Annotated in this window: 96 protein-coding genes, 2 tRNA genes, 1 pseudogene and 1 riboswitch (1 of these 100 running past the window's edge); of the genes and pseudogenes, 58 read left to right on the top strand and 41 right to left on the bottom strand. The window is 71.0% G+C overall.

Translation table 11 applies throughout. From position 1 onward, the window contains the following. A partial coding sequence (locus tag ABZ208_RS19940) for a toll/interleukin-1 receptor domain-containing protein (protein WP_356910886.1) occupies window positions 1-163 on the bottom strand: 163 nt, incomplete at its 3' end. Between the two features lie 211 nt (window positions 164-374). After that, window positions 375-2,105, bottom strand: coding sequence for a phospholipid carrier-dependent glycosyltransferase (locus ABZ208_RS19945; protein ID WP_356910786.1), 1,731 nt, complete (start codon window positions 2,103-2,105; stop codon window positions 375-377). A 62-nt stretch (window positions 2,106-2,167) separates the two neighbouring features. On the opposite strand from ABZ208_RS19945, the gene rsmI reads away from it, so the two are divergent. From rsmI to ABZ208_RS20025, 16 genes are all read left to right on the top strand, one after another. Continuing rightward, window positions 2,168-3,046 (top strand): 16S rRNA (cytidine(1402)-2'-O)-methyltransferase, encoded by an 879-nt coding sequence (rsmI, locus tag ABZ208_RS19950; protein ID WP_356910787.1) that lies wholly within the window; start codon window positions 2,168-2,170, stop codon window positions 3,044-3,046. A gap of 127 nt (window positions 3,047-3,173) precedes the next feature. Next, entirely contained in the window at window positions 3,174-3,581 is a 408-nt protein-coding gene (locus ABZ208_RS19955; RefSeq protein WP_356910788.1) for a hypothetical protein, read from the top strand. A gap of 33 nt (window positions 3,582-3,614) precedes the next feature. Continuing rightward, window positions 3,615-4,514, top strand: a complete 900-nt coding sequence (locus ABZ208_RS19960; protein WP_356910789.1) for a TatD family hydrolase — start codon at window positions 3,615-3,617, stop codon at window positions 4,512-4,514. A 357-nt stretch (window positions 4,515-4,871) separates the two neighbouring features. Further along, a complete protein-coding gene (locus ABZ208_RS19965) occupies window positions 4,872-6,056 on the top strand; it encodes a ubiquitin-like domain-containing protein (RefSeq protein ID WP_356910887.1) in 1,185 nt (394 codons plus the stop codon). After that, entirely contained in the window at window positions 6,053-6,943 is an 891-nt protein-coding gene (gene rsmA, locus ABZ208_RS19970) for a 16S rRNA (adenine(1518)-N(6)/adenine(1519)-N(6))-dimethyltransferase RsmA (RefSeq protein ID WP_356910790.1), read from the top strand. Before ABZ208_RS19965 ends, rsmA begins: the two co-directional genes overlap by 4 nt. Continuing rightward, window positions 6,940-7,839, top strand: coding sequence for a 4-(cytidine 5'-diphospho)-2-C-methyl-D-erythritol kinase (locus ABZ208_RS19975; RefSeq protein ID WP_356910791.1), 900 nt, complete (start codon window positions 6,940-6,942; stop codon window positions 7,837-7,839). The genes rsmA and ABZ208_RS19975 overlap by 4 nt, the downstream gene beginning before the upstream one ends. Window positions 7,840-8,076: 237 nt before the next feature. Beyond that, window positions 8,077-9,387: an acyltransferase gene (locus ABZ208_RS19980; RefSeq protein ID WP_356910792.1), complete on the top strand. Its 1,311-nt coding sequence runs from the start codon at window positions 8,077-8,079 to the stop codon at window positions 9,385-9,387. 44 nt (window positions 9,388-9,431) lie between these two features. Continuing rightward, window positions 9,432-11,234, top strand: coding sequence for an ABC-F family ATP-binding cassette domain-containing protein (locus ABZ208_RS19985; RefSeq protein WP_356910793.1), 1,803 nt, complete (start codon window positions 9,432-9,434; stop codon window positions 11,232-11,234). Between the two features lie 257 nt (window positions 11,235-11,491). Then, on the top strand, window positions 11,492-13,294 hold the full coding sequence (locus tag ABZ208_RS19990; RefSeq protein WP_356910794.1) for a PQQ-binding-like beta-propeller repeat protein: 1,803 nt from the start codon (window positions 11,492-11,494) through the stop codon (window positions 13,292-13,294). A 58-nt stretch (window positions 13,295-13,352) separates the two neighbouring features. Further along, window positions 13,353-15,134, top strand: coding sequence for a PQQ-binding-like beta-propeller repeat protein (locus tag ABZ208_RS19995; RefSeq protein WP_356910795.1), 1,782 nt, complete (start codon window positions 13,353-13,355; stop codon window positions 15,132-15,134). A 57-nt stretch (window positions 15,135-15,191) separates the two neighbouring features. Beyond that, the gene (locus tag ABZ208_RS20000; RefSeq protein ID WP_356910796.1) at window positions 15,192-16,916 is read left to right on the top strand and encodes a PQQ-binding-like beta-propeller repeat protein; all 1,725 of its coding nucleotides are present in this window, start codon (window positions 15,192-15,194) and stop codon (window positions 16,914-16,916) included. A 246-nt stretch (window positions 16,917-17,162) separates the two neighbouring features. Beyond that, complete coding sequence (locus ABZ208_RS20005) at window positions 17,163-17,855, top strand: LuxR C-terminal-related transcriptional regulator (RefSeq protein ID WP_356910797.1); 693 nt, start codon at window positions 17,163-17,165, stop codon at window positions 17,853-17,855. A 185-nt stretch (window positions 17,856-18,040) separates the two neighbouring features. Continuing rightward, window positions 18,041-19,093 carry a galactose-1-phosphate uridylyltransferase gene (gene galT / locus ABZ208_RS20010; RefSeq protein ID WP_356910798.1) on the top strand — a complete coding sequence of 351 codons (1,053 nt, stop codon included), beginning with the start codon at window positions 18,041-18,043 and terminating at the stop codon, window positions 19,091-19,093. Next, window positions 19,090-20,058, top strand: a complete 969-nt coding sequence (galE, locus tag ABZ208_RS20015) for a UDP-glucose 4-epimerase GalE (protein ID WP_356910799.1) — start codon at window positions 19,090-19,092, stop codon at window positions 20,056-20,058. Before galT ends, galE begins: the two co-directional genes overlap by 4 nt. Beyond that, complete coding sequence (galK, locus tag ABZ208_RS20020) at window positions 20,055-21,158, top strand: galactokinase (protein WP_356910800.1); 1,104 nt, start codon at window positions 20,055-20,057, stop codon at window positions 21,156-21,158. The genes galE and galK overlap by 4 nt, the downstream gene beginning before the upstream one ends. 279 nt (window positions 21,159-21,437) lie before the next feature. After that, window positions 21,438-22,247: a response regulator transcription factor gene (locus ABZ208_RS20025; protein WP_356910888.1), complete on the top strand. Its 810-nt coding sequence runs from the start codon at window positions 21,438-21,440 to the stop codon at window positions 22,245-22,247. On the opposite strand, the gene ABZ208_RS20030 is transcribed toward ABZ208_RS20025, so the two are convergent. Continuing rightward, a complete protein-coding gene (locus tag ABZ208_RS20030; RefSeq protein ID WP_328399695.1) occupies window positions 22,206-22,703 on the bottom strand; it encodes a MarR family transcriptional regulator in 498 nt (165 codons plus the stop codon). The two genes, ABZ208_RS20025 and ABZ208_RS20030, sit on opposite strands and share 42 nt — an antisense overlap. Before the next feature lie 130 nt (window positions 22,704-22,833). Here ABZ208_RS20030 and ABZ208_RS20035 point away from each other — a divergent pair, with 130 nt between their 5' ends. After that, window positions 22,834-23,655, top strand: a complete 822-nt coding sequence (locus ABZ208_RS20035; protein ID WP_356910801.1) for a trans-aconitate 2-methyltransferase — start codon at window positions 22,834-22,836, stop codon at window positions 23,653-23,655. 180 nt (window positions 23,656-23,835) lie between these two features. Here the strand turns inward: ABZ208_RS20035 and ABZ208_RS20040 are convergent, their stop codons facing one another. Continuing rightward, window positions 23,836-24,537: a TetR/AcrR family transcriptional regulator gene (locus ABZ208_RS20040; protein WP_328399699.1), complete on the bottom strand. Its 702-nt coding sequence runs from the start codon at window positions 24,535-24,537 to the stop codon at window positions 23,836-23,838. Next, on the bottom strand, window positions 24,534-25,514 hold the full coding sequence (locus tag ABZ208_RS20045) for a fatty acid desaturase (protein ID WP_356910802.1): 981 nt from the start codon (window positions 25,512-25,514) through the stop codon (window positions 24,534-24,536). Before ABZ208_RS20045 ends, ABZ208_RS20040 begins: the two co-directional genes overlap by 4 nt. A 213-nt stretch (window positions 25,515-25,727) precedes the next feature. Here ABZ208_RS20045 and ppc point away from each other — a divergent pair, with 213 nt between their 5' ends. Continuing rightward, window positions 25,728-28,457 carry a phosphoenolpyruvate carboxylase gene (gene ppc / locus ABZ208_RS20050; RefSeq protein WP_356910803.1) on the top strand — a complete coding sequence of 910 codons (2,730 nt, stop codon included), beginning with the start codon at window positions 25,728-25,730 and terminating at the stop codon, window positions 28,455-28,457. Between the two features lie 75 nt (window positions 28,458-28,532). On the opposite strand, the gene ABZ208_RS20055 is transcribed toward ppc, so the two are convergent. From ABZ208_RS20055 to ABZ208_RS20085, 7 genes are all read right to left on the bottom strand, one after another. Further along, window positions 28,533-29,213 (bottom strand): LPXTG cell wall anchor domain-containing protein, encoded by a 681-nt coding sequence (locus ABZ208_RS20055; protein ID WP_356910804.1) that lies wholly within the window; start codon window positions 29,211-29,213, stop codon window positions 28,533-28,535. Between the two features lie 188 nt (window positions 29,214-29,401). After that, entirely contained in the window at window positions 29,402-29,872 is a 471-nt protein-coding gene (locus tag ABZ208_RS20060; protein WP_356910805.1) for a hypothetical protein, read from the bottom strand. An 88-nt stretch (window positions 29,873-29,960) separates the two neighbouring features. Then, window positions 29,961-30,554 carry an aminoacyl-tRNA hydrolase gene (gene pth, locus ABZ208_RS20065; protein ID WP_356910806.1) on the bottom strand — a complete coding sequence of 198 codons (594 nt, stop codon included), beginning with the start codon at window positions 30,552-30,554 and terminating at the stop codon, window positions 29,961-29,963. Window positions 30,555-30,676: 122 nt separating this feature from the next. Continuing rightward, entirely contained in the window at window positions 30,677-31,279 is a 603-nt protein-coding gene (locus ABZ208_RS20070) for a 50S ribosomal protein L25/general stress protein Ctc (protein ID WP_356910807.1), read from the bottom strand. A 221-nt stretch (window positions 31,280-31,500) separates the two neighbouring features. After that, window positions 31,501-32,478, bottom strand: coding sequence for a ribose-phosphate diphosphokinase (locus ABZ208_RS20075; RefSeq protein ID WP_356910808.1), 978 nt, complete (start codon window positions 32,476-32,478; stop codon window positions 31,501-31,503). Window positions 32,479-32,587: 109 nt separating this feature from the next. Further along, window positions 32,588-34,063 (bottom strand): bifunctional UDP-N-acetylglucosamine diphosphorylase/glucosamine-1-phosphate N-acetyltransferase GlmU, encoded by a 1,476-nt coding sequence (gene glmU, locus ABZ208_RS20080; protein ID WP_356910809.1) that lies wholly within the window; start codon window positions 34,061-34,063, stop codon window positions 32,588-32,590. Between the two features lie 142 nt (window positions 34,064-34,205). Further along, window positions 34,206-34,277, bottom strand: a tRNA-Gln gene (locus tag ABZ208_RS20085). A gap of 198 nt (window positions 34,278-34,475) precedes the next feature. Here ABZ208_RS20085 and ABZ208_RS20090 point away from each other — a divergent pair. Then, complete coding sequence (locus tag ABZ208_RS20090; RefSeq protein ID WP_356910810.1) at window positions 34,476-35,810, top strand: histidine kinase; 1,335 nt, start codon at window positions 34,476-34,478, stop codon at window positions 35,808-35,810. Window positions 35,811-35,861: 51 nt separating this feature from the next. On the opposite strand, the gene ABZ208_RS20095 is transcribed toward ABZ208_RS20090, so the two are convergent. Both ABZ208_RS20095 and ABZ208_RS20100 read right to left on the bottom strand, forming a co-directional pair. Beyond that, complete coding sequence (locus ABZ208_RS20095) at window positions 35,862-36,353, bottom strand: SUKH-3 domain-containing protein (protein ID WP_356910811.1); 492 nt, start codon at window positions 36,351-36,353, stop codon at window positions 35,862-35,864. A 10-nt stretch (window positions 36,354-36,363) separates the two neighbouring features. Continuing rightward, the gene (locus tag ABZ208_RS20100) at window positions 36,364-36,870 is read right to left on the bottom strand and encodes a YwqJ-related putative deaminase (protein ID WP_356910812.1); all 507 of its coding nucleotides are present in this window, start codon (window positions 36,868-36,870) and stop codon (window positions 36,364-36,366) included. 225 nt (window positions 36,871-37,095) lie between these two features. Here ABZ208_RS20100 and ABZ208_RS20105 point away from each other — a divergent pair, with 225 nt between their 5' ends. Together ABZ208_RS20105 and ABZ208_RS20110 are read left to right on the top strand one after the other, a co-directional pair. Continuing rightward, window positions 37,096-38,076, top strand: a complete 981-nt coding sequence (locus ABZ208_RS20105; protein WP_356910813.1) for an SMI1/KNR4 family protein — start codon at window positions 37,096-37,098, stop codon at window positions 38,074-38,076. Window positions 38,077-38,083: 7 nt separating this feature from the next. Then, on the top strand, window positions 38,084-40,792 hold the full coding sequence (locus ABZ208_RS20110) for an SUKH-4 family immunity protein (protein WP_356910814.1): 2,709 nt from the start codon (window positions 38,084-38,086) through the stop codon (window positions 40,790-40,792). Between the two features lie 84 nt (window positions 40,793-40,876). Here the strand turns inward: ABZ208_RS20110 and ABZ208_RS20115 are convergent, their stop codons facing one another. From ABZ208_RS20115 to ABZ208_RS20125, 3 genes are all read right to left on the bottom strand, one after another. Beyond that, window positions 40,877-42,481, bottom strand: a complete 1,605-nt coding sequence (locus ABZ208_RS20115) for a cation acetate symporter (RefSeq protein ID WP_356910815.1) — start codon at window positions 42,479-42,481, stop codon at window positions 40,877-40,879. Continuing rightward, entirely contained in the window at window positions 42,478-43,032 is a 555-nt protein-coding gene (locus ABZ208_RS20120; RefSeq protein WP_356910816.1) for a DUF485 domain-containing protein, read from the bottom strand. Before ABZ208_RS20120 ends, ABZ208_RS20115 begins: the two co-directional genes overlap by 4 nt. 163 nt (window positions 43,033-43,195) lie before the next feature. Continuing rightward, complete coding sequence (locus ABZ208_RS20125; protein WP_356910817.1) at window positions 43,196-44,758, bottom strand: MFS transporter; 1,563 nt, start codon at window positions 44,756-44,758, stop codon at window positions 43,196-43,198. 351 nt (window positions 44,759-45,109) lie between these two features. On the opposite strand from ABZ208_RS20125, the gene ABZ208_RS20130 reads away from it, so the two are divergent. The 6 genes from ABZ208_RS20130 (at window position 45,110) to ABZ208_RS20155 (ending at window position 54,009) form a co-directional block, all read left to right on the top strand. Next, window positions 45,110-45,898, top strand: coding sequence for an ABC transporter ATP-binding protein (locus tag ABZ208_RS20130; protein ID WP_356910818.1), 789 nt, complete (start codon window positions 45,110-45,112; stop codon window positions 45,896-45,898). After that, complete coding sequence (locus ABZ208_RS20135; protein WP_356910819.1) at window positions 45,895-48,471, top strand: FtsX-like permease family protein; 2,577 nt, start codon at window positions 45,895-45,897, stop codon at window positions 48,469-48,471. Before ABZ208_RS20130 ends, ABZ208_RS20135 begins: the two co-directional genes overlap by 4 nt. A gap of 349 nt (window positions 48,472-48,820) precedes the next feature. Beyond that, complete coding sequence (gene mfd / locus ABZ208_RS20140) at window positions 48,821-52,351, top strand: transcription-repair coupling factor (RefSeq protein WP_356910820.1); 3,531 nt, start codon at window positions 48,821-48,823, stop codon at window positions 52,349-52,351. 3 nt (window positions 52,352-52,354) lie between these two features. Then, on the top strand, window positions 52,355-53,023 hold the full coding sequence (locus ABZ208_RS20145) for a C39 family peptidase (protein ID WP_356910821.1): 669 nt from the start codon (window positions 52,355-52,357) through the stop codon (window positions 53,021-53,023). A 68-nt stretch (window positions 53,024-53,091) separates the two neighbouring features. Further along, window positions 53,092-53,529 (top strand): membrane protein insertion efficiency factor YidD, encoded by a 438-nt coding sequence (gene yidD, locus ABZ208_RS20150; RefSeq protein ID WP_356910822.1) that lies wholly within the window; start codon window positions 53,092-53,094, stop codon window positions 53,527-53,529. Between the two features lie 300 nt (window positions 53,530-53,829). Then, complete coding sequence (locus ABZ208_RS20155) at window positions 53,830-54,009, top strand: hypothetical protein (protein ID WP_356910823.1); 180 nt, start codon at window positions 53,830-53,832, stop codon at window positions 54,007-54,009. Window positions 54,010-54,105: 96 nt separating this feature from the next. Here ABZ208_RS20155 and ABZ208_RS20160 read toward each other — a convergent pair whose 3' ends face one another. Next, window positions 54,106-54,663: a TetR/AcrR family transcriptional regulator gene (locus ABZ208_RS20160; protein ID WP_356910824.1), complete on the bottom strand. Its 558-nt coding sequence runs from the start codon at window positions 54,661-54,663 to the stop codon at window positions 54,106-54,108. A gap of 96 nt (window positions 54,664-54,759) precedes the next feature. Between ABZ208_RS20160 and ABZ208_RS20165 the strand changes: the two genes are divergently transcribed. The 3 genes from ABZ208_RS20165 (at window position 54,760) to ABZ208_RS20175 (ending at window position 58,038) form a co-directional block, all read left to right on the top strand. Next, window positions 54,760-55,626, top strand: a complete 867-nt coding sequence (locus ABZ208_RS20165) for a hypothetical protein (protein ID WP_356910825.1) — start codon at window positions 54,760-54,762, stop codon at window positions 55,624-55,626. Between the two features lie 453 nt (window positions 55,627-56,079). Beyond that, window positions 56,080-57,210: an acyltransferase gene (locus ABZ208_RS20170; RefSeq protein WP_356910826.1), complete on the top strand. Its 1,131-nt coding sequence runs from the start codon at window positions 56,080-56,082 to the stop codon at window positions 57,208-57,210. Between the two features lie 153 nt (window positions 57,211-57,363). After that, window positions 57,364-58,038, top strand: a complete 675-nt coding sequence (locus tag ABZ208_RS20175; RefSeq protein WP_356910889.1) for an HNH endonuclease family protein — start codon at window positions 57,364-57,366, stop codon at window positions 58,036-58,038. 117 nt (window positions 58,039-58,155) lie between these two features. On the opposite strand, the gene ABZ208_RS20180 is transcribed toward ABZ208_RS20175, so the two are convergent. Further along, window positions 58,156-61,581 carry a hypothetical protein gene (locus tag ABZ208_RS20180; RefSeq protein WP_356910827.1) on the bottom strand — a complete coding sequence of 1,142 codons (3,426 nt, stop codon included), beginning with the start codon at window positions 61,579-61,581 and terminating at the stop codon, window positions 58,156-58,158. A 124-nt stretch (window positions 61,582-61,705) separates the two neighbouring features. Here ABZ208_RS20180 and ABZ208_RS20185 point away from each other — a divergent pair, with 124 nt between their 5' ends. Then, the gene (locus tag ABZ208_RS20185) at window positions 61,706-62,452 is read left to right on the top strand and encodes an N-acetyltransferase (protein WP_356910828.1); all 747 of its coding nucleotides are present in this window, start codon (window positions 61,706-61,708) and stop codon (window positions 62,450-62,452) included. 65 nt (window positions 62,453-62,517) lie between these two features. Here ABZ208_RS20185 and ABZ208_RS20190 read toward each other — a convergent pair whose 3' ends face one another. Together ABZ208_RS20190 and ABZ208_RS20195 are read right to left on the bottom strand one after the other, a co-directional pair. Beyond that, window positions 62,518-63,303 carry a hypothetical protein gene (locus ABZ208_RS20190; protein ID WP_356910829.1) on the bottom strand — a complete coding sequence of 262 codons (786 nt, stop codon included), beginning with the start codon at window positions 63,301-63,303 and terminating at the stop codon, window positions 62,518-62,520. An 84-nt stretch (window positions 63,304-63,387) separates the two neighbouring features. Beyond that, window positions 63,388-64,194 (bottom strand): DUF4352 domain-containing protein, encoded by an 807-nt coding sequence (locus tag ABZ208_RS20195; protein ID WP_356910830.1) that lies wholly within the window; start codon window positions 64,192-64,194, stop codon window positions 63,388-63,390. A gap of 214 nt (window positions 64,195-64,408) precedes the next feature. Here ABZ208_RS20195 and ABZ208_RS20200 point away from each other — a divergent pair, with 214 nt between their 5' ends. The 3 genes from ABZ208_RS20200 (at window position 64,409) to ABZ208_RS20210 (ending at window position 68,859) form a co-directional block, all read left to right on the top strand. Next, on the top strand, window positions 64,409-66,544 hold the full coding sequence (locus ABZ208_RS20200; protein WP_356910831.1) for an N-6 DNA methylase: 2,136 nt from the start codon (window positions 64,409-64,411) through the stop codon (window positions 66,542-66,544). A gap of 123 nt (window positions 66,545-66,667) precedes the next feature. Beyond that, window positions 66,668-67,336, top strand: a complete 669-nt coding sequence (locus ABZ208_RS20205) for a hypothetical protein (protein WP_356910832.1) — start codon at window positions 66,668-66,670, stop codon at window positions 67,334-67,336. After that, entirely contained in the window at window positions 67,333-68,859 is a 1,527-nt protein-coding gene (locus tag ABZ208_RS20210) for a protein kinase (protein ID WP_356910833.1), read from the top strand. Before ABZ208_RS20205 ends, ABZ208_RS20210 begins: the two co-directional genes overlap by 4 nt. A gap of 34 nt (window positions 68,860-68,893) precedes the next feature. On the opposite strand, the gene ABZ208_RS20215 is transcribed toward ABZ208_RS20210, so the two are convergent. Further along, window positions 68,894-69,817 carry an SMP-30/gluconolactonase/LRE family protein gene (locus ABZ208_RS20215; protein ID WP_356910834.1) on the bottom strand — a complete coding sequence of 308 codons (924 nt, stop codon included), beginning with the start codon at window positions 69,815-69,817 and terminating at the stop codon, window positions 68,894-68,896. Window positions 69,818-69,941: 124 nt separating this feature from the next. Here ABZ208_RS20215 and ABZ208_RS20220 point away from each other — a divergent pair, with 124 nt between their 5' ends. Then, entirely contained in the window at window positions 69,942-70,382 is a 441-nt protein-coding gene (locus tag ABZ208_RS20220; protein ID WP_356910835.1) for an Lrp/AsnC family transcriptional regulator, read from the top strand. A 188-nt stretch (window positions 70,383-70,570) separates the two neighbouring features. Here ABZ208_RS20220 and ABZ208_RS20225 read toward each other — a convergent pair whose 3' ends face one another. The 3 genes and pseudogenes from ABZ208_RS20225 to ABZ208_RS20235 form a co-directional block, all read right to left on the bottom strand. Further along, window positions 70,571-71,464 (bottom strand): DUF4394 domain-containing protein, encoded by an 894-nt coding sequence (locus ABZ208_RS20225; RefSeq protein ID WP_356910836.1) that lies wholly within the window; start codon window positions 71,462-71,464, stop codon window positions 70,571-70,573. 228 nt (window positions 71,465-71,692) lie between these two features. Further along, the gene (locus ABZ208_RS20230) at window positions 71,693-72,337 is read right to left on the bottom strand and encodes a DUF4328 domain-containing protein (RefSeq protein WP_356910837.1); all 645 of its coding nucleotides are present in this window, start codon (window positions 72,335-72,337) and stop codon (window positions 71,693-71,695) included. Between the two features lie 525 nt (window positions 72,338-72,862). Next, window positions 72,863-75,374 (bottom strand): annotated as a pseudogene (locus ABZ208_RS20235) (YfhO family protein). 168 nt (window positions 75,375-75,542) lie between these two features. Between ABZ208_RS20235 and ABZ208_RS20240 the strand changes: the two are divergent. The 10 genes from ABZ208_RS20240 to ABZ208_RS20285 all read left to right on the top strand — a co-directional run bounded on the left by ABZ208_RS20240 (window position 75,543) and on the right by ABZ208_RS20285 (window position 85,043). Beyond that, a complete protein-coding gene (locus ABZ208_RS20240) occupies window positions 75,543-75,989 on the top strand; it encodes a GtrA family protein (RefSeq protein WP_356910838.1) in 447 nt (148 codons plus the stop codon). 156 nt (window positions 75,990-76,145) lie between these two features. After that, on the top strand, window positions 76,146-76,796 hold the full coding sequence (locus ABZ208_RS20245) for a SurA N-terminal domain-containing protein (protein ID WP_356910839.1): 651 nt from the start codon (window positions 76,146-76,148) through the stop codon (window positions 76,794-76,796). Window positions 76,797-76,815: 19 nt separating this feature from the next. Next, a complete protein-coding gene (locus ABZ208_RS20250; RefSeq protein ID WP_356910840.1) occupies window positions 76,816-77,790 on the top strand; it encodes a nucleoside triphosphate pyrophosphohydrolase in 975 nt (324 codons plus the stop codon). A gap of 40 nt (window positions 77,791-77,830) precedes the next feature. After that, the gene (locus ABZ208_RS20255) at window positions 77,831-79,093 is read left to right on the top strand and encodes a cytochrome P450 (protein ID WP_356910841.1); all 1,263 of its coding nucleotides are present in this window, start codon (window positions 77,831-77,833) and stop codon (window positions 79,091-79,093) included. 138 nt (window positions 79,094-79,231) lie between these two features. Further along, window positions 79,232-80,134, top strand: coding sequence for a transglycosylase family protein (locus ABZ208_RS20260; protein WP_356910842.1), 903 nt, complete (start codon window positions 79,232-79,234; stop codon window positions 80,132-80,134). Window positions 80,135-80,398: 264 nt separating this feature from the next. Beyond that, window positions 80,399-80,603, top strand: a riboswitch (cyclic di-AMP (ydaO/yuaA leader). A gap of 3 nt (window positions 80,604-80,606) precedes the next feature. Then, a complete protein-coding gene (locus ABZ208_RS20265) occupies window positions 80,607-81,239 on the top strand; it encodes a transglycosylase family protein (protein WP_356910843.1) in 633 nt (210 codons plus the stop codon). 337 nt (window positions 81,240-81,576) lie between these two features. Continuing rightward, on the top strand, window positions 81,577-82,857 hold the full coding sequence (gene eno, locus ABZ208_RS20270; RefSeq protein ID WP_356910844.1) for a phosphopyruvate hydratase: 1,281 nt from the start codon (window positions 81,577-81,579) through the stop codon (window positions 82,855-82,857). A 137-nt stretch (window positions 82,858-82,994) separates the two neighbouring features. After that, on the top strand, window positions 82,995-83,474 hold the full coding sequence (locus tag ABZ208_RS20275) for a septum formation initiator family protein (RefSeq protein ID WP_356910845.1): 480 nt from the start codon (window positions 82,995-82,997) through the stop codon (window positions 83,472-83,474). 32 nt (window positions 83,475-83,506) lie between these two features. Continuing rightward, a complete protein-coding gene (locus tag ABZ208_RS20280; RefSeq protein ID WP_328399787.1) occupies window positions 83,507-84,034 on the top strand; it encodes a DUF501 domain-containing protein in 528 nt (175 codons plus the stop codon). A 55-nt stretch (window positions 84,035-84,089) separates the two neighbouring features. Continuing rightward, on the top strand, window positions 84,090-85,043 hold the full coding sequence (locus tag ABZ208_RS20285; RefSeq protein WP_356910846.1) for a Ppx/GppA phosphatase family protein: 954 nt from the start codon (window positions 84,090-84,092) through the stop codon (window positions 85,041-85,043). Between the two features lie 21 nt (window positions 85,044-85,064). Here the strand turns inward: ABZ208_RS20285 and ABZ208_RS20290 are convergent, their stop codons facing one another. Beyond that, window positions 85,065-85,859, bottom strand: a complete 795-nt coding sequence (locus ABZ208_RS20290; RefSeq protein WP_356910847.1) for a VOC family protein — start codon at window positions 85,857-85,859, stop codon at window positions 85,065-85,067. A gap of 489 nt (window positions 85,860-86,348) precedes the next feature. On the opposite strand from ABZ208_RS20290, the gene ABZ208_RS20295 reads away from it, so the two are divergent. Both ABZ208_RS20295 and ABZ208_RS20300 read left to right on the top strand, forming a co-directional pair. After that, window positions 86,349-87,737 (top strand): NAD(P)/FAD-dependent oxidoreductase, encoded by a 1,389-nt coding sequence (locus ABZ208_RS20295; RefSeq protein ID WP_356910848.1) that lies wholly within the window; start codon window positions 86,349-86,351, stop codon window positions 87,735-87,737. Window positions 87,738-87,980: 243 nt separating this feature from the next. Then, on the top strand, window positions 87,981-89,273 hold the full coding sequence (locus tag ABZ208_RS20300; RefSeq protein ID WP_356910849.1) for a cyclopropane-fatty-acyl-phospholipid synthase family protein: 1,293 nt from the start codon (window positions 87,981-87,983) through the stop codon (window positions 89,271-89,273). Between the two features lie 246 nt (window positions 89,274-89,519). Here the strand turns inward: ABZ208_RS20300 and ABZ208_RS20305 are convergent, their stop codons facing one another. Together ABZ208_RS20305 and ABZ208_RS20310 are read right to left on the bottom strand one after the other, a co-directional pair. Further along, window positions 89,520-92,060, bottom strand: coding sequence for an ABC transporter permease (locus ABZ208_RS20305; protein ID WP_356910850.1), 2,541 nt, complete (start codon window positions 92,058-92,060; stop codon window positions 89,520-89,522). 214 nt (window positions 92,061-92,274) lie between these two features. Continuing rightward, window positions 92,275-93,042: an ABC transporter ATP-binding protein gene (locus tag ABZ208_RS20310; protein WP_356910851.1), complete on the bottom strand. Its 768-nt coding sequence runs from the start codon at window positions 93,040-93,042 to the stop codon at window positions 92,275-92,277. A gap of 370 nt (window positions 93,043-93,412) precedes the next feature. Here ABZ208_RS20310 and ABZ208_RS20315 point away from each other — a divergent pair. Then, window positions 93,413-93,495, top strand: a tRNA-Leu gene (locus ABZ208_RS20315). A 261-nt stretch (window positions 93,496-93,756) separates the two neighbouring features. Continuing rightward, complete coding sequence (locus ABZ208_RS20320) at window positions 93,757-94,629, top strand: Bax inhibitor-1/YccA family protein (RefSeq protein ID WP_356910852.1); 873 nt, start codon at window positions 93,757-93,759, stop codon at window positions 94,627-94,629. 91 nt (window positions 94,630-94,720) lie between these two features. Here ABZ208_RS20320 and ABZ208_RS20325 read toward each other — a convergent pair whose 3' ends face one another. Continuing rightward, window positions 94,721-94,951 (bottom strand): DUF4287 domain-containing protein, encoded by a 231-nt coding sequence (locus tag ABZ208_RS20325; RefSeq protein ID WP_328399803.1) that lies wholly within the window; start codon window positions 94,949-94,951, stop codon window positions 94,721-94,723. A 99-nt stretch (window positions 94,952-95,050) separates the two neighbouring features. Here ABZ208_RS20325 and ABZ208_RS20330 point away from each other — a divergent pair, with 99 nt between their 5' ends. Next, window positions 95,051-95,377, top strand: coding sequence for a hypothetical protein (locus ABZ208_RS20330; RefSeq protein WP_356910853.1), 327 nt, complete (start codon window positions 95,051-95,053; stop codon window positions 95,375-95,377). Between the two features lie 196 nt (window positions 95,378-95,573). Here ABZ208_RS20330 and ABZ208_RS20335 read toward each other — a convergent pair whose 3' ends face one another. From ABZ208_RS20335 to ABZ208_RS20345, 3 genes are all read right to left on the bottom strand, one after another. After that, on the bottom strand, window positions 95,574-96,419 hold the full coding sequence (locus ABZ208_RS20335; protein WP_356910890.1) for a hypothetical protein: 846 nt from the start codon (window positions 96,417-96,419) through the stop codon (window positions 95,574-95,576). A gap of 267 nt (window positions 96,420-96,686) precedes the next feature. Beyond that, on the bottom strand, window positions 96,687-97,907 hold the full coding sequence (locus ABZ208_RS20340) for an acetyl-CoA C-acetyltransferase (protein WP_356910854.1): 1,221 nt from the start codon (window positions 97,905-97,907) through the stop codon (window positions 96,687-96,689). 112 nt (window positions 97,908-98,019) lie between these two features. Further along, complete coding sequence (locus ABZ208_RS20345; protein WP_356910855.1) at window positions 98,020-99,087, bottom strand: SGNH/GDSL hydrolase family protein; 1,068 nt, start codon at window positions 99,085-99,087, stop codon at window positions 98,020-98,022. Window positions 99,088-99,242: 155 nt separating this feature from the next. Here ABZ208_RS20345 and ABZ208_RS20350 point away from each other — a divergent pair, with 155 nt between their 5' ends. Then, entirely contained in the window at window positions 99,243-100,631 is a 1,389-nt protein-coding gene (locus tag ABZ208_RS20350) for a cystathionine beta-synthase (protein ID WP_356910856.1), read from the top strand. 538 nt (window positions 100,632-101,169) lie between these two features. On the opposite strand, the gene ABZ208_RS20355 is transcribed toward ABZ208_RS20350, so the two are convergent. Then, the gene (locus ABZ208_RS20355) at window positions 101,170-102,003 is read right to left on the bottom strand and encodes a helix-turn-helix transcriptional regulator (protein ID WP_356910857.1); all 834 of its coding nucleotides are present in this window, start codon (window positions 102,001-102,003) and stop codon (window positions 101,170-101,172) included. A gap of 150 nt (window positions 102,004-102,153) precedes the next feature. On the opposite strand from ABZ208_RS20355, the gene ABZ208_RS20360 reads away from it, so the two are divergent. Beyond that, on the top strand, window positions 102,154-102,915 hold the full coding sequence (locus ABZ208_RS20360; protein WP_356910858.1) for an SDR family oxidoreductase: 762 nt from the start codon (window positions 102,154-102,156) through the stop codon (window positions 102,913-102,915). Window positions 102,916-102,967: 52 nt separating this feature from the next. Here the strand turns inward: ABZ208_RS20360 and ABZ208_RS20365 are convergent, their stop codons facing one another. After that, window positions 102,968-103,387 (bottom strand): hypothetical protein, encoded by a 420-nt coding sequence (locus tag ABZ208_RS20365; protein WP_356910859.1) that lies wholly within the window; start codon window positions 103,385-103,387, stop codon window positions 102,968-102,970. A gap of 102 nt (window positions 103,388-103,489) precedes the next feature. Between ABZ208_RS20365 and ABZ208_RS20370 the strand changes: the two genes are divergently transcribed. The 3 genes from ABZ208_RS20370 to ABZ208_RS20380 all read left to right on the top strand — a co-directional run bounded on the left by ABZ208_RS20370 (window position 103,490) and on the right by ABZ208_RS20380 (window position 105,723). Continuing rightward, window positions 103,490-103,903 carry a glyoxalase gene (locus tag ABZ208_RS20370; protein WP_356910860.1) on the top strand — a complete coding sequence of 138 codons (414 nt, stop codon included), beginning with the start codon at window positions 103,490-103,492 and terminating at the stop codon, window positions 103,901-103,903. Between the two features lie 107 nt (window positions 103,904-104,010). Further along, entirely contained in the window at window positions 104,011-104,847 is an 837-nt protein-coding gene (locus tag ABZ208_RS20375) for a MurR/RpiR family transcriptional regulator (RefSeq protein WP_356910861.1), read from the top strand. A 342-nt stretch (window positions 104,848-105,189) separates the two neighbouring features. Beyond that, window positions 105,190-105,723 carry a hypothetical protein gene (locus tag ABZ208_RS20380; RefSeq protein WP_356910862.1) on the top strand — a complete coding sequence of 178 codons (534 nt, stop codon included), beginning with the start codon at window positions 105,190-105,192 and terminating at the stop codon, window positions 105,721-105,723. Between the two features lie 7 nt (window positions 105,724-105,730). On the opposite strand, the gene ABZ208_RS20385 is transcribed toward ABZ208_RS20380, so the two are convergent. The 7 genes from ABZ208_RS20385 to ABZ208_RS20415 form a co-directional block, all read right to left on the bottom strand. Further along, complete coding sequence (locus ABZ208_RS20385) at window positions 105,731-106,105, bottom strand: hypothetical protein (protein ID WP_356910863.1); 375 nt, start codon at window positions 106,103-106,105, stop codon at window positions 105,731-105,733. 89 nt (window positions 106,106-106,194) lie between these two features. Continuing rightward, window positions 106,195-106,587 (bottom strand): roadblock/LC7 domain-containing protein, encoded by a 393-nt coding sequence (locus ABZ208_RS20390; RefSeq protein ID WP_328399824.1) that lies wholly within the window; start codon window positions 106,585-106,587, stop codon window positions 106,195-106,197. 38 nt (window positions 106,588-106,625) lie between these two features. Further along, window positions 106,626-107,366, bottom strand: a complete 741-nt coding sequence (locus tag ABZ208_RS20395; RefSeq protein WP_356910891.1) for a transcriptional regulator — start codon at window positions 107,364-107,366, stop codon at window positions 106,626-106,628. An 11-nt stretch (window positions 107,367-107,377) separates the two neighbouring features. Next, window positions 107,378-107,764: a hypothetical protein gene (locus tag ABZ208_RS20400; RefSeq protein ID WP_356910864.1), complete on the bottom strand. Its 387-nt coding sequence runs from the start codon at window positions 107,762-107,764 to the stop codon at window positions 107,378-107,380. Window positions 107,765-107,980: 216 nt separating this feature from the next. After that, complete coding sequence (locus ABZ208_RS20405; RefSeq protein ID WP_356910865.1) at window positions 107,981-109,339, bottom strand: APC family permease; 1,359 nt, start codon at window positions 109,337-109,339, stop codon at window positions 107,981-107,983. An 88-nt stretch (window positions 109,340-109,427) separates the two neighbouring features. Then, window positions 109,428-109,889 carry an SRPBCC family protein gene (locus tag ABZ208_RS20410; protein ID WP_356910866.1) on the bottom strand — a complete coding sequence of 154 codons (462 nt, stop codon included), beginning with the start codon at window positions 109,887-109,889 and terminating at the stop codon, window positions 109,428-109,430. A gap of 60 nt (window positions 109,890-109,949) precedes the next feature. Continuing rightward, window positions 109,950-111,275: a diaminopimelate decarboxylase gene (locus ABZ208_RS20415; RefSeq protein WP_356910867.1), complete on the bottom strand. Its 1,326-nt coding sequence runs from the start codon at window positions 111,273-111,275 to the stop codon at window positions 109,950-109,952. Between the two features lie 147 nt (window positions 111,276-111,422). Here ABZ208_RS20415 and hutU point away from each other — a divergent pair, with 147 nt between their 5' ends. The 3 genes from hutU to ABZ208_RS20430 form a co-directional block, all read left to right on the top strand. Continuing rightward, a complete protein-coding gene (hutU, locus tag ABZ208_RS20420) occupies window positions 111,423-113,084 on the top strand; it encodes a urocanate hydratase (protein WP_356910868.1) in 1,662 nt (553 codons plus the stop codon). A 167-nt stretch (window positions 113,085-113,251) separates the two neighbouring features. After that, the gene (locus ABZ208_RS20425) at window positions 113,252-114,442 is read left to right on the top strand and encodes an allantoate amidohydrolase (RefSeq protein WP_356910869.1); all 1,191 of its coding nucleotides are present in this window, start codon (window positions 113,252-113,254) and stop codon (window positions 114,440-114,442) included. Beyond that, window positions 114,433-115,343 carry the 5' portion of a formimidoylglutamate deiminase gene (locus ABZ208_RS20430; RefSeq protein WP_356910870.1) on the top strand. The gene runs 427 nt beyond the window's last position, so only the first 911 of its 1,338 coding nucleotides appear in the window; it begins with the start codon at window positions 114,433-114,435; its stop codon lies beyond the right edge, outside the window. Before ABZ208_RS20425 ends, ABZ208_RS20430 begins: the two co-directional genes overlap by 10 nt.

Consider the following 115,343-nt stretch of genomic DNA (forward strand, 5'->3'; position numbering starts at 1 on the left):
AGCCGGCATCCACCAGCTGCCAGGCCACCCACTCCGCCCACGCCCGGTCCGCCCCCGCATGACTGACGAACACCCGACCGCCCTCGCCGACCAACGCACACCCCCGACGCAGCCCCAGCACCAGACCACCGACACTAGGCCGAACAACCCCACACCCGCCCACACATCACCCAACTCGACGGCTTCGCGAGCGGCGTGGCCGAGGCCGCCTCCAGCCCCTCGATGCCCACGTGCGTCCGTACACCCATCGCCGGCTCCGTGGACCTCGTGCTGATCAGGTCGACCCCGGCCCGGGCCGTCTCGGGGCCGTCCGAGGGTGGACAACGACCACGAGGGCACGGCCGAAGCCGTGCCCTCGTGATGTGTTCGCCCTGCTAGACCCAGGTGTCGAGCCACATCCGGTTGCGCCACTCGTCCAGCGGGATCGTCTGGCCGGTGTAGATCGGATAGAAGTAGATGAAGTTCCACACGATCAGCAGCACCAGCACGCCCGCGCCGATCGCGCCGATCGCCCGGCGGCGTTCGTCCGATCCCGGTGGGCCGAGGATCGCGCCGATCATCATCGCGACCGCCAGACACAGGAACGGCACGAACACGACCGCGTAGAACACGAAGATCGTGCGCTCCTGGTAGTGCAGCCATGGCACCCAGCCCGCCAGGAAGCCGCAGAGGATCGCGCCCGCGCGCCAGTCACGGCGGAACAGCCAGCGCCATAGGACGTAGCACAGGGCGAAGCACGCCGCCCACCACAGCAGGGGGGTGCCCAGTGCCAGCACCTCGCTGGCGCACTTGTCGACCGCGTCCGCCGGGCAGCCCCTCGTGCCCGGCTTCGGGTCCTCGTAGTAGTACGAGACCGGGCGGCCCAGCACCAGCCAGCTCCACGGGTTCGACTCGTAGGTGTGCCCGGAGGTCAGCTTGACGTGGAAGTCGAAGACCTGGGTCTCGTAGTGCCACAGGCTGCGCCACCAGTCCGGGAACAGCCAGCTCCAGCTGCTGTCCTGACCGGCTCCCTTGGTCGCCCAGTCCCGGTGGTACCCCTTGTCCGTGACGATCCAGCCCGTCCAGGTCGCGATGTACGTGGCGATCGCGACCGGCACCGTGGAGACGAACGCCGGCAGCAGATCCTTCTTCAGGACCGCCACATACGGGCGTACCGCGCCCGCTGTGCGGCGAGAGCCGACGTCCCAGAGCACGCTCATCACACAGAACGCGGCCATCACGTACAGGCCGTTCCACTTGGTGCCCGCGGCCAGGCCCAGCAGCACACCGGTCGCGAGCCGCCACGGTCGCCAGCCCAGCCGCAGGGTCTCCGCGACCGTCGCATCGGGCCGCAGCACGCCGTCCGCATCCACGGGCAGTGCCGCGGCGAGCCTGCGCCGCGACAGGTCCCGGTCCAGGAGCAGCGCCCCGAACGCCGCCAGCACGAAGAACATCAGCACCAGGTCGAGCAGTGCGGTGCGGCTCATCACGAAGTGCAGACCGTCCACCGCCATCAGCAGCCCGGCGAGGCAGCCGAGGAACGTGGAGCGGAACAGCCGCCGCCCGATCCGGCAGAGCATCAGCACCGACAGCGTGCCGAGCAGGGCGACCATGAAACGCCAGCCGAACGGCGTGAAGTCGAACATCTTCTCGCCGAGGCCGATGACCCACTTGCCGACCGGCGGATGCACCACATAGCCGGGATCGGTGGGGATCGCGATGTCCGCCCCGCCCGGTTCCAGGATCTTCTTGTCGATGTCCTTGGGCCAGCTGCCCTCGTACCCCTGGTTGATCAGCGCCCAGGCGTCCTTGGCGTAGTACGTCTCGTCGAATATCACCGCATGCGGCTTGCCGAGGTTCCAGAACCGCAGCACGCCCGCGAGCAGGGCGACCAGCACCGGGCCGACCCAGGAGAAGATCCGCAGCAGCGGGTCCGCATCCCCGGGACGGATGCCGAACACCGGCCACAGCCGGTCGGAGGGGCGCGTGTACGGCGGTACGAGGCGCTCACGCAGCCCGATCACGGGCCGGGGCGCATAGCCGAATCTGCGCAGCCGCTGCTCCCAGCCGGGCGGCTGCGGGGCGGCGTCCTTGCCCTGAAGGGTCTGAGGCGCGGTACTGGTCACCGCGCCATCGTAGGGAACACGGCTGTGCGAGTCGTGCGTCCGGTCCTGGGAGGATGGCCTTTGTGACAGGAACGCTGGTACTCGCAGGGACGCCCATCGGCGATGTGGCGGACGCGCCGCCCCGGCTCGCCGCCGAGCTGGAGGGCGCCGACATCGTCGCCGCCGAGGACACCCGCCGGCTGCGCCGGCTCACCCAGGCCCTCGGTGTGCACACGCGCGGGCGCGTCGTGTCGTACTTCGAGGGCAACGAGGCCGCCCGTACGCCCGAGCTGGTCGAGGCGCTGGCCGGCGGGGCCCGGGTGCTGCTCGTCACCGACGCGGGCATGCCGTCGGTGTCCGACCCCGGATACCGGCTGGTGGCCGCCGCGGTCGAGAAGGACATCAAGGTCACCGCGGTGCCCGGCCCGTCCGCCGTGCTGACCGCGCTCGCCCTGTCCGGTCTCCCGGTGGACCGCTTCTGCTTCGAGGGCTTCCTGCCGCGAAAGGCGGGGGAGCGGCTCGGCCGGCTGCGTGAGGTCGCCGGCGAGCGGCGCACGCTCGTCTACTTCGAGGCCCCTCACCGACTGGACGACACCCTCACCGCAATGGCCGAAGTGTTCGGTCCCGAGCGCCGCGCGGCCGTGTGCCGCGAGCTCACCAAGACATACGAGGAGGTCAGGCGCGGTGGCCTTGGCGAACTCGCCGCCTGGGCCGCCGAGGGTGTGCGGGGCGAGATCACCGTCGTCGTCGAGGGTGCGCCGGCCGCGGGTCCCGCCGAACTCGACGCCGCTGAGCTGGTGCGCAGGGTGCAGGTGCGGGAGGAGGCGGGGGAGCGGCGCAAGGAGGCCATCGCGGCCGTCGCCGCCGAGGCGGGACTGCCCAAACGTGAGGTGTTCGATGCGGTCGTTGCGGCAAAGAACGCGGCTCGACCGGCCTCCACGGACGGCAAAGGACTATCGTAAAAGGCAAAGCCCAGACCGCCTCCCGGCCTTTTCTGCATGGGAACGCCCAAGACCGCCCCATTAATCGACATCCCCTGATGCGCTCCCGCCGGAACAGGCGTCCACTGGTCGGTGGAAAGGAGCTGGCATGAGTGAGGTCGCAGGCACCGCCAAGGTCCACGAGGCGTATGCCTTTGCTTGTATGCGATGCGGGCACGGTTGGGAACAGTCCTACGAGATCGAGCACCACGTCGACGGCGCAGGCCAGGAGTTCATCGTCTACAAGGCGGGTGGCGAGCGAGTGCCGTCCCCGCTGTCCAGCCCGACCTGTCTCAACTGCGGCGGGCATGTCGTACGGATCATGCGGGCCGGTCAGGTCTCCTCGGTACTCGATCAGATGGCGAACGCGGGCCGGGCCAAGCATCCCGTCCCCGTGGCCGGACCGGCCGAGGGCACAAGTGCGGCCGAGTCGGTCGAAGGCAGGGCTGCGCCGCGGGCGGAGGGCCACCACTGGCACCTCTCCGATCTTCTGCACCCCTTCCACCACCGCAAGTGAGAAGCAGGGCGCGGGCCTCGTAGGATCGCGCCCATGAGTTCGAAGTCCGCCCCGCCGCCGCTGCCCGAACCCCTCGGCGTAGAGGTCGCCGATTCGCACACCCACCTGGACATGCAGGAGGGCACCGTCGAGGAGGCGCTGGCCAGGGCCGCCGCGGTCGGCGTGACCACGGTCGTCCAGGTGGGCTGCGACCTCAAGGGATCCCGCTGGGCGGCCGAGACCGCCGCCCGGCACCCGGGCGTGCACGCCGCGGTCGCGCTGCACCCGAACGAAGCGCCGCGCATCGTGCTCGGTGACCCTGGGGCCACCTCCCAGCCCCCTGGGGCCGGGGGAGGGCGGTCGCGCCAGGGCGCACGGCAGGCCGGCGGCGATGCCGCGCTCGACGACGCGCTCGCCGAGATCGACCGGCTGGCCGCCCTCGACGAGGTCAAGGCGGTCGGCGAGACGGGCCTGGACCGATTCCGTACGGGGCCCGACGGCATGGCCGCGCAGGAACGGTCGTTCCGGGCGCACATCGAGATCGCCAAGCGGCACGACAAGGCGCTCGTCATCCACGACCGTGAGGCGCACGCGGATGTGCTGCGCATCCTCGCCGAGGAAGGCGCGCCGGAGCGCACCGTTTTCCACTGCTATTCCGGCGACGCGGAAATGGCCGAAGTGTGTGCCGCCGCGGGTTACTTCATGTCCTTCGCCGGCAACGTGACCTTCAAGAACGCCCAGCCGCTGCGCGACGCCCTCGCCGTCGCGCCCGCCGAACTCGTACTCGTCGAGACGGACGCGCCCTTTCTCACCCCGGCGCCGTACCGCGGACGGCCCAACGCGCCGTATCTGATCCCGGTCACGCTGCGCGCGATGGCGGCCGTGAAGGGGCTGGACGAGGACACGCTGGCCGCGGCGATCGCCGCGAACTCGGCGCGCGCCTTCGGGTACTGACCCGGACTCGACCCCACGTTCGCAACGCTGGGTGTCCGCGTCGCTTTGGAGAGTGACGATCGCTCCGCTACTGTCCCGGTGCCAATGGCTGACCGGACCCTACGGAGCGTCGTGAGCAATGCACAGGGCAGTCACCGTGCCGCACGCGGCGGGCGCCGCGCCGCAGGCAGGGCCGAGCCGCCGCCGCCTCCGCCACCCGGGCCGCGCGCGTCGTCGGCGCCGTACGACAGTGCTTACGCGCCCACGGCCGTCGATGCCCGCCGGGCCGTTGCCCACGCGCCCACCGCCGTCGATGCCCGCCTCGCCGTTGCCCACGCGCCCACCGCGCCGTACCTCGATCTGAGGGACCAGCCGTCCCTGCCACGCCAGAGCGCCCCTGTCGCCGACCCGCCCGCCGGAGGCCGGGCCCAGGCCCGCAGGGCCGCCAGGCGCCGCCGCACCGGCGAGCGCCCCGACGCGCTGCGCCGACTCGTCCCGCAGGCGCTCGTCGTCGCCTTTCTCGCCGGCGGCACCACCGCGTTCGTCGCCGCCGACAAGGCCGTACGGCTCACCGTCGACGGCGTGCCGCGCACCCTGCACACCTTCGCCGACGACGTACAGGAACTCCTCGACGAGGAAGGCGTGGACGTCGGCGCGCACGACCTCGTCGCCCCGGCCCCCGGCGAGGACCTCGCCAGCGGCGACGAGGTCGTCGTCCGCCACGGCAGGCCCCTGGTGCTCACCCTGGACGGGCACCGCCGCCAGGTGTGGACCACCGCCCCGGACGTCGACGGCGCCCTGCGCCAGCTCGGCGTGCGCGCGGAAGGCGCGTATCTGTCGGCCTCCCGCTCCGTGACGATTTCCCGCACCGGCCTCGCCCTGCACGTCCGCACCGAGCGCACCGTCACCTTCCTCGCCGACGGACGCGAGCGCACGCTGCGCACCAACGCGGCCACGGTGCGCGAGGCGCTCCGCGAGGCGGGCATCGAACTGCGCGGCCAGGACACCACGTCCGTACCACCCGCCGGCTTCCCGCACGACGGCCAGACCATCACGGTCACGCGGATCAGCAGCTCCCGGCAGGTGCGCGAGGAACCCATCGCCTATGCCGTGCGGCGGACCGAGGACGCCACGCTGTTCGCCGGCACCGAGGTCGTCGTACGGCAGGGCAAGGCCGGAGCACGCCGGGTCACGTACGCCCTGCGGACCGTCGACGGCGTACCGCAGCAGCCGAGGAAGATCGACGACGAGGTGGTGCGCGAGCCCGTCACCGAGGTGGTCAGGGTCGGCACCCGGTCGCTGCCGTCGTCGGTCGAGGGCGCCGACGGCCTGAACTGGAGCGCCCTCGCACAGTGCGAGTCGGGCGGCCGGCCCGATGCGGTCGACCCGTCCGGGAGCCACGGCGGGCTGTACCAGTTCGACATCGGTACCTGGCGCAGCCTCGGCGGAACCGGGCGGCCGCAGGACGCACCCGCCGAGGAACAGACGTACCGGGCCAAGAAGCTCTATGTGCAGCGGGGGGCGAGTCCGTGGCCGCACTGCGGCCGTAGGCTGTATCGGTGAGCACCACTGATCCCGACGCACTCCTCGGCCCCGCCGACATCCGCGAACTGGCCGCCTCGCTGGGCGTACGCCCCACCAAGCAGCGCGGCCAGAACTTCGTCATCGACGCCAACACGGTCCGCCGGATCGTGCGCACGGCCGAGGTCAAGCCCGACGACGTCGTGGTCGAGGTCGGTCCCGGACTCGGCTCGCTGACCCTGGCGCTGCTCGAGGCGGCCGACCGGGTCGTCGCCGTCGAGATCGACGACGTGCTGGCGGCAGCGCTGCCGACGACCATCGCGACGCGCATGCCGGAACGGGCCCCGCACTTCTCTCTCGTCCACACGGACGCGATGCACGTCCAGGAGCTGCCCGGCCCGCCGCCGACCGCGCTGGTCGCGAACCTGCCCTACAACGTCGCGGTGCCGGTGCTGCTCCACATGCTGGACCGCTTCCCGACGATCGAGCGCACTCTGGTCATGGTCCAGTCGGAGGTCGCCGACCGGCTCGCGGCGCAGCCCGGGAACAAGGTGTACGGAGTCCCCTCGGTGAAGGCCAACTGGTACACCGATGTGAAGCGGGCGGGCGCGATCGGCCGCAACGTCTTCTGGCCGGCCCCCAACGTCGACTCGGGCCTGGTCTCGCTGGTGCGCCGCCCCGAACCGGTGCCGACGACCGCCTCCAAGGCAGAGGTCTTCGCGGTCGTCGACGCGGCGTTCGCACAGCGCCGCAAGACCCTGCGTGCGGCACTGGCCGGGTGGGCGGGATCACCGGCCGCGGCGGAGACGGCACTGGTCGCGGCGGGAATCTCGCCGCAGGCGCGCGGGGAGTCGCTGACGGTGGAGGAGTTCGCGCGGATCGCGGAGGCGAAGAACGCGGAGGCGAAGAACGCGGAGGCCGAGAAGTGAGCGTGACCGTACGAGTGCCGGCGAAGGTCAATGTGCAGCTGGCGGTCGGCGGGGCACGCCCCGACGGCTTTCACGACCTCGCCAACGTGTTCCTCGCCGTCGGGCTGTACGACGAGGTGACGGTGCGCCCGGCGCCGTCACTGACGATCACCTGCGCGGGGCCGGACGCGGACCAGGTACCGCTGGACCGTACGAACCTGGCCGCGCGGGCAGCGGAACTGCTCGCAGCCCGGCACGGCATCTCGCCCGACGTGCACATCCACATCGACAAGGACATCCCGGTCGCCGGTGGCATGGCCGGCGGCAGCGCGGACGGCGCCGGTGCGCTGCTCGCCTGCGACGCGCTGTGGGGCCTCGGCTCGTCCCGGGACGAACTTCTCGCCATCTGCGCCCAGTTGGGCAGCGATGTGCCGTTCAGCCTGGTGGGCGGTGCGGCCCTGGGCACCGGCCGCGGCGAGCAGCTGACCGAGCTCACCGTCGGCGGGGCGTTCCACTGGGTCTTCGCGGTGGCGGACGGCGGCCTGTCGACCCCCGCGGTGTACGCCGAGTTCGACCGCCTCAACGAGGGCGCCGCGGTCCCGCCCCCGGTGGCTTCGCCCGCACTCCTTGACGCCCTCGCCACGGGCGACGCGGCCTCCCTGGCCGCCTCGCTGTCGAACGACCTCCAGCCCGCCGCCCTGTCCCTGCGCCCGTCGCTGGCGGCCACGCTCTCGACGGGCACCTCCGCCGGGGCCCTGGCAGCCCTGGTCTCGGGCTCGGGCCCGACAACGGCGTTCCTGACCAAGGACGAGGACTCGGCCGAGTCGGTGGCCGCGGCGCTGATGGCTTCCGGTACGTGCCGCACGGCGCGGGTGGCGCGGGCGGCGGCTGCGGGCGCGAGCGTTGTGACGGCCTGATTTCCCCCACCCGGCCCCTTCCGGAACCGGGGGCGGCTTCTCCCCCTACGCCCTGGCGGGCGTGGGGGCCGGACCCCGGTGCCTCGAACGCCGGCTGGGCCGATTTTCAGTCCGTCCGGGGATCCTCCCGGACGCAGGCATGCTCCGCGCAGCGGGACCCGCACGCACGCGTACTCAGAGCGCAATTGAGTACCAGCACCCTCCCTGCGGCCGGGCTCTCCGCGGGACCGTACCCCCATGGGATCAAGCGTTCGTGAGCTCGCCGCCGCCACCCCGGGTAAGCGGGACCGGTACATCGACCTGTTGCGGGTCGCCTCGCTCGGGACCGTGGTGTTCGGGCACTGGCTGATGGCCGCAGTCACCGGGGACGGGGTCGGCAACCTGCTCGCCGTCGTGCCCGAGCTGCAGGTGCTCACCTGGGGGCTCCAGATCATGCCCGTCTTCTTCTTCGTCGGCGGTTTCTCGCACGCCCTCTCCTGCCGGTCCCTGCTCCGCAAGCAGCCCGCCGGATCCGTGTACGCCGCCTTCCTGCGGGCCCGGCTGCAGCGGCTGCTGCGGCCCACCATGGTGTTCATCCTCGTCTGGGGGAGCGCCGCACTCGTCGTGCAACTGCTCGGCGGTGACGCGGGGTTGACGGGCGTCGCGCTGCGGCTCGTCGCGCAGCCGCTGTGGTTCATCGGGATCTATCTCGCCATGGTCGCCTTCACGCCGCCGCTGCTGAAACTGCACGAGCGCCACGGATGGGGAGCCTTCGGCGCGCTCGTCGCGGGGGCCGTACTCGTGGACGGGCTGAGGTTCGTACTCGACGTTCCGTTCGTCGAGTTCCTCAACTTCGCCTTTGTCTGGCTCGCGGTTCACCAGCTCGGCTTCCTGCGCGCCGACGGCCGGATACGGGTCCCCGGCGCCCTGGCCGCCGCCGGTCTCGCCGGCGCAGCCGTGCTCGTCGCCCTCGGGCCGTACCCGCTGTCCATGGTCGGGATGCCCGGCGAGAAGGTCTCGAACATGGCCCCGCCCACGCTCGCCCTGCTCTGCCACGGGCTGTGGCTGGTCGGCGCGGTGGAGCTGCTGAAGGGACCGGGAACGCGGCTGGTCCAGCGCGGACGCGTCTGGCGGGGCGTGGTCGCCGCCAACGGCGTCGCCATGACCGCGTTCCTGTGGCACCTGACCGCCATGCTCGGCGTGTACGGCGCGATGCTCGCGCTCGGCATCGCGCTCCCCGAGCCCGCCACCGCAGCCTGGTGGGGGCAGGTCCCCTTCCGGATCGCCGTGGCGATCGCGCTGACCCTCGTCCTCGTCGCCGCCTTCCGCACCTTCGAGCGGCCCGCCCCGGCGGCCCCGGGCTCCGGCTCCGGCGGGCCGGTCGCCGCGCTGGGGATCACGCTCTGCCTTCTCGGCGTCCTCGGGCTGTCGATGGTCGGCTTCGGCGGGATGCTGGAGGGGAAGAGCGCGATGCTCGTCGCCGTGCGCGTCACCGCACCCGCCGCCGTCGCCATGGCGCTGGCCGGCTGGCTCCTGGTGGAACGGGCGGGGCGGGCACCTCGCGCCTGACAAGTAGGCTGGAGGATCGATCGATCCCCTCATCTGGAGCGTTGATGGCCGTCAATCTGGTCAATGTCGAGGCAGTCAGCAAGGTGTACGGCACCCGTGCCCTGCTCGACGGAGTCTCCCTCGGCGTCTCCGAGGGGGACCGCATCGGCATCGTCGGCCGCAACGGCGACGGGAAGACCACTCTCATCCGGATGCTCGCCAAGCTGGAGGAGCCCGACACGGGCCGGGTCACCCAGAGTGGCGGGCTGCGGCTCGGTGTACTCACCCAGCACGACTCCCTCGACCCCGAGGCCACCATCCGGCACGAGGTGATCGGCGACCTCGCCGATCACGAGTGGGCCGGCAACGCCAAGATCCGTGATGTGCTGACCGGCCTGTTCGACGGGCTCGACCTGTCCGGGTTCCCGCAGGGACTCGACACCGTCATCGGTCCGCTCTCCGGCGGAGAGCGCCGTCGTATCGCGCTCGCCAAGCTGCTCATCGCCGAGCAGGACCTGATCGTCCTGGACGAGCCCACCAACCACCTCGACGTGGAGGGCATCGCCTGGCTGGCGAGGCATCTGCAGAACCGGCGCTCGGCGCTGGTCTGTGTCACCCACGACCGCTGGTTCCTCGACCAGGTCTGCACGCGCATGTGGGACGTGCAGCGCGGTTCGGTGTTCGAGTACGAGGGCGGGTACTCCGACTACGTGTTCGCCCGGGCCGAGCGGGAGCGGATCGCCGCGACCGAGGAGGCCAAGCGGCAGAACCTGATGCGCAAGGAGCTGGCCTGGCTGCGGCGCGGCGCCCCCGCCCGTACCTCCAAGCCGCGTTACCGCATCGAGGCCGCCAACGAGCTGATCGCCGATGTGCCGCCGCCGCGCGACACCAGCGAGCTGATGAAGTTCGCCGGCGCCCGGCTCGGCAAGACCGTCTTCGACCTGGAGAACGTCACCGTCCAGGCCGGCCCCAAGGTGCTGCTGAAGCATCTGACCTGGCAGCTCGGCCCCGGCGACCGTATCGGTCTGGTCGGCGTCAACGGCGCGGGCAAGACGTCGCTGCTGCGCACACTGGCGGACGCGGCGCGTACCGAGGGCGAGGCGCAGCCCGTGGCCGGCAAGGTCGCCGTCGGAAAGACCGTCAGGCTGGCGTATCTGTCGCAGGACGTCACCGAACTGCCGTCCACGCTGCGCGTGCTGGAAGCCGTCCAGCAGATCCGCGACCGCGTCGACCTCGGCAAGGGCCGCGAGATGACCGCGGGCCAGCTGTGCGAGCAGTTCGGTTTCGGCAAGGAGAAGCAGTGGACGCCCGTCGGTGACCTGTCCGGTGGCGAGCGGCGCCGGCTGCAACTGCTGCGGCTGCTGATGGGTGAGCCGAACGTGCTGTTCCTCGACGAGCCCACCAACGACCTCGACATCGAGACCCTGACCCAGCTGGAGGACCTGCTCGACGGCTGGCCCGGCTCGATGGTCGTCATCTCCCACGACCGGTTCTTCATCGAGCGGACGACGGACCGTACGTTCGCGCTGCTCGGTGACGGGGCCCTGCGGATGCTGCCGCGCGGCATCGACGAGTATCTGGAGCGCCGGGCGCGGATCGTCGAGGCGTCGGCCCCGACCCCGCCGCCCGCGTCCGCCGCCGCCAAGGAGAAGTCGTCCGGGGACGTCCGGGCGGCTAAGAAGGAACTGCAGCGCATCGAGCGGCAGCTGGACAAAGTCTCCGAGAGGGAGAGCAAGCTGCACGCTCAAATCGCCGATAACGCCACGGATTTCGAGAAGGTGGCGAAATTGGACGCAGAGCTTCGCGACCTTGCGAGGGAACGCGAGGAGTTGGAGATGCGCTGGCTCGAACTCGCCGAGGACGCATGACCGGCACCCGCCGGAACTGACCCGTAAAGAAGGCGTGCAGAGCGCGTAACGACAGCATCACGGGCCGGTCCTCCCTTGGGAACAGGGAAGGACCGAGCCCGCTGTGCGTTGGTGGCGAGTGATACAAAGAAGGCCCGCGCGACTGTCGTAGACACAACAGAATCCATGTCCGATTCACTCCTTTCCGGGGCAACGAGCCATCCGGAACAGCGTGGGAGGCAGGCCGGGCAGCAGAGCGCACACAGGGGGAATCGCTGATGAGTCAGCCGCCAAGCCAACAGCCGCCGCAGGGGGGCTTCGGGGCACCTCAGGACCCGCAGGGGACCCCTCAGCCGCCTGCCCAGCCCCCGCAGATGCCGCCGGCCCCGCAAGGGCCGCCGCCCGGCGCGCCGTCGGCGGCACCTGGTTACGGCTACCCGCAGCAGCCGCCCGCGCAGCCGGGGTACGGCTACCCCCAGCAGCCCCCCGCACAGCCCGGTTACGGCTACCCGCAGCAGCCTCCCGGCCCGTACGGCCAGCAGCCGGGGCCGTACAACCAGTCCGGGCCGTACGGCGGTTATCCGACACAGCCCCACTACCCCGGCACGCCCACCCCGCCGGCCGGCGGTGGCGGAGGCTTCTTCAAGGGGAAGACCGGTGTCATCGTCGCCGCGTCAGCGGTCGCGCTGCTGCTGATCGGCGGCGGTTCCTACCTGGTGCTGAGCGGTGACGAGAAGGACGACAAGCCGGCCGTCAGCAAGTCCAGCGACGATCCCGGGCCGACCGGCTCGGAGAGTGTCGACCAGGGCGACGGCAACGGCACCGGCCGCGGCGGCGACGACGAGGACCTGAACGCCGGCCGCAAGGACGGCGAGGCCAAGGCCCTGTTCCTGACGAAGAACGACGTCGACCTGCCGGCCAGAGGCGCCGACGTGTTCGGCCCCTGGGTGGTCGGCGACACCGTTGCCAAGGCGATGTACCGCGAGGTCGTGGGCTATTCGGTCACCGACGGCTCGAAGAAGTGGACCGTCAAGCTCCCCACCGACGTGTGCTCCGCGCCCGCGCAGATCTCGGCCGACGGCAAGGTCGTCGTGGGCGTCAAGGACGGTCTCACCGAGAAGTCCAAGTGCCTCGAGCTGCAGATGATCGACCTCAAGACCGGCAAGGCCGGGTGGAAGAAGCCGATTCCCAAGTCCTCGGGCGTCTTCGACTCACTCTCCGACTTCACGCTGGCGATCAGCGGGAACACCGTCGGCATCGCCGGCACCAACAACTCGTACGGCTTCTCGCTGACCGACGGCAAGCAGCTCTTCGGCAAGCCGGGCGGTGAGTGCAAGCCCTTCGCCTTCGCCGGCGGCCCGAAGCTGCTGGCCGCCGCGAGCTGCCCCACCAAGGACTACGACAAGCCCAACCACCAGCTCCAGGAGATCGATCCGGCCACCGGCAGGGCCAAGTGGACATACCGGACCCCTGCCGGCTGGTCGATCGACAAGGTCTACTCCGCGAGCCCGCTGGTCGTCTCCCTGACCCAGCGTGAGCCGAAGAAGTGGTCGGTCATCGCGCTCACCGACAACGGCAAGCCGCGCTCGCAGATCAAGGCGGACGCCAAGGACAAGTTCGCTCCGCGCTGCGGCGGTTCGTTCGTGATCTTCGGCCAGAACCTGGAGGGCTGCACCGGCGTCGCCGCGGACGCGTCCACGTTCTACATGGCGACGGAGACCGGTTACGGAACCGCCAACGAGGTCATCGCCTTCAGTCTCGACACCGGTAAGGCCAAGTGGCGGGCGCCCGCCGGCGGAGAGCGCCGGATGACGCCGCTGCGCATGGAGAACGGCAGCGTTCTCGTCTACCTGGACGCCACGTACGACAAGGGCGGCGCGGTCGCCACGATCGCGCCGGGCGGCGGTGCGCCGAAGGTGCTGCTGCAGCACCCGGCCTCGACGGCGGACATCGAGAACTCCTTCTACTCCCCGAAGACCGTGTACGCCGACGGCCGGTTCTTCATCGCCAGCGGGCGGGTGAGCGCGACCAACGACACGGAGGAGAAGGAGACGAAGACGATGATCGCCTTCGGCCCGTGACCGCGCCCTTCCGCAGTCCCCGAATCCGTCTGTCTTCGTCTCCAGAGGTAAGCACTTCATGACCCAGCCCCCGCCGCCGAGCCTGCCGCCGGTCCCGCCGATACCCCCGGGTCCGCCTCAGACGCCGCCGCCCGCGGCGCCTCCCGCGGCCCCGGGTCACGGGTATCCGCAGCAACCCGCCGCCCAGCCGGGCCAGGGACACGGGCAGGCCCCCGGCCCTGCGGGCCCCTACGGTCAGCAGCCGGGGCAGCCGGGACCGTACGGTGCTCCCGGCCCGTACGGCCAGCAGCCCGGCCCGTACGGTCAGCAGCCCGGCCCGTACGGCGGTCATCCGGCGCAGCAGCCTTACGCCGGGACGCCCAACCCGCCGGCCGGTGGCGGCAGCGGCCGGAACTTCTTCAAGGGGAAGACCGGTGTCATCGTCGCCGCGGCCGCGGCCGCGCTGCTGCTCGTCGCCGGGGGCACGTATCTCGTGCTGAGCGGTGACGAGAAGGACGGCAAGCCGAGCGCGAGCAAGCCCAAGGACGATCCGAAGGCCGGCGGGTCGGAGTCCGTGGACAAGGGCGACGGCTCCGGAACCGGCGGCGGCGAGGACGACGACCTGAACGCCGGCCGCAAGGACGGCGAGGCCAGGGTCCTCTTCCACCTGCAGAACGAGACCGACCTGCCGCGCAGCGGCGCGCAGTTCTTCGGTCCCTGGACGGTCGGCGACACCGTCGTCACGGCGGTGCACCGCGAGGTCACCGGCTACTCGGTGGCCGACGGCAGCAAGAAGTGGAGCGTGAAGCTCGCCACGACCGCCTGCATGGCGGCGCCGCACGTGTCGTCCGACGGAAAGATCGTCCTCGGTGTGTACGACGGCACGAACGACGACGACGCCGACTGCCGCGACATCCAGGTGATCGATGCGAAGAACGGCAAGACGTCCTGGAAGAAGCCCATCCCCAAGCGCAACGGGTTCGCCGGGCTGACGGACTACACCTTCTCCATGAGCGGGAGCACGGTCACCGTCGCGGGTCTGAACAACTCCTACGGTTTCCGGGCGAGCGACGGCAAGCAGCTCTTCGGCCCGCCGACCGGTGACTGCGTGCCGTACTCGTACGCCGGCGGCGCCAAGCTGATCGCCGCCGCGAGCTGCCGTGTTCCTTACGGCGAGCCGGCCAAGCAGGAGATCCACGGGGTCGATCCGGCCACCGGCAAGGCCAAGTGGAAGTACGCGCTCAAGCGCGGCTGGGAGGTCAACCGGGTCTACTCGGTCGACCCGCTCGTGGTCTCGATCCACGAGCGAGACAAATCCGACAAGGTTGTCGGTTGGAGCATCATCGCTCTCACGGACGACGGCAAGCTGCGCTCGCAGATGCAGGGCGGCAAGGACAAGTTCCGTGCGGAATGCCCGACCGACTTCGCCGTCCTCGGCCAGGGCACCGAGGGGTGCACCGGAGTGGCCGCCGACGCGTCCACCTTCTACATGTCCACGGAGCCGACCCAGCTCACCGGCGGCACCAACGCCGTCGTCGCCTTCGACCTGAACACCGGTAAGCCCAAGTGGCGTTCGCCGGCAGGCGCCGAGCGCACGATGATGCCGGTGGGCATGGAGAACGGGAACGTCGTGGTGTACATGGCCGCGTCGTGGGACAAGCCGGGGGCGGTGGCGACGATCGCTCCGGGCGGCGGCGCACCGAAGGTCACGCTGAAGAACCCGGAGTCGACACAGGACATCGAGAGCGGACTCCCCGGTTTGTGGCCGACGTACGCGGACGGCCGGCTCTACATCACCAGCAGCCGCGTCAGCGGACGTGACGACGAGGTGCCGACGGTCATGCTTGCCTTCGGCAAATGAGCGAGCTTGTGAGCAGTCCCGGATCCCCAACTCCCCTTCCCCCGAGGTAAGCACGACATGACGCAGCCACCGCCGCCGCCCAACCAGCCGCCGGGCCCGCCGCCGAACCAGCCCCCGGCCGGGGGTTACGGCGCGCCGCCGCCCCAGCCGCCGCAGAACCCGGCGTACGGCCATCCCCAGGCACCGCAGCCGGGTCAGGGGCCCGGCTACGGCTATCCGCAGACCCCGCCGCCGGCGCCCGCGCAGAACCCGGCGTACGGGTACCCGACGCAGCCCATGCAGCCGCAGCCCGTGCAGCCGCAGCCCGTGCCGCCCCCGTCCGGCGGCAACGGCGGCGGGCTGTTCAACAGGACGCAGTGGCAGATCATCGCCGCCGCGGCCGTCGCCATCGTGCTGATCATCGGCGGCGGCGTGGGGTATTCGGTCGTCAAGGGCGACGACACGAAGAACGAGGCCAAGAACAGCACGGGCGGCACCTCCGGGGGCGCCAAGGACGGACCGGCCGCCGCCGACGGCCCCGGCAAGGAGAAGGCCCCGGCGAAGGTCGCCTCCAAGGTCGCCTTCCAGCTGCCGGAGCCCGACCGCGACGACCTGATGGCCGTCTACGGCTCCTGGGTCACCGACAAGGCCTACGTCAAGCCCGGGGCCAACTCGGTCGTCGGTTACGACGTCGCCAAGGGCACCCCGCTGTGGACCACCGATCTGCCCGGCCAGGTCTGTGGCGGCTCCCGCCATGTCACCGAGGACAACAAGACCGCGATCCTCTTCGAGGCCACCAAGCGCAAGGCGCCCAAGTTCTACGAGAAGTGCACCGAGGTCGGCGTCATCGACCTGAACACCGGCAAGCTGCTGTGGAGCACGTCCGTCAAGGGCGACGGCGACCAGAAGGCGGAGTTCACCGAGGTCACGCTGAGCGGCAACACCGTCGCGGCCGGCGGCGGCCTGCGCGGCGGCGGGGCGTTCAACCTGAAGACCGGTGCGGTGCTCTGGAAGCCCAAGGTGGACGCCCAGCAGTGCCGGGACCTCGGTTACGGCGGCGGGAAGGCGCTGGTCGCGGTCCGCACCTGCGGTGAGTACGGCGACCAGACGACGACGATCCAGCCGCTGAACCCCGACAACGGCACCCCGCTGTCCTCGTTCAAGATGCCGGCCGGTGTCGAAGACGCCCGGATCGTCTCCAGCGATCCGCTGGTCGTCGCCGCCGACGTCGGTGACACGGGAACGTTCGGCATCTCGGACTTCTTCTCGGTCGACGCCAAGACCGGAACGCAGCTGGCCAAGATCTCGGCGCCGGGCGACACGTACGAGGCACGGTGTGCGGCCTCCGACGGTGTCGAGGGCTGCCAGTTCGTGGTGGTCGGCAACGGTCGTCTCTACCTGCCGACGGCGCAGCGCTTCGACGAACGGACCAACGAGATCGTCTCCTTCGACCTTGCGACCGGCAAGGCCACCAGCGGCCGTGCCGACGCGGGCAAGGGATACACGTCGCTCCCGCTGCGCATGGACGGCGGCAACATCATTGCCTACAAGACGGGCCCCTACAACAAGGGTGGCCAGGTCGTGAGCATCAACGGCGCCACGTTCAAGCAGACGGTCCTCATGGAGAACCCGGGCGAGAGGGCGATCCGGGACGTGGAGTCGGGGTTCACGACGAGCGGCTCCGAGTTCCGCTACGCGGCCGGCCGGCTGTTCATCTCCGAGCGGCTTCTCGGCAAGCCCCGTGACGACGACCCGTCGTTCGGCAAGAAGTACCTGGCCGTCGCCTTCAGCACGGCCGACTAGCCCGAAGCAGGGCATGGACGGACCGGGCCGGTGGCCCGGTGGCCCGGTGCCTCGGGGTTCACCCGGGGTACCGGGCCGCTGTCGTCCGCGGCCCGGTACCCGGTGCGTCGGTCGCAAGTGGCCCCGTTTGGTGAAGAATTCGGCATTCTGGGGGGCTTCTGCCGAGTTAGGGGCGCGCCACGTCGAACAAGCGTGTAGCTTTCCGGGGGCTGGGGGGCCGGCTCCAGCCGGGATGGGGGTTGCTCGATGGGCGTGCGGCTCATGGTGGTCGACGAACACAGACTGCTCGCCGAGGCGCTCGCCTCGGCGCTGAAGCTGCGCGGGCACCGGGTGCTCGCCGCGGCCGCGCCTGCCGCCGGGGCGGCGGATCTGGTGGTGGCCCGGGCGCCCGAGGTGTGCCTGCTGGGCACGACAGCACCCGCCGAGCCGGGCGCCTTCGACCCGATCGTGCGGATCAAGCGCGAGCGCCCGCAGGTGGCCGTCGTCGTCCTCGGACCGGTGCCGAGTCCCCGCGGGATAGCCGCGGCCTTCGCGGCGGGAGCATCCGGCTATGTGCGTCACGACGAGCGCATCGAAGGCGTGGAGCGTGCGCTCGTCAAGGCGCGGGCCGGTGAGACGGTGGTGGCGCCGCAGCTGCTCCAGGGTGCATTCGCGGAGCTGCTCAACCCGGCCGCGCAGCCGGACGACGAGGGCCAGCGGCTGCTTCAGCTGCTCACCTCGCGCGAGGTCGAGGTGCTGGTCCGGGTCGCCGAGGGTGAGGACACCCGGCTGATCGCGGCAGGCATGGGGATCGCGCCGAGCACCGCGCGTACGCATGTGCAGCGGGTGCTGATGAAGCTGGGCGTCGGCTCACGGCTGGAGGCGGCCGCGCTGGCGGCGCGTACGGGCCTGCTGGACCGGGCCGCGATCATCCCGTCCCCGGGCCCGGCGGCCGACTGAGGCCGCGCCCCGCCGTCTCCCTGACGTACGACCCGCGGAAAGCAGTCGTGTGCGCATCTGTCCGGAGAACCAGCGAACCGGGCTACCGGCGACCCGCCCGGTGGCGATCTGTCCGTTGACTGGGCTGTTGGCTTGTGATTTGTTGTGCGCGGTTCTGTTGGGTGGGAGTGGTGAGGGAGCTCCGAGTGAAGAAGACCTCGACCCGGCTCGCCGACGGCCGTGAGCTGCTCTATTACGACTCCCGCGACGACGCCGTGCGCGACGCCGTCGACCGCCGACCGCTCGACGCCGTCTCCACCACCGTCGAAATCCGTCACGACCCGCTCCTCGGCGACGCCGTGGCCGTCGCCTCGCACCGCCAGGGCCGTATCCACCACCCGCCCGCCGACGAGTGCCCCCTGTGCCCCTCGCGCGACGGGCGGCTCACCGAGATCCCGGCCGCCGACTACGACGTCGCCGTCTTCGAGAACCGCTTCCCCTCCCTGGCCGGCGGCGCGGGCCGCTGTGAGGTCGTGTGCTTCACCCCCGACCACGACGCCTCGTTCGCCGACCTCAGCGACGAGCAGGCGGCCCTGGTGCTGGAGGTCTGGACCGATCGCACCGCCGAGCTCGCCGTGCTGCCGCACGTGCGGCAGGTGTTCTGCTTCGAGAACCGCGGTGCCGAGATCGGCGTGACGCTCCAGCACCCGCACGGCCAGATCTACGCCTACCCCTTCGTCACCCCGCGCACCGAGCTGATGCTGCGCTCGCTCGCCGCCCACCGGGCAGGCACCGGCCGCAACCTCTTCGACGATCTGGTCGAGCGGGAACGCGAGGACGGTGTCCGGGTGGTGCTGGAGGGCGAGCACTGGATCGCGTTCGTGCCGTATGCCGCGCACTGGCCGTACGAGGTCCACCTTCACCCTCGGCGGCGGGTGCCGGATCTGCTTGCCCTGGACGAGGCGGCGCGCACAGAGTTTCCACAGATCTATCTGGAACTGTTGAGGCGCTTCGACCGGATCTTCGGCCGGAGCGATACGCGAACGCCGTACATCGCCGCCTGGCACCAGGCACCCTTCGCCGGGACGAATGACGTCAACCGGGACGACTTCGCCCTGCATCTCGAGCTTTTCACCATCCGCCGCACTTCCGGCAAGCTGAAGTTCCTCGCGGGTTCCGAGTCCGGTATGAGCGTGTTCATCAATGACGTGCCGCCGGAAGCCGCGGCCGAGCGACTGCGAGAGGTAGCGAGCGAGTGAGCAAGAAGTACCTGGTCACAGGTGGCGCCGGATATGTGGGCAGCGTGGTGGCGCAGCACCTGCTGGAGGCCGGCCACCAGGTGACCGTCCTCGACGACCTCTCCACCGGGTTCCGGGAGGGTGTCCCGGCGGGCGCCCACTTCATCGAGGGCCGCATCCAGGACGCCGCGCGGCATCTCGACCCCGGTTTCGACGCCGTGCTCCACTTCGCGGCGTTCTCCCAGGTCGGCGAGTCGGTCGCCAAGCCGGAGAAGTACTGGGCGAACAACGTCGGCGGCACGATGGACCTGCTCGCCGCCATGCGCTCGGCCGGGGTGCGCACGCTCGTGTTCTCCTCCACCGCGGCCACCTACGGCGAGCCGCGGTCCACGCACATCACCGAGTCCGACCCGACCGCCCCCACCAGCCCGTACGGCGCCTCCAAGCTCGCCGTCGACCACATGATCAGCGGCGAGGCGGCGGCCCACGGTCTCGCGGCGGTCTCGCTGCGGTACTTCAACGTGGCGGGCGCCTACGGCAGTTGCGGGGAGCGCCACGACCCCGAGTCGCACCTCATCCCGCTCGTCCTGCAGGTCGCCCTCGGCAGGCGCGAGTCCATCTCGGTCTACGGGGACGACTATCCGACCCCCGACGGCACCTGCGTCCGCGACTACATCCATGTCGCCGACCTCGCCGAGGCTCATCTGCTCGCCCTGGACGCCGCCCGTGCCGGTGAGCACCTGATCTGCAACCTCGGCAACGGCAACGGCTTCTCGGTGCGCGAAGTCATCGAGACCGTGCGCAAGGTCACCGGCCACCCGGTGCCCGAGGTCACGGCTCCGCGCCGGGGCGGCGACCCGGCGGTCCTGGTCGCCTCGGCCACCGCGGCCCAGGAGCGCCTGGGCTGGCGGCCGAGCCGTTCGGACCTCGCCGGCATCGTGTCGGACGCCTGGGCCTTCGCCCGCGGGAGGGAGAACGGGTCATGAGCGACGGTGTGTGGGCAGCGCCCGGAAGGGTGAATCTGATCGGTGAACACACCGACTACAACGACGGGTTCGTGATGCCCTTCGCGCTGCCGCACACCACGATCGCCACTGCCGCCCGCCGCGACGACGGGCTGCTGCGGCTGCACTCGGCGAACGCCGCGGGCGGCACGGTGCATCTGCGCGTCGCCGACCTGGCGCCCGGCAGCTCCGGCGGCTGGAGCGACTACCCGGCGGGCGTCGTCTGGGCCCTGTGCGACGCCGGCCATCCGGTGGCCGGCGCCGACATCCACTACGAGTCGACCGTGCCCGCCGGGGCCGGCCTGTCCTCCTCGGCGGCGCTGGAGGTCGTCACCGCGCTGGCCCTGAGCGACCTGTACGAACTGGGTCTGGAGCGGCAGCGCATCGCCCGACTGTGCCGGCGTGCCGAGAACGTCTATGTCGGCGCGCCCACGGGGATCATGGACCAGACGGCCTCCGCCTGCTGCACCGCGGGCCATGCGCTGCACCTGGACACCCGCGATCTCGCCCAGCGCCAGATCCCCTTCGACCTGGCGGAGCACGGCCTGCGCCTGCTGGTCGTCGACACCCGCGTCCAGCACTCCCACAGCGAGGGCGAGTACGGCAAGCGGCGGGCAGGCTGCGAGGCGGGGGCCGCCGCGCTCGGCGTCGATGCCCTGCGGGATGTTCCCTACGAGGCCCTGGACGCGGCCCTGGCGCGGCTCGACGACCCCGAGGTACGCGGCCTGGTGCGCCATGTCGTCACCGAGAACCACCGGGTCGAGCGGGTGATCGCCCACCTGGAGGCGGGTGAGGCCGAGGCGATCGGCCCGGTGCTGACCGAGGGCCATGCGTCCTTGCGCGACGACTTCCGGGTCTCCTGCCGGGAGCTGGACCTCGTCGTCGACTCGGCGCTGACCGCGGGCGCGCTGGGCGCACGGATGACGGGCGGCGGATTCGGCGGCTCGGCGATCGTGCTGACGCGGACGTCGGCGGCCGGTGCCGTTTCGCAGGCGGTCCTCGAGGAGTTCGAGGCGCGGTCGCTCACCGCGCCCCGCATCTTCTCCGCCACTCCGGCGGCGGGCGCAAAGCGTCTTTCCTGAAAGGCGATTGGCGACTTCCGTCTCGATGTGAAACATCAGAAACACCCAGCACACCGCGGGCAGTCAGTTCTGCAAATAGCCTTCCGCTCCCGGCCCTCGTCCGTACTCTGATGCACAACGCCGGTGGGGGCCGGTGTCGATCAGGGGGCGAGACAGTCGGGTACGACGCCCGGGGCGGGGTATCAGTCAGAGCACGGCGGCGGCCGAGCGAGCGCTGCATCACCCCATAACTCCGGGCGGCGTTCCCGCGCCGTTCTGTCCTCCGACACGTGGGGGTGTCTGGTGCGTATCCGGGTCCTGGTGGTGGATGACCACCGCATCTTCGCCGAGTCGCTCGCCGCGGCGCTGGCCGCCGAGCCCGATGTCGAGGTGGCCGCGGCCGGCAGCGGTCCTGCCGCGCTGCGCTGCATGGAGCGGGCGGCGGCCGAAGGGCGCAGGTTCGATGTGATGCTTGTCGACGCCGATCTGGGCGCGTCCGCTCCGTCCGCTGCGCAGCCCTTGGCCCAGGGCTTTTCCCGGGCCGTCGCGGTTCCGCTTGCCCGCGCCGTGCCGGACGGCGGCGAGGAGGCGATCGTCGACGGGATATCCCTGGTCGCCGGGGTCCGCGCGACCCGCCCCGGGGTGCGCACGGTCGTGCTGGCGGAGAAGGACGATCCGGGCCGGGCCGCGCTGGCGCTTCAGGCGGGCGCTTCGGGCTGGGTCGCCAAGGACTGTTCGCTGCAGCGGCTGCTCGCGGTGATCCGCGGTGTGCTGCGGGACGAGACGCATCTTGCGCCCGCCCTGCTCACCGGCGTACTGCGGGAGTTGACGGCCGCGCGCAAGCACCGCACGGAGAGCGAGCAGCTCGTGGAGTCGCTCACCCCGCGCGAGCGGGAGGTGCTGCGCTGCATGGTTGCGGGCCTGGGGCGCAAGGCTGTCGCCGAGCGCCTGTTCCTGTCCCCGCACACGGTGCGTACGCACATGCAGAACGTGCTCGGGAAACTCGGAGTGCACTCCACGCTGGCCGCCGTGGCGCTGGCCCGGCGGGCCGGGGTCGGACCGGTCGACCTAGCCGGGGATGTTGTCGAACGGGGCGGTCAACTGGCGTAGCAGCCCGGCCAGTTCGCCACGCTGGGCCCGTGACAGCTCGGAGAGGATCGAACGCTCCTGGGCGAGCAGTCCGGCCAGGGCCTGGTCGGCGCGGTCGCGCCCCTCGGGGGTGAGACGGACCAGTACCCCGCGCCGGTCGCTGGGGTCGGGGAGCCGCTCGACCAGGTTCTTCTTGGCGAGCCGGTCGATGCGATTGGTCATCGTGCCCGACGTGACGAGCGTCTGGGTGAGCAGCTGGCCGGGCGAGAGCTGGTACGGAGCCCCCGCACGCCGTAGCGAGGTCAGTACGTCGAACTCCCATGGCTCGAGCTGGTGCTCGGCGAACGCGAGCCGGCGGGCGCGGTCGAGGTGGCGGGCGAGCCTGGAGACGCGGCTGAGCACCTCGAGCGGTTCCACGTCGAGGTCGGGGCGCTCTCGGCGCCAAGCTGCGACCAGTCGATCGACCTCGTCCTCCATGTCGATCAGTGTAGAGGGTCTGTCGACATGAAGTCTCTTGACGTCAAGATATAGTCTGCTTGACTATTGGGCATGGTCGGGCCGGAGCCGTTCCACTTCGGCACACCGTTCCTGCAAGGGGGACTCGAACATGCGTTCCGTACCCACCTGGGACCCGCAGCAGTACCTGCGCCATGCCGGGCATCGCACACGGCCTTTCCTGGACATGCTCGCCCGGATACCCCAGCTCCCGTCCGGCCGTCGTCCACCCCGCATCGCCGACATCGGCTGCGGCCCCGGCAATGTCACCGTGCTCCTCGCCGACCGCTGGCCCGATGCCCGGATCACCGGCTTCGACCTCTCGCCCGAGATGCTCGCCCAGGCGCAGAAGGAGTACGCGGGCACCACCACCGGCGGTGGCTGGCTGGACTTCAGGCCCGCCGACGCCGCGCACTGGACCCCCGACGACCAGTACGACCTCATCGTCTCGAACGCCGCACTGCAGTGGGTGCCCAACCACCCCGAGTCGTTCAAGGTCTGGATCGACGGACTCGCCCCCGGCGGCACCTTCGCTTTCCAGGTCCCCGGCAACTTCACCGCACCCAGCCACGCACTCCTCGGCGAACTGTGCGAGTCCCCGCGCTGGCGCGGCAGGCTCGGCGACCACGGCCGGCGCTTCGTCCACATACTGGAGCCCGCCGAGTACCTCACCCGACTCGCGGCCCTCGGTTGCGACGCCGACGCCTGGGAGACGACGTACCTCCAACTCCTCGGTGGCGAGGACCCGGTGCTGGACTGGGTCAAAGGAACCGCCCTGCGCCCGGTGCTGACCGAACTCGCCGACGATCCGGACGCGACGGCCCGATTCCTCGACGAGTACCGGGAGTTGCTGCGCCGGGCCTATCCGCGCGGCCCGCACGGCACGGTGTTCCCGTTCCGCCGGATCTTCGCCGTGGCACGGAAGGTGAGCTGACGAAGTGGCGGTCCGGCCCGCACCTGCCGGACAGGACCCTGGAACAGCGCCCCGCCTGCGGCCGGAACCGCGACGGGGCGCTTTCTGTACCGTTCGCCGCTTCTGTACCCTTCGCCCTCCAGGGCAGGTCCCGGAGAGCCGGCTGCCGCGGGTACCCCGGCCGGACCGGTCCGGTGGCCGTCAGCTCTTGCGGTGCCCGATCAGCCGCGGCTTGGGCTCCAGGCCGTCCAGGCCGTGCCAGGCCAGATTCACCAGATGGGCCGCCACCTCGGCCTTCTTCGGACGGCGGGCGTCCAGCCACCACTGACCGGTCAGCGCCACCATGCCCACCAGCGCCTGCGCGTACAGCGGTGCCAGCTTCGGGTCGAAGCCGCGGTTCTTGAACTCCGTGCCCAGGATGTCCTCCACCTGGGTCGCGATATCGCTGATCAGCGACGCGAACGTGCCCGTCGACTGGGCCACCGGCGAATCCCGCACCAGGATCCGGAAACCGTCCGTGTACGCCTCGATGTAGTCCAGCAGCGCGAAGGCCGCCTGCTCCAGCAACTCGCGCGGATGGCCCGCCGTCAGCGCGCCCGTCACCATGTCCAGCAGCTGGCGCATCTCACGGTCGACCACCACCGCGTACAGGCCCTCCTTGCCGCCGAAGTGCTCGTACACCACCGGCTTGGACACCCCGGCCTTCGCCGCGATCTCCTCGACGGACGTGCCCTCGAAGCCCTTCTCCGCGAAGAGGGTGCGGCCGATGTCCAGCAGCTGCTCGCGGCGCTCCGCGCCGGTCATGCGCACCCTGCGGGAGCGCCTGCTCCCGGAAGGCCGGGGCTGGTCAGTTTTGCCGGTCCTGGTACTGGAACTGCCGTCGCTCGCCACGTGTTCAATCATGCCGCTTCTGCGGCGCTGTCCTTGCGGCGGGCCGCAATGCGGGACGCCTCCGGCCAGCGGACGTCGTACGCCCAGCCCAGCTGCTCGAACCAGCGGATGATCCGGGCGCTGGAGTCGACCTGGCCGCGCAGCACCCCGTGCCGGGCGCTCGTCGGATCGGCGTGGTGCAGGTTGTGCCAGGACTCGCCGCACGACAGCACCGCCAGCCACCACACGTTGCCCGACCGGTCACGCGACTTGAACGGGCGCTTGCCGACCGCGTGGCAGATCGAGTTGATCGACCAGGTGACGTGGTGCAGCAGGGCGACCCGTACCAGCGAACCCCAGAAGAACGCGGTGAACGCGCCCCACCAGGACATCGTCACCAGGCCGCCGACCAGCGGAGGGATCGCCAGGGACAGCACCGTCCAGTAGATGAAGTGGCGCGAGATCCGGCGCAGCGCCGGGTCCTTGATCAGATCCGGGGCGTACTTGTTCTGCGGGGTCCGCTCCCGGTCGAACATCCAGCCGATGTGCGCCCACCACAGGCCCTTCATCAGTGCCGGGACCGTCTCCCCGTACCGCCACGGCGAGTGCGGGTCGCCCTCGGCGTCGGAGAACTTGTGGTGCTTGCGGTGATCGGCGACCCAGCGCACCAGCGGCCCCTCGACCGCCAGCGAACCCATGATCGCCAGCGCGATGCGCAGCGGCCGCTTGGCCTTGAAGGAGCCGTGCGTGAAGTACCGGTGGAAGCCGATCGTGATGCCGTGGCAGCCGATGTAGTACATCACCACCATCAGCCCCAGATCGAGCCAGCTCACGCCCCAGCCCCAGGCCAGCGGCACAGCGGCGAGCAGCGCGATGAAGGGCACCGTGATGAACAGCAGGAGGGCGAACTGCTCCATCGACCCCTTGCTGTCCCCGCTGAGGGTGGCGGAGGGGAGGCCGGCCGTCGGCGCCTCCGAGACGTCGTCGAGCAGATCAGGACTTGTGGTCATGGGGTCCCCTGTGGGGTGGAAGAGACGGCTGAAGCGTGGCTACGGGTCCGTAACCTACGGCGACGTAAGTATGTCAGCGCCCGGCTGCACGGCAAGAGACCTGAGGACAACGTCAGGGAAATGGACACCTATCCTGGGTGACGTCGGACAGCGCGGTCCGCAAGCCTCCAGTACCCCTCCAGACGTGCTCAAACACTGCAAGGAGCCGCACCTGTGAGCAGTGCCGACCAGACCCCCACCGCCAGCCCCGAACTGCGCGCCGACATCCGCCGACTGGGCGATCTTCTGGGTGAGACCCTCGTCCGCCAGGAAGGCCCCGAACTGCTCGAGCTCGTCGAGCAGGTACGTGCCCTGACCCGAGAGAAGGGCGAGGCGGCAGCCGAGCTGCTGGGCGACACCGACCTGGAGACCGCCGCCAAGCTGGTACGCGCCTTCTCCACCTACTTCCACCTGGCCAATGTCACCGAGCAGGTGCACCGCGGCCATGAGATGCGCGAGCGCCGCGCCGCCGAGGGCGGCCTGCTGGCCCGCACCGCGGACCGGCTGAAGGATGCCGACCCCGAGCATCTGCGCGAGACGGTCAGGAACCTCAACGTCCGGCCCGTCTTCACCGCCCACCCCACCGAAGCCGCCCGGCGCTCCGTCCTCAACAAGCTGCGCCGCATCGCCGAACTGCTGGAGAACCCGGGGCTCGCTGCCGACCGGCGCCGCCACGATCTGCGCCTCGCCGAGCACATCGACCTCATCTGGCAGACCGACGAGCTGCGCGTCGTACGGCCCGAGCCCGCCGACGAGGCCCGCAACGCCATCTACTACCTCGACGAACTGCACGCCGGTGCCGTCGGCGACGTGCTCGAGGACCTCGCCGCCGAACTGGAGCGGGTCGGCGTCGAGCTGCCCCCCGGGACCCGGCCGCTGACCTTCGGCACCTGGATCGGCGGCGACCGCGACGGCAACCCCAACGTCACCCCCGCGGTGACCTGGGAAGTGCTGATCCTCCAGCACGAGCACGGCATCACCGACGCCATCGAGGTCATCGACTACCTGCGCGGACTGCTGTCCAACTCCATCCGCTACGCCGGTGCCACCGAGGAACTGCTCGCCTCGCTGCAGACCGACCTGGAGCGGCTGCCCGAGATCAGCCCGCGCTACAAGCGGCTCAACGCCGAGGAGCCCTACCGGCTCAAGGCCACCTGCATCCGCCAGAAGCTCGTCAACACCCGCGAGCGCCTCGCCAAGGGCACCCCGCACGAGATCGGCCGCGACTACCTCGGCACCGCCGAGCTGATCAGCGACCTCACCCTCATCCAGACCTCGCTGCGCGCGCACCGCGGCGGACTGTTCGCCGACGGGCGTATGGACCGGGTCATCCGCACGCTCTCCGCGTTCGGACTGCAGCTCGCCACCATGGACGTGCGCGAACACGCCGACGCCCACCACCACGCCCTCGGACAGCTCTTCGACCGCCTCGGCGAGGAGTCCTGGCGCTACGCCGACATGCCGCGCGAATACCGCGAGAGGCTGCTCGCCAAGGAGCTCCGCTCCCGGCGGCCGCTCGCGCCCACCCCGGCTCCGCTGGACGCCGCAGGCCAGAAGACCCTCGGCGTCTTCCACACCGTCAAGGAGGCCTTCGAGCGCTTCGGACCCGAGGTCATCGAGTCGTACATCATCTCGATGTGCCAGGGTGCCGACGACGTGTTCGCGGCCGCCGTGCTCGCCCGCGAGGCCGGCCTGATCGACCTGCACGGCGGCTGGGCCAAGATCGGCATCGTGCCGCTGCTGGAGACCACCGACGAGCTGAAGGCCGCCGACGTCATCCTCGAAGGCATGCTCGCCGACCCCTCCTACCGCCGGCTCGTCTCGCTCCGCGGCGACGTGCAGGAAGTGATGCTCGGCTACTCGGACTCCTCCAAGTTCGGCGGTATCACCACCAGCCAGTGGGAGATCCACCGCGCCCAGCGCAGACTCCGCGACGTGGCCCACCGGCACGGGGTACGGCTGCGGCTCTTCCACGGCCGGGGCGGCACGGTCGGCCGGGGCGGCGGCCCCTCGCACGACGCGATCCTCGCCCAGCCGTGGGGCACCCTCGAGGGCGAGATCAAGGTGACCGAACAGGGTGAGGTCATCTCCGACAAGTACCTGATCCCCTCCCTGGCCAGGGAGAACCTCGAGCTGACGGTCGCCGCCACCCTCCAGGCCTCCGCCCTGCACACCGCTCCGCGCCAGTCCGAGGAGGCGCTGGAACGCTGGGACGCGGCCATGGACACGGTCTCGGACGCCGCCCACGCCGCCTACCGCACGCTGGTCGAGGACCCGGACCTGCCTGCGTACTTCTTCGCGTCCACGCCCGTCGACCAGCTCGCCGAGCTGCACCTCGGCTCGCGGCCCTCGCGCCGTCCCGACAGCGGAGCAGGTCTGGACGGACTGCGCGCCATCCCGTGGGTCTTCGGCTGGACGCAGTCGCGGCAGATCGTGCCGGGCTGGTTCGGCGTCGGCTCCGGTCTGAAGGCGCTGCGCGAGGCCGGCCTGGACACGGTCCTGGACGAGATGCACGAGCAGTGGCACTTCTTCCGCAACTTCATCGCCAACGTCGAGATGACGCTGGCCAAGACCGACCTGCGGATCGCCCGCCACTACGTCGACACGCTGGTGCCCGGACACCTCAAGCACGTCTTCACCGCGATCGAGGCCGAGCACGCACTGACCGTGAGCGAGGTCCTCAAGGTGACCGGCAACGAGCAACTCCTCGGCTCCAACCCGGTGCTCCAGCAGACCTTCGCCATCCGGGACGCCTACCTGGACCCGATCTCCTACCTCCAGGTCTCGCTCCTGGCGCGCCAGCGTGCCGCTGCCGAGCGGGGTGAGGAGCACGACCCGCTGCTCGCCCGCGCCCTGCTGCTGACCGTCAACGGGGTCGCGGCCGGCCTGCGCAACACCGGCTGACCAGGCCGCCGGCACACGGAAGGAGGGTGCCTTTGCCGAGAACCTCGGCAAAGGCACCCTCCTTTGTCACCGCTGTCAGCTCTGGCGGCCCTGACGGCGGCGCGTCAGCAGGAACCCGCCAACTGCGACGAGCGCGGCCGCGGCAGCCGACAGCAGACCGACCGGCGCGCCGTTGCCGGTCTCGGCGAGATCGCCGTCGGAGCTGCCGGGGCTCGGGGCCGTGCTCGGCTCCTCGCCCGCCGGGCCGGTGGCGGCCGGGCTCGAGGGCTCCTCGCCCGGGGTGGACGGCTCGGCGCTCGGCTCCTCGCCCGGCGTCGCACTCGGGGACCCGGACGGCGCCGGGCTCTCGTCCTCGCAGTCGGACTTGAACACCTTGTGCTTGGCGCTGCCGTTCTCGCCGTCGAAGTTCCAGAACAGCTTGTACTGGCCGTCGGGCAGGGTCATGTCCTCGGTGCGCTCGTGGCCGTCGGCGTCGAGGGTGAGCGAGCCGGCCTTGACCGTCTCGCCCTTGTCGAGGTCGTTGCCGGCCCAGGCCTCGATGTGCCAGACGACCTTCTGGGCGGCATCGAATCCGAAGGCGTCGAGGTAGAACTCGCAGACCTTCGGCTCGTTCTTACGGAGCTCTTCGCCCGTCTCGGCGTCGTGGATCTTCACGGTGCCGTTGTCGCCGGGCGGGGTGGCGAGCGCGGAGGGAGCAGCCATCAGCGTGAGCGCTGCGGCCGCCACCAGGGCGCCGGTGGAGGTGAGGGTACGCATGGGCAGTCAGTCCATCGTGAGGGAGGGAATGTGCCGTGGGGGGCGGCTCAGGCTCCTGCCTGGCGCCGCGGCCGGTCAAGATTCCTCGTGCCGCATACGTACCGAGCAGCACCCTTCGACCGGATAGTCCCGATAACGATCAGGTGAACGTGACGTTCCGGTAAGCGATTTCGAGCTCCGCAGGCCCCTCAGAGCGCCAGGAACGACGCCACCAGCAGCGACCCGCCCGCCAGTCCCGCCGCCCACGCGAGACGTGTCAGCCGCAGTCCGCCACCGATGACCAGGCCCGCGAGCACCAGCCCCCCGCCCAGCGGCAGCCACGCGTGCAGGGCGCCCGCCCAGCCTGTTCGCAGCAACTCGTCCTTGCCCGGCTTCGCCACCACCGCGAGGGTTGCGCCCTTCTCGACGGCCACCGACTTCTCGATCGTCATGCCGTCGCGGGGTCCCTGGGAACCCTCCGGGTCGTACGCCCCTGTGCACGTGTCCTCGCCGCAGCTCGCGACGGTCAGCGTGCCGTGCTCCCGGCCCTTGGAGAGCAGCACATGCTGGGCGTCGCCCCACGATGACCAGAACCCCGCGACGACGAGCAACAGAGCGACGAGCGCCATCGCCGCGTTACGCGCATGGACCAGTATCCGGCCGGAGGAGTTCCGCTTCATGGGGCGCGATCCTTGGCCATGCGAATGCGCTCGGTCAACCTCCGGCTGGGCCGACGCGATGAAGATCTCAGCGGCCGGCCGGTGCCACTCAGGAGTTGTACGCGCTCTGCGCCCGCTCCAGGCCCTCGGTGACCAGGCACTCCACCCCGTCCGCCGCGCGGTCCACGAAGTAGTCCAGCTCCTTGCGCTCCGCCGGCGAGAAGTCCTTCAGCACAAAGTCCGCGACCTGCATCCGTCCCGGCGGCCGGCCGATCCCGAACCGCAGGCGGTGATAGTCCGGACCCATCGCCTTTGTCATCGACTTCAGTCCGTTGTGCCCGTTGTCCCCGCCGCCGAGCTTGATCCGCAGCGTGCCGTAGTCGATGTCCAGCTCGTCGTGCACGGCGACGATGTTCGCCGTCGGAACCTTGTAGAAGTCCCGCAGCGCCGTCACCGGGCCTCCGGAGACATTCATGTACGACATCGGCTTGACCACGATCACCCGCCGGCTCGCGGGTCCGGGCGCCCCGATCCGGCCCTCGAGAACCTGCGCCTGTGCCTTCTGGGCGCGCTTGAAGGTGCCGCCGATACGCTCGGCCAGCAGGTCGGCGACCATGAACCCGACATTGTGACGGTTCGCGGCATACCCGGGCCCGGGGTTGCCGAGACCCGCGATCAGCCAGGGTTCGTTCGCGTCGGACATCGCGCTGCGTCTCCTCGTACCAAAGGCCGAAACCGAAAACCGAAAACCGGAAGCGGGAACAGAGGAACGGGGCGGCAGGCCGCAGCCCACCACCCCGTCAAGCCTCACAGAGAGGATACGGCTCAGGCCTCCGCGGCCACTTCGCCCTCGGCCGCCTCGGTCTCGGCCTCGGCAGCCGGCTCCTCGGCCTGCGCGGCCAGGATCTGCAGGACGACGGTGTCGTCCTCGACGGCCAGGGTCGTGCCCTTGGGCAGCGGGATGTCCTTCGCGAGCACCGACGCGCCACCCTCCAGGCCCTCCACGGAAACCGTGAAGGACTCGGGGATGTGGGTGGCCTCCGCCTCGACCGGCAGGGCGTTCAGCACGTGCTCGAGCAGGAAGTTGCCCGGGGCCAGCTCGCCCTCGGCGACGACCGGAACCTCGACCGTGACCTTCTCGCCGCGCTTCACGAGCAGCAGGTCGACGTGCTCCAGGAAGCCCTTCAGCGGGTCACGCTGCACGGCCTTCGGGATCGCGAGCTCCTTCTTGCCCTCGATCTCCAGGGCCAGCAGGACGTTCGGGGTACGCAGGGCGAGCAGCAGCTCGTGCCCGGGCAGCGTGACGTGGACCGGGTCGATGCCGTGGCCGTACAGAACACCGGGAACCTTGTTGTCACGGCGGATACGACGGGCGGCACCCTTGCCGAACTCCGAACGGACCTCAGTGGCGAGCTTCACCTCGGACATGTGCACTCCTCGTAAAGAAAGATCTGGTGGCGGTCACCCGGCCACGACAGGCCTGCTACGAAGAGCGCGTCGATAACGGACCGCCGCACACACGGTGCGGCCTCCCTCGCCGAGCAACTTCGACAGTCTATGCACGGCGGCCCCCGGAACCCAATCGATCACCGGCCGGGCACACGGAAGGCCGCACCCGGCGAAACGGGTGCGGCCTTCCGGAGCCGTGTCTAGCCCTGCTCCTCGAACAGACTCGTCACCGAGCCGTCCTCGAACACCTCACGCACCGCACGCGCGATCGTCGGCGCGATCGACAGCACGGTGATCTTGTCGAGCTCCAGCTCACCGGGGGTCGGCAGGGTGTTGGTCAGAACGAACTCGCTCACCTTCGAGTTCTTCAGACGGTCGGCCGCCGGGCCGGACAGGATGCCGTGCGTCGCCGTCACGATGACGTCCTCGGCGCCGTGCGCGAACAGCGCGTCCGCGGCCGCGCAGATCGTGCCACCCGTGTCGATCATGTCGTCCACCAGGACGCAGACCCGGCCCTTGACCTCACCGACGACCTCGTGAACGGTCACCTGGTTGGCGACGTCCTTGTCCCGGCGCTTGTGCACGATCGCCAGCGGGGCGTCCAGCCGGTCGCACCAGCGGTCGGCCACCCGCACGCGGCCCGCGTCGGGGGAGACGACCGTCAGCTTGTTGCGGTCCACCTTCGCACCCACGTAGTCCGCGAGCACCGGCAGCGCCGACAGATGATCAACCGGGCCGTCGAAGAAGCCCTGGATCTGGTCCGTGTGCAGATCGACGGTCAGGATGCGGTGCGCACCCGAACACTTCAGCAGGTCCGCGACCAGACGAGCCGAGATCGGCTCACGGCCACGGTGCTTCTTGTCCTGACGGGCGTAGCCGTACGACGGGATGATCACGGTGATGCTCCGGGCCGAAGCCCGCTTCAGAGCATCGATCATGATCAGCTGTTCCATGATCCACTTGTTGATGGGAGCCGTGTGGCTCTGCATCACGAAGCAGTCCGCGCCGCGCGCCGACTCCTGGAAGCGGACGTAGATCTCGCCGTTGGCGAAGTCGAAAGCCTTGGTAGGGACGAGGCCGACACCCAACTGGTGTGCAACCTCCTCGGCCAGCTCGGGGTGGGCGCGGCCGGAGAAGAGCATCATCTTCTTCTCGCCGGTCGTCTTGATCCCGGTCACAGCACTGTCTCCTCAGACGTGTTCCCTGGCCGCGAGAGTTCTGGGCGCGAGCCAGCCGAATTTGCGTGCACCAATCACGGTACGCCGTGTTCGACGCACCTGTTTCCGGTCAGTTCTCCTCGACGACCCGTTCTGTTGCCGCTTCGGCCGCCTGCGCGGCCGCGCTCCCCGGACGCTTTCGGGCCACCCAGCCCTCGATATTCCGCTGCTGGCCCCGGGCGACGGCCAGTGAACCGGCCGGCACATCCTTCGTGATCACCGAGCCCGCGGCCGTGTAGGCGCCGTCCCCGATCGTGACAGGAGCCACAAACATGTTGTCCGACCCGGTCTTGCAGTGAGACCCGATGGTGGTGTGGTGCTTGGCCTCTCCGTCGTAGTTCACGAACACGCTCGCGGCGCCGATGTTCGTGTAGTCACCGATCGTCGCGTCCCCCACGTACGACAGATGCGGCACCTTCGTCCCCTCACCCACGGACGCGTTCTTCATCTCGACGAACGTGCCCGCCTTGGCCTTCAGGCCGAGCCGCGTGCCAGGACGCAGATACGCGAACGGACCCACCGACGCCCCCTCGCCGACCACCGCGGAGTCCGCGACGGTGGTGTCCACCCGGGCGCCCGCACCGACCGTGGTGTCGGTCAGCCGCGTATGCGGACCCACCTCGGCACCCTCCGCGACATGCGTGGCGCCCAGCAACTGCGTCCCCGGATGCACCACGGCATCCGGCTCGAACGTGACCGTCACATCCACCAGCACCGACGCCGGATCCACCACGGTCACACCGGCGAGCATGGCCCGCTCCAGCAGCCGCTCGTTCAACAGACGGCGCGCCTCGGCCAGCTGGACGCGGTTGTTGATGCCGAGGATCTCCCGGTGATCGGCGGCCACCGACGCACCCACGCGGTGCCCGGCCTCCCGCAGGATCCCGAGCACATCCGTGAGGTACTCCTCGCCCTGGCTGTTGTCCGTGCGGACCTTGCCCAGCGCATCCACGAGCAGCCGGCCGTCGAACGCGAACACCCCGGAGTTGATCTCCCGGATCGCACGCTGCTCGTCGGTGGCGTCCTTGTGCTCCACGATCGCGGTGACCGCCCCGGTGGCCGCATCGCGCACGATCCGCCCGTACCCGGTGGAGTCCGGGACCTCGGCGGTCAGCACGGTGACGGCGTTGCCGTCGGCGGCGTGGGTGGCGGCGAGTGCGGTCAGGGTCTCGCCGGAGAGAAGGGGAGTGTCACCGCACACGACGACCACGGTCCCTCCCCCGGAGCCTTCGGCCTGGGGGGACCCCCAGGTGCCCCCGAGCTCCTCGAGTCCCATGCGTACGGCATGCCCGGTGCCGTTCTGCTCGGCCTGGAAGGCGGTACGGGTACCGGCGTAGTGCTCGCCGAGATGGGCCTCGACCTGCTCGCGGGCGTGGCCGACGACCACGACGAGCTGTTCGGGGTCGAGTTCACGGGCGGCGCAGACGACATGTCCGACGAGCGAGCGCCCGCAGATCTCGTGCAGAACCTTGGGGGTCCTCGACTTCATGCGGGTGCCTTCACCCGCTGCGAGGACGACGACGGCTGCCGGGCGGTTGGCGCTCACGGGAATGCCCTTCGGCTTCGGGTGGTGGACACCCCGAGGATACCGGGGGGACCCGTCCTGAACTGGTGGGTCCCCCGGACCTCCAGCGGCGGGAAACGAATGCGGGTCCTGACCGGTGGAGGTCAGGACCCGAGCTGTTCAGCTCCCCCGCCAGGACTCGAACCCGGACATAAGGCACCAAAAGCCTCAGTGCTGCCAATTACACCACAGGGGATTAAGTCTGACTAAACCGGACAGTTGGTCAGGCCGTCGGACCAGCACCCAACACTATGCCGTACCAAGGGCCTTCGATGCGACGCCATAGCCCGGTGCATGCTCGGTGCACGGTCGACCGTTCCGGGAGCCGCCGGACACGTTCCGTGCTCATTCGGTCCCCCGAAAATGACTCGCGCCCGCCCGTAGGCTGGAACGCATGACCACAACGGGGGCGCAGCAGGAAGTCACGGGTTCGACCACCCGTGGCCCGCTGTGGTGGGGGCGGCGGCGCAGTGCTGCGCTGGACGTGGGGCTGGCTGCCGTCTCTGCCTTTGAGTGCGCGCTGGAGGGGGTCGGGTTCGCGGAGAGAGCCGCGTTGCCTGTACCGCTCGGCGTGCTGTTCGGGCTGGTTGTCGGCTCGGTGCTGGTGGTGCGGCGGCGGTGGCCGATCGCCGTGGTGCTGGTGTCGATCGCGACCACACCGGCCGAGATGGGCTATCTGATGGTCCTGGTCGGGCTCTATACGCTCGCCGCGTCGGAGGTGCCGCGCCGGATCACGGCGATGCTCGCGGGGATGTCGCTGGCCGCGACGTTCATCGTGGCGTTCGTGCAGGTGCGCCAGGACGTGGCGGCGGCGGAGGACTTCCGGCCGGGGGCGTGGTACGCGCCGGTGATGGCCGGGTTCATGGCACTGGGCCTGACCGCGCCGCCGGTGCTGCTCGGGTTGTACATAGGCGCCAGGCGGCGGTTGATGGAGAGCCTGCGGGAGCGGGCGGACAGCCTCGAGCAGGAGTTGTCGCTGCTGGCGGACCGGGCGGAGCAGCGGGCACAGTGGGCGCGAACCGAGGAGCGGACGCGGATCGCGCGGGAGATGCACGACGTGGTCGCGCACCGGGTGAGTCTGATGGTGGTGCATGCGGCCGCGCTGCAGGCGGTGGCGCTCAAGGACCCGCAGAAGGCGGTGAGAAACGCGGCGCTGGTGGGGGACATGGGCCGGCAGGCGCTCACGGAGCTGCGGGAGATGCTCGGGGTGCTGCGGGCGGGCGAGAGCGAGAAGCGGACGGTTCCGGTGGCGGCGGTGGCGGTGCCGCTGGCGGCGGTCGGGGTGGCGGCGGCCGCCGCTGCCGCGGCGGCGGCCGAGGACGGGCCGTCGCTCGATGACATCGAGGCGCTGATCGGGCAGTCGCGGCAGGCGGGGATGGTGGTGGAGTTCGCGGTGCACGGGGATGCGCGCAGTTATGCGCCGCAGGTGGAGCGGACCGCGTTCCGGGTCGTCCAGGAGGCGCTGACGAACGTCCACAAGCATGCGGCGGGTGCGAAGGTCATGGTGCGCCTGGCGCACCGTGACTCGGAGGTCGCGATGCAGGTGGAGAACGGTGCTCCGGACGCGTCGGGCGGTGCGGCGATTGCCGGGCTGCCGAGCGGGGGCAACGGTCTGGTGGGTATGCGGGAGCGTGTGACCGCCCTGGGCGGGGTGTTCGTGTCGGGCCCGACGGACACGGGTGGATTCCGGGTCTCGGCGGTGCTCCCGGACGGCGTCGCTCAGGAGTGAGGCTGCGGCGGCGCGGTCCGGCGGCGTGAGGCACGCCCGCAGGCTGCGGCGTCACCCCAGGGTGAGGCGTGCGGGCAGCATCCCGGTGATCAGGGTGCCGAGAGCCTGGTCGATGTCGGGGCCGAGGTACCAGTCGCCGGTGTGGTCGATGCTGTAGACGTGGCCTTCGATGTCCATGACCAGGACGGCCTGGTGGTCGCCCTCCATACCGAGCGGGGAGATCTCGGTGTCCAGCGCGCGGCCGAGGTCGGCGAGCGTACGGGCCAGGTGGAGGCCGGCGAGGGGGTCGACGTGCACGGGCGTGGGCGCGTGCTGGCGGCCCGGTCCGAGGGCGGTGATGTGCAGCCCGCCGAACTCCGCCCATGCCTCGACGACGGCGGGGAAGACGGTGTGCCGGTGGCCTGCCGGTGAGACATGGGCGCGCAGGGTGTCGGCCCACTGCTCCGCCTGCTTGATGTCCCAGCGGCCCGGCTGCCAGCCGGATTCCCGCAGGGCGGCGTCGACGGCGACGGGGAACCGCGTGGTGCTGAGGTGGTCGGGCATGTGTGCGGGGTCAGCCGATCTCGGGTGCGTGCGGGTCGACGGGGTGGACCCCGAAGTGGTCGAGCATGGCGGAGCAGGACCGGCAGGGCGGCGCGTAGCTGCCGTGCAGCGGGTCACCGTCCTCCCGGATGCGCCGTGCGGTGAGTTTGGCCTGCTTGAAGGCGCGCCGGGCCTCGCTGTGGGTCAGCGGTTTCCGCTGGGCGCGCTTGGAGCGCTGGTTCTCGGTGGCGGCCAGATGCCGGGAGAGCAGGATGGCTTCGGGGCAGCGCCCGGTGAACCGTTCGCGCTGCCCGCTGGTGAGGGTGTCGAGGAAGTCCTGTACGAGCGGGTGAAGGACAGGCGGCTGGTCGGCCTTGCCCGCGGTGCAGGTGAGGGTCTGGCCGCGCACGGAGAGTGCGGCCGCGACGGCGGGCAGGATGCCGTCGCGCCGGTGCCGGAGTCCGGGCGGCCGTCCGGACTCGGCGCTGCCCCAGTTGAGGCGTGGATCACCCGACGTACTTGGTTGCGCTGTGTGCATGGTGCGTTTGTCCCTCCCTGCACTCCCCCGAGTTGCGGGGACAGCCTGCCAAATGGGAAGGGTGGTGTGGAAGCTGGGGCGCGGAAACGTGTGAAACGTGTCGCCGCGTCGTCACTGGGTCACCCGAATGTGACTGTTCGTTACGGAAGCGGAGCGCCGGATCCTCTTGATGCGGCACCGCTTAGGCTGTGCTGAATCAGTCGGACGCAGCAGGGGGCAACCGCCATGACGACAGGTCGGCTCGGGCACGCCGCGCCACCGAACGCGGCCTACGCCGGGCAGGTCGTGAACTTCCCGGACCCGGTCCGGGCCTCCCGCCACCCCAGGGGTGTGCGTGTGGACGAGAACGGCTATCCGGATTTCTCGCCGTACGCGCGCGCGGCGGCGGACATCGCCGAGCCCCCGGAGGGCTTCGGCGTGGACGAGCTGCGCCTCACCGACTATGTGTCGGCGAATGCGGCGCTGTCGGCCGAGGGCCACGAGTTGTGGGACACGATTTCCTCGGTGGCGACTCCGCACGGCTGGACCTGGCACCACGTGCCGGGTACGCGCCGGCTGGAGCTGGTTCCGGTGGAGGTGAAGGCGCTGCTGCGGCATCACGGTGGGCTGGCGACGACGGCGGTCGACCAGAACAAGCGTGGTACACGGCCGTTGCAGGAGACCCGGCCCGCGCATTTCGGTCTGCCGAAGGGTGCGGTGTCGGTGACCGAGCAGCAGTTGCTGAGTGTGGAGGAGGATCTGGGATACCGCCTTCCTGGTGCGTATCGCTCCTTCCTGAAGGCGGCCGGCGGCTGTGCGCCGGTGGGGGCTGCGCTCGATGCGGAGCTCGGACTTCTGCTCGATCAGCCGTTCTTCACGGTGCGTGACGAAGCCGCGGTCAACGACCTGGTGTACGTCAACAAGTGTCTGCGGGACCATCTGACGAAGGACTACCTGGGCGTCGGCTTCGTCCAGGGTGGGATCCTGGCGGTGAAGGTCAGGGGCTCCGGGACCGGTTCGGTGTGGTTCTGCGCGTACGACGACGCCCGTGACCAGGACGGGTGGAGTGTGCAGGAGCGGGTGGAGCGGCTGTTGCTGCCCTGCGGTGAGGACTTCGACGCGTTCTTGCAGCGGCTGGCGGGCAGTCCGCCGGAGCTGGAGACCGTGGCGAACCTGATGGTGGACGGCGGCTTCGCGCGTGCCGTTCCGGTTCCGGACGAGGGGTGACGGTCCGATGGTGACGTTTGCGCAGGCGCAGGAGCGCGCCGAGGAGTGGGTCAACGGCGATGTGCCTCCGTATCAGCATCGTGAGGTGCGGGTGCGGGAGTTCGAGCTGGGCTTCGTGGTCTGGGCGGAGGACCGCGAGGGCGGCGTCCGTTCGGACGGCGGCCGGCAGCGGATGGTGATTGCCAGGGACAGCGGTGAGGCGACGCTGTGGCCGGGACTGCCGGTGGGTGAGGTGATCCGCCGGTACGAGGAGGAGTACGGCGTCGCGCAGCAGAGCGCGCCCGCGCCGGAGCCCCCGCAGCGGATCGATCTGAACCAGACGTCGTTCCTGTTGAGCCCGCCGGAGTGGCTCCAGGACGCGGCGGACAGGCTGGGTATTCCGGACCGGCGTTCGGGTGCGGGGACACGGGACGCGGCGCCGGCCCCCGCCTCTTCCGGCTCCGGGCCGTCGGGGGCCTCGGCTCCGACGCCTGTGACGCCGGGTACTGATGAGTCGTCATCTGTGCTCACGGGGCCGGTCGATGCGACCCCGTCCGCCTCGGGTGCGTCCAATGCCTCGCAGGCGGGCGGGAGTTCGTCGTCGCCCGGCTCGTCGTGGCCCGCCGCCGGTTCGTCCCTGGGGGGCAACGCCTCGCAGGGCGGCTCCGCGTGGCCCAGTGCCGGCGGTGCCGACAGCCATGAGCCGACGGCCGTGCCGGGCGCGCCCGCCCCGCAGTCGGGGGGCTCCGGCTGGACGGACGCCAGTGTCTCGGGGCAGGGCGACGGGTCCGTGCCGCTTCCGGCGACGGTGTTCGCGCCGCCGATCTCGGGTGACGACCGTGACGACACACCGCCGCCGGCCGTGGGTGCGGATGCGCCGACGGCGCTGATGTCGGGTGGCAGCCAGTTGCCGAGGACGGCGATCGTGCCGGGTCTGAACCCGCAGCCGCAGCCGCCCGCGCCGTCCGCTCCCGCGCCGTCCGCCCCTGCGCCGTCTGCTCCCTCGCAGGCTGCGACACCGCCCGTGCCGCCCGCGCCGCAGGTGCCCGGGGCCACGCCTCCGCCGGTGGCGCCCCCCGTGCCCGGTGCCGCCGACATTGCCGATGCGGCGACGAGCAAGGCGGTGCTGCCTCCGCGCGGTGCGCGCGGCGGCAACAACGCCCCGCCTCCGCCGCCCGGCGCGCCGGGTGTCCCCGGGGCGCGGCCGGGTGCCGCTCCTGCGCCGGCGTCGGGTCCGGGTGCTCCCGGTGCGCCGGCGGCCGGATATCTGCCGACGCAGCTCGTCTCCCAGCTCGGCCCGGACGCTCCGCAGCCGCCGGGTCCGCCCGGTCCGCCGCCTGCGCCCGGTGCGACGCCGCCTCCGGGCGCCGGTGCCCACCACGCCGCGACGATGCTCGCCGACCCGGGCCAGATGGGTCCGGGGGCGCCCCAGCCGCCGGGTCCGCCCGGTCCGCCGCCTGCGCCCGGTGCGACGCCGCCTCCGGGTGCCGGTGCCCACCACGCCGCGACGATGCTCGCCAACCCGTCGCCGATGGGTCCGGGGGCGCCCCAGCCGCCCGGTCCGCCGCCTGCGCCCGGTGCGACGCCGCCTCCCGGCGGCGGTGTGCACCATGCCGCGACGATGCTTGCCAACCCGTCGCCGATGGGCCCCGGCGCTCCACAGCCTCCCGGCCCGCCCGGCCCCGTTCCGCATGCACCGCAGGCGCCGATGGGTGCCCCCGGCATGCCGCCGGCGTACGGGTATCCGCAGCAGCCGAGCGGTGTGCCGACGGTCGGTCCCGGCTACCAGGCGGTGCTGCGCTACCGCGCCCCCGACGGCTCCGAGCAGCAGCTCATCCGCCGCTCGGCGCCCGGTACCCCGCACCCGGAATGGCAGATCTTCCATGAGCTGCGCGGGATGAACGTCCCGAGCGACCAGGTCCTGGAGCTGCACACCGAACTGGAGTCCTGCGAGCTGCCGGGCGGCTACTGCGCCCGGATGATCCGGGAGACATGGCCCCAGGCGCGGATCACGAACATCGCCCCGTACGGCAGGGATCACGCCAGCCGTCAGGGCGGTATGCAGCAACTGCTCATCCATCAGGGCGAGTTGCATCAGGTCGCGGACGGCCCGGCCCGGCCCGCCCCGGTGCGTGCGCCGCTGCCCCAGGTACCTCCGGCTCCGCCGATCCCGCCGGAGGGGATCGCGCAGGAGCTGGTGGGCGCGTTCGGACCGCAGGGCCTGTGCCGGTTCGACCAGCGGGCCGTGTCGCGTCAGGGGGTGCCGGAGGTCGTCGCGGCGACCCTGGTGTGGGCGGGTCTGCCGGGCGACTTCAACCCGTTCTTCTGGGCGCAGCCGGCCCAGCCGGTGGTGCCGACCCTCGCCGAGCTCGCGGCTCAGCGGCAGGTTCAGCCGGCCTCGGACGCGGGCTCGTACCTGGTGGTCGGCAGCGACTTCGGCCGGGCGATCTGCGTCCAGTACGGCACGGCGCACATCGTCGCGGTGCCGGTCGAGGCAGGCCCGGGCGGTCAGCCGGTGGCGCCGCAGTTCGTGAACACAGGTCTGCCGGAGTTCGTCCGCTGCCTGGCGCTGCTCGGCCGCATGTGGCGGCTGCGCTTCGGCCTCAACCCGGAGCAGGCGGGCCGCTGGACGGTCGACTTCCAGGCCCAGCTCGCGGCCCTGGACCCGGCGGCGCTGGCGTCGCCGGAGAGCTGGTGGTCGGTGCTGCTCGAGCAGATGTGGGACGGGCTGCTGTAGGCACGCTGACCTGGAACGCTGACGAAACCGGGGTGCCCGGCCTGCACGCGCAGGCCGGGCACCCCGGTCGTTGTACGGGATCCGTCAGGACTCGCGTGACGACGCGCCCGTGAGGATCGTCGTCTCGAACGGCTCGTACTGCTGCTCCTGCACCGCGGCCTCGCGCGGGGAGCGGATCGTGGCGATCCACCCCGCCAGGAAGCCCAGCGGGACCGACAGGAGACCCGACGTGGTGAACGGGAACCAGTTGAAGTCCTGAGCGGGGAACATGGCCTGCGGGGTGCCCGAGACGAGGTTGCTGCCGGTCATCAGGATGAGCGCGGAGCCGGCGCCCACGATCAGGGTGGCCAGCAGACCCCGGCGGGTGTAGCGGCGCCAGAACAGGCTGTAGACGAGCGCGGGGGCGACCGCCGACGCGCCGATGCAGAACGACAGGGTGACCATCGCCTGGAGGGGCAGCTCCCGGGCCGCTGCCGCGAGGAAGAGTGCGACCAGGCCGACGCCCGCCGCGGCGCTCCGGGCGATGGCCATCTCCTTGAACGGCGACAGGTTGGACCTGCGCAGCCCGTGGGCGATGAAGTCGTGCGCCAGGGTGTTGGCGCAGGCCAGGGTGATTCCGGCGACCGAGGCGAGCAGGGTGAGGAAGATCGCCGTGGCCACCGCCGTGAACAGCAGGGTCTCGAAGGTGGTCGGGTCCGCGCCCATGACGGCCTGGCTGACCATCAGGAACGCGGTCTTGCCCTGCGGGTCGCCGGCGACGAGCACCTTGTGCCCGACGATCGCCGCGGCGCCGAAGCCGATCACGGCGAGCAGGACGCAGGTGACGACGACGGTCGACACGGCCCAGGACATCGATCGCCGTACGGCGGCCGCGCTGCGGGCGGTGAACATGCGCATGGTGATGTGCGGCAGGACCGCCGCACCGAGCACGACGGTGAGCTGGGCCGTGATCATGTCGATCTCGCTGCCGCCGAACTGCATGCCGGAGGTGAGGTACAGGTCCCCGAGGCCGCTGCCGGCCTTGGCCGCGTCCAGGAGGTCGGGCACGCTGAAGTCGAAGCGGTTCAGGATGAGCGCCGCGATGGCGGTGGACGCACCGAGCAGGACGACGGTCTTGACGATCTGGATGAAGGCGGTGCCCTTCATGCCGCCGATGGCCGCGTAGGCGATCATCAACAGGCCCAGGAACACGATGGCACCCGTCTTGAAGCCCTCGGCATGGAAGCCGAGGACGACAGCCAGAAGATCGCCGGCGCCCGCGAGCTGGAAGACCACCAGCGGCAGCAGGGCGAGCAGGGTGACAGCGGCCGTGGTCATTCGCACGGCCGGGCCGGGGGTGCGGCGGGTGAAGACGTCACCCATCGTGAACCGGCCCGCGTTCCGCAGCGGTTCGGCGAGCAGGAACATCATCAGGACCAGCGAGAGCACGGTGCTCAGGGCGAGCGTGAGCCCGTCGTAGCCGATCAGCGCGATGACGCCGATGGTGGCGAGCACGGTGCTCGCGGAGATGTAGTCGCCGGCGATGGCGAGGCCGCTCTGCATCGGGGACAGCGAGCGGTAGCCGGTGTAGAACTCGCCCAGGTCGTCGCGGTCGGGGCCGGTCATCACGCACAGCAGCAGCGTGACGGTGATGACGGTGATGAACGCGACCAGGGACATGGTCTGGGCTTCGGAGCTGAAGCTGATCATGCGTGCGCACCTCCCGCGCCGCGCTGCCAGCCGGCCTGCGCGGTACGGCTCGGGCGCTCCTGCAGGGGTGCGGCCGTCTGGGCCGCGTGCTCGGCGTGTTCACGGATCGTCGCGGCGAGCGGGTCGACGCGGCGGCGTGCGATGCGCTCGTAGGCCGCGATCGCCGCCAGTGTGACGGGCAGCGTGAGGAGCCCGAGCAGCACGCCGGTGGTGAGGCCGCCGGAGACCTCGCCGGTCATCATCCCGGGGGCGTAACCGGACAGGAAGAGGAACGAGACGAAGTAACCGAGCGCGGTGAAGGTCGAGACGCGCCGCAGCTTCTGGTAGCCCCTGCGGAGCTGATGCATGTCGTCGCGGGAGCTGTACGGATCGCCGTAGTGATGGACGGGCTCCGGCTCCGCCTGCGGGGCGGTGTCCCAGGTCTCGTCCCATGCCTGCGGGGTGCCCCAGCTCTGGTCCCAGGCCTGCGGGGCGGTGCCCCCGTACTGGGGGGCCGCGCTCCAGGGCTGCTGCGAGGGCGGTGGGTCCGGGAAGCGGTGGTGGTACGACATGTGTCTTGCTCCTTGCCGCCCTCGGGGGCGGGCGGGTGGCGCTGGTGGTCCGCGTACGTTACTCATCGGTACCGCGCCCACGTAAGGGGTTCGCCGACTGGACGGTATGTCGTTTCGGTGACGATCCCGTGTGTACGCGCGCATCGGCCCGCGGGAGCTCCGGTCAGGCGTCCGGCTTGTCGGTGATGACAGGGAATCTCCGAGGCGCCACCAGGATCAGCGCCAGCAGCGCGAGACCGGCCGCACCCGCCGCCCCCATGTACACCCGGTCCACCGCCGTCGCCACGGCGTGCCGCAGTTGCTCCGCGGGCGCCGGACCGGCGCCGGCCAGGGCGTGGGAGACCGAGTCCAGATCCCCGCCGCCGAGGCGGGCCGCGATCACCGCGTTGGCGAGCGCGCCGAACAGCGCAGCGCCCATGGTCTGGCCGACCTGCCGGCAGAACAGGACCGAGGCGGTGGTCGTGCCGCGCTCCGACCAGCCCACCGTGGACTGGACGCCGACGATCAGCGGCAGCTGGAACAGCCCGAGCGCTCCGCCGAGCAGCAGCATGATCAGGGCCGGCTGCCAGGGCTCGGCGGGATAGGGCAGCAGCGGGAAGGCCGCGAGGATCAGCCCGGCCAGCGAGATGCCGATGATGGCGGTCCGCCGGAAGCCGATGCGGGTGTAGACGCGGCTGGACAGGGCGGCGCTGACCGGCCAGCTGAGCGTCATGATCGACAGGACGAAGCCGGCGGCGATCGGACCGAGGCCGAGCACGGACTGGGCGTAGGTCGGCAGGAAGACCGTCGGGGCGACCATCAGCAGGCCCAGGGCCCCGAGCGCGAGGTTGACGGCCGCGATGGTGCGGCGGCGCCACACCCAGCCGGGGATGACCGGCTCCGCGGCGCGCCGTTCCACGGCGACGGTCACCGCGATCAGCACGGCGCTGCCGCCGAACATCGCGAGCGAGGGCGCCGACAGCCAGGGCCAGGCGACGCCGCCCTGGACCAGCGCCGTCAGCAACAGGGTGCCGGTCGCGAACACCAGCAGCGCGCCCGCCCAGTCGATACGGGGGCGGACGGCCGGTGCAGCCCGGGCCGGTTCGACGAGATGGCGGACCACCAGCCACAGGGCGACCGCGCCGACCGGCAGGTTGATCAGGAAGATCCAGCGCCAGTCGGCGTACGCGGCGAGCAGCCCGCCGATCGCGGGACCGGCGACCGCCGACGTCGCCCACACCGTGGACAGTCTGGCCTGGATCCTGGGTCGTTCCTCGAGGGGATAGAGATCGGCGGCGATGGTCTGCACGGTGCCCTGGAGTGCGCCGCCGCCGAGTCCTTGCACCACACGGAAGGCGATGAGCGAGGTCATGCTCCAGGCGGCGGCGCACAGCAGCGAGCCGATCAGGAAGAGCACGATGCCGGCGACCAGGACCGGCTTGCGGCCGAAGGTGTCGGAGAGCTTGCCGTACACCGGCAGGGTGACGGTGGCGGCGAGCAGATAGCCGGAGAAGAGCCACGAGAAGACGGCGAAGCCCCCGAGGTCGCCGACGATCTGCGGCACAGCCGTGGACACGACGGTCCCGTCGAGCGCGGCGAGCGCCATCCCGAGCATCAGCGCGGCCACGACGGCGCCACGCCGCCGGCCGTCGGGAGCGGCCCGGGCGTCGTCAAGACCGGTGGTCCCGGCGGCCGCACGGCCGCCGGGGCTCTCCTCCGTGGTGCCCACGCCGGGTCCTTTCGTCATGCATCTATTTCCCGGGACACCTTCTCACTTGAGCCTCACGCAGGGGGAGGGTGCAGTCTCGAGCCATGCCCCTCCACCCGGAGGTGGAGGACCCCTAAGGGCTACTCCTTACTTATGGCCAGGGGTTGTTCGTTCCCCGGGACGACGAGCAGGCAGGGGGCGATTCCTTAACTTGGTCTTACGGCCGCAGCTGAGGCCGGCACCAGGCGGGGGTGGGGAAAACCCCCGGCTCAAGACTGCGCTGTGCACCAGCGCGCCGGAGAGCCGTCGCCGCAAGACTCAAGGCATACGAGGCAGTGACGCTCATCCGCTTCCAGAGCCTCGTCCACTTCCAGAACTAGGAGATCTACGGTGACTACGGCTGTAACCACCCCCGCACGAGGGGAAACCGGAGGGCGGTCGGCCGTCGCCGCACGGGGGCGGCAGGTCGTCAAGGCGTACGGCGCCGGTGAGACCCGCGTCGTCGCGCTCGACCACGTCGATGTGGACATCGCCCGCGGGCAGTTCACGGCCATCATGGGGCCGTCCGGCTCCGGCAAGTCGACGCTGATGCACTGCCTGGCCGGGCTCGACACCGTCACCTCCGGGCAGATCCACATCGACGAGACCGAGATCACCGGTCTCAAGGACAAGAAGCTCACCCAACTGCGCCGGGACCGCATCGGCTTCATCTTCCAGGCGTTCAACCTGCTGCCGACGCTCAACGCCCTGGAGAACATCACGCTTCCCATGGACATCGCCGGCCGTAAGCCGGACGCCGCCTGGCTGAACCGGGTCGTCGAGACCGTGGGTCTGGCGGACCGGCTGGGGCACCGGCCCACCCAGCTCTCGGGCGGTCAGCAGCAGCGTGTCGCGGTCGCCCGGGCGCTCGCCGCCCGGCCCGAGATCATCTTCGGTGACGAGCCGACCGGAAATCTGGACTCGCGTGCCGGCGCGGAGGTGTTGGGCTTCCTGCGGCGCTCCGTCGACGAGCTGGGCCAGACCATCGTGATGGTCACCCACGACCCCGTCGCCGCCTCCTACGCGGACCGCGTCCTGTACCTGGCCGACGGCCGGATCGTCGACGAGATGCACCGGCCCACCGCCGAGGCCGTCCTCGACCGCATGAAGGACTTCGACGCCCGGGGGCGGACGTCGTGACCGTGCTCAAGACCTCCCTGCGCAACTTCTTCGCGCACAAGGGCCGGATGGCCCTCTCGGCGGTGGCGGTGCTGCTGTCCGTGGCCTTCGTCTCCGGCACGCTGGTGTTCACCGACACCATGAACACCACCTTCGACAAGCTCTTCGCCGCGACCGCCTCCGACGTCACCGTCAGCGCCAAGGGCTCGGGCGACGACGACAACCCGGCGACCGGCAAGCCCGCCACACTGCCCGCCTCGCTCGTCCAGCAGGTGGAGAAGGCCGAGGGAGTGAAGTCCGCAGAGGGCGCGGTCGTCTCCATGAGCGTGACGGTCGTCAACTCCGAGAACAAGAACATGGGTTCCACGGGCGGCGCACCCACGATCGCCGGCGCCTGGACGCAGAACGACCTCAAGGCGATGGAGATCACCTCCGGCCACGGCCCGCGCGGTCCCACCGAGGTGATGGTCGACGCCGACACCGCGGACAAGCACGGCCTGAAGCTCGGCGACGAACTGCGCACCATCACCGTCACCGGTGACTTCACCGCGAAGATCTCCGGCATCGCCTCCTTCAAGGTCACCAACCCGGGCGCGGCCGTCGTCTACTTCGACACCGCTACCGCCCAGCGTGAACTGCTGGGCAAGGAGGGCCTGTTCACCCACATCGCGGTCACCGCCGCGCCGGGCGTCAGCGACGATGTGCTCAAGCGGAACGTGGACGCGGCGCTGGAGGCCCCGTACAAACTGCAGACCGCGAAGGAAGCCGCGGACGCGGGCCGTGAGGAAGTCGGATCCTTCCTCAAGGTGATGAAGTACGCGATGCTCGGCTTCGCCGGAATCGCCCTCCTCGTCGGCATCTTCCTGATCGTCAACACCTTCTCGATGCTGGTCGCCCAGCGCACCCGCGAGATCGGCCTGATGCGGGCGATCGGCTCCAGCCGCGGCCAGGTCAACCGTTCTGTGCTCGTCGAGGCGCTGCTGCTCGGATTCGTCGGCTCCGTCGCGGGCGTCGCCGCCGGCGTCGGCCTCGCCGTCGGTCTGATGAAGCTGATGTCGGCGACGGGCATGAACCTCTCCACCGCCGACCTGACCGTGAAGTGGACGACCCCTCTCGTCGGCATGACGCTCGGCGTCGTCGTCACCGTCTTCGCCGCGTACATCCCGGCCCGCCGGGCCGGCAAGGTCTCCCCGATGGCCGCCCTGCGCGACGCCGGAACTCCGGCGGACGGCAAGGCCGGCCGGGTCCGCGCCCTGATCGGCCTTCTCCTCACCGGCGGCGGCGCCGCGGCACTGATGGTCGCCACGCAGGCCGACAAGGCGCGCGAGGGCTCGATGTTCCTCGGCCTCGGCGTGGTCCTGACCCTCATCGGTTTCGTGGTCGTCGGCCCGCTGCTGGCGGGCGTCGTGGTCAGGGTGATCAGCGCGCTGGTGCTGCGGATGTTCGGCCCGGTCGGCCGCATGGCCGAGCGCAACGCACTGCGCAACCCACGCCGTACGGGAGCGACCGGCGCCGCCCTGATGATCGGCCTCGCCCTGGTGGCGTGCCTGTCGGTGGTCGGCTCGTCCATGGTCGCCTCGGCGACCGAGCAGCTCGACAAGTCGGTCGGCGCCGACTTCATCATGCAGTCCGCCGGCAACGACGGCCGGGCCATCGTCCCGCAGGCCCAGCGGGCCCTGGAGCGGACACCGGGCATCGAGTACGTCACCGAGTACAAGGGCATGCCGGCGAAGATCACCGCGCCGGACGGCAAGGCGGAGGACGAGCAACTGGTCGCCGCCGACCCGACGTACGCGCAGGACCTCCGTCGCGAGACCGTCGCCGGCGAGCTCTCGGCCGCCTACGGGAAGAACGCGATGTCCGTCGGTGACGCCTACGCCGAGCGCCATGGCGTCAAGGTCGGCGACACGATCAAGGTCGCGTTCAAGAACGGCGGGACGGCCGGTCTGAAGGTCGCGGCGATCACCTCCGACGACACGAGCGTCGACAAGGGCGCGATGTACATGAACATCACGACCGCCGCGCAGTATGTGCCCGCCGACAAGATGCCGAAGAACATGATCATGTTCGCGAAGGCGGAGGACGGCAAGGAGAAGGAGGCGTACGCCGCCCTCAAGAAGTCGCTGGCCAAGTACCCGCAGTACAAGGTGCAGAACCAGACCGACTTCAAGGCGGACCTGAAGAAGCAGGTCGGCCAGCTGCTGAACATCGTCTACGGCCTGCTGGCACTCGCCATCATCGTCGCCGTGCTGGGTGTGGTGAACACCCTCGCCCTGTCGGTGGTCGAGCGGACCCGGGAGATCGGTCTGATGCGGGCGATCGGCCTCTCGCGCCGCCAGCTGCGCCGCATGATCCGCCTGGAGTCCGTCGTCATCGCCCTGTTCGGCGCGCTGCTCGGCCTCGGCCTGGGCATGGGCTGGGGCACGGCGGCCCAGAAGCTGCTGGCGCTCGAGGGCCTGGGCGTCCTGGAGATCCCGTGGCCGACGATCACGACGGTCTTCGTGGCCTCGGCGTTCGTGGGTCTGTTCGCCGCGCTGGTGCCGGCGTTCCGGGCAGGACGGATGAACGTGCTGAACGCGATCGCCTCGGAGTAGCGGCGACAGCGGACGCGGCGGCCGACGACGGCGGTACGGGGGTCCGTCGCGGTGACGGGAGTCCCGTCGCGGTACAGGGGGGGCGGCCCCGGGTGTTCTGGCGAACACCCGGGGCCGTCGTGCGTGATCCGCGGCGGGCCGGCCACGGCACGATCGCCGCGGATCACGGATCGCGCACCAGGGCCGGTCCGCCCCGGGTCGCACACCGGTGCCGTCCCTCGCGGCACCCCCGCCACCCGATTGCGGACGCGGCCGTCACACCACCGACGTACGCTGGAGACCCCCGGCCCGTTCGACGTGTCGGGTCGTTCGCGTTGCCCACCCCCCAGTCCTCGGATGGAAGCCCTTCATGAGCCTGCACGGTCTGCTCGATGCCGTCGTACGTGACCCGGCGCTCGCCGAAGCGGTCAAGGCGGCCGCCGACGGCCGCCGGATGCACGTCGACCTGGTGGGCCCGCCCGCCGCGCGGCCCTTCGCGGTCGCCGCGCTCGCCCGCGAGGCCCGGCGGACCGTGCTGGCCGTCACCGCGACCGGCCGGGAGGCCGAGGACCTGGCCGCCGCGCTGCGCTCCCTGCTGCCGGGCGAGGGCGTCGTCGACTACCCCGCGTGGGAGACCCTGCCGCACGAGCGGCTCTCGCCCCGCTCCGACACGGTCGGCCGCCGGCTCGCCGTGCTGCGCCGCCTCGCGCACCCGTCGGCGGACGATCCGGCCGCAGGTCCCGTCAGCGTCGTCGTCGCACCCGTACGGTCGGTGCTGCAGCCGCAGGTCAAGGGGCTCGGCGACCTGGAGCCCGTGTCGCTGCGCACCGGGCAGCAGGCCGATCTGAACGAGGTCGTCGACGGTCTCGCGGCCGCCGCGTACGCGCGGGTGGAGCTGGTCGAGAGGCGCGGCGAGTTCGCGGTGCGCGGCGGCATCCTGGACGTCTTCCCGCCCACCGAGGAGCACCCCCTGCGGGTGGAGTTCTGGGGCGACGACGTCGAGGAGATCCGCTACTTCAAGGTCGCCGACCAGCGCTCGCTGGAGGTCGCCGAGCACGGGCTGTGGGCGCCGCCCTGCCGTGAGCTGCTGCTCACCGAGGACGTGCGCCGACGGGCCGCGGCGCTGGCGGAAGAGCACCCGGAGCTCGGTGAACTGCTCGGCAAGATCGCCGAGGGCATCGCGGTGGAGGGCATGGAGTCCCTCGCCCCGGTCCTCGTCGACGACATGGAACTGCTGCTGGACGTGCTCCCCAAGGGCTCCATGGCCGTGGTCTGCGACCCGGAGCGGGTCCGTACCCGGGCCGCCGACCTGGTGGCGACTTCGCAGGAGTTCCTCCAGGCGTCGTGGGCGGCGACCGCGGGCGGAGGAGAGGCGCCGATCGATCTGGACGCGGCCTCGCTGTGGGGGATCGCGGACGTGCGGGACCGGGCGCGCGAGCTCGGCATGATGTGGTGGTCCGTATCCCCGTTCGCGGCGGATGTCGACCTCGACGAGGACACGCTCAAGCTGGGCATGCACGCCCCCGAGACCTACCGCGGCGACACCGCCCGTGCGCTCGCCGACACCAAGGGCTGGCTGGCGGACGGCTGGCGCACGGTGTTCGTCACCGAGGCGCACGGCCCCGCTGCCCGCACGGTCGAGGTGCTCGGCGGCGAGGGCATCGCGGCCCGGCTCGACGCCGACCTCACCGACGTCTCCCCGTCGCTCGTCCATGTCGCCACCGGCTCCATCGACTACGGCTTCATCGATCCGGCGCTCAAACTGGCCGTGCTCACCGAGACCGATCTGACCGGCCAGAAGGCGGCCGGCAAAGACGGCCAGCGGATGCCCACCCGGCGCCGCAAGACAATCGACCCGCTCACCCTCGAGGTCGGCGACTACATCGTGCACGAGCAGCACGGCGTGGGCCGTTACCTGGAGATGGTGCAGCGCACCGTGCAGGGCGCGACGCGCGAGTACCTGCTGGTGGAGTACGCCCCGGCCAAGCGCGGCCAGCCCGGCGACCGGCTCTACATCCCCACCGACCAGCTGGAGCAGGTCACCAAGTACGTGGGCGGCGAGGCGCCGACGCTGCACCGGCTCGGCGGCGCGGACTGGACGAAGACGAAGGCGCGCGCGAAGAAGGCCGTGAAGGAGATCGCCGCCGACCTGATCAAGCTCTACTCCGCGCGGATGGCGGCGCCCGGGCATGCGTTCGCCCCGGACACGCCGTGGCAGCGCGAGCTGGAGGACGCGTTCCCGTACGTCGAGACGCCCGACCAGCTCTCCACGATCGCCGAGGTCAAGGAGGACATGGAGAAGACGGTCCCGATGGACCGGCTGATCTGCGGCGACGTCGGCTACGGCAAGACGGAGATCGCCGTGCGCGCGGCCTTCAAGGCGGTACAGGACGGCAAGCAGGTCGCGGTCCTCGTCCCGACCACGCTCCTGGTGCAGCAGCACTTCGGCACGTTCTCCGAGCGGTACTCCCAGTTCCCGGTGAATGTACGGGCGTTGTCCCGCTTCCAGTCGGATGCGGAGGCGAAGGCGACACTGGAGGGCCTGCGGGACGGCGCCGTCGACATCGTCATCGGCACCCACCGTCTCTTCTCCTCGGAGACGAAGTTCAAGGACCTGGGCCTGGTCATCGTCGACGAGGAGCAGCGCTTCGGCGTCGAGCACAAGGAGCAGCTGAAGAAGCTGCGGGCCAACGTGGACGTGCTGACGATGTCGGCCACCCCCATCCCCCGCACGCTGGAGATGGCGGTCACCGGCATTCGCGAGATGTCCACGATCACCACCCCGCCGGAGGAGCGGCACCCGGTTCTCACCTTCGTCGGCCCGTACGAGGAGAAGCAGCTCGGCGCGGCCGTCCGGCGTGAACTGCTGCGTGAGGGCCAGGTCTTCTACATCCACAACCGTGTGGAGTCGATCGACCGGGCCGCGGCCCGACTGCGCGACATCGTGCCCGAGGCCCGCATCGCGACCGCCCACGGCCAGATGCCCGAGTCGGCCCTGGAGCAGGTGGTCGTGGACTTCTGGGAGAAGAAGTTCGACGTGCTCGTCTCGACGACCATCGTCGAGTCCGGCATCGACATCTCCAACGCGAACACCCTGATCGTCGAGCGCGGCGACAACTTCGGCCTCTCGCAACTGCACCAGCTGCGCGGCCGTGTGGGCCGTGGCCGCGAGCGGGGCTACGCCTACTTCCTCTATCCGCCGGAGAAGCCGCTCACCGAGACCGCGCACGAACGTCTCGCCACGATCGCCCAGCACACCGAGATGGGTGCGGGCATGTATGTCGCGATGAAGGACCTGGAGATCCGCGGCGCGGGAAACCTCCTGGGCGGCGAGCAGTCCGGCCATATCGCGGGCGTCGGCTTCGATCTGTACATCCGCATGGTGGGCGAGGCGGTCGCCGACTACCGTGCCGCCGTCGAGGGCGGTGTCGAGGAGGAGCCCCCGCTCGAGGTCAAGATCGAGGTCCCGGTCGACGCGCATGTCCCCCACGACTACGCCCCGGGCGAGCGGCTGCGTCTGCAGGCGTACCGCGCCATCGCCTCGGCCAACTCGGAGGAGGACATCAAGGCGGTCCGCGAGGAGTTGACCGACCGCTACGGCAAGCTTCCCGAGCCGGTCGAGAACCTCCTCCTCGTCGCCGGCCTGCGCATGCTGGCCCGCGCCTGCGGCGTCGGCGAGATCGTGCTCCAGGGCTCCAACATCCGCTTCGCCCCGGTCGAGTTGCGCGAATCGCAGGAGCTGCGTCTGAAGCGCCTGTACCCGCGTACGGTCATCAAGCCGGCGATCCACCAGATCCTGGTCCCGCGCCCGACGACGGGCAAGATCGGCGGCAAGCCGGTGGTGGGGCGGGAACTGCTGGCGTGGACGGGTGAGTTCCTGACGACGATCCTGGGTTCGTAGCGGGTGCGCGGCAGCAACGGCCTCGGGGCGCGCCCTGCGGACGGGAGCGCCACGGTCATCCACACCGTTCCGTACTACGCCCAGTGGGCCTCGCCCGATCTGGTGCCCGCGATCATCGGTGGCACGATGCGGGCCGCCGACGACCCGTTGTGGGCCGAGTACGGGGCGAAGAGCCCGCAGGAGTACGAGTGGTGGTCCTGGCGGCTGTGCGGGATGGCCTGCCTGCGTATGGCACTCGGCTTCTGGCGGCACCCCGTACCGGCGCCCATGGCCCTGGCGGCGGAGTGCCTCGAGGCCGGGGCGTACGTGAAGCGTGCCGATGGCCTGGACGGGCTGATCTACGGGCCGTTCGCGTCCTACGCCGAGCGCAGATGGGGGCTGCATGCCCGGTCGCGCCCGCAGCTGCCCGGTGGCGAGATCCCCGAACTCGTCGCCTCAGGCAGACTGTTGCTGCTCTCGGTGCACCCGTCCATCCGTGAGCCGGCGGCCCCTTCTCCGCCGCACCGGGGCGGTCATCTGGTCCTGGCCGTCGGGACGACCGAGGACCATGTGGTGATCCACAACCCGTCCGGCTTCCCGGGCCACTCCCAGGAATTCGCCCGTATCCCCTGGAAGGTGCTGGACCGGTACTACGCCGGCCGTGGCGTGGAGCTGGGGCCTGGGCGGGCGTAAGGCTGTCGCCGTCCGCCTGGTTCCTGCATCGCAGGTGAGCGTGCGTACGATCGGCGGGGGAGGGTGTCGTGTCGAAGCCGCAGCGGACCAACAGGTCCGGACAGCAGAAGAAGCACAACAGCGAGGAAGAGGGGTGCTGCGCGGGGGCGCTCGACACCTGGGTCGGGTACAGCCGTTGCTGTCCTGCCATGTGGCTGACGGTTCTGCTTCTCGCAGTCTGCCGCCCTTCGGCAGGGGCAGCCCGGTCCGGTGAGGACCCCGCGGCTCCACGGCCGGCCGGCCGTGCGGCCGCCGGGATGTATGCGGCCGTGCGCCACTACCGCACCGTGATCAGCCCCGCCCGGCCTGCGTGCTGCACGTACACGCCGACCTGTTCCACCTACGCCGTGCAGGCTCTGCACCGGCACGGCGCGCTTCGTGGCGGACGCCTGATCCTGGCCCGGCTGCTGCGCTGCCGTCCGCAGGCCGCCCGGCGGCGCGGCTTCCGGGACCCTGTGCCGGACTGAAGAGCTACCCACCGACTCCGACGGAGCCGCGAACCACCGAGCCTCGCCCTGTACGGATCACGGCGAGAGCCGATGGCCTCCATGCGTGTTCGGCTTGGTTGCGGCAGCGATGACGCAGTGATCTCGCTGCGAGCCTCTCGCTGCTTGCCTGATCCGAACGGGTCTCGTCGCCCGGGGCGACAGGCGCCGTCACGCCTCGCGCGGGCCCGAAAGTGGTTGCCCGCGGCGGCTGGGAGCCAGAAGACTCGCCGACGACCGCCTGCGCCATCGCAGGGAATGCGACGAAGGAGCACAACACCCATGCACAAGAAGCTCGTTGGCGTGATCGTCGGGGTGCTGGCCGCCCTGGCCTTCGGTACCGGTCTCGCCCACCCCGGTGGTACCGACCTCGCGTTCGGTACCGGGCTCGACCACCCGGGCGGCGCCGACTGGGCCGCGGGCAGCGGTCCGAGCGTCCAGGTCGCGCTCGCCGGGCGCTGACCGGAGCCGGTCGGCCGTCCGGAAGTCCCGGTCGGCCGGTCCGGCGTGGTCCCGCCCCCTGTCCCGTCGCCCGCCGTGGTCAATGGCCCGGCGTGCTCACTGCGCCGGGCCGAACATCATGTGCGTGAGCTCCCGGAACGTCTCCGCCGGATCGCGGCCGTCCAGCGGGCGGTCCAGGTTGCGGGTCAGCAGCAGCGTCGCGAAGCCGTGAGCGGCCGACCAGGCCGCGATTCCCATCAGCGTGGGGTCCGCGGCAGGACTCCGTTCCACCACGCCCGACCGCAGTTCGGCGTCGGCGCGGGCTTTCGCCGCCAGCAGGTCGGGGTCGTCGGGGCGGAGCAGTTCCGGCTGGAACATGACCTGGAAGTGCGCGGGGTGCCCGACCGCGAAACGCACGTAGTGCACCCCTCGCTCCCGCAGGTCGGGTGCCGCGGCGAGGGAGGTTGCCAGCAGGTCGAAGCCCTCGGCCGCGATGGCCGTGAGCAGGCCCGCCCGGTCCTTGAAGTGATGGGCCGGGGCCGCGTGCGAGACACCCGCGCGGCGGGCGAGGTCGCGCAGGCTCAGGGCGGAGGGGCCCTCCGCGGCGATGACGTCGAGGGCGGCGCTCAGCACGGCGCGGCGCAGATCGCCGTGATGGTAGGTCGGTCGGCTCATGGGATCAGGCTACGCGGAATCTAGGCATTGACAAGTTCCTCCGGCTCGCGCAATCTGGTCGGTGTCTAGATAGTCCATGCGGATCGAGGAGGGGTCATGCCGGAGGACCTGGGACACGTACGGCAGATGTGGCATCTGCTGGAGCCCCTGCACGCGGTGCTGTACTACGCGCCGGAAGCGTTCGAGGAGGCCGCGGCGCTCGGCTACCGGACCGACGAGCGCTGGCCCAGCTACTTCGCCTGGCGCGCAGCCCCGCTCGGGCCGGCCACCGCGGGCCAGGTGACCTCGGCGTTCTACAGCTTCAGCCCCGAGATGGTGGCGCGGTACGTGCCCGACGCCTGGCGCGCCGCCACGCCCGACGCCGTGCTCGCCGCCAGGCTGCGGGCGGTCGACCGGACCTACCGTGCCGTCCTCGGGGACGCGGCCGACTCCGCGGAGCTCGCCGAGGCGGCGGTCCTGACCCGGCGTGCGGCCGAGGCCGCGGAGCCGGCGGGGCGGCCGCTCGCCGCGGGCAATGCCGCGCTGCCCTGGCCCGACGCACCGCACCTGGTGCTCTGGCAGGCCGCGACGATCCTGCGCGAGCACCGCGGGGACGGCCATCTCGCCGCGCTGCTGACCGCCGGTCTCGACCCCGTCGAAGCGCTCGTCTCGTTCGCGGGCGTCGGGGCGGCTCCGGTGAAGGTCTTCGAGAGCCGCGGCTGGAGCGCGGCGCAGTGGGACGCTGCGCGCACCCGGCTCGTCGGGCGGGGACTGCTGGACGAGCACGGTGTGGCCACCGCGGCAGGGCGCGAGCTGCGCTCCGGCGTCGAGCGGCGTACGGACGAGCTGGCCGCCGCGCCCTGGGCCGCGCTCGGCGCCGAGGGCGGGGCGCGGCTGGCGGAACTGCTCGGCACGTACTGGGTCGCGATGCTCGGTACCGGCCTGCTGCCCGGCGAGAACACCCTTGGTATCGGCAAGGTGTGACCGGTATCGGCGCAGTGCGGCGAGCGGGCGGTGACGGGCGGCCACAACGGAACACCGCCCCCGGTGGCCGGCTCGGCTCCGGTGGGCGGTGCGTGTGCGTGTGCGTACTTGTGTCTGGTTCCTAGAACCTTTCGGCGCTCCCCATGCAGTAGTCCTTCCGAAGGGAACAGGTTCCCTTTCGACCGTACCCGCACTCGGAAGGTTTCGCGCGTCGAGGCCGACGGCCTGGGCGCGGCGGCCGTCGGCGGCCACGGCCGACCCGCCCGGGAACGTCCGGATGAGCACTGGATGAACACTGCGGGAAGGCCGCTTTTCCGGGGCCTTCGGCCGCCGCGGCCATGTTTACAGTGCACGGACGTGGGCCGACCGGGAGATGAGTCGATGAGCAGTGGTGCAGGTGTTCAGGCACCGGAGGCGGACGCCGCACCCAATCGGACACAGGAAGCACAGCCGGTGGTACACAGCGTGATCCCGGCGCCCCGGGCGGCCGAGCGGGCGGTCGCGACGCCCCGGGCCCACGACCGGATGCGCGCTCTCGACGGTCTGCGCATCCTCGCGGCGCTGAGCGTGTGTCTCTACCACTACGCCGGCCGGTCGTCGACGGGCGAGTTCTGGGGCGGCTCCCCGAAGGAGCTCTTCCCCGGGCTGTCCTCCGCGGCCGCCTACGGATGCCTCGGCGTACAGCTCTTCTTCGTCATTAGCGGCTTCGTCATATGCATGAGCAGCTGGGGCAAGTCGCTGGGACACTTCTTCCGCTCACGCGTCTCGCGGCTCTACCCCGCCTACTGGGTCGCCATCCTGCTGACCACGGCCGCCTGTGTCGTGCTGCCGTCCGTCAGCGAGCCCCTGCGGCTCAACGAGATCCTGGTCAACTTCACCATGCTGCAGCAGCCGATGGGCGTCGACCGCGTCCTCGGCGTGTGCTGGACGCTCTGGGTGGAGGCCCGGTTCTATCTGCTCTTCGCGCTGTTCGTGGTGTGGAAGGGCGTGACCTACCGGCGGGTGGTCGTCTTCTGCTGTCTGTGGACCGTGGCCGGGGTCCTGGCCCGCGTGGCGGACAACCCGCTCGCCGACGAGATCGTCATGCGCGACCACGCCCCGTTCTTCATCGGCGGCCTCGCGCTCTACCTCATCCACCGGCACGGCAGCGACCTGCTGCTGTGGGGCATCGTCGGAGTCAGCTGGGCGCTGGGCCAGCGCTACTCCACCAGCGCGTTGTGGCACCCCGACTCCGCCCATGTCTACATCGAGCGCAGCCCGTACGTGATCCTGGCCGTCGTGACCTTCGCGTTCGGCTCGGTCGCGGCCGTGGCCCTCGGCGGGCTGCGGTGGGCCAACTGGCGCTGGCTGACGGTCGCCGGGGCGCTCACGTACCCCTTCTATCTGGTGCACGAGCATCTGGGCTGGTTCGCCATCTCCGTGCTGCACCGCAAGTTCCACCTCGGCCACTGGCCGACGCTGGCGGCCACCGTCTGCGGGATGCTCCTGCTCGCCTGGCTGATCCACCGGCTCGTGGAGAAGCCGCTCGGGCCGTGGATGCGGCGGTCGATGGAGACCCAGGCCGCGCGGCTGAAGTCGTCCTAGAGCCGGAGCCGGTCACCCTCTTCCCGGCACCTCCCCCAGCGCCGGTAGGGTGCGCGCGTGAACAGGCTCCGGGATCGGATATCGCGCGCGGGTACGGCGGGTTGTGCCGTTCTCCTCGGCGCGGCGGCGCTGACAGGCTGTACGGGGAGCGGGCTGAACGGCGAACCACGGCAGACGGCCCTTCCGAGCGGCGGCCTGAGCGTCAGTCCGCTGGCCAATCGGGACGGTACGCGGCCGGGTCTCGCGCCCGTCGACTCCGAGGGCGACAAGGCGGCGGCCCGCGACCTGATCGCCGCGCTGGCCACGAAGGGGCGTGGCCCCAGGACCGGTTACGCCCGGGACGAGTTCGGCTACGCCTGGATGGACACGGCGGACGGTGTACCGCTGGCCCGCAACGGCTGCGACACCCGGAACGATCTCATCCGCCGGGACGGTCAGAAGCTGCGCTTCCGTGACGGTTCCGACTGTGTGGTCGTCGCCATGATGCTGAACGATCCGTACACCGGCCGGACCATCGAGTGGCGCAAGCAGCGGGCCGCCGAGGTGCAGATAGACCATGTCGTCCCGCTGTCGTACAGCTGGCAGATGGGCGCGGCCCGCTGGGACCAGGCCAAGCGGCGCCGACTGGCCAACGACCCCCTGAATCTGCTGCCCGTCGAAGGCCGGGCCAACAGCGCCAAGAGCGACTCGGGACCCGCCTCCTGGCTGCCGCCCAGCCGGCCGGTCCGCTGCTCGTACGCGGTCCGGTTCGCGCAGGTGGCGGTCAAGTACGAGCTGCCGGTGACCGCCGCGGACAAGCGGACGATGCTCGCCCAGTGCGGCGGCTGACACTTCTTTCCCCGACGGCGTGTGCCCGGCCGACGCCTCTTGGCCGGCGGTACGTCCCCGGCTCCCGCCCGGCGTGCTCACACGTCCCCGGCCGATGCATCGGACCGCCGGACGCCGTCACTCGCGATGCGTCGTCTCTGCGTATGCCGCGTGCCGCACATCCATGTCCTCGTGCCGCCGCAACTGCCGCAGCAGTGTCCGCCACTCTTCGGGCCAGCCGAGCCGCGGGCCCAGCCTGGACACCAGGCCGAGCGCGAGGATGCCGGTGGCGACCGAGCCGTCCGCCGCGAGGCGCCGGGCCGCGGCCAGTGCGGTCTCCGGGTGCTCGGGCGCCCGCCCGTGGACGTACCCGCGTGTCGCGAGCTGCCTGCCCATGTCGGCGGCGAGGACCCGGCGTCCGTCGACCGCGTCCGCCAGAGCGCGAAGCCGTGCCATGAGCTCGGGGAGGTCCGCGTGGACGTCCACCAGCATGCGCAGGAGACCGGCACGGGCCTCCACAAGGGACGGATCGTCCGCCAGCTGCTGTGCCAGTGACTCCTTCACCCGGCGCCCGGAGGAGTCCTGGGGCGTGTCGGGCAGCCCGGTCACCAGATACAGCAGGCGCTGGCGGGCAGGCAGGTCCCGGTCGGCCAGCGCCTCGTAATCGCCGCGCCGCATCGCCGTGAGCAGCTCGGCCACCGTCGTGTGGAACAGGCTTCCCTCGGCGGCGCCGCCGACCGGGTGGGGGAGCCCGGAGGTGGCCAGCTCGACGAGGGCCCAGGAGGCCTGGCGCCAGTTGGTCCGCTCGTTCAGGTCGGTCACCGCACGGCCGAGGAGGGATGCCACCTCAGGTGCGTAACCGGACCACTTGGGCAAGGCGTTCAGAGCTGGGTACGTGACCTCAGGGTGAGCCGACCGGCAGGTGTCGCCGACCAGCCGGGCACAGCGGGGGCGGTGCGCCTCGGGGATCTCCCAGGGACTGATCCCCACGAATGCGTGCTGGACCTGCGGTGCGCCCTGCGGGGCCTCGGTGAGGACGTCCCACATCTCGGGCGCGCCCAGCAGTCCGGCGGCCACGGACACGATCGCCGCCTGGACGTCCGGGTGCTGCTCCGGTGCCCGGTAGGCGGCCGCGAGCAGTCCGGCGGCCTGCCGTACGGGCAGGAACCGGGCCGCGAGGCGGACCGCCTCCTTGCGGCTGGTCACCTTCACGCCCTGCGCAGAGCTCAGCAACCCACCGAGCCGCACGCCGAGTTCGGACGGCTGCGCGAAGCGGGCCACGCGGGTCGCCGCGTACACCGCCACCCGTGCGCGGTCGCCCCCGGCGTGGGCGAGCAGCACGGGCAGTGTCTCCTCGGGCAGGTCGGTCCACGGCAGTGCGCCCAGCGCGGCCTCGGCGATGACCACCTCCGGCGCCTCGGCGTGTTCGAGCGCCAGCCGTCGTCCGTGCACCGGCACCCGTGCCGCTTCCCGGAAGACGCGAGCCCGGTCGTACGCCGGGCGGGTCTCGTCCGCGACCGCCGCGGCGGCCAGCCGGATCGCCGCGTCCTGCTGGCGGGGCAGCCATCGGCCGGCGTCCCCGAGCAGGGGCAGCGGCCGGCGGCTGCCGGGCACCAGGAAGCGCCCGTACGGCGGTTCGTCGCCGAGCAGCACGTCCAGCAGATCCGTACGGCGCCGGGTCAGTACCTGCTGTACGGGGGCGAGGACCGCGGCCGACGGTTCGAGTTCGAGGATGCGCTCCGCCCGCTCGTCGCGGGTCGCCGGTGCGTCCAGCCAGAGGCCGGCCGCCGTCGAGAACGCGTGATGGGAGCCGTACGCCAGCGCGTCCTCCAGCATCCGCTGGAGCTCGGGCATCCGGCGGGCCCGGTGTCCGAGCGCGGCGGTCAGCGCGAACAGCAGCCGGTGGTCGGCCTTGTCGCACGCCGCCTCCAGCCAGGGGCGCAGGACCTCGAAGACCTGGTGCTCCTGGCCGCGGCGCAGCGTGCGGTGCAGCGGTCCGAAGTCGGTGACCCCGACATGCGCGGTGATGCGCTCCAGCGCACGCAACGCCCAGCCCAACAGGGCGGATTCACCCTTCGCGCCGACGCCCGCGTTGTCCGGGCCGGCGTCCGTGCCGCCCGCGGTCTCCGTGGCGCCCTCGACCAGCAGGCCGACGGCGAGACGGCGCAGCGCGTCCCTGGTGGCCGTCGAACTGTCCCTGGCCTCAAGGGCGTCGAGCAGAATGTGGTCGAGCGCCGCGACGTCCTGCGGCGCGAACAGTGCGGGGTGCAGGTCGGCGAGCGCGCCGAGTGCCGTGGAGCGTACCGGGTCCTGCTCGTTGCGCAGCCGCTGCATCAGGGTCAGCAGGTCCGCCATGGCGGACCGCTCGCCGCTGCGGCCGGTGCAGGCGACCAGCAGCGGCCACACCAGTGCGCGGTCGTCCGGGTCGGACCGTTTCAGAGCGGTGAGCAGCTCGGGCCTGGCCTCGTCCAGCGGGCCGTGCGCCAGTGTGTCCAGGACGTCGTGCCAGTCCCACCCCGCCGCGGGCCCCTTGGCCACCCAGTACCGGACCTCCGCCCAGCGCCGTTCGCGTGGCAGCAGCTTCAGTACGTCATCCGTCGGGTGGTGGTCGGCGATGCCGTCCATCGCCGCGTCGAAGAAGTCGCCGCGCCGGCTCGGAGGCATCGCCTTGAGCAGGTCGGTGAGGTGCTGCCGGTTCCTCCAGTGCCGGCCGAGCATGGGCAGCGACGGCGGGTCGGCCTGCACGAGCTTGCGCAGTACGCCGGGGGAGGGCAGGCGTTCATAGCGCTGCTGCTCCCGGTCCGGCGAGACGATCCAGCGCACGATGCGTTCCGCGTCGGCGGTGACCAGGAGGCCGAGTCGGTCCCACAGTTGCCACGGCAGGGCGGCCGGGCCGTGGCGCTCCAGCAGCGTGAGCACCCGCTCCGGCCGGGCCGCGGCGGCGACCGCGACGCCGGAGGCGTTCCGCTCCCACCAGTTGGCCCGCAGATGCTGTTGGCTCTGCTCGGCGAGTTCGCGTTCTGCGTGGTCGAGCAGCAGGTCGGGGTGGGTGCGGGCGAACCTGGTCCAGGAACCGAAGGCATGGGCGAGCTCGGGCAGCAGCGCAGCCACGAAGTCGGCGGAACAGGCCGCCAGCAGACGGGTCGCCTCCCCGTCGCCCCACTCCTCGCGCAGCCGAACCACCAGGCGTTCGGCGAGCGCGGTGCGGCGGCCGGCCAGCACGACGCCCGCGAGCCGGTTCCGGGTCGCCGCGGATGCACCGGCGTAGGCGGACTCGATCGCCTCGTCCGCGAGCGGCAGCGTCCGCGCGGCGCGCAGGGCGTATCCGCTGACGACACGGTCCGGATCGGTCAGCCGGGCGGCCAGGAAGCCGGCCTGTCCGCCGGCCAGCGCGGCAAGGGCCGCCAGCCTGCGCTCGTACGGCCCTCGGCGGTCCAGCTCCTCGAGCAGGGAGGTCAGTTCCGCGCCGGAGAGTGACTGTGCGGTGCGGGCCGTGTGGCGCAGACGCTCGGGGAACGGCAGTGGTTCGAGAGCGGCGAGCAGCTCACCGGCGGTTTGCGACATGGGGGTGATTGTGTCTCTCGTCCCGGGGATGGATCACATGATTTTCGCTCCGCCGGGACGGCAGTACCCGCTGGGACGGAAATACCCGCTGGGACGGCGGACGGCCGATGGCTAGCCTGCCGGGATGGATCTGACCATCACCACGCTCGCCGAGCGCCCCGAACTGCAGGACCCCATGTGGCAGATGATTGACACCTGGCCGGAGTTCGTGACCAACGATCCGGTCGGCTGGGCGTACATCGGGCGGATCGTCGCCGAGCTGCCCGAGTACGTGCTCGTCGCCACCGATCCCGAAGGGAGCGTCGTGGGGCGGGCGTTCAGTGTTCCGTTCCAGCAGGCGGCCGAGGGACGGGAGGCACTGCCGGACGGCGGCTGGGACCAGGTGATGCTGTGGGCGTTCTCCGACCTGCGGCACGGGCGCGCCCCGGACCTCGTGAGCGCGATCGAGATCACCGTGGCGGGGGACCGGCAGGGCCAGGGCATCTCCGGCCTGATGCTCGCCGCGATGCGCGACAACGTACGCCGTCTCGGCTTCTCGGAACTGATCGCACCGGTGCGCCCGAGTGCGAAGAGCGCCGAGGCGGACGCGCTGATCCATGAGTACGCGTACCGCACCCGTGAGGCGGACGGGCTGCCGCACGATCCGTGGCTGCGGGTGCACGTCCGGGCCGGCGGGGTGATCGAGAAGGTGGCGCCCGCCTCGATGACGGTCGCCGGATCGCTGGAGCAGTGGCGCCGGTGGACCGGACTGCCCTTCGCGGAGACCGGACCGGTCGAGGTGCCGGGTGCGCTGCTGCCGGTGCACTGCGATGCGGAGCGCGGGTACGCGGTGTATGTCGAGCCGAATGTGTGGGTGCGGCACCGGGTCTGAGCGGTGAGCGCACCCGTGAACGCGTGAAGGCCGCCCACCGGGCGGCCTTCACGCGTCAGATGCCCTCATTCCGGGAGCTCGAAGATGTCCTTGTCCGCGGGCTTCTTCGCCACGACCGGCTTGTTGAAGTCCGAGAAGGCGATGGTCCCCGGCTCTTCGCCGCCCTTCTGGTCGATCCTGAGCAGGTACGGCTTGCCTTCGGTGGCGACGTACATCGTGTAGGTCGCGTCGCCGTCGGCCTCGGTCAGCATCAGTGCCTTGCGGCCGTCGACGGTGGTCTGCCTGCCCCGGCGCGCTTCGGTGTCGTTCGCCTCGATGTCGCCCAACAGCTGGTCGAGGTCGCACAGTTCGAGTTCCTCGGCGGCCTCCTCGTCCGAGGCGTCGGTACGGACCCAGCGGCCCTTGAGCAGCTTCAGGGTTGCCTGCGCCTCGGCGGCGGGCTCACCCTTGAGCTCCTCCCGCAGGAAGGCCTCGTCGAAGCGGAGGTAGGCGGCCGGGCCGATCTTGATGAGCTCGGCAGTGCCCGTCGCGCCGACGGACAGCGTGCCCGCGCACTTCCCGTCCTTGCCGGTGGCCATGTAGGCCTTCAGCGGGCCGTCCTCGGTCGTGAAGTCCACGTCCAGCGTCAGCGACGAGGCCTCCTTGGTGGCCTGGACGGAGCGCTCGGCGATCTCCGGGCCGGACAGACCTGCGAACGGGCCGGCGGGCGCGGTCCGCTCGGCCCGGTCCTCGCCGATGACCGGGCCGCAGGCGGTCAGGGCGAGGACTGCGACGGAGCAGAGCGCCGTGGAGCGCGGTGCGGTGGAGCGGAGTGCGGCGGGCGGGCGGCGGCGCGGGCTGTCGTCACGCATCTCGGTCTCCAGGAACGAAAGGTGTGGGGGAGAGGGGGGTGCCCGCGGTGAGCGGGTCCGTGGCGGACGCTGGTCCGCCCGACGTCAGAGCTTCAGCTCCCAGACGGTCGCGTTGTACTCGAAGCCCGGGCTGACCTCGACGGTCAGGTTCTTGGCGTCGGCCGGGGCGTCGAAGGCCCAGTCCGCGGTGACCTTCTTGCCGGGCAGGATGGTGCCGTCGATCGGCGCGCTGAGCTTGCCGTCGAAGATCTGCTCGGCCTCGACACCGTCCTTGCCGGCGCGGGCGTCGGCGGTGACCAGGTTGGCGTCGAACTTCTCCTTGCCGGTGTTCTCGATGACGACGGTGACCTTGTAGGCCTTGTTGCCCTTGGTGTGGCCCACGGCGAACTCGTCCGGGGTGTACGGCTTGGCGGCGGACACGGTGACGGTCAGACCGTCGTCGTACTCGGCGCCGTCGCCGGCCTCCAGCGCCTTGCCGGTGACCTCCTCGCCCTCCTCCGCCTTCTCCAGGGGCTTGTCACCGCCCGGCTTCTTCGAGGCCGAGGAGCCGTTCGTGGCCTTGTTGATCTCGTCGACCGCCTCGTCCACGGCCTTGAAGGTGATCACCGCGCCGACCACCGAGAGGATCAGCGCCACCAGGCCGAGCACCGCGCCGGTGGTGGTCACTCCCTTGTTGGCGGCCTCGCCACGCTTGACCCGGCCCCGTCCGGAGAGGCCCAGGATCAGGGCGATCAGGCCGAGGATGCCCGCCAGCCAGAAGAAGAAGGGGATCAGGCCGGACAGGGTGCCGATGATGCCGAGCACCAGGGCGGCCGTGCCGAGGCCGTTGCGCAGGGGCTGCGCGGGCGCATGGCCGAACGGGGGCTGCTGCTGCTGCATGGACTGGGACATGGATGTCCTCCGGGACATGGAGATGTGGCCGGGGTTTGTGAAGACCCCGTGTAAGGACGAGTTAATAAGACCAGAGCTTGTGAACCGAGTCAACACTGTTTCAGGATGAGGATTCGGTCCACAATGTGAAAGGGTCTCTCGTCTGTGTGCTCGGTATGCTCGATGGCACAACAAGGGCGGGTACAACGGTCGTGACGGATGAGGGAGTTGGCCTGTGCCGAACAGTTCGAGCGAGGTGACCGCTGCTGGCATCGCCCGTCTGGCGGGGGTCGGACGTGCCGCGGTCAGCAACTGGCGACGTCGCCACGCCGACTTCCCCAAGCCCGTCGGCGGCTCCGAGACCAGTCCGTCCTTCGCTCTCGCCGAGGTCGAGCAGTGGCTGCGCGACCAGGGGAAACTTGCCGAAGTTCCGCTCCGTGAACGGGTGTGGCAGCAGCTCGCCTCCCACCCCGCAGGCGCCGTCACCGCACTGGTCCATGCCGGCTGCACCCTGCTGCTCGTACGCGACCGGCCCACCGTCTGGCTGGAGGCGGCCGCCGTCTCCGACGAGCGGCTCGCCCAACTGCTGCCTGCCGCCCTCGACGCGGTGCTCCGTCGGCGCCTCGGCACGTCCGCCGCGTCTGTGAACACCTCCGCCGCCGGTGCCTTTGCCCCACGAGGGGACACCTCGGCCGGTCCGGTCGCAGCTGTGAACACCCCCGGCGCCGCCGCGCTGCTCCCCTCGGTCCCGCTGCTGCGCGGCGTCGCCGAACTCTCCGCCGAGCTCGGTGCCGCTCAGGCCTTCGAGTTTCTCGTCGGCCGCCAACTCGACGCCAACCCCCGCCAGTACACGCTGACTCCACCCGGCCCCGCCGCCCTGATGGCCGCGCTCGCGGGCCCCGCCCGTACCGTGCTCGACCCCGCGTCCGGCACCGGAGCCCTGCTGCGCGCCGTCGACCGCCCCGAAGCGCTGTACGCCCAGGAGGCCGACCCCGAGCTGGCCGCGGTCACCGCTCTGCGCCTCGCCCTGCACACGGACGCCGAGGTACGGGCAGGATGCGGCGACGCCCTGCGTGCCGACGCCTTCCCGCAGCTGGCCGCCGACGCGGTGCTGTGCCACCCGCCGTTCAACGAACGCAACTGGGGCCATGACGAACTCGCCTACGACCCGCGCTGGGAGTACGGCTTCCCCGCCCGTACCGAGTCCGAGCTGGCCTGGGTCCAGCACGCCCTTGCCCGGCTGCGCCCCGGCGGCACCGCCGTCCTGCTGATGCCGCCCGCCGCCGCCTCCCGCCGCTCGGGCCGCCGCATCCGGGCCGGACTGCTGCGCCGCGGCGCGCTGCGGGCCGTCGTCGCCCTGCCCCCCGGCGCCGCACCGCCGTACGGCATCCCCCTGCACCTGTGGGTGCTGCGCAAGCCCGATGCCGGGCAGCCGCCCGCGCCCGAGGTGCTGCTCGTCGACACCACCGAGCTGGCCGGGGCGGGCGGGGGCGGCCGTGACCGGCTCGACTGGCAGGCCGTGCAGAACGCGGTGCTGGAGGCCTGGCCGCCGTTCGACCGGCAGGGCACGGCCGAGGAACAGCCCGGCGTCAGCCGCTCGGTCCCCGTCATCGAACTCCTCGACGACGACGTGGATCTGGCCCCCGCCCGGCATCTGCCGCCGGCCGCCGGCGGCGGGGCGGAGGAGCTGGCCCGGGTACGGGAGCGGCTGACCGACACCCTGCGGCTGACCGGCGAGCTCACCCCGCAGGCCGCTCGGTGCGCGGAGCCCGCGCACTGGCCCGCCACCACCGTCGGCGAGCTGGCCCGCGCGGGCGCGCTGGTGCTCAGTGCCGGAGCCGCGTCCACGGCCCTCACCCCGGCCCCGTCCGCTCCGAGCGAGGGCCAGGCCGTCCCTGTGCTCACCGAGCAGGACGTGCTCGCCGGGACCGCCCCCTCGGGCCTGCTCGCCGGGAGCACCGACGAGGAGCCGCCGGTGCGGGTCGAGGAGGGCGATGTCGTGGTGCCCGTACTCGGCGGCGGATCCGTCGTCCGTGTCGTCGACCGGGCCACCGCGGGTGCCGCCCTCGGCCGCAACCTCCAGCTCCTGCACCCCGACCCGGACGCGCTCGACCCGTGGTTCCTGGCCGGTTTCCTGCGCGGCACCGCCAACACCCGGCAGGCCAGCAGTTATGCCTCCACCGCCACCCGGCTGGACGTCCGCCGGCTCCAGCTGCCCCGGATGCCGCTCGCGGACCAGCAGCGTTACGGGGAACGCTTCCGTACCCTGGCCGCCTTCGAGGACGCGCTGCGTCTGGCCGGCCGGCTCGGTGAGCAACTCGTCCAAGGACTGTACGACGGGCTGACCGACGGCACCGTGCTCCCGGAGTGACGCAGTCCACGCCCGCGGAGTGACGCATCGGACACCGAGTCCGTACAACCGGGGACCCCTTGTCCTTGTCGGTGTATACGCTCAGTCCCCTACGCCTCGTCCCCAGGCCCGTCAGGAGCAGAAATGCACGGCCACGGCTATGTGCCGCCGCAGCCCCCGCGTCCGTCGACCGGTGTGCTGGTCGCCCTGCGCGCGCTCTTCGTGGCGCTGGCACTGCTCAGTTGCGGCCTGCTGTCATGGGCGACGATGCTGCGGATCGCGATCATGCGGCGCCGCCGGCTGGACTGGGTGCTGTTCTGGGTGAGCCTCGGCCTGGTGATCACGATCATGGTGGTCCTCGGCGAGTACGGCTCCGACTCGGAACTGGCCGCGACCGAGAACGACGACCTGCGGCCGATCGACGTCGTCTTCGTCATCGTGCTGTTCGGTATGGCGATCGGGATTCCGACCCACTACCTGGTCGCGGACATCCGCCACTACCAGGAGCCTGCCCCGGGCTGGAGGCCGCCGCAGGCGGGCTCGCCGTACGCGGCGGTCACCAATCCCTCGGCGCCGTACGGCACACCGCAGCGGCCGGCGGGATACGGCTACCCGCCCGTGCCGCCCCAGGCGCAGCCCCAGCCCATGCCTCGGTCCGCACCCACGCCTCCGCCCACGCCTGCTCCCACTTCCGCGCCCACCCCTCCGCCCGCACCCCCGCAGCGTGACAACCGTCCCCGCATCGACCAGGTCCGCGCCGAGCTCGACGAGCTGAGCGACTACCTCCGCAGGGAACAGGACGGCGGGCGGTGAACGGACGCGTCATCGCGAGCCGTTACGAGCTCGCCGGCCTCATCGGGCAGGGCGGCATGGGCCAGGTCTGGACGGCGTACGACGGGCGGCTCGACCGCCGGGTCGCCGTCAAGCTGCTGCGCCCCGACCTCATGGCCGCCGCCACCGCCGCCGACGAGATGCGCCGCCGGTTCGTGCGCGAATGCCGGGTGACCGCCCAGGTCACCCACCCGGGCCTGGTCACCGTCCATGACGCGGGCAACGACGGCGACGACCTGTTCCTGGTGATGCAGTACGTCGAAGGTGCGGACCTCGCCGACCATCTCGCGGAGCACGATCCGTACCCGTGGCAGTGGGCCGCTTCGGTCGCCGCCCAGCTGTGCGCGGTCCTCGGCGCCGTGCACGCGGTGCCGATCGTCCACCGCGACCTCAAGCCCCGCAACGTGATGGTGAAGCCGGACGGCACGGTCACCGTCCTCGACCTCGGCGTCGCCTCCGTCATCGACACGGACACCACCCGGCTCACCCACACCGGATCGCCCATCGGCAGCCCCGCGTACATGGCCCCCGAGCAGGCGATGGGCGGCGCGGTCGGCCCGTACACCGACCTGTACGCGCTCGGCGTGCTGTTGCACGAACTCCTCAGCGGCAACGTGCCGTTCGCGGGTTCCACCGCGCTCGGCGTACTGCACCGCCATCTGTACGAACCCCCGCTGCCCGTGCGCCAGCTGCGCCCCGACATACCCGAAGCCCTCGAAGCGCTGGTGCTGCGCCTGCTCGCCAAGGACCCGCAGCACCGCCCCTCCGGTGCGCAGGAGGTGTACGAGGCGCTGGTCCCGCTGCTGCCCGCGCGCGGCACGCCCCAGGGCCCGCTCGACCCGACCCGCCCGTTCCTGCGCCCGCACGCCCCTTGGCCGGACCGGGTGAGCACCCCGCCGCCCCCGGTCGCCCCGCCCGCACCGACCGCGCCCCGCCCCGATGTGGCGGCCGCGGTCGACGAGGTCAAGCGGCTGCTCGGCGAGGGCAGCATCACCCAGGCCGTGGACATCCTCGGCAACATCCTCCCGGCCGCGGCCGCCGAACACGGCGAGCACTCACCGGTGGTGCGGATCCTGCGCAAGCAGTACGCGACGACGCTGATGGACGACGGCCAGTACCGCCGCGCCCTGCCGGAACTGCGCCGCCTCGCCGACGACCGCACGGCGGAGGCCGGCCCGGCGGACCCGCAGTCCCTGCAGTACCGCTACGACGCCGCCCAGTGCCTGGAACAGCTCGGCCAGCCGGCCGCAGCGCTCGCCGAGTACCGCGCGGTGCTGCCCCACTACGAGGTGCAGCAGAAGTCGGGCGGCACGGACGCGGGCCGGGCCTTCGACGTCCGCCACCGCATCGGCCATCTGCTGCTCGCGGTCGGCGACCACACGGCGGCCCAGCACCAGTTCCGTTCCCTGCTGTACGACGCGGAGCGCGCGTACGGTCCGTACCACCAGCTCCCTGTGGAACTGCGCCGCGCGCTGGAGCGGCAGCAGCAGTTCCGGGCACGCTGACCGGTCCGGGGCGGCCTCAGGGCAAGGGCGGGAATCAAAGGGCCATCGGTGCCGCCGTGACCCCCATGACCAGGGAGTAGAGCGTGTCGTTCGCCGTGATGAAGAGACGGTTCCTCTTCGGGCCGCCGAAGCGGATGTTGGAGACCGTGTTGGGCACCAGGATGCGGCCGAGCAGGGTCCCGTCCGGGGCGTAGCAGTGCACTCCGTCGTCCATGGCCGCGGCCCAGAGATGGCCGGCGTCGTCGAAGCGGAGGTTGTCGAAACGGGCGGCTTTACGGGCCTTGGCCTCGGCGAAGATCTCGCCCTTTGACAGCGTGCCGTCATCGCGTACGTCGAAGACCCGGATGAAGCCTGCCCGGGTGTCGGAGACGAACAGTTGCCGCTCGTCGGCCGAGAAGACCAGGCCGTTCGGGGCGCCGAAGCAGTCGGCCACCAGGTGCACCGAGCCGCTGTCCGGGTCGATCCGGTAGACGTTGTTGGAGCCGATCTCGCTCTCGGCGCGGTGGCCCTCGTAGTCGCTGGTGATGCCGAAGTCCGGGTCGGAGAACCAGATCGATCCGTCGGACTTCACCGTGGCGTCGTTCGGGCTGTTGAGCCGCTTGCCCTGCCAGCGGTCGGCCAGCACCGTGAGCGTGCCGTCGTGCTCGGTGCGGGTCACCCGGCGGTTGCCCTGTTCGCAGGTGATCAGGCGGCCCTCGCGGTCGAGGGTGTTGCCGTTGGTGTGTCCGGCGGCGCGGCGGAAGACACTGACCGCGCCCGTCTCCTCGTCCCAGCGCAGCATCCGGTCGTTGGGGATGTCGCTCCAGATCAGCTGGCGCCAGGCCGGTATGTACAGCGGTCCCTCCGCCCAGCGGGAGCCCACGTGCAGCGTCTCCAGTTGCAGATCACCCGCGGCGCACTTCTCCGTACGGAACCTGTCGTCGAACACTTCGTACAGCGCGGGGCGGCCGGTGGCCATGTCCGTTCTCCCTCAGTCGTTCCGAGTTTCAAGAGCTGAATCGCATCCTGCTGATGTCGAGTATTACAGGATGACATATGGTCAGTGCACCCCATTGCATGAAACTGGTTCGGAGGAGGCCGTCATGGATGAAGTGGACCGGAAGCTGCTGACCCTGCTGCAGGAGGACGCCACACAGGCATACGCCGCCCTGGGCAAGGCCGTTGGGCTCTCCGCGGGCGCGGCCCATGAGCGGGTGCGCAAGCTGCGGGAGTCGGGGGTGATCCGCCGCACGGCGGTCGAGGTGGACCCCGCCGCGGTCGGCGGCGCGGTGCTGGCCTTCGTCATGGTCGACTCGTCCGCCTGGATGGGCGACTCCGGCGAACACTTCGCCGCGATCCCCGAGCTGCAGGAAGCCCACATCATCGCGGGCAGCGCATCGGTCCTGGTCAAGGTCAGGACGGGGACGACCGAGCAACTCCAGGACGTACTGCGGAGGTTGTACGCGATCGAGGGCGTCAGCGGCACTCAGGCGACGGTGGCCCTGGAGACGTTCTTCGAGAGGCCGGTGTCGACGGGAGCCTGAAGCACCTGTGCCCAGGAATGAGCAACTCTGCGTTCACGGCAGACAGGAGCCGCAGCCGGGCTGCGAACGCGACCCCGGCCGGGGGTGCCCATCCCTTGCCAGGGGCGCCCGCCCGGCCGTGCTGTGCTGTGCTGTGCCGGAGCGTGCGCTCCGGCACAGCGGCCGAGCCTTGCGACGGGACCATGTGGTCAGCGCTGGTTCAGGGGCAGCGTGACATCGAGGATCTTGCGCTGGTTCAGGGGCAGGGCGACGTCGACGACCTGCCGGTCGGACGGGAAGGTTCCCAGGTTGGTGGCGACGCCGTCCAGGATGTCGACCCTGTAGAAGCCGTACGAGCCGTTGGACCGCAGGGCGGCGTAGCCCTGGTTGGCACCGGACTTGGGCCAGTAGTAGATGTCGAAGCCTGCGGAGGGGCCCACGTCGAGCCCGAGGTTGCCGGTCGGGGCGAGGGTGCCCGCGTTCGCCGGGGACTGGATCGCGACCCGGTCGTTGTTGGTGTCGATGTCGAACAGCGTGGTCGCCGTCGCCGGATTCAGGTCGTTGTTGGTGTAGGCCGCGCCGGTCACCCCGAGCGCCGTCGAGGGCGGCACGGTCGCGTTGGTCAGTGTTCCGTCGTTGGTGGTGACCAGCGGTGCCGAGGGATCGTCGATGTTGTGGCGGAGGTTCTGCCCGGTGTCGCTGATGATCCGGAGCCGGTTCGCCGCCGGGTTGAAGTCCACCCCGAACAGCGCGCCGGACAGGGGGATCGTGAGCTGGGAGACCTTCGTCGCCTGGGCGGTGCTCGTGTTCAGGGTGTAGATGCCGCCCAGGTCGCCGACCCCGTACAGTCGGCCGTCCTGTACCCGGTAGTCGATTCCTACCAGAGCGGTGTCCGGTGTCAGTCCGCTCACAGCGCCGATCGGGCGGACGTCACGGGGGCGATTGACGGGGAACTGCACCAGTCGTTGGTCACTGGTCAGCCCAGTCACCTTCAACCCGCCCCGGCTCGGTCCGTCATCCCTGTGGGCCGTGTCGGCTGCACTCGCCGGCGCAGCCGTGGACACTGCGGCCGCAAGGGCGAGCGCGATTACTGCTGCACGCATGAAATCTCCGAGATCGCTTCGGACGCCCCATCCGATGAGGCGTCAACAAGCCGACGATAAGCATGCAAATTGCCGCATAGCGTGATGACGGGACCCAGAAGGCGTCGGCCGGTGCCCCGATCGAGGGAATGGCGGACGGCAGCGTCCGAAGACGCCAGTGACGACCCGCCCGCCCACGTCGCGCGCGGACACGGGCGGGTCGTCACCCCTGCACGTCACGGTCAGAGTTCAGGCGACGACAACCGCCGGCTCCGGGCCGCGCAGCGCCTTGGTGTGCTGCATCTGCGTGAGCTTGTGGACGAAGAGGGCGGCGAGGACGGCCGCGGCGATTTCCACCGAGCACGCGACGATGAGCAGGTCAAAGGCCGCACTCACCTCGGGAAGAGTCTCGGCCGTATCGATACGGAAGTTGGCGAGCTTGGTGAAGAACCAGCTGGCGAGAAGTGCCGTCCACCACAGATTGACGGGATTGAAGGGAGGCTCGGCGCCGATGTACGGGTCCTTGCGGCTCGCTCTCCACACCTCCGCCGCGATCCCGAACGGGATGAACAGGTTCCCGATGGGGATGAACCAGCCGCCGACCGCCCAGCCGCGCCCCCGGGTGAGCAGATCCGGAGCGAAGACCTGGGCGTTGCCCCGCACCCGGTAGAACCACACGATGAAGACGACGATCGTCGCCAGGTACACCAGCCTCGTCAGCCCGTCCACGACGTTCACCCACCGTTCGATCCGCTCGATGCGTTCGACGGAGTACCCGCTGAGGCCCTGGGAGGTGTCGAGCGCCTGCCCGAGGTTGAAGACGACCGCAACAGCGACGACGTCGAAGACGAGGATGACGCAGAGCAGCGTCACGACGGCGCGTCCGAGTCCCACCGGGGACCGCAGTACCGCAATCGGTCCTGAGATCGGCATCGCGGGACCGGCCGGAGGCGGAGCGGCGTTCGCAGCGGCCACCATGCAGCCGTCACAGAGACCTTCGCCGGTCGTGGCCGGATGCATCCCGCATGTGGCGCAGAGCATGACTGAGAACCCCCACAGATGATCAAGAGAGCGGCCTCCCCTCCCCAGGGACGGCCGTGAGGCGGAACATATGTCGCTGGTACGCCCCCGGTCCAGCTCGATTCCCCAGCTCATCCGCCGTCCGGCTGCGGGACTGAGCACCGGCCGCCAGGATGCGGGTCCGCGCAGAAGATGACGCGCACTCATTCGGAGGCATCGCCCACGCCGTCGTCCGTTTTCAGCCCTTCTTGTGGCTTCAGTGATCCTCGGTCCGCCGTCATTCCTCCTTCGTCGGGGCGCGACCCCTACGCGGCCCTTCTTCGTACTTCCTCGCACGGTGACGGCGTTGAGCTCGTGGGGGCCGCCCGGGAGCCGGTCCCGCAGCGCCGGCCGACTCCGTCAGGCCGCAGCGACCACGTCCGAGACCGGGGACGGCCGGGTCTCCTCCGGCCTGTGACGCCGGGTCAGCAGGGTCGGCACCAGCAGCGCCAGCAGACCCGCCGCCCCCATCGCCGAGCCGGCCGTGAGACCCGGTGTGCGGAACGAGCAGGCGATGCGTGTACGCGAGCCGTCCAAGGGCACAGCGACCAGGCCGAGGTACGACCCGGCGGGGCGGCCGTCGCAGCTCCAGCCCTCGATCGCGGGCATGGCGAAGACGGCCGTCCCCTTGGTGCCGGGCGGCAGCTGTGCGCTGACGCCGCTGCCCAGGACCTCGACGGACACCGCGCCGGACGCCTTGAGCCCGGCCACGGCGGCGTTCAGCCGCCCCGTGTCCAGGCATTCGACCGTCGCGCGGGGCGGCGCGCCCCCGTCGTACGAGACACGCGCGCCCGGGGTGGTCACCGTGCCCAGCGGGGTGAGCGCGGCGCGCCGCTTCGGCTGTCCGCCGCGCAGCTTCACGCCCGCGCGGCTGCCGAGCCGCGCCGTGCCGGTGAAGTCGGGTGCCCACAGGTAGACCTCGGTGCCGACCGGGCACGTGCCCCGGACCGCCGGGGTGTAGACGTCCGCGCCGAGGAGCAGCTCCTGGTTGCGGAACGGCGAGCGGCCGTAGGCGGGCGAAGGCCCGGGCGGACGTACCGTGACCAGAGGGGGGACGGAGGTCCGTTCGGCCACCGGCTCCTGACCGAGGGGAGCTTGCACCCGCGCGCCGATCGAGAAGATCGCGTCGGTGACCGGGTTGTCCAGCGACTGCAGATTGCGGCCGTTGGAGGTCCATCCCGTGCCCAGCGCCGCCATCGTGCGGGTGAGCACGGCGGGTGTGTGGCTGCTGTAGTACGAGGCTCCCTGACCTCCGATCAGCATCGGGTCGTTGCCGGCGATCTGCAGCCGGCCGGTGTCGGTGCGGTACGCGGGCCACCCGTCGGCCGCGGCGACGGCAGCCGCGCGCTCGGTGTGCGCCTCGCCCCATGGCGGGTAGTCGTCGAACCGGCCGAGGCGGATGCGGTCGGCGTACGCGGTCGTTGCCGCGGCCTGGCCGACGAGCGCGCCGGTGAGCAGGAAGGCCGCGGCAGCCACGTGCCGGCCGCGCCGGGCGGATGTCGCCTTGCCGGCCAGGAGCTGCCCGTGCCGGGCGAGCACCAGCCCGCCCACGACGGCCGCGAGGCCGATGCCGAACAGCGGCAGCGCAAAGACCGTGGCCGGATGGCCGCCGGCGCCCGCGAGTGCGATCGCCGTGACGACCGCACCGCCGGCGAGCAGGGCGCGCCGGTCCGGCCAGCCCTCGGACAGACACATCCAGGCGGTGATCACCACGATGCCGACAAGGACGAACGTCTGCCGGTAGGGGCTGCCGTTGGGTGTGGCGAAGACATGCCACACCAGATGCGTGGGCCCCCACTGCAGGGACAGGGTGACCAGGACCGTCAGCCCGGTCCACAGCCACCGCACCCGACCCGGCACCGCCCGGTTGAAGGCGAGCGCACAGGCCAGCAGAAGCGTTGCGCCACCGATGAAGAGGGCAGGAGTGGCGAAGGTGTACGTCGCCGGCAGCGTGCGCGCGAACACATCCGTCCAGCTCACGGGTGTGAACTGCTTGGTCCACCCGGGGTGGGCCAGCTTCGACCCGAGGTACACCGGCAGCAGCAGGGGTGCGGCCAGGGCGACCCCCACCAGTACGGTCCGGGCGGCGCGCACCAGGACGCCAAGACGTTCCCGTGCCGGCGAGGGCTCCCGCAGCAGCGACACGGCCAGCACCAGGGCCGCGCCGAGGGTCGCCATGTACGCGGTGTAGAAGTTGCCGATCCAGGCCATGGCGACGATCGCGGGCCCCAGCAGCGGCCGCCGTCCGGCCCGCGCCCACTCACCGGCCAGGCACAGCAGCGGGAAGGCGATCAGCCCGTCCAGCCACATCACGTTGTAGGAGGCCTCCAGGACCGACCAGCCGCACAGCGCGTACGAGGCGCCGAGCACGCCCGCCATCCACCGGCGGCCCCTGCCCTTGTGCAGCGCGGTGAGCAGCCAGGTCATGGCGGCCGCGGCGGCGGCCGTCTTCAGCAGCATCAGCACGTACACGGCCAGGTCGATCCGGTCCCGTGGGAAGACCCCGACCAGCACGGCGAACGGGCTCGACACATACGTCCCGAGGTCCGGCAGAAAGCTTGTTCCGAAGCCGGACTGCCAGTTGACGAGAAGTCCGCCGTCCGCGCGCCCGTGCAGCAGATCCCACAGGTGCGCATGGAACGGGATGAACTGGTTGCCGAGGTCGTTCACACTGCGGTTGCGCGGCCCGAACGGAAAGACGCGGGCGACGGCGTCGCCCGCGCACACGGTCGCGAGGGTGATCAGCGCGGCGACGCCGGCGGCACGGCTGCGTGCGGGAGGCATATCGACATGATGCGTTAAATGTGACAGGAGGGATTGTCAAAGCCCCCGGTGCGCCTTCCCGTTCATGAAATGGTCGCCTACTCGTCATCGAACGGGCCGTGACCCCTCCGGGCCGCGCATCGCGCCGGGGTGCTGCCCCGGCGTGGTCAGGGCGCGCTGCCGGCCGCCGGTGTGGCCCTGGTGAGCGGTGAGGGGCGATCCGGGATATGTCACTCTTCTCGTAGCGGCACCGGCGTACGGGGGAGTTGGCAAGGCAATGACGGTCCAGGTCCAGATGGTCAGATTCGCCCTGGTGGGGGTGGTGAACACCGGGACGTACTACGGCATGTATCTCGTCCTCCTGACCTGGCTGCCGTATGTCGCGGCGCATGTCATTGCGTTCCTGCTGAGCATGATCGGGTCCTTCTTCCTCACCTCGTACTTCACCTACCGGACCCGCCCCACCTGGCGGAAGTTCCTGCTCTTCCCGCTCACCAACGTGGCGAACTTCGTGCTCACCACGAGCGGTGTCTACCTGCTGGTCGACGTTCTCCACCTCGGCAGCCGGTACGCCCCGCTGATAGCGGCGGCCGCGGCGATCCCGATCACGTTCGTGGTCTCCCGGACGATCATGCTCCGCCCGGACCGCGCCACGCCCGGCGCCGTGTCCGGGGAGGAGGCAACACCCGAGCGGGCGGTCGCGCGGCAGTCCGGCAACGTCTGACATCCGCCGGGCGACATCCGCAGCGCATCCCGGGCTCCAGGCGAATCGTTGCTCCAATCAGTAGCCGCGAAGTAGTGGCCCACGCCACTCGGACTGCCTAACATCGATCACCGCAGGACTTTGTGCACTGCCGCACAAACTCACCGGGAGGCCCCGTTGCACCGCCGTCGTCGCACCGCGCTCACCGTCTCCGCCGCACTCCTCGCCGCCTCGCCGCTCCTGTCCGCCTGTGGCAACGAGGCCCATCCGGGGGCCGCCGCCGTCGTCGGGGGCCAGCGCATCGAGGTGTCCACCGTCCAGGCGGAGGTCAAGGACGTGCGCACTGCGCAGCAGGCCTCTCCTCAGGCCGCACAGCTGATCAAGGACAGCGGTCAGCTCGGGCGGGTGAAGCTCTACGACCTCATCGTCGACCGGGTCGTGCAGCGCGCCGCGGACGACGCCGGCGTCACGGCCAGCCGCAAGGAGATCCAGGACGCCCGGTCCGTGCTGGTGCAGCAGTCCGGCGGCCAGGAGCAGCTCGCCGCCATGTATCTGCAGCAGCGCGGCATCGCCCCGGACCAGCTCGACGACGTCGTGCGCCGGGATGTCCTCGTGGGCAAGATCGCCGCCCGTCTGGGGGCGTCGAACAGCCCCGAAGGCCAGCAGAAGATGAACGAGACGTTCACCGCGGCCGCCAGGGCGCTGGACATCGACGTCAACCCCCGCTACGGCGCCTGGGACGACGAGAAGCTCGAGCTCGGCAGCTACAAGGCCCCCTGGATCACCCAGGTCACCAAGGCCGAGGAGCCCGTCGAGACCGGTGCGTGAGCCGGGGTAGGTTCGACGGGTGACCGAAGAAGCACCTGTCGCCCCCGGCCGTATCGTCCTGCTCACCGCCAGCCATCGCGTCGCACCCGGACTGCTGTCCTGGCCGGCGTGGCAGGCGCTGCACGCAGCCGACCAGGTGCTGTGCGCCGACGACGAGCATCCGCAGCTGCCGTATCTGCGCGAGGCCGGTATCACCGTCGAAGGGGCCGCGCCCACCGCGCAGGAGCTCGTCGACGCCTGCGCCGGGGGCCGTACGGTCGTCTATGTCACCGTCGGCGAGGGCGACCGGGCCCTGACCGACGGTCTGGCCCGCCTCGCCGGATCGGGCCGGGTGCGGATGCCGGACCTCGAGCTGCTCCCCGGCTCGTACGACCTGCCCGGCGCACGGCTGCTCGATCTCGTCCAGGTCATGGACCGGATCCGCAAGGAGTGCCCCTGGTCCTCGCAGCAGACCCACAAGGGCCTCGCCAAGTACGGGATCGAGGAGGCGTACGAACTTGTCGAGGCCATCGAGGAGGGCGATCGCGACGAGCTGCGCGAGGAGCTCGGGGACGTACTCCTCCAGGTCGTCTTCCATTCGCGCATCGCCGAGGAGGACGCCGGCGAGCCGTTCTCGATCGACGACGTCGCCGGCACCATCGTCACCAAGCTGATCCACCGGCACCCGCATGTCTTCGGGGACGAGACCGCCGAGACGGCCGAGGACGTCAAGGCGCACTGGCTGCGCACCAAGGCGATCGAGAAGCAGCGCGAGTCGGTCACGGACGGCGTCCCGCTCGGTCAGCCGGGCCTCGCCCTGGCGGCGAAACTCGCCTCCCGGGTGCGTACGGCAGGTCTCGACGTACCCCTGCCCGCCGGCCCCGGCATCGGCTACGAGCTCCTGGCCCTCGCCGCGCAGGCGGAAGCGGACGGCACCGACCCGGAGGCGGCACTGCGGGCGGCGGCCCGAGCGTACCGGGACGCGATCCGGGCGGCGGAGGGCCAGGCCGGATAGGGGGCACGCGCGGCCCGCGGGTGCCGGATAACGTCGTGGCGTGAACGACGCATCCACCGCCCCCGAACTCTTCACCTGGGAGTTCGCCACTGACCCCTACCCCGCCTACGCCTGGTTGCGCGAGCACGCCCCCGTGCACCGCACCGCGCTGCCCAGCGGGGTCGAGGCCTGGCTGGTGACGCGGTACGCGGATGCGCGGCAGGCGCTCGCGGACCAGCGGCTGTCCAAGAACCCGGCGCATCACGACGAGCCGGCGCACGCCAAGGGGAAGACGGGCATCCCCGGTGAGCGCAAGGCCGAGCTGATGACGCACCTGCTGAACATCGACCCGCCGGACCACACCCGGCTGCGCCGCCTCGTCTCCAAGGCGTTCACTCCGCGCCGGGTCGCCGAGTTCGCGCCGCGCGTGCAGGAGCTCACGGACCGGCTCATCGACGACATCTTCGAAAAACAGCACAGCGCGGAGAAGGGGGAGGCCGACCTCATCCATGAGTTCGCCTTCCCGCTCCCCATCTACGCCATCTGCGACATGCTCGGCGTACCGCGCGAGGACCAGGACGACTTCCGCGACTGGGCCGGAATGATGATCCGGCACGGCGGCGGCCCGCGCGGCGGAGTGGCCCGCTCGGTGAAGAAGATGCGGGGATATCTCGCGGAGTTGATCCACCGCAAACGGGAGGAACCGGGCGACGACCTGATCTCGGGGCTCATCAAGGCGTCCGACCACGGCGAGCACCTCACCGAGAACGAGGCCGCGGCGATGGCCTTCATCCTTCTCTTCGCCGGCTTCGAGACCACCGTCAACCTCATCGGCAACGGTATGTACGCGCTGCTGCGCAACCCCGTTCAGCGCGAGCGGCTGGAGCGCTCCCTCGCGGCCGGCGAGAGCGAGCTGCTGGCGACCGGCGTCGAGGAACTGCTGCGCTACGACGGGCCGGTGGAACTCGCGACCTGGCGTTTCGCCACCGAGCCGCTCACCATCGGCGGGCAGTCCATCGCGGCGGGCGACCCCGTCCTCGTCGTGCTCGCGGCAGCCGACCGCGACCCGGAGCGCTTCAGCGCCCCGGACACGCTCGACCTGTCCCGGAGTGACAACCAGCACCTCGGGTACGGGCACGGCATCCACTACTGCCTCGGTGCGCCGCTGGCCAGGCTGGAGGGACAGACCGCGCTCGCGACGCTGCTCCGAAGAATGCCGGATGTACGACTTGCGGGCGATCCGGACGATTTGCGGTGGCGTGGGGGACTCATCATGCGCGGATTGCGCACTCTGCCCGTTGAGTTCACACCTTCCGGAAACTGACGCACGATCAATATCGTGACTTTCACGTGATCTCCGCTGCATCGACTTGTGACTCACGTGCGATCCGGCTACGTTCACCGTCGACTCGGCCGTACCAGCAGGCACGCAGTCATCTGTAGTCACGCGAAAGGCAACCGCATGCGCTCCGGGAACGGACGGCACCGCCGACCCCGTCAGGCTCCGGCACTCCTCGTCGCGGCGGGGGTGACCGGCTCCGCCATCGCCATTCCGCTGCTCGGCGCCGGATCCGCCTCCGCGGCGGAAGGGGCCACATGGGACCGCGTCGCCGAGTGCGAGAGCGGTGGCATGTGGAGTGCCGACCTCGACAACGGGTACTACGGCGGGCTGCAGTTCTCGCAGGAGACCTGGGAGGACTACGGCGGCACGGCGTACGCGCCCAGCGCCGACCTCGCCAGCCGCTCCCAGCAGATAGCCGTCGCCGAGAAGGTGCTCGACGCGCAGGGGCCCGAGGCGTGGCCCATGTGCGGTGCGATCGCCGGGCTGCAGGGCGATGACGCCGCGGCCGGTGTCGATCCGGGTGTGGAGCTGGGCGAGGTGGTGTCTCCGGAGCCGAGCGCTCCGGCCGGGTCGAAGGATCCCGGCACGAGTGACGCGCCGAAGAGCACACCGGACAAGTCAGATTCAAAGGACGAATCAGACGTATCGGACCCGGCGGGGCAGTCCGACCCGACCGAGGGCGCTTCCGGGGATCCGGCTCCCGAGGGTTCCGACGCGGCGAACGGCACCGGTAAGCACCGGGGTGAACCCGCTCCCGACGAGGCGGAATCAGGCAATACGGACAAGGGCCGTGAAACTGGTCGTCACGCCTCACGCGGTGACAGTTCGGAGCGGGCGGCCGCAGAAGCGGACGCCGAGCCCGGCGCCTACACCGTCCGGCCCGGCGACAGCCTGTGGGCCATCGCCGACGAGCGCGAGGTGTCCGGCGGCTGGAAGGCGATCTATCAGGCCAACGAGGAGACCGTAGGCGCCGACCCCGATCTCATCCTCCCCGGCCAGAGCCTTGATCTCGATCTGAAGTAGCGGCAGTTCGCGGCGTTATGTCCGTTCTGTTCGAGTGAGACAAGGGTCTCTTTGCGGCAACTCGCGTACCACGCTTGCGCGATCCGGCCATCTCGGGCCTGACCTGCGAAAAAGGGACTTTCCTTCCGTCCGGTTCGGGCGATTTCTCCCCGATGTTCACGCTTTGAACATCGGGGAGGGCTGTGTCTACGGTCTGACCGCTCGCCATCGCGGGCCCCGTCGACCGTCACGCCGAATCCTGCCGCCGGTCGGGGGGAACAGTCGTCGCTCACAGCGCCGTAGGCAGGAGCGGGGGACCCAAGGTAAGTGCCGGGCCCGGACGTTGAGACCGACGGACGGAACCGGCTTGGGGTGAAGCCGCGCACCAGGTGCGCGGCCGGGCACTCGTCCCATGGTTCCTGAGGGAACCGGGGACACCCCACCGGCCCGAACCCGACAGCTCACCTCGCAGGCGTCGGTGAGGAGATGTCCCATGCTGCGCGCCACCACGCTCAAGCGCCGTCGCCCGTCCAAGGCCACCCGTTTCGCCACGCTCGTCGGCGTCACCGGTGCCGCCGTCGCCGTCCCCGTCCTCGGTGCCACCTCCGTGTCCGCCGCGACCGCGTCCGAGTGGGACACCGTCGCCCAGTGCGAGTCCGGCGGCAACTGGTCCGTCAACACCGGCAACGGTTTCTACGGCGGACTGCAGTTCTCCGCCTCCACCTGGGCCGCATACGGCGGCTCCGCCTATGCCGCGACCGCCGACCAGGCGTCGAAGTCGCAGCAGATCGAGATAGCCGAGAAGGTCCTCGCCGGCCAGGGCAAGGGCGCGTGGCCGCACTGCGGCGTGAACCTGTCCAGTGCCCCGTACGCCGGCGGCGCCGAGGCCGCGAAGCCCGCCCCGAAGCGGGCCGAGGCCCCGGTCACCCGTTCCGAGCGCCCGGCGGCCCCGGCGAAGAAGGCCGCCAAGAAGGCCGAGTACAAGGTCAAGGCCGGCGACACCCTGAGCTCGATCGCCAAGACCGAGAAGGTCAAGGGCGGCTGGAAGAAGCTGTACGACCTGAACAAGGACGTCATCAAGGACGTCAATGTGATCAACCCGGGTCAGCTGCTCCGCCTGGGCTGACCCCCTCCGGGGACGCGCGGCGTCCCCAGGGGCTTCCGCACACCGGTGGACCCGGCGGACCACCGGCTGCCGCGGCAGGCCCCGTCCCCCACTCGCCCCGGTCCGGCGCACCCTTCCCCCCTTGGTGCCGGACCGGGGTTCAGTCGTTTCGGCCCGCTCGCGGAAGCGGTTACCGACGGGTAGATCCGGCACCATTTGTCCGGCAGCGGCGGTCTTGATGCCCTTTTTCGTCCCAGGGGGCGGGCATCGGGCAGCCGATGCCCGCGAGGCGGTTAGGCTCTTGCCGCAAGGCCAAGAGACCTGCACTACCAGCGTCACATCCCAGAAGGAGATGCTCGTGCCGTCCATCGACGTCGTCGTAGCCCGGGAAATCCTGGACTCCCGAGGCAACCCCACGGTCGAGGTCGAGGTTGGCCTCGACGACGGCAGCACGGGTCGTGCTGCCGTTCCGTCCGGCGCCTCCACCGGTGCATTCGAGGCCCTCGAGCTCCGCGACGGTGACCAGAACCGTTACCAGGGCAAGGGCGTCGAGAAGGCCGTCCTCGCCGTCATCGAGCAGATCGGCCCGGAGCTCGTCGGTTACGACGCCACCGAGCAGCGCCTGATCGACCAGGCGATGTTCGACCTGGACGCCACCCCGGACAAGTCCTCGCTCGGTGCCAACGCCATTCTCGGCGTCTCCCTCGCCGTGGCACACGCCGCGTCCGAGGCCTCCGACCTGCCGTTGTTCCGCTACCTCGGCGGCCCGAACGCGCACCTGCTGCCCGTTCCGATGATGAACATCCTGAACGGCGGCTCGCACGCCGACTCCAACGTGGACATCCAGGAGTTCATGATCGCGCCGATCGGCGCGGAGTCCTTCTCCGAGGCCCTGCGCTGGGGCACCGAGGTGTACCACACCCTCAAGAAGGTCCTGAAGCAGAAGGGCCTGTCCACCGGCCTCGGCGACGAGGGCGGCTTCGCGCCGAACCTCGACTCCAACCGCGCCGCCCTGGACCTGATCCTCGAGGCCATCAAGGAAGCCGGCTACGCGCCCGGCAAGGACATCGCGCTCGCGCTCGACGTCGCCGCCTCCGAGTTCTACAAGGACGGCGCCTACGAGTTCGAGGGCAAGGCCCGCTCGGCCGCCGAGATGACCGAGTACTACGAGGAGCTCGTCGCCTCGTACCCGCTGGTCTCCATCGAGGACCCGCTGTTCGAGGACGACTGGGCCGGCTGGAAGGTCCTCACCGACAAGCTGGGCACCAAGGTGCAGATCGTCGGCGACGACCTCTTCGTCACCAACCCGGAGCGCCTGGCCCGTGGCATCGAGGACGGCGCGGCCAACGCCCTGCTCGTCAAGGTCAACCAGATCGGTTCGCTGACCGAGACGCTGGACGCCGTGGAGCTCGCCCAGCGCAACGGCTTCAAGTGCATGATGTCCCACCGCTCCGGTGAGACCGAGGACGTCACCATCGCCGACCTGGCCGTCGCCACCAACTGCGGACAGATCAAGACCGGCGCCCCGGCCCGCTCCGAGCGCGTCGCCAAGTACAACCAGCTGCTGCGTATCGAGGAGATCCTCGACGACGCGGCGGTGTACGCGGGCCGCAGCGCGTTCCCGCGCTACAAGGACTGATCACCGGCCCGATCGCCGGCCGGGTCACCGCGTGATCCCTGGCCGATCACCGGCTGACGCCCTGTCGTCCGTACGTCCCCGGCCACGGTCCCGTACCGTGTCCGGGGACGTACGCGTGTGAAGGGGAGGCGAGGGGAATGGCACGCAGGCCGGACGCGGACCGGTTCTCCACCGCGACGAGACTGCGGCTGCTCGGCGAGCAGACCGCCGCCCGCGTCTACCGGTCCCAGAGCCGCCGCCAGGCCCGCCGCTCCCGGCTCACCGGACGCGCCGCCTTTCTGGCCCTGGTCGTCTGCTCCCTGGTCGTCGCGCTCGCCTACCCGATGCGTCAGTACGTGTCCCAGCGCGCGGAGATCGCCGAACAGCAGCGCCGGATGGCCGAGGCCCGCCAGCGGGTCGAGGAACTCCGCGACGAGAAGGCGCGTCTCCAGGACGACATGTACATCGAGCGGCTGGCCCGCGAGCATCTGCACTATGTGCGCCCGGGCGAGACCGGCTTCATCACCGTGATCGACCCCAGGGCCGCCGAGGAGCGCCGGGACGACGAGAGCACGGCCGACCGTCCCTGGTACTCGAACGTCTGGAACGGCGTGGACAACGCCGACCGCAACAAGTAGCGCAACAGCGAACCCGAAGCAGCAAGGCAGGCATGGAAACCCCTCCTCCCACCACCGACCACACCGAGCCCACCGCCGCGGACATCGCAGCGTTCAAGGAGCAGCTCGGCCGGCCGCCGCGCGGTCTGCGCGCGATCGCGCACCGCTGCCCCTGCGGTCAGCCGGACGTCGTCGAGACCGCCCCCCGGCTTCCCGACGGGACCCCGTTCCCGACGCTGTACTACCTGACGTGCCCGCGGGCCGCGTCCGCGATCGGCACGCTCGAGGCGAACGGCGTCATGAAGGAGATGTCGGAGCGTCTGGCGAGTGACCCGGAGCTCGCGGCGGCCTACCGCGCCGCGCACGAGGACTACATCGCGCGCCGCGACGCCATCGAGGTGCTCAAGGACTTCCCCAGCGCGGGCGGTATGCCCGACCGCGTGAAGTGCCTGCACGTCCTGGTCGGCCACTCCCTCGCGGCCGGCCCCGGCGTCAACCCGCTGGGCGACGAGGCGATCGCGATGCTGCCGGAGTGGTGGGCCAAGGGCCCGTGCGTGTCGCCCTGCCCGGACGAGGCCTGACATCGACCGAGGGCAGCGCCCCCGGCCCCCAGCTGACACCAAGGAGTCCGTCCCCATGACCCGCGTGGCCGCCATCGACTGCGGCACGAACTCCATCCGCCTGCTCGTCGCCGACGTCACTGCACCGACCGGCGCATCCGGCGCGGGCACGCTCACCGAACTCGACCGGCGCATGACCATCGTCCGGCTCGGGCAGGGCGTCGACCGCACCGGGCGGCTCGCTCCCGAGGCGCTGGAGCGGACCTTCGCGGCCTGCCGCGAGTACGCCGCAGTGATCAAGGAACTCGGCGCCGAGAAGATCCGGTTCGTGGCCACGTCCGCCTCGCGCGACGCCGAGAACCGGGACGAGTTCGTCCGCGGTGTCCTCGACATCCTCGGCGTGGAGCCGGAGGTGATCACCGGCGACCAGGAGGCCGAGTTCTCCTTCACCGGCGCCACCAGGTCGCTCGCCGGCCGCACCGACCTGCCCACGCCGTATCTCGTCGTCGACATCGGCGGCGGTTCGACCGAGTTCGTGGTCGGCGAGGAGCACGCCCGCGCCGCCCGGTCCGTCGACATCGGCTGCGTACGCATGACCGAGCGGCACGCTCCCGGCGACCCGGCGACCCCGGAGCAGATCGCCGCGATCCGCGCCGACATCGAGGCCGCGCTCGACACCGTCGAGAAGAGCGTCCCGATCACCGAGGTCCGCACGCTGGTCGGCCTGGCCGGCTCGGTGACGACGGTGGGCGGGATCGCGCTGGGTCTCGCGGAGTACGACTCGGCCGCGATCCACCACTCGCGCATCTCCTACGAGAAGGTCGAGGAGATCACCACGATGCTGCTCGGCTCCACGCACGACGAGCGGGCGGCGATCGGTGTGATGCACCCCGGCCGGGTAGACGTCATCGTGGCCGGGGCGCTCGTCCTGCTCACGATCATGCAGCGCATCGGCGCCCGCGAGGTTGTCGTCAGCGAGCACGACATCCTCGACGGCATCGCCTACAAGGCCGCCGAAGGCCGGCTCTGACCGGATCGGGCACGGGCGCTCTCAGGCGGGCGGGGCCGGGGTGAGGACGACGAACTCCGCCCCCGCCGGGTCGTTGCACACCGCGAGCCGGCCGACGCCCTCCGCGTCCTCCGGTCCCATCGAGACCTGGCCGCCGTTCTCCCGGACGAGGGCCACCGTCGCGTCGCAGTCCGCCGAGCCGAAGACCGGGTGCCAGTAGGGCTGGTTCTCCCCGGCGGTGAACATCTCCGGCACCGCCATGAGTCCGCCGAACATCCGCTCCTGCGGAAGGCTCTTGGGCGTCAGCATCGTGTAGGCGCCCCCGCCGCCGGGGAGTTCCATGTCCTGGCCGGTCCAGCCGAAGACGGTGTTGTAGAAGTTCTGCGCGGCGGCCGCGTCGGTGGTGTACAGCTCGATCCAGACGAGGCTGCCGGGCGCGTCGGTGAGCTGGAGGCCCGGGTAGCTGCCGGCCTGCCAGACGGCGAACTGCGCCCCCTGCGGATCGGTGAGCTGGGCGAACCGCCCCTCGTCCGAGGCTTCGGAGGGAGCGGTGCGCACGGAGCCGCCCGCGTGCGTCACGGCCTTGACGGTGGCGTCGATGTCGGCGGTGTTGAAGTAGGTCATCCAGGCCGGACGGGCGCCCTCCTCGGTGAGCCGTCCGATCGCGCCCACCACCTTGCCGTCGAGCCGGAAGGCCTTGTAGTCGCCCGTCTCCTCGTCGAGCGGCTGGGCCTGCCAGCCGAACACGGCCCCGTAGAACGCGGCCGCCGCGTCGACGTCCGGGGCGCCCAGGTCGATCCAGCAGGGCGAGCCGGGGACGAAATCAGTGCTGAGCATGGTGGTTCTCTTTCGCCGGGTCTCTGCGTGTGCAGCCCGATCAGCCTGGCACTGTGCCTCTGCGGGCGCGCGCCGCAACACGTCGGAGAGGTCCGAAGTTTCCGGTGGATCCGCCCGGGCGTGACGCCGACCGCAGGGGGTCGCGAGAAAGTTCGTGAACTTCTTCACAAGGAAAAAGCGCCTGATGGGCTTCGTGGAGGCCGTTCGGGGGCCCGGAAGGCCCTTCCTGCGCGTCGGTTGAGCTGCCGGCCGCACATTTGAAGGTGTTCGGGGGCTGTCACCCGCACAGGGAAAGGGGGCTTGGTTTCACCGGCCACCGGCCCTTGGGGGCCAGCTCAAGAGGGGTGGAGAACGTTCCCCGATACATGGTGGTTCCGTGCTCGCGCCATGACCTCGGTCACGTGGGCGGCGGAGTGTAGCAGAGTGGTGCGGTTAGCTTGTGAAGGGGCTCACGAGCGCCCCCCTGGAGGGGGGTGGATACTCGATGGCATGAGCACCACGGAGCGTCCCAGGATCCTCGTTGTAGGCGGTGGGTACGTAGGCCTGTACGCAGCACGTCGCATCCTGAAGAAGATGCGCTACGGCGAGGCGACCGTCACGGTCGTCGACCCGCGCTCGTACATGACGTACCAGCCCTTCCTCCCCGAAGCTGCCGCAGGCAGCATCTCGCCTCGGCATGTCGTCGTCCCGCTGCGACGCGTGCTGCCCAAGGCTGAGGTTCTCACCGGCCGGGTCACGACCATCGACCAGGACCGCAAGGTCGCCACGATCTCCCCGCTGGTCGGCGAGGCGTACGAGCTGCCCTTCGACTACCTGGTGATCGCGCTCGGAGCCGTCTCCCGCACCTTCCCGATACCCGGCCTCGCCGAGCAGGGCATCGGCATGAAGGGCATCGAGGAGGCCATCGGCCTGCGCAACCACGTTCTCGAGCAGCTGGACAAGGCCGACTCCACGACGAACGAGGAGGTCCGCCGCAAGGCGCTGACCTTCGTCTTCGTCGGCGGCGGGTTCGCCGGCGCCGAGACCATCGGTGAGGTCGAGGACCTGGCCCGCGACGCGGCCAGGTACTACAGCAACGTCAAGCGCGAGGACATGCGGTTCATCCTCGTCGACGCCGCCGACAAGATCCTTCCCGAGGTGGGCCCGAAGCTGGGCAAGTACGGCAAGGAGCACCTGGAAGCCCGTGGGGTCGAGATCTACCTCTCCACCTCCATGGACTCCTGCATCGACGGTCACGTGGTGCTGAAGAACGGCCTCGAGGTCGACTCCAACACCATCGTGTGGACCGCCGGCGTGAAGCCGAATCCGGCACTGGCCCGCTACGGCCTGCCGCTCGGCCCCCGAGGCCATGTGGACTGCAACGAGAAGCTGCAGGTCCAGGGCACCGACTACATCTGGGCCGCGGGCGACAACGCCCAGGTTCCGGACATGGCGGCCCGCAAGGCCGGTGTCGAGAACGCCTGGTGCCCGCCGAACGCCCAGCACGCGCTGCGCCAGGCCAAGGTCCTCGGCGACAACGTCATCTCGGGTATGCGCGGCTTCCCGCAGACCGACTACGAGCACGCGAACAAGGGTGCGGTCGCCGGTCTCGGGCTGCACAAGGGCGTCGCGATGATCGTCATGGGCAAGGTGAAGATCAAGCTCAAGGGCCGTCTCGCCTGGTACATGCACCGTGGCTACCACGGCATGGCGATGCCGACCTGGAACCGCAAGATCCGCGTCTTCGCCGACTGGACCCTGGCGATGTTCCTCAAGCGAGAGGTCGTCTCCCTCGGTGCGATGGAGTCGCCGCGCGAGGAGTTCTACGAGGCGGCCAAGCCGGCTCCGGCAGCCGCCCCCGCGGCCAAGCCGGAGGCCGAGAAGGCCAAGGCTTCCTAGCCGCAGCCGCTGTACAGCCCCGAAGGGGCCGCCCGCCATCCGTGGTGCGGGCGGCCCCTTCGGCGTTCGGTGCGCACGGCCCCCGGGCTTCCGCAGCCCTCGCCCTCGCGGTGCATTGGCCGGTCATGTAGATGCGCGACACACTTATATTGCCGGTGCGTTGCGTAGTGCCGGGAAGTACACACAGTGGTCGCATTGTTGGTGGAGGTGTACCGAGGGGAACCACCGTCACGGAGGTGTGCCATGGCCGACGCCGCGCTGCGGCTGACCACTCTTGCCGAGGAGCTGCTGGGAGTCCCGTTCCCGGTCCGCATCCGTGCCTGGGACGGCAGCGAGTCCGGGCCGCCGGGCTCTCCCGTACTCGTCGTACGGCACAGGCGCGCGCTGCGCAGACTCCTGTGGCGGCCGGGCGAGCTGGGGCTCGCGCGGGCCTGGGTGGCCGGCGACATCGATGTGGACGGCGATCTGTACGCCCTGCTCGATCTGCTCGCCGGGCTGGTCTGGGACCGCGACCCCGACGCCCCGGCCACCGGGCATGCGCTGCGCGACCCGCGGCTGTGGTCCGCGGCACGCGGGCTGCTGAGACTCGGTGGGGCGCTGCCGCCGCCCGCCCCGCCCGCCGAGGAGGTGCGCCGGCGCACCGGTCCGCTGCACACCAGGTGGCGCGACAGGGCAGCCATCAGCCACCACTACGACGTCGGCAACGACTTCTACGCACTGGTGCTGGGACCGTCCATGGTCTACTCGTGCGCCTACTGGGACGAGGCGGGCACCCTCGAGGACGCCCAGCGCGACAAGCTCGACCTGATCTGCCGCAAGCTCGCCCTCACGGAGGGCGACCGACTCCTCGACGTCGGCTGCGGCTGGGGCTCGATGGTGATCCACGCCGCGCGTGAGTACGGCGTGCAGGTCACCGGCGTCACCCTCTCCCGTGAGCAGGCCACGTACGCGCGCAAGCGCATCGCGGAGGAGGGCCTCACCGACCGCATCGAGATCCGGGTCCAGGACTACCGGGACGTCAAGGACGGTCCGTACGACGCGATTTCCTCCATCGGTATGGCCGAACACGTCGGTGAAGTGCGCTTCCGCGAGTACGCCGACCAGTTGCTGTCCCTGCTGAAGTCCGGCGGCCGGCTGCTCAACCACCAGATCGCGCGCCGCCCGGAGCAGGACGAATCGGCGTACGAGATCGACGAGTTCATCGACCGCTATGTCTTCCCGGACGGGGAACTCGCACCGCTCGGCCGTACCGTCACCACCCTGGAGGCGGCAGGCTTCGAGGTCCGCGACGTCGAGGCGATCCGCGAGCACTACGCCCGCACCCTGCGCGCATGGGTCGCGAACCTCGAGTCCGACTGGTCCCGCGCCGTACGGCTCACCTCACCGGGCCGGGCACGGGTGTGGCGGCTGTACATGGCGGCGTGCGCGATCGCCTTCGAACGCAACAGGATCGGTGTCAACCAGATCCTGGCGGTGAAGACGCCCCAGGGCGGCGCCTCGGGGATGCCGCTGCGCGCCCGCGACTGGCACGGTTGAACGCTGCCCGTCCCGGGGGCGTGACGCTGCAGTCGGGGCGCTGCCCCGAACCCCGCGCCTCAATCTCCCCCCGGACTCCGTCCGGGGGGAGCCCACGAGGCTGGACCTGCCCGGTCGGGCAGGTCCAGATCGTCCGGCGACTGTCTGCGGGCGTGGGGGTCCGGGGGCTTGCCCTCAGTCACGGGACGGGAGGGGGCGGGGCGGGGACTGCTCCGCGCAGCGGCCCCGCCCCGCCCGGGCCCCGGGCTACTCCGTCTTGATCGCTGTCAGCATGTTCAGCTTCGCCGCACTGCGCGCCGGCCACAGCGCCGCCATGACGCCGACCACGCCCGCCAGCAGCAGGAAGATGCCGATCCGGTCCCACGGCATGACCAGCACGTAGCCCGGGATGTCCTTGCGCAGCGTCTCGCCGATCGCCCAGGCGAGGAACGAGCCGAGTCCGATGCCGATCACCGCGCCGAAGACCGAGATCACCACGGCCTCCAGGCGGATCATCCGCTTGACCCTGCCGCGGTCCAGGCCGATCGCCCGCAGCATGCCGATCTCCTGCTGGCGCTCGAACACCGACATGGCCAGCGTGTTGATGACACCGAGCACCGCGATCAGCAGGGCCATCGCCAGGAGCCCGTACATGAGGTTCAGCGCGGTGTTGATGAAGCCGCCGAACATGTTCCGGATGTCCTGCTGGTCCATGATGCTCATCGCCGGGTTGTCGCCCAGAGCGTCCACCAGCGCCTGTTCGGCCGCCTCGCCGGCGCCGCCGTCCATCTTCACCCAGATCTCGGGGATGTACGGCTTGGGCTCGTAGGGCGCGACGAGGTCGGTGGAGACCAGCACGGGCGAGAGGAACTCGTTGCCCTGGTAGACGGCGCCGACCGTCACCTTCTCCGTCTTCGCCTTGTCCTCGCTGCCGAACTTCGCCGACAGGGTGTCACCGGTCTTCCACCCGTTCGACTTCGCGGTGTCCTCGTCGACCGCGATCCGGCCCTTGCCGAGCGTCGCGAGCGAGCCGGAGACCGTCTTGAGGTCGAAGACCTTCTCCACGTCGCCGGGGGTGACCGCCGACGCCGAGTGCCACGTGTCCTTGACCTGCAGCGAGGTGGCCTGCTGCGGGGAGACCGCGGCGACACCCTTGGCGCCCTGGATCGCGGTGAGCGCCGACTTGTCGAGCCCGCCCCCGCCGGCCATCGAGACCATGTAGTCGGCCCGGATGTTGTCCGTGGTCATCCTGTCCACGGCCTGGCCCATCGTGGCGCCGAGCACCGAGATCCCGGTGACCAGGGTGAGGCCGATCGCCAGCGCGGACGCGGTGGCGCCGGTACGGCGCGGGTTGCGGACCGCGTTCTGCCCGGCCAGCTTGCCGGACACCCCGAACACCCGGTGCAGCAGCGGCCGTACCAGCGCGATCATCGGCCGGGACAGCAGCGGGATCAGCACGATGATGCCGATCAGGGCCAGGAACGCGCCGCCGCCGATGAGCATCCGGCCGGTTTCCTTGCCGACGGCCGCACCGCCGAGGATGCCGGCCGCGCCGACGAGGGTGATCACCGAGCCGATGGTGTTGCGCACCACGAGGGACTTCGTGGTCGCCACCGCGTGCACACTGCCCATGGCCGCCACCGGGGCGATCTTCGCGGCCCGGCGGGCGGGCAGCCAGGCGGCCAGCACGGTGATCAGCACACCGACGCCGAACGCGGCGGCCACCGCAGTGGGCGAGACGATCAGCGGACCCGCGGGCACCTTCGCACCGAACGCGCTCATCGCGGACCGCAGCCCGGTCGCCAGACCGAGACCGAGGAAGAAGCCGACCACCGAGGCGATCGCTCCGACGACCATCGCCTCGAGGATCACCGAACGCTTGACCTGGCGGCGCGAGGCGCCGACGGCGCGCAGCAGCGCCAGTTCCTTGGTGCGCTGGGCGACCAGCATGGTGAAGGTGTTGGCGATCAGGAAGACGCCGACGAACAGCGCGATGGCAGCGAACACGAGCAGCAGCGTGTTGAGGTTGGACAGGCCCTCCTCGATGCTGCGGGCCTGTTCCTCGGCGAGCTCCTTGCCGGTCTTCGCCTCGGAGTCCTCGGGCAGCAGCGGCTCGACCGCGGTCAGGATCTTCTGGTCGGACGCCCCGGGCTCCGCCGCGATGGTGACGTCCTTGAAGTAGCCCGGCTGGAGGTACAGCTGCTGGGCGACGGCGGTGTCGAACAGCACCAGGCTGCCGCCCGCGTTGACCGCGCCGTCCTCGGTGGTGAAGACACCGGAGAGGGTGTACTCCTTCGCCGGGCCGTTGGTGGCCACCCGTACGGTGTCGCCCACGCCGTACTCGCCCTTGGCGGCCGAGTCCTTGTCGAGCGCTATCTGGCCGGCCTGCGTCGGCCCGTTGCCCGTGGTGAAGGTGTACGCCGCGTCCTTGCCGTCCTTGGCGGGGGAGAAGTTGGCGCCGGTGTTGGACCAGCCGTTGCCGATGAGCTTGCCGTCCTGATCGGCGACCCCGGCGAAGCCGGAGACCCGCCCGGTGGCCTCGGCGACTCCGTCCAGAGCCCGGATCCTGTTCAGGGTCTTGGTGGTGATGCCGGCATCCTTCTGGCCGCTGCTCGGGTCGGCGAACGTGGTGACGGCGACCGCGACGTCGTCGTAACTCTTGGCGGACTGCTTGCGGTAGGCGTTGCCGAGGGTGTCGGTGAAGACCAGGGTGCCGGAGACGAACGCCACGCCGAGCATCACGGCGAGCACGGTCATCAGCAGCCTGGCTTTGTGCGCGAGCACATTGCGCAGGGCGGTACGGAACATATGGGTGTCCTGGGAGTGGGTGCGGCGCATGCCGCGGCGAGCCCCGGCGGGCTCGGCCGCTGCGGCCGGACGGTGGGTGAAGAGGTCTGGGGGAGGGGGCGGGGGCGGCGGTCTCCGGACAGGGAGCGCCGCGCAGGCGGTGGTCAGGGCAGTACGGCCCGACTCCCGGCGCCCGCCCGGCCCGGGGCGTCCCGAAGGCCGGAGGCCCGGGGCCTCAGCTCGTACGGCCCTTGGCGTCGAAGTCCTTCATCCGGTCGAGGACGCCGTCGGCGCTGGGGCGCAGCATCTCGTCGACGATCCGCCCGTCCGCCAGGAAGATCACCCGATCGGCGTAGGACGCGGCCACGGGGTCGTGCGTCACCATCACCACGGTCTGGCCGAGTTCGCGCACGGAGTTGCGCAGGAAGCCCAGCACCTCGGCGCCGGAGCGGGAGTCCAGGTTTCCGGTCGGCTCGTCACCGAAGATGATCTCGGGGCGGGACGCGAGTGCACGGGCCACGGCCACCCGCTGCTGCTGGCCGCCGGAGAGCTGGGTCGGACGGTGGCTCAGGCGGTCCCGCAGGCCCACCATGTCGATGACCTGCCGCAGCCACTCCTGGTCGGGCTTGCGGCCCGCTATGTCCATGGGGAGCGTGATGTTCTCCTGCGCGGTCAGCGTCGGCAGCAGGTTGAAGGCCTGGAAGATGAAGCCGATCTTGTCCCGGCGCAGCTGGGTGAGCTGCTTGTCCTTGAGGCTGCCGAGTTCGGTCTCGCCGATGCGTACGGAGCCCGAGCTGAAGCTGTCGAGGCCGGCGACGCAGTGCATCAGAGTCGACTTGCCGGAGCCCGAAGGGCCCATGATCGCGGTGAACTCGGCCTGGTGGAAGTCGACGCTGACGCCGTCGAGCGCGACCACCTGGGTCTCGCCCTGTCCGTACACCTTGGACAGATCCGTGGCGCGGGCTGCCACTGCGGTGGCGCGGTGAGCGGTGATGGTGGTCACGAGGAGGGCTCCTGTCGCGGTCTGTTTCGGTACCACCCCATCGTGTCGGCCCCACGGCCTCGGATCGTCAGTCCCGGTGCCCGTTCCGGGGGCCCTCTCCAGTCGGACCGCCGACTGTGCCCGTACTCCTTTGGTATGACGGCGTCCCCGACACGGGATCGGGGTGCGGTGGGTTGGCAGGGAGGCGCTTTTCCGTCATTCCCGCAGGGGTGCAGGGGTGGACCGGGGGCGTGTGAGCGGAGTGTGGATGGGCGCCCACCTGGTCTGACGCACCCTCAACCACCAATAGAATCAGACAACATCGGGCCATCGCCCGGATGGCGGAGCGATCTACCCGGATAGGCTCGGGTGCCAGCGCGGAGCCGCTTACGCCCGGATGGTGGAACGCAGACACGGCGAGCTTAAACCTCGCTGCCCCTCGGGGGCGTGCCGGTTCAAGTCCGGCTCCGGGCACCTTTGTGCGAGACCTGCAGCCCCACGCCCGCCCTGGCGCGGGGAGGTCGCTCCGGCGACCGCATACCGCCCCGCCGGACGTGGTCCGGTCCGAGCGGTTTCCGTGCCTCCCCCGGCTGCCCGGTCACCGGGCAGCCGGACCGGCGGCCGTCCCCGCCGGTCACGATCCCGGAAAGATCCTCCCTGCGCACTAGGGTGTTCGCTTTGCTTCCGCATTACTCTTGGCTCCAAGGCCGCGCACGGTGGCCATGGAGGAGTGAGATGAGGAGCAGCAACCCGGTCTTCTCGCGACGGGGGTTCAGCCGCGACAACGGCTACGCGGGCTTCAACGCGCAGCAGCCGCAGGCCGGGGGCCCCGCCGTAGGAACAAACCCCTACGCACAGGGCGCGGGCAACCCGTACGCCACCAACCCTTACGCCCCGGCGGGCACGCAGCACGGCGCCCCGGCGCCCGCGCGCACCGACGTGATGACGATGGACGACGTCGTCTCGCGGACCGCCATGACCCTGGGCACCGTGGTCCTCGGCGCCGTCCTGGCCTGGACCCTGCTTCCGGTGTCCCCCACCAGCTACGGCCTGGCCATCGGCGCTGCCCTGGTGGCCTTCGTGCTGGCGATCGTCCAGTCCTTCAAGCGCACCCCGGTTCCTGCGCTGATCTTCGGCTACGCGGCCTTCGAGGGCATCTTCCTCGGCGTGATCAGCGAAATGTTCAACGCCCGGTGGGACGGCGCGCCGTTCCAGGCCGTGCTCGGCACCATGGCGGTCACCGGCGCCACGCTGTTCATGTACAAGCAGCGCTGGATCCGGGTCACGGCCCGGTACGCCCGCATCGGAATGACCATCGCGCTCGCCTTCATCGTCGTGATGGCCGTGAACCTCCTGCTGGTGGTCTTCGGCGTCGCCGAGGACGGCGGTCTGCGCAGCATGGGCCCGCTCGGAGCCATCGTCGGCATCCTGGCGATCCTGATCGGCTGCTTCTTCCTGACGCTCAACTTCAAGGAGATCGAGGACGGCATCGCCTACGGCGCGCCGCGCCAGGAGGCCTGGCTCGCGGCCTTCGGTCTGACCGTGACGCTGGTGTGGATCTACCTGGAGATGCTGCGCCTGGTCGCGATCTTCAGCGGTGACGACTAGTCGCCGTGGCGCGCACTGCGCGCCGAGGAACGCCGAAGGGCCCGCAGGCACAGCCTGCGGGCCCTTCCGCCTTGTCTCCGGTAAGGGGGCGCTAGAGCAGCTTTCTCGCGGCGCGCCTCAGGTCGTACTCATGGATGATCGCTTTCGCGTGGCCGTAGGCGAGGTTGTGCTCGCTTCGCAGCCAGCTGACCTTCTCCTCGAAACGGAAGAGCGCTGGGCCTTCTTCGACGGTCCGCAGCCAGTCGGAGATTTCACGACCGGTGCATTGGGGGATTCGGGAGAGCAGATTTCGATGGGTCTCTTCGGAGAAGACTTGGGACATCGGCGCCTCCGGACGCATTGCGCGTGTGCTCCTTCACGCCACCGTGCCTGAGCGTTCGCGTATTGGCAACAGTGTGGTCGGGGCGCGTAGGGTCGCGGCGTGCTTGACACGACCGATCTGACCGCTGCCGTGGACCGTTTCGCCGATCGCCTGAGGGCTGCTCCGCAGAGCCGGCTGCAGCGTGGTGCGGCGGCCGAGGGACTGGCTCTGGCCAGGGATCTGTCCGTAAGGGCCCAGCGGATGGAGGAGCCCGGGAGCGAGCCGCGGATCATGCCGGACGCCGGTCTCTTCTCGGTCGCGGACCAGTTGAGCGTCGCCGGACGCGATTTGGCCGAAGCGTTGCGGGCGGCCCCGTCGGGTGCCGTGGCGCAACTGAACGAGGCCGTGAAGCTGGTCCGGGCGGCTGAGGAGCGGGCGGCCCTGTGACGGGCCACCGGGGGCCGACGGCCAGAAGGTGCCCGAGCGGCCCTGAGGAGCCCTGAGGAGGCCTGAGGCGCTTTCGCACGGCCCTGGAGCGCCCAGGGGGCACATGGGGTGCGAGGGGGCGCACAGGGGGCGTACATACGGCTTTGCGGTGGTGCCGGTCCGGCGGGGGCGCACCGGTCGCCCGCTGCGGTGGGCGTCAGTGGGACGCGATCACGCGGTCCGCGAGGATGTAGACGCTCTCGTCGCCGCAGGCGAAGGTCAGGGAGTACGCGCCGGAGACGCCCGAGCCGCCCAGCAGCACCGGGGTGCGGCCCGCGCGCAGCGCGTCGGCCAGACGTTCGGCGGTCTCACGGTGACCGGGGGTCATGCAGAGCGTGGTGCCGTCGGCGAAGACGTACACGTCCAGGGTGCCGAGCGGGCCGGGCCGGACGTCGGCGAGCTCGGTGCCGGTCTCGGCGAGCTCCTCCAGGCGCGCGACCGTGCGCTCGTGGTCGGTGACCACCGGCGTCTGGACGGGCACGAAGTCGGGGTGCGAGGGGTGCCGGCGGCGGGCGGCGGCCAGCTCGGGGGAGTCCTCGGCGAACTCGGTCACCTCGGGCAGGTCGGCCATGTCGTCCAGCGCCTCCACGGCGTCCAGGTCCATGGACTCCAGGCCCACGAGGTCCGCCTGGCGCGGGACGAAGAACGGCGGGATCTCGTCGGCGGCACCGGCCAGACCGCCGAGCAGCGACGCGGAGCTGTCGCCACCGAAGCGTGCGGAGGTGTCCGCGGCGTCGCGGGCCTCCTGCGCGGCCCAGAAGGCACGCGCCTCGGCCAGCTCGCGCTCGCGCTCCTCGGCGAGCGCGTCCGCGACGGCAGCGCGTATCTCGGCGGCGTCGCTGGTGCGGGCATGGGGGACGGTGGCGATGTGGCCGGGCCCGTGCGACGCGGCGAGCTCGGTACGCAGGGCCGAGACCTGCTTGCGGAGCCCGCGCGCGGCGTGCAGGGCAGCGGCGCCCACGGCCGTGGCGGCAGCCGTGGTCACCAGCAGGGCAAGAGACATGGCGCTCACTGACTTACTCCCGAATTCAATCGATCCCCCGGACTTCCTACCTCAGCTTGCGGTGCGCCCGCGCCTTCTGTCAGTGCATTACGTCACGAAATGGACAGGAGTTTATGCCTGGGGTTTAACCGGGAAACGGTCCTGACCTGCAAAAAGGGCTCTCCCCCAGGACGTAGGTCACATCCTGGGGGAGATTCAGTCACGAACTGAGATCCAGCTGAACGGCAACCCGCCGGTAGGCGTCCGTCCGGTCTCGCCCGGCCGCGCTCAGCTGAGGCGCTCGATGACCATGGCCATGCCCTGGCCGCCACCGACGCACATCGTCTCGAGGCCGAACTGCTTGTCGTGGAACTGAAGGCTGTTGATCAGCGTGCCGGTGATCCGGGCGCCGGTCATGCCGAAGGGGTGGCCGACCGCGATGGCGCCGCCGTTGACGTTCACCTTGTCGATGTCGAAGCCGAGGTCGCGGTAGGAGGGGATGACCTGCGCGGCGAAGGCCTCGTTGATCTCGACCAGGTCGATGTCGCCGGTGGTCAGTCCGGCGCGCTTCAGCGCCTGCTTGGAGGCCTCGACCGGGCCGAGGCCCATGATCTCGGGAGACAGACCGGAGACACCGGTGGAGACGATCCGGGCCAGCGGGGTCAGGCCGAGCTCGCGGGCCTTGGTGTCGGACATGATCACCAGGGCGGCGGCGCCGTCGTTGAGCGGGCAGCAGTTGGCGGCGGTGACCAGGCCGTCGGGGCGGAAGACGGGCTTGAGGCCCTCGACGCCTTCGAGGGTGACGCCGGCGCGCGGGCCGTCGTCCTTGCTCACCACGGTTCCGTCCGGGGTGGTGACCGGGGTGATCTCGCGCTCCCAGAAGCCGTTCTTGATGGCTTCCTCGGCGAGGTTCTGCGAGCGGACGCCGAACTCGTCCATGTCCTGGCGGGTGACGCCCTTGAGGCGCGCCAGGTTCTCTGCGGTCTGGCCCATCGCGATGTAGGCGTCCGGGACCACGCCGTCCTCGCGCGGGTCGTGCCAGGTGGAGCCCTCGGACTCGGCAACGGCGGTCGTACGGGCCTCGGCCTCGGCGAAGAACGGGTTGTGCGTGTCGGGCAGGCTGTCGGAGTTGCCCTTCACGAAGCGGGACACCGTCTCGACACCCGCCGAGATGAAGACGTCGCCCTCGCCCGCCTTGATGGCGTGCAGCGCCATGCGGGAGGTCTGCAGCGACGACGAGCAGTAGCGGGTGACGGTGCAGCCGGGGAGGTGGTCCATCCCCATCTGCACGGCGACGATGCGGCCGAGGTTGTTGCCCTGCTCGCCGCCGGGGAGGCCGCAGCCGAGCATCAGGTCTTCGATGTCCCGGGGGTCGAGCTCGGGGACCTTGGCCAGGGCGGCCTGGATGATCGTGGCGGTGAGGTCGTCCGGGCGCAGGTCCTTCAGGGATCCCTTGAAGGCCCGGCCGATGGGCGAGCGGGCGGCAGAGACGATCACAGCTTCGGGCATCACGGCTCCAGGAGGGGATTGAGCAAGGCTGTCAGGGAAGTTACCCGTACGTACCGCGCGGGTCACCGTACGAGCTGTGTGATGCGGGCCTCTTTTCTAAGCGGGCGCTTGCTCAGTTCGGTGTGACGGGTCCTGGGGCTCGCTCCGGATCCGGCTCCACGACGGTCTGGGCGGCGGATTCGGCCACCGCCTCGGCAGCCGCTTCCGTCGCCGCCTCGGCAGCGGGCAGCCGGCGCCGGCGCCGGTGCTTGAGCAGCGCCCACGGCGCGCGGGCGCCCGTGACCTCGGTGCCCGCCTCGGCCGCGGCCGTCGCCGCGGCACGGGCGACCGGCAGCATGTCCTCGTCGCGGTCCACGTCCAGGGCGTCGCTCTCCGGCCACAGCCCGAGCACGGCACACACCGTGGGCAGCATCGCCATCGCCGCCGTCGCGTACCCCTCCGCCGACGGGTGGTAGTTGTCCACACCGAACATCTCGCGCGGGTTCGCCGCGAACTCCGGGCCCAGCAGGTCGCCGAGCGAGACCGTACGCCCGCCCTGCTCCACCACCACGATCGTCTGGGCCGCCGCCAGCTGGCGGCTCACCCTGCGGGCCAGCCAGCGCAGCGGCTGGTACACCGGCTCGATCGTGCCGAGGTCCGGACAGGTCCCCACGACCACCTCCGCGCCGGCCGTGCGCAGCCGGCGCACCGCCGAAGCCAGATGGCGCACGGACACGGTGGGCGGCATCCGGTGCGTGACATCGTTCGCACCGATCATGATCACGCAGATGTCGGGAGTGCGTGTACGGTCCGCGAGCAGCAGGGTGACCTGTCGCTCCAGATCGTCGGACTGAGCGCCCGGCAGGGCGATGTTGCGCACCTGGACCGGCCGCTCGGCGACCGCCGCGAGTCCCGACGCCAGAAGCGCCCCCGGGGTCTGTCCCGCCCGGCGCACACCCTGGCCCGCCGCCGTCGAATCTCCCAGCACGGCCAGATACAGCGGATTGCTGCGGCCGAAGGCCAGCCCGTACAGGCCGTCGCCCCGCGGGGGGATGGGCGCCGTGCCCCCGCCCACCGACCGTTTGGCCAGCTGGACCTCCGCCAGCAGCACACCCACGGCCGCCGCACCGAGCAGGCCGATACTGCCTCCGCCGTACGCCGCGCCTGCCGCGATGCGCCTGGCCACCCTCGCCCTCGACACTGTCCGAGCCACCTCCTCACAGCCCCGGGCAGGCCGCCGCCCCGCGCCGGCCTCGTCGCCGTACAAGAGCTAACTGCCCCGTAGCTGCCGTCGCCCAATCCCGCGCCCATCCGGCATACGCTGGCGACACCATTACGGAGACCCCGGAGAACATTGTGCGCATCCACAACTCGATGATCAGTCTCGTCGGCAATACCCCGCTGGTGAAGCTGAACAGCGTGACCGCAGGCATTCAGGCGACCGTGCTCGCCAAGGTCGAGTACTTCAACCCCGGCGGGTCGGTGAAGGACCGGATCGCCCTGCGCATGATCGAGGCCGCCGAACAGAGCGGCGCGCTCCTGCCCGGCGGCACGATCGTCGAGCCGACCAGCGGCAACACCGGCGTCGGACTTGCGATCGTGGCCCAGCAGAAGGGTTACAAGTGCATCTTCGTCTGCCCGGACAAGGTGTCCACGGACAAGATCAATGTGCTGCGTGCCTACGGTGCCGAGGTCGTCGTCTGCCCGACGGCCGTCGACCCCGAGCACCCGGACTCGTACTACAACGTCTCCGACCGTCTGGTGCGCGAGACGCCCGGCGCCTGGAAGCCCGACCAGTACTCCAACCCCAACAACCCGCGCTCGCACTACGAGACCACCGGTCCCGAGCTGTGGGAGCAGACGGACGGCCGCATCACCCACTTCGTCGCGGGCGTCGGCACCGGCGGCACGATCTCCGGCACCGGCAACTATCTGAAGGAGATCAGCGGCGGCAAGGTCAAGGTCATCGGCGCGGACCCGGAAGGCTCCGTGTACTCCGGGGGCTCGGGCCGCCCGTACCTGGTCGAGGGCGTCGGCGAGGACTTCTGGCCCACCGCGTACGACCCGAACGTGACCGACGAGATCGTCGCCGTGTCCGACAAGGACTCCTTCCAGATGACCCGGCGCCTCGCCAAGGAGGAGGGCCTGCTGGTCGGCGGCTCCTGCGGCATGGCAGTCGTCGCGGCGCTGCGCGTCGCCGAGGGCCTCGGTCCCGACGACGTCGTGGTCGTGCTGCTCCCCGACAGCGGCCGCGGCTACCTCTCCAAGATCTTCAACGACGAGTGGATGGCCGACTACGGCTTCCTCGAGGAGACCGGCTCCGCCACCGTCGCCGACGTCCTGCGCCACAAGGAGGGCGGCAACATGCCCAGCCTGGTGCACATGCACCCGGAGGAGACCGTCGGCGAGGCCATCGAGGTGCTGCGCGAGTACGGCGTCTCGCAGATGCCGATCGTCAAGCCGGGCGCCGGGCACCCGGACGTCATGGCCGCCGAGGTGATCGGCTCCGTGGTCGAGCGCGAGCTGCTGGACGCGCTCTTCACGCAGCGCGCCTCGCTCCACGACCCGCTGGAGAAGCACATGTCGTCGCCGCTGCCGCAGGTCGGCTCGGGCGAGCCGGTCGCCGACCTGATGTCGGTGCTGGGCGATGCGGCGGACGCGGCGATCGTGCTGGTCGAGGGCAAGCCGACGGGTGTGGTGAGCCGTCAGGACCTGCTGGCGTTCCTCGCGGGCGACGCCAAGTGACGCGTTCCGGACGCGGTTTCGCGTAATCGGTACGCGCGCGACACGTTCGCGCAGCACCCGCTTAACACGCGTCCGGCACATTGGTGGATGTCGGCAGGGGGACCGGGCAGGGATCCCGGCCGGCACACCAACGGCGTCCAGGACTTCCGGAGCGGCTCCCGGACCTCTCGGACGCCCCGGACGCGGAGACCCGGCCCTGACCCGGTCCGTGTCCTTCGCGGGGACCGCCGTCGTCCCGCCCCCTGGCTCCGGCCGGGGGTGCGGCGGTCCCCGCCACACCTCCTTGCGTTCCGTCCGCCGGGCCTTTGGCGCCAGGCCGTGTCTGACAAAGCCCGCCTGGCGCGGCGACGGCTGCGGCACCTCGCTGTGTTGTCGGAGCCGCCCGAGTACGTCCGGTACGAGGGCGATCTCCCCCGGCATCCGGCCGGGCGCTGGTCTCACCCCGCCTTGCGATGCGTCCCCTCGGCCCTGGCGGGCCTGGGGAGACCCCACGCATCTGACGCCGCAGGCTGATCCTCGAAGATCGCCCGGACAGGGCCTATTCGCGGCCCACGGGAGCCGCGGTCCAACTGGCCAGCAGCGCAAGGCGCTCCGCCGTCCTGGAACCCGGCTCCGGGGTGTAGATCACCAGCAGTTGGTCGGGGTCGCCCGGCGGGGAAAGGCTTTCGTACGGCAGCGTCAGCTCGCCGATCAGGGGGTGGACGATGCGCTTGACCCCGTATGTCTTCTCCTTGACCTGGTGGTCCGCCCACAGGCGGCAGAACTCCTCGCTCTTCACCGACAACTCGCCCACCAGCGCGGTGAGCCGGCGATCGTCCGGGTGCCGGCCGGCGGACAGGCGCAGATAGGCGACCACCTCCGCCGCCACCGCCTCCCACTCCGGGTACAGCTCACGCGTCGCCGGGTCGAGGAACACCGCGCGGGGAACGCTGCGGGCTGCGGCGGTCATGCGCGAGTAGGTGATGAGCGCGTCGCCCAGCGCGTTCCAGGCCAGCACGTCGAGACGCCGGCCGAAGACATACGCGGGCGCGGCGGTGATCGTGTCGAGGAGCAGCCGCATCCCCGGGCGTACCCGCTCCTGCGGCACATCGGGGCCCGACTTCCTGGGGCGGGCCACATCGCGCAGATGGGCGTGCTCCGTCTCGTCCAGGCGCAGCACCCGGGCGACCGCGTCCAGCACGGCGTCCGACACGGACTGCCCGCGCCCCTGCTCGAGGCGGATGTAGTAGTCGACGCTGACGCCCGCGAGCTGGGCGACCTCTTCGCGGCGCAGACCCGGCACGCGGCGCCGGCCGTACGGGGTGAGACCGACGTCCTCCGGCCGGATACGGGCACGGCGCGAGCGCAGGAAGTCTCCGATGTCGCCGTCCATGGTTCGAGCCTAGCCGGGCGGCCGCCGCCGAGCCTGGTACTGGCAGACCCAGGAAAAGCGCAGCCCTGGGTGGCGCCCGGCCCCGCGCGGACAGTGGTGCCTGTCCACCACCGGGCGTCCGCACCGGACGCGTACACAGGAGCACACGACATGACCTACGACAGCCTCGCCGGCCGTACCGCCGTCGTCACCGGTGCCGCCAGCGGCATCGGCGCCGCAACCGCCCGGCTGCTCGCCGCCCATGGGGCGCGGGTGGCGCTGCTCGCCCGGCGCACCGAGCGGCTCGGCGAACTGGCCGAGAAGATCACCGCGGAGGGCGGCAGCGCGCTCGCGGTCACCGCGGACGTCACGGACGACGCCTCCGTGACCGCCGCCGTCGCGAGCGTCCACTCCGCGTACGGGCCGGCCGACCTGCTGGTCAACAACGCCGGAGTGATGCTGCCGAACCCGCTCGACGACGGGCGCATCGACGAATGGCAGCAGATGATCGACACCAATGTGACGGGTGCGCTGCGGATCATCAGGGCGTTCACCGGGGACCTGGTGGCCGCGGCGGCCGACGGCAGGGCGGCCGACCTGGTGAACATCTCCTCGATCGGCGCGCACATCACCTTCCCCAACTACGCGGTGTACGGCGCGACCAAGGCGGCGCTCACCTATCTTTCCCAGTCGCTGCGCGGCGAGCTCGGCCCGCGCGATGTGCGCGTCACCAACATCGAGCCCGGGTTCACCGGGTCTGAGCTGCGCGATCACATCGACAACCCGGAGCTGAGCGGGCAACTGGACACCATGGTCCAGGAGGTGGGGCTGCTCAGCTCCGACGACATCGCCGATCTGATCGCGTACACCACCAGCCGGGCCCGGCACGTCAATCTGCGCCAGGCCGTCGTGCTGCCGACCCGCCAGGCGTGAGAGGGGGCCGCTGGGGGGTACTTCCCTCGGCCGCCGGTTCCGTGGGGGGAGCTCAGTTCTCCCAGTCGGACTCGTCGCGCTGCGGCCTGCGCTGCCAGGGCCAGCCGCGTGCCGCGTGCACGGCGTTGACGCCGACGATGCCGAACCAGGCGACGATCAGGCCCTCCAGGTCGGCGTTGGTCACGGCGATCGCCGACAGCGGGATGGCCAGGACCAGCGAGATGATGCCGAAACCGTAGCGCTCGCCGAAGTTCGCCTCCGCGGACTTCGGCCGGGCGCCGCCGCGGGCGTCGGCCATCTGAGACTCGGCGAGCCGGCGGCGCACGCGGCGGTCGACCGTGCCGTCGAGACGCTGCTCGACCTTCTCCAGAAACGATTCGACGAGTGCGGAGTCGTACTCCTCGCCCAGCTCGCGGCGGGCGTGCAGGGTGGCGTCGAGCTCCTTCTTGAGCTCAGGGTCGCGGGCTTCCATGCCGCCGACGCTACGGGGGGCCGGCCGCCGCGTCAGTGGGGGTAGCACCCCTCTTTCACCAAGGGGCAGCCAGAGATCCACAAGCCGTTGTACAAAGACACCATGACCACTGAACGCACCTCCGTGACCAGCCATGCCGCCGCGTACGCCTTCGGCGGCCTGCACCATGTGCAACTCGCGATCCCGGCCGGTGCCGAGGATCTGTGCCGTCAGTTCTGGGGCGATGTACTCGGCATGACGGAGCTTCAGAAGCCGCCGGTGCTGGCGGCGCGTGGCGGCTGCTGGTTCCGCGGCGGCGGCCTGGAGGTCCACCTCGGCGTCGAGGAGGACTTCGGTCCGGCCCGCAAGGCGCACCCGGGCATCCTCGTCCGCTCGCTGCGGGAGCTGTCGGAGCGCCTGGAGGCGTGCGGCCACGAGGTGATCTGGGACGACGCCTTCCCCGGCCACGACCGGTTCTACGCCTTCGACAAGCTCGGCAACCGGCTGGAGTTCCTGGAGCCCCGGACCGCGTCCTGACGGCGGTCCCGGGCGGGCAGTGGCCGCCCTTCCCCTTGCCGTGGCTGTATATGGTCATGCAGAGTCATAGGTGACTGAATAATTCGGGATCCGACGAGGGGGACGGCATGAACGACAGCCCCGCTGCGAGACTGCAGCTGCTGTTCGAGGGGCACCGGCTCACGCCCACCCAGCGCCGCATCGCGCACAGCATGGTCCGCCGGGCCGCCGATGTGCCGTTCCTGTCCAGCGTGGAGCTGGCCGAGCTCGCCGGGGTCAGCCAGCCGTCCGTGACCCGCTTCGCCGTCGCCCTCGGCTTCGACGGCTATCCGGCGCTGCGCAAGCATCTGCGCGAAGTCGCCCCGCCGGAGGCGGCCACCGGCAAGGATGCGCTCAACGAGTACCAGCAGGCCGTCCAGGCGGAGATCGAGAACCTGCGGCACCTCTCGGCGCTCCTGGAGGACCCGGAGCCCGTCGAACGGGCGGGCCGGCTGCTCGCCGCCTCCCGCCCGCTGCCCGTACTCGGGCTGCGCGCAGCGTCCTCGCAGGCCCGCGGCTTCGTCTACTTCGCGTCCAAGGTGCACCCCGATGTACGGCTGCTGGACGAGGGCGGCTCGATGCTCGCCGACCGTATCGACGCGGCCCGGCTCGCGGGCGCGAGCGCGCTGCTGTGCTTCGCGCTGCCGCGCCATCCCAAGGAGGTCGTGGAGACGCTGGCCTACGCCCGCTCGGCCGGGCTGAGCGTGGTGACGGTCGCGGACTCGGCGTTCGCCCCGGTCGCGGCCCACAGCGACGTGCTGATCCCGGCCGCCGTCGGCACCGGCCTCGCCTTCGACACGGCGTGCGCGCCGATGCTGCTGGGGCGGGTGCTCCTGGAAGCCATGTGCGACGACCTGCCGGACGCCCAGGCGCGGCTCGAGGACTTCGACACCCGTGCGGCGGCCCGCGGACTGTTCGTGGAGTGACCCGCGCGGTGACGCCCACGGGTCCGGCCGATTCTCAGGCGGAGCTCAGAAAGAGGCGCTAATCTCCCGGGCCGAACACGGGTTCTGTGGAGGGAGCACAGCGTGGGTGCAACCAGGTTCGGGGTCGGTCAGGCCAGGGGGCGTTGGTGGCTGATGCGGGAGGTGGGTTCGGCCGGGGCGGGTGTGGGTGCAACCAGGTTCGGGGTCGGTCGGGCCAGGGGGCGTTGGTGGCTGATGCGGGAGGTGGGTTCGGCCGGGGCGGGTGTGGGTGCAACCAGGTTCGGGGTCGGTCAGGCCAGGGAGTCCACCGAGGGTCGGCGTGGGACGCAGGCGCTGGCGCGCGTGGCTGTGATCGTGCGGGCGGGGGCGGCGCCCCTGTGGTGGCCGGGGCTGGCGGCCGCCGGAATCGGCGTGCCGCTGCCCGGGATCACCGGGCGGTGGGCCGGCGCTGTCGCCGGGACCGCGCTGTTCCTGGTCACGGCCTTCGTGGTCGCTCTCATGCGACGCGGGCGCTACACCCGGCTCGCGGGCTGCGCCACTCGCGCCGGGCGGCATGACATCCTCCAGGACCGCCGGGTGACGCTGCGGGTGTGGCGGCGTGCCCACCGCTGGTGGCTGCTGCTCGCCTTCCTCGCCGCCGTGGGGAGTTCGTTCGCCGTGCCCTTCGCCGGCGGGGCGGTGCTCGCCGGCGCGGGCGCCGGGCTGTGGGCCAAGGCCGTCCTGCTGGGCCGCCGCGAGCGCACGGACGAGACACTGCTGTGGGTCGGCGCCGACAGGGTGGCGAAGGGCCCGGCCGGCACACGGACCACGGGCTTCCGTACCACCGGCGTCGCGGCCGGCGACGCCGCGCCCGGAGGGGCGCGGCGCCGGCACTGAGCCGTCGTCAGACCTCCAGAGTGTTCTCGATCTGCCGCAGCTGGTGCCGGGCCATCGCCAGGTTCGCGCGCTGCTTGTCCAGGGCCAGGTAGAGGAACAGGCCGTTGGTGCCACGGCCCTTGAGCAGCCGGATCAGGTGGTACTGGGTGTCGAGGGTGATCAGGATGTCCTCGATGTCGTCCTTGAGTCCGAGGTGCTCCATCGTGCGGACCTTGGCACGGACCACGTCGGTGTTGCCCGCCGCGGCGACGGTCAGATCGAGATCCTTGCCGCCGCCCACGGTGCCCAGCGCCATGCCGCTGGTGTAGTCGACGAGCGCGGTGCCGAGGGCCCCCTCGATCGAGGTGAGGATTTCCTTGAGCGCGGCTTCGGTGTTGGCCATGAGAGTGGCAGTTCCTTTCCGTCTGGTGGTTGTTCTTGCTGTTGTGCGGGTGGTCTTGCGGGTCGGCGGGGTCGCGGGGGTGGCTGCCATCAGGCGTTCTCCGGTCGGTCGAGTGCCGCGTCGACCAGCTCACCGATCCGGATGCCGGCGCGACGGGCCTCGAGGTGGAGCCGGCCCACGTTGATACGGGGCTCGGCCAGCAGGGTCAGTACGGCGGAGGAGCCCGCCGCATAGGTGGCGACATAGCCGTCCTCGCCCCGGACGAGCAGCTCCCGGAAGCCGCCCTGCCCGGTCGTCTCGGTCAGCCGCTGGGCGACGCCGAGCGCGGCGGCGGTGAGCGCGGCCACGCTCTCCGCCTCCGTGTCCGGGGTGTCCCGGGCCAGGACGAGGCCGTCCACGCTGGCCGCGAGGGCACCGGTGAGCTGCGGCAACCGGGTCCTCAACCGGCGCAGCTCGTCGAGGACTCCGCTACTCGCGGCCATCAGCTGTCTCCTCTCGGCGCGCTGCCGGAGCGCGCGAATCACAGCGTTGCCTCCAGGGCGTCACGGAGCCGGCGGAGCAGAGCAACATCGGGGTCGGGGAACGTTTCCGCTCGGGCGAAAACGGGCGGCGGTAACGGCGTGGCCGGTCTGCGGGGCGGCTCCACGAGCCCTGCCGCGGCCAGCCGGTGGACGTCGACCAGGGTGTGGAAGGCCGGCCGGCCCAGGACATGGGCGATGTCGCCCGCGGTGCGGACCCCGTCCGCCAGTTCGAGCACCGCGCGGTGCCGGGCGGCGAGCCGGGTGCCCGGCACCATCCCGGTACGCACCACGGGTGCCGTGTCCGACCCCGGGTGCGCCCACAGCCGGGCGAGCAGTTCACGGCGCCGCAGGGTCTCCCGTTCGACGGCCTCCGCCGCTACGGGCCGTACGGGACCGATCCAGTGGGCCACGCCGTAGCGGAACCTGCTCGGCCCGCGGCTGGGGGAGAGCGCGAAGAACGCCGCGTCGTACAGCGCCCCCAGGTGGCAGATTTCCAGCTCGCCGCCGGAGACCGTGCCGCGCTCGACCAGATACCGGCCGACCCTGCCGTACGACCCTGCCTCGCGCAGCGCCTCCTGCCAGCCGTCGGCGTGCAGTCGGCCGCCCGCCGTCAGCAGGACGTCGAGGCCCGGGGCGGCGGGGCTCTCGGCGTGCACCACCTGGCCGTCGACCAGGTAGAGCGTGCCCCGGTCCCGTAACAGCGCGCCGGTGGCCCGCTCGGAGGCGAGGCGCAGCAGCATGGGCGACACGCTCACTCCAGCACCAGCCGATCGGTCAGTTCGCGCATCCGCAGCCGCGCGAGGGCGAGATTGCCCTCGTCGCGGTCGAGCCACAGATGCAGCAGCACGCTGCTGTCGAACGACGTCTCGACGAAACGCAGCAGGTGGTAGGCGCTGCGGGTGGTGACCACCAGATCCTCGACATCGAGGGCCTTCTCGGCGCCGGCGGGCGCGAACGTGGGGTGCTCCGCGGCCATCCGTGCCAGCTCGGCGGTCTCGGCGGCGGCCGTCTCGTGGTCGTCACCGGCCGCGTCGCCGACGGTGCCGAGTGCGAGTCCACTGGTCCAGTCGACGACGGCGGCACCGCGTGCTCCCGGCAGCCGCATGGCGTGCAGCAGGCACTCGTCGATTCCGGGCACGCGGAACTCCCCTCCAGCGCGTGTACGAACGGCTCGGACGCATGTCCGTGACGGAGAGGTTACGCACCGTGCTGCCTACCGGGGGAAGTTCTGGCATTTTCCATCGGAACATGCGGGGAGTCCGATAGGGTCCGCAGTGCCCGGTTCGCCACCGGGTGACTTTGTCATACCCGGGGGCAGGGGAGCGGTCGGATCGGCTCACATCCGGGGCCGGGATCAGACCTCGTGGTGCACCTTCATCACCAGCTTGTTCACGCCCCACAGCACAATGCCTACGCCGATCAGCACTCCGGACCGGATGTACACATCGGCTGGCCGGTCCGCCAGCGGGCTGGCCAGGATGACGGCGCTGATCGCCCCGAGGACCGGCAGGATCGTCGGCGTACGGAAGTGCTTGTGCGCCACACGGTCCTTGCGCAGCACCAGCACCGCCACATTGACCACCGCGAACACGCAGAGCAGCAGGAACGCGGTGGTGTCGCCGAGCCCCTCGATCTCGCCCGTGGAGACCAGCGCGACGGCGAGGACGGTGACGAAGAGGATGCCCGCGACGGGTGTACGGCGGCCCGGCAGCACCTTGCCCATCGCGCGCGGCAGGACCCGCTCGTTGGCCAGGCCGTAGCAGAGCCGCGAGGCCATCATGATGTTGATCAGGGCGGAGTTCGTGACCGCGAACAGCGCGATCAGCGCGAAGAGTTTGGGCGGGAAGCTGACCCCACCGGCCTTGACGACCTCCAGCAGCGGGCCGCTGGAGCCCTCCAGGGTCCGGTGGTGCACGAGCAGCGAGGACACCAGCGCGACCAGCACATAGACCGTGCCGGTGACGACGACACCGGTGAAGATCGCACGCGGGAAGGTGCGGGCCGGATCCTGCGTCTCCTCCGCCATGTTCACCGAGTCCTCGAAGCCGACGAAGGCGAAGAAGCCCAGCGCCGTGGCGCCGAGCACACTCGTCAGCAGCGCGTATCCGGTACCGGACGCCTGGAACTCGCCCAGCCGGGACGGCTCCCCCTCACCGGTCAGCACCGCCCAGGCCCCGATCCCGAGGATCACCAGCAGGCCGGAGAGCTCCACGAGGGTCAGTACCACGTTGGTCTTCACGGACTCCGAGACACCGCGCAGGGCGATCGAGGCGAGCGCCAGGATGAAGAGGATCGCGACGAGCGTGGGCGGGAGCGCGTCGGTGAACTCCTGGAGGTAGTCCCCGCTGAAGGCCCGGGCCGCCGCGCTCGCGGACGACAGCCCGGAGCACATCACCATGAAGGCGATGATGAACGTCAGGAACGGGACGTTGAACGCCTTCTGGGTGTAGAGCGCGGCCCCGGCCGCCCGGGGGTACTTGCCGACCAGTTCGGCATACGAGCCGGCGGTCATGATCGCCACGACGAAACCGATCACGAACGGCAGCCACAGCGCGCCGCCGACCCTGCCCGCGACCACGCCGGTGGTGGCGTAGATCCCGGTGCCGAGGATGTCGCCGATCACGAAGAGAGTCATCAGCTTGAGGCTGATGGCCCGTTTGAGTGATGGCTGCTGATCCGGTGCGCCCGGGGACGCGGGTGCGGATGTGGCCATGGGACACCTCTCCGTCAGCTGTTGGGAGGTGTCCTGCCCGACGGGGTCCGCCGGGATTCGGGTCAGGCGGGGATGCACCCGTACGCAGTCAGGCGCCGCGGCCCTCCACGGCGGTCGCGACATCGTCGAGGTCCTTGGCGATCGCCCTGCTCACGGCCTTGACGCCGAGCGGGCCGAGCACCTTGGACAGCAGGCCCATGAAGCCGCCGGGCGGCACGGCCGAGAACGTCATTCGTACCGTCGTCGTCTCCGGTCCCGCGGTCAGCAGCTCGAACTCCGAGACATAGTGGGTGCCGTGGGAGTCGGCCTCCACCACATAGAGCTCGAGCGGCTCGCACGCGGTCACGTACATCTCCTCGGTGGCTTCCTTGCCCAGCATCCGCCGGGTCTCGCGCCACCGGGTGCCGACGTCGAAGCCGCCCTCGGTGAGTACCTCGATCCGCTGCACGCCGCTGAGGACACGCTCCATACCCTGAAGGTCGGTCAGGGCCTCCCACACGCGCCCCGGCGAGGCCCTGATCACGCGCTCGACGACAGTCCTGGGTGTCATGGCTTCATGGAACCACCGGGGTCCGGCAACCGCCCCCGCGGGAAACGCTGCCGCTGCCGGTCAGCCGAGCAGCGCGTCCGCCCGTCCGCCGCCGGACTCCGCGACGATCTGGTCGACCGTCTGCGCGGCCCGCACGGTCGTGAAGCGGACCTTGCCGTCCGGCCGGACGGCGAAGCCGTGCACGCCGGGGCGCGGCAGGCTGTTGTAGCTGTAGTGGGCGGTGAAGTAGTACGCGCCGGTGTCCAGGGCCGCGATCACATCTCCCTGCTCCAGCAGCGGCAGCGCCCGCCCCACGGCGAGCAGGTCACCCGCGAAGCAGGCGGGCCCGGCGATGTCCTGGGCGACGGCGGGACCGGTCTTCGGCAGCCCCTGCGAGTCGTACGAGGCGATGCGCAGCGGCCAGGACGCGGGGTCGTAGACGGTACGGGTGGCGACCTGAACGCCGGCGTGGGTGACGGCGATCGGCCGGGCCCCCGCGGACTTGGCGTACTCGACCCGGGCGAGGACGGTGCCGTGCTTGGCGAGCAGCGAGCGGCCGAACTCGGTGACCAGGCCGTAGCGGCCGTCGAACAGCCCCGGCACCCGCTGGGCCAGCAGCTGTGCGTAGGCGGCGAAGGTGGGGGTCTGCTCGTCGGAGGTGAAGTTGACCGGGAGGCCGCCGCCGATGTCGACGGTGTCGATCTGCTGCCGGCCGGCCGCGGTGTTGATCTCCTCGGCCAGCTCGTACACCGTCCGGATGCCCTCGGCCATCAGGTCGAGCGGCATGCCCTGGGAGCCGGAGTGGGCGTGCAGCCGGGTCAGCCAGGGCCGGTCGAGGAAGGCCCGTACGACCCGGGCCCGGGCGCCCTCGTCGCGCAGGGCGACGCCGAACTTGGACGTGGCGGTGGCCGTCGACAGGGCGTCGATGGAACCGCCGCCGATCTGCGGATTGACCCGCAGGCCGAGCGGCGACGCCGGGGACGCGCCGGAGACCAGGGTGTCGAGCCGGGCGAGCTCCTCGGGGTTGTCGGCGTTGACCGCGATGCCCAGCGCCAGGGCTTCGCGCAGCTCGGCGACCGTCTTGGCGGGGGAGTCCAGGACCGTGCGGTCCGGGGGCAGCCCGGCGGCCCTGGCCAGCGCGAGCTCGCCCGGGCTCGCCACCTCCGCGCCGATGCCCTCGGCGTGCAGCAGCGCGAGCACCGGGACCAGGGGTGTGGCCTTCACGGCGAAGGCGTGCAGCACGGGCGCACCGGTGACAGCGGCGAACGCCGTCCGCAGGGCCGACGCCGCCGCCCGGATGCCCGCCACGTCGAGCAGGGCCACCACGGGCTCCGCCTCGCTCAGCAGCCCTTGCTCCACGGCCGCGCGCACGGCCTGATCCCTACGGTCCCCGAGGTCGATAGGCATGTGTGTCAGCCAATCATCCGGCGGGGCCGGTCGCAGCTGTTGACTGAAACTATTCAGCAAGCGAAGATGTGAATAGATTTCCCAACAGTGAGTGTCGTATCGCTCTCGTGGTCGCACTCGTCGTCGCAGTCGCGAGGAGGCATTGCCATGTCAGGACCCCGCCCCGTTCGGGCACCGCGCGGTACGGAACTGAGCGCCCTCGGCTGGCAGCAGGAAGCCGCGCTGCGCATGCTCCAGAACAACCTCGACCCCGAGGTCGCCGAGCACCCGGACAAGCTCGTCGTCTACGGCGGCACGGGCAAGGCGGCGCGTGACTGGCGCTCCTTCGACGCGATGGTCCGCACGCTGCAGACCCTGAAGCAGGACGAGACGATGCTCGTCCAGTCCGGCCGGCCGGTCGGCGTCATGCAGACCCACGAGTGGGCCCCCCGTGTGCTGATCGCCAACTCCAACCTGGTCGGCGACTGGGCGAACTGGGAGGAGTTCCGGCGCCTGGAGGCCCTCGGCCTGACCATGTACGGCCAGATGACGGCCGGCTCGTGGATCTACATCGGCACGCAGGGCATCCTCCAGGGCACGTACGAGACGTTCGCCGCCGTCGCGGCCAAGAAGTTCAACGGCACGCTCGCCGGGACGATCACCCTGACCGCCGGCCTCGGCGGCATGGGCGGTGCCCAGCCCCTCGCCGTGACCATGAACGACGGCGTCGCGATCTGCATCGACTGCGACCCCCGCGCGATCGAGCGCCGTATCGAGCACCGCTACCTGGACGTGAAGGCCAACTCCCTGGAGCACGCGCTCCAGCTCGCGGTCGAGGCCCGCGACGCCCGCAAGCCGCTCTCCATCGGCCTCCTCGGCAACGCAGCCGAGCTGCTGCCGCGGATGCTCGCCGAGGGCGCCCCGATCGACATCGTGACCGACCAGACGTCGGCCCACGACCCGCTCGCCTACCTGCCCCTCGGTGTCGACTTCGACGACATGCAGTCGTACGCGGCCGAGAAGCCGGCCGACTTCACGCAGCGCGCCCGCGAGTCGATGGCCAGGCACGTCGAGGCGATGGTCGGCTTCATGGACGCAGGCGCCGAGGTCTTCGACTACGGCAACTCGATCCGCGGTGAGGCCCAGCTGGCCGGATACGACCGGGCGTTCGCCTTCCCCGGCTTCGTACCCGCCTACATCCGGCCGCTGTTCTGCGAGGGCAAGGGCCCGTTCCGCTGGGCGGCGCTGTCGGGCGAGGCATCGGACATCGCCAAGACCGACAAGGCGATCCTGGAGCTGTTCCCCGAGAACGAATCGCTGCACCGCTGGATCAAGATGGCCGGTGAGCGCGTCCACTTCCAGGGCCTCCCGGCACGCATCTGCTGGCTGGGCTACGGCGAGCGGGACCGCGCGGGCGAGCGCTTCAACGACATGGTGGCGAGCGGCGAGCTGGCGGCCCCGCTGGCGATCGGCCGCGACCACCTGGACTGCGGCTCGGTGGCCTCCCCGTACCGCGAGACCGAGTCCATGCTCGACGGCTCCGACGCCATCGCGGACTGGCCGCTGCTGAACGCGATGGTCAACGTCGCGTCGGGCGCTTCGTGGGTGTCGATCCACCACGGCGGCGGCGTCGGCATGGGCCGCTCGATCCACGCCGGCCAGGTGTCGGTGGCGGACGGTACGAAGCTGGCCGGCGAGAAGATCCGCCGCGTGCTGACGAACGACCCCGGGATGGGCGTCATCCGGCACGTGGACGCCGGGTACGACATCGCGGAGTCGGTCTCCCAGGACCGCGGCGTCCGCATCCCCATGCGGGAGGGTGACGCGTAATGGCCGTGGGCAATGGTCCCGCAGGGCAAGGGGGGCACCGCCCGGGCGAAACCACGGGGGCGGGTGGGCACCTCCCGGCGGAGCCGGATGTTTCGCTGCCGGGCGGGGACCGGGGGGACCCCCGTCGCCCTGCGGAACGCCTGCCCGCAGCGGGTTCGTTCCACGAGATGTGGCGCGAGCTCGCGCCCGTCGGGCGCAACGCCGACACCGGCGGCTACCGCCGCTTCGCCTGGACCGGCGCCGACGCCGACTGCAGGAACTGGTTCCAGGAGCAGGCGGAGGCCCGCGGTCTCACCTATGAGGTCGACCGCAACGGCAACCAGTGGGCCTGGCTCGGCGACCACAGCGCCGGTGATGCCGTCGTCACCGGGTCGCACCTCGACTCCGTCCCCGACGGCGGCGCCTTCGACGGCCCTCTCGGCGTCGTGTCCTCCTTCGCCGCGCTGGACGAACTCCGCCGCAGAGGTGCGCAGTTCACCCGCCCTCTCGCCATCACCAACTTCGGTGACGAAGAGGGCGCCAGGTTCGGGCTCGCGTGCGTCGGCTCCCGGCTGGCCTCGGGTCAGCTGAGCAAGGAGCAGGCGTTCGAGCTGCGCGACGGCGACGGGATCCGCCTGCCGCAGGCCATGGAGGAGGCCGGGTACGACCCGGCCGCCATCGGCCCCGACCCTGAACGCCTCGCCCGTATCGGCGCGTTCGTCGAGCTCCACGTCGAGCAGGGCCGGGCGCTGGACCTCTCGGGGGACGCGGTCGGTATTGCGTCCGCCATCTGGCCGCACGGCCGCTGGCGGTTCGACTTCGCCGGAGAGGCCAACCACGCCGGCACCACCCGGCTCGTCGACCGGCGCGACCCGATGCTGACCTATGCGGAGACAGTCCTCGCAGCCCGCCGCGAGGCGGAACTCGCCGGTGCCGTCGCGACCTTCGGCAAGATCTCCGTCGAGCCGAACGGGGTCAACGCCATCCCCTCGCTGGTGCGCGGCTGGCTCGACTCCCGCGCGGCCGACCAGGCCACGCTGGACACCGTCGTGGCCGCCGTCCAGCGGGCCGCGAAGGAGCGCGCGGACCGTGACGGCGTGGATCTGCGGGTCGTACGGGAGTCCTTCACGCCCGTCGTCGAGTTCGAGCACGCTCTGCGCGACGAGATCAACAAGATTCTGGGCGGGGCCGTTCCCGTCCTCGGCACGGGCGCCGGACACGACGCGGGAATCCTGTCCGCCACCGTTCCGACCGCCATGCTGTTCGTACGGAACCCCACGGGTGTCTCGCACTCCCCGGCCGAGTCCGCGGCCGAGGACGACTGCGTCGCCGGGGTCATCGCGCTCGCCGACGTACTGGAGGGACTCGCGTGCAGCTGACGACGTACTGGGCGGAGCACGCCTGGCTGGACACCCATGTCGAGCCGGGCGTGGCCCTCGATGTGCGCGACGGCAGGATCGCGGCGGTACGGATCGGGGTCGAGGCCCCGGAGCCGGGCGCGACGGTGCTGCGGGGGCTGACGCTGCCGGGGCTCGCGAACGCCCACTCGCACGCCTTCCACCGGGCGCTGCGCGGCACGGTGCAGGTCGGCGCGGGGACGTTCTGGACCTGGCGCGAGGTGATGTACCGGGTCGCGTCCCGGCTCACCCCGGAGTCGTACCACGCGCTGGCACGCGCGGTGTACGCGGAGATGGCGCTGGCCGGGATCACCTCGGTCGGCGAGTTCCACTATCTGCACCACGCGCCGGGCGGCACATCGTACGCGGAACCCAACGCGATGGGCGAGGCGCTGATCGCCGCCGCCGCGGACGCGGGCATCCGCATCACCCTGCTGGACACGGCCTATCTGTCGTCGGGCTTCGGAGAGAAGCCGGACACCCACCAGCTCCGCTTCTCCGACGGCACGGCGGACGTCTGGGCGGAGCGCGCGGCGCAGCTGAAGGACGGCGAGCACGTACGGATCGGCGCCGCCATCCACTCCGTACGGGCCGTCCCGGCCGCGCAGCTGTCGACGGTCGCCGAGTGGGCAGCGCAGCGGGGCGCGCCGCTGCATGTGCACCTGTCCGAGCAGACGGCGGAGAACGACGCCTGCCTCGCCGCGCACGGCTGCACTCCCACCCGGCTCCTGGCCGACCACGGAGTGCTCGGCCCGCGCACGACCGGCGTCCACAACACGCACCTCACGCGCGAGGACATCGCACTGCTGGGCGGCACGACCACCGGCACCTGCATGTGCCCCACCACCGAACGCGACCTCGCGGACGGCATCGGGCCCGCGCC

This window comes from Streptomyces sp. NPDC006208 (genome assembly GCF_040613775.1).
Lineage (GTDB): Bacteria > Actinomycetota > Actinomycetes > Streptomycetales > Streptomycetaceae > Streptomyces.

What these genes read in the sequence shown, in the direction of transcription:
- ABZ208_RS19955 (WP_356910788.1), top strand. Translation starts at nt 3,174, where the DNA reads ATGAGTGAGGTCGCAGGCACCGCCAAGGTCCACGAGGCGTATGCCTTT.
- ABZ208_RS19960 (WP_356910789.1), top strand. Translation starts at nt 3,615, where the DNA reads ATGAGTTCGAAGTCCGCCCCGCCGCCGCTGCCCGAACCCCTCGGCGTA.
- ABZ208_RS19980 (WP_356910792.1), top strand. Translation starts at nt 8,077, where the DNA reads ATGGGATCAAGCGTTCGTGAGCTCGCCGCCGCCACCCCGGGTAAGCGG.
- ABZ208_RS19985 (WP_356910793.1), top strand. Translation starts at nt 9,432, where the DNA reads ATGGCCGTCAATCTGGTCAATGTCGAGGCAGTCAGCAAGGTGTACGGC.
- ABZ208_RS19990 (WP_356910794.1), top strand. Translation starts at nt 11,492, where the DNA reads ATGAGTCAGCCGCCAAGCCAACAGCCGCCGCAGGGGGGCTTCGGGGCA.
- ABZ208_RS19995 (WP_356910795.1), top strand. Translation starts at nt 13,353, where the DNA reads ATGACCCAGCCCCCGCCGCCGAGCCTGCCGCCGGTCCCGCCGATACCC.
- ABZ208_RS20000 (WP_356910796.1), top strand. Translation starts at nt 15,192, where the DNA reads ATGACGCAGCCACCGCCGCCGCCCAACCAGCCGCCGGGCCCGCCGCCG.
- ABZ208_RS20005 (WP_356910797.1), top strand. Translation starts at nt 17,163, where the DNA reads ATGGGCGTGCGGCTCATGGTGGTCGACGAACACAGACTGCTCGCCGAG.
- galK (WP_356910800.1), top strand. Translation starts at nt 20,055, where the DNA reads ATGAGCGACGGTGTGTGGGCAGCGCCCGGAAGGGTGAATCTGATCGGT.
- ABZ208_RS20030 (WP_328399695.1), bottom strand. Translation starts at nt 22,703, where the DNA reads ATGGAGGACGAGGTCGATCGACTGGTCGCAGCTTGGCGCCGAGAGCGC.
- ABZ208_RS20035 (WP_356910801.1), top strand. Translation starts at nt 22,834, where the DNA reads ATGCGTTCCGTACCCACCTGGGACCCGCAGCAGTACCTGCGCCATGCC.
- ABZ208_RS20040 (WP_328399699.1), bottom strand. Translation starts at nt 24,537, where the DNA reads ATGATTGAACACGTGGCGAGCGACGGCAGTTCCAGTACCAGGACCGGC.
- ABZ208_RS20045 (WP_356910802.1), bottom strand. Translation starts at nt 25,514, where the DNA reads ATGACCACAAGTCCTGATCTGCTCGACGACGTCTCGGAGGCGCCGACG.
- ABZ208_RS20055 (WP_356910804.1), bottom strand. Translation starts at nt 29,213, where the DNA reads ATGCGTACCCTCACCTCCACCGGCGCCCTGGTGGCGGCCGCAGCGCTC.
- ABZ208_RS20060 (WP_356910805.1), bottom strand. Translation starts at nt 29,872, where the DNA reads ATGAAGCGGAACTCCTCCGGCCGGATACTGGTCCATGCGCGTAACGCG.
- pth (WP_356910806.1), bottom strand. Translation starts at nt 30,554, where the DNA reads ATGTCCGACGCGAACGAACCCTGGCTGATCGCGGGTCTCGGCAACCCC.
- ABZ208_RS20070 (WP_356910807.1), bottom strand. Translation starts at nt 31,279, where the DNA reads ATGTCCGAGGTGAAGCTCGCCACTGAGGTCCGTTCGGAGTTCGGCAAG.
- ABZ208_RS20090 (WP_356910810.1), top strand. Translation starts at nt 34,476, where the DNA reads ATGACCACAACGGGGGCGCAGCAGGAAGTCACGGGTTCGACCACCCGT.
- ABZ208_RS20095 (WP_356910811.1), bottom strand. Translation starts at nt 36,353, where the DNA reads ATGCCCGACCACCTCAGCACCACGCGGTTCCCCGTCGCCGTCGACGCC.
- ABZ208_RS20100 (WP_356910812.1), bottom strand. Translation starts at nt 36,870, where the DNA reads ATGCACACAGCGCAACCAAGTACGTCGGGTGATCCACGCCTCAACTGG.
- ABZ208_RS20105 (WP_356910813.1), top strand. Translation starts at nt 37,096, where the DNA reads ATGACGACAGGTCGGCTCGGGCACGCCGCGCCACCGAACGCGGCCTAC.
- ABZ208_RS20110 (WP_356910814.1), top strand. Translation starts at nt 38,084, where the DNA reads ATGGTGACGTTTGCGCAGGCGCAGGAGCGCGCCGAGGAGTGGGTCAAC.
- ABZ208_RS20115 (WP_356910815.1), bottom strand. Translation starts at nt 42,481, where the DNA reads ATGATCAGCTTCAGCTCCGAAGCCCAGACCATGTCCCTGGTCGCGTTC.
- ABZ208_RS20120 (WP_356910816.1), bottom strand. Translation starts at nt 43,032, where the DNA reads ATGTCGTACCACCACCGCTTCCCGGACCCACCGCCCTCGCAGCAGCCC.
- ABZ208_RS20125 (WP_356910817.1), bottom strand. Translation starts at nt 44,758, where the DNA reads ATGACGAAAGGACCCGGCGTGGGCACCACGGAGGAGAGCCCCGGCGGC.
- mfd (WP_356910820.1), top strand. Translation starts at nt 48,821, where the DNA reads ATGAGCCTGCACGGTCTGCTCGATGCCGTCGTACGTGACCCGGCGCTC.
- ABZ208_RS20155 (WP_356910823.1), top strand. Translation starts at nt 53,830, where the DNA reads ATGCACAAGAAGCTCGTTGGCGTGATCGTCGGGGTGCTGGCCGCCCTG.
- ABZ208_RS20160 (WP_356910824.1), bottom strand. Translation starts at nt 54,663, where the DNA reads ATGAGCCGACCGACCTACCATCACGGCGATCTGCGCCGCGCCGTGCTG.
- ABZ208_RS20165 (WP_356910825.1), top strand. Translation starts at nt 54,760, where the DNA reads ATGCCGGAGGACCTGGGACACGTACGGCAGATGTGGCATCTGCTGGAG.
- ABZ208_RS20180 (WP_356910827.1), bottom strand. Translation starts at nt 61,581, where the DNA reads ATGTCGCAAACCGCCGGTGAGCTGCTCGCCGCTCTCGAACCACTGCCG.
- ABZ208_RS20185 (WP_356910828.1), top strand. Translation starts at nt 61,706, where the DNA reads ATGGATCTGACCATCACCACGCTCGCCGAGCGCCCCGAACTGCAGGAC.
- ABZ208_RS20190 (WP_356910829.1), bottom strand. Translation starts at nt 63,303, where the DNA reads ATGCGTGACGACAGCCCGCGCCGCCGCCCGCCCGCCGCACTCCGCTCC.
- ABZ208_RS20195 (WP_356910830.1), bottom strand. Translation starts at nt 64,194, where the DNA reads ATGTCCCAGTCCATGCAGCAGCAGCAGCCCCCGTTCGGCCATGCGCCC.
- ABZ208_RS20205 (WP_356910832.1), top strand. Translation starts at nt 66,668, where the DNA reads ATGCACGGCCACGGCTATGTGCCGCCGCAGCCCCCGCGTCCGTCGACC.
- ABZ208_RS20215 (WP_356910834.1), bottom strand. Translation starts at nt 69,817, where the DNA reads ATGGCCACCGGCCGCCCCGCGCTGTACGAAGTGTTCGACGACAGGTTC.
- ABZ208_RS20220 (WP_356910835.1), top strand. Translation starts at nt 69,942, where the DNA reads ATGGATGAAGTGGACCGGAAGCTGCTGACCCTGCTGCAGGAGGACGCC.
- ABZ208_RS20225 (WP_356910836.1), bottom strand. Translation starts at nt 71,464, where the DNA reads ATGCGTGCAGCAGTAATCGCGCTCGCCCTTGCGGCCGCAGTGTCCACG.
- ABZ208_RS20240 (WP_356910838.1), top strand. Translation starts at nt 75,543, where the DNA reads ATGACGGTCCAGGTCCAGATGGTCAGATTCGCCCTGGTGGGGGTGGTG.
- ABZ208_RS20260 (WP_356910842.1), top strand. Translation starts at nt 79,232, where the DNA reads ATGCGCTCCGGGAACGGACGGCACCGCCGACCCCGTCAGGCTCCGGCA.
- ABZ208_RS20265 (WP_356910843.1), top strand. Translation starts at nt 80,607, where the DNA reads ATGCTGCGCGCCACCACGCTCAAGCGCCGTCGCCCGTCCAAGGCCACC.
- ABZ208_RS20275 (WP_356910845.1), top strand. Translation starts at nt 82,995, where the DNA reads ATGGCACGCAGGCCGGACGCGGACCGGTTCTCCACCGCGACGAGACTG.
- ABZ208_RS20280 (WP_328399787.1), top strand. Translation starts at nt 83,507, where the DNA reads ATGGAAACCCCTCCTCCCACCACCGACCACACCGAGCCCACCGCCGCG.
- ABZ208_RS20285 (WP_356910846.1), top strand. Translation starts at nt 84,090, where the DNA reads ATGACCCGCGTGGCCGCCATCGACTGCGGCACGAACTCCATCCGCCTG.
- ABZ208_RS20290 (WP_356910847.1), bottom strand. Translation starts at nt 85,859, where the DNA reads ATGCTCAGCACTGATTTCGTCCCCGGCTCGCCCTGCTGGATCGACCTG.
- ABZ208_RS20295 (WP_356910848.1), top strand. Translation starts at nt 86,349, where the DNA reads ATGAGCACCACGGAGCGTCCCAGGATCCTCGTTGTAGGCGGTGGGTAC.
- ABZ208_RS20300 (WP_356910849.1), top strand. Translation starts at nt 87,981, where the DNA reads ATGGCCGACGCCGCGCTGCGGCTGACCACTCTTGCCGAGGAGCTGCTG.
- ABZ208_RS20305 (WP_356910850.1), bottom strand. Translation starts at nt 92,060, where the DNA reads ATGTTCCGTACCGCCCTGCGCAATGTGCTCGCGCACAAAGCCAGGCTG.
- ABZ208_RS20320 (WP_356910852.1), top strand. Translation starts at nt 93,757, where the DNA reads ATGAGGAGCAGCAACCCGGTCTTCTCGCGACGGGGGTTCAGCCGCGAC.
- ABZ208_RS20325 (WP_328399803.1), bottom strand. Translation starts at nt 94,951, where the DNA reads ATGTCCCAAGTCTTCTCCGAAGAGACCCATCGAAATCTGCTCTCCCGA.
- ABZ208_RS20335 (WP_356910890.1), bottom strand. Translation starts at nt 96,419, where the DNA reads ATGTCTCTTGCCCTGCTGGTGACCACGGCTGCCGCCACGGCCGTGGGC.
- ABZ208_RS20340 (WP_356910854.1), bottom strand. Translation starts at nt 97,907, where the DNA reads ATGCCCGAAGCTGTGATCGTCTCTGCCGCCCGCTCGCCCATCGGCCGG.
- ABZ208_RS20355 (WP_356910857.1), bottom strand. Translation starts at nt 102,003, where the DNA reads ATGGACGGCGACATCGGAGACTTCCTGCGCTCGCGCCGTGCCCGTATC.
- ABZ208_RS20360 (WP_356910858.1), top strand. Translation starts at nt 102,154, where the DNA reads ATGACCTACGACAGCCTCGCCGGCCGTACCGCCGTCGTCACCGGTGCC.
- ABZ208_RS20365 (WP_356910859.1), bottom strand. Translation starts at nt 103,387, where the DNA reads ATGGAAGCCCGCGACCCTGAGCTCAAGAAGGAGCTCGACGCCACCCTG.
- ABZ208_RS20370 (WP_356910860.1), top strand. Translation starts at nt 103,490, where the DNA reads ATGACCACTGAACGCACCTCCGTGACCAGCCATGCCGCCGCGTACGCC.
- ABZ208_RS20375 (WP_356910861.1), top strand. Translation starts at nt 104,011, where the DNA reads ATGAACGACAGCCCCGCTGCGAGACTGCAGCTGCTGTTCGAGGGGCAC.
- ABZ208_RS20385 (WP_356910863.1), bottom strand. Translation starts at nt 106,105, where the DNA reads ATGGCCAACACCGAAGCCGCGCTCAAGGAAATCCTCACCTCGATCGAG.
- ABZ208_RS20390 (WP_328399824.1), bottom strand. Translation starts at nt 106,587, where the DNA reads ATGGCCGCGAGTAGCGGAGTCCTCGACGAGCTGCGCCGGTTGAGGACC.
- ABZ208_RS20395 (WP_356910891.1), bottom strand. Translation starts at nt 107,366, where the DNA reads ATGCTGCTGCGCCTCGCCTCCGAGCGGGCCACCGGCGCGCTGTTACGG.
- ABZ208_RS20405 (WP_356910865.1), bottom strand. Translation starts at nt 109,339, where the DNA reads ATGGCCACATCCGCACCCGCGTCCCCGGGCGCACCGGATCAGCAGCCA.
- ABZ208_RS20410 (WP_356910866.1), bottom strand. Translation starts at nt 109,889, where the DNA reads ATGACACCCAGGACTGTCGTCGAGCGCGTGATCAGGGCCTCGCCGGGG.
- ABZ208_RS20415 (WP_356910867.1), bottom strand. Translation starts at nt 111,275, where the DNA reads ATGCCTATCGACCTCGGGGACCGTAGGGATCAGGCCGTGCGCGCGGCC.
- hutU (WP_356910868.1), top strand. Translation starts at nt 111,423, where the DNA reads ATGTCAGGACCCCGCCCCGTTCGGGCACCGCGCGGTACGGAACTGAGC.
- ABZ208_RS20425 (WP_356910869.1), top strand. Translation starts at nt 113,252, where the DNA reads ATGTGGCGCGAGCTCGCGCCCGTCGGGCGCAACGCCGACACCGGCGGC.